The organism is Nannocystis sp. RBIL2 (genome assembly GCF_026626745.1).
Classification (GTDB): domain Bacteria; phylum Myxococcota_A; class Polyangia; order Nannocystales; family Nannocystaceae; genus Nannocystis.
In genome coordinates this window covers 5,889,742-5,977,500 of the sequence record NZ_JAPNJW010000001.1, presented here as the reverse complement: position 1 = coordinate 5,977,500, position 87,759 = coordinate 5,889,742, and the positions used below count along the sequence as shown (strand labels likewise).

The window sequence follows — 87,759 nt, the reverse complement described above, 5'->3', positions numbered from 1 at the left end:
TGATGACCACGTCGTTCTCGAAGCTCTCGAACATGAAGTTCAGGGCTCGCAGCGGCACGATCGTCCCGCAGGTGGCGATGTCGATGTCGACCCGGAAGCTGCAGATCCCCTTCGGGTCGTACCAATCCGGGTAGGTGTGCGCGCAGAGGTGGCTCTTGGTGAGGTGGGCGCCGACGGTCGTGTGGCCCATCACTTCGTCGGCGACCTTCTTTTGTCCGAGATCGCTCATCAGCACCAGCGAGCTCGCGCCCTGGGGTTCGTAGTCCTGGGCGGAGACGGACAGGACCTCGGCATCGATGATGTGCGCGATCTCGCGCAGCATGTCGGTGATGCGTTCGGCGCTGAATTTCTCGTCGATATAGCGGACGTAGGCGTGCCGTTCGTCGTCGGTACGGGCGACGAAGAAGTCGTAGAGGTTGAAGCTGACCACCTTGGTCAGGTTGTTGAAACCCTGCAGGCGGACGCGTTCGCGCGGGACGAACATGGCCGGGGACGATGGCCGGGGACGCCGGTCGAGTCAAGCCTCGGCGGCGAGTGCGACGGCCAACACCCGCGGAAGGACTGGCCTTTTTTGCGCTTGCGCCCGCCTAGTGCCGTCCCGGACACTCCCTGCCTATGCTTGGGTTCTCCTCGGCCGCAGCATTTGCGTTCGCGCTCGCAGACCCCGACCGGATCCCGAACGACGTGGCGATCGCCATGTCGCCGACCGTCGGGTGGGTCATGGTGGCTTGCGCCGTTTTTGCATGCCTGATCTTCCTGCTCCAAAGCGAGCGCTGGCGGCGCTGGTGGCTGACGAACGAGGACCCGCGGCCGGTAGCGGCGTTTCGCATCGTCTTCGCCTTCCTCTGCATCTGCAACATCAACGACCTGTGGGAGTACTTCACCTTCCTCTTCTCGGACGAAGGCATCTTCATCAGTGATGCGGCTCGCCAGCTGGTAGCGCCGGCGCAGTTCAAGGGCTTCGGCGACGGCATCGGCGACGACCCCTACGGCTTCTTCGATGTCCCGGCGGTCCTCGAGTTCTTCAAGGGCCACAAGTACTCGCTGCTGTACTTCTGGGACACGCCCACGGCCATGTGGGTGCAGCTCATCGGCTTTTACACCGTCACCGTCCTGTTCATGTTCGGGTGGAAGACGCGGGTGATGGGCGTCTTGAGCTTCCTGATGATGAACAGCTTCTTCCTCCGGAACCACCTGTTCTGGGAGGGCACGGAGCTGGTCTATCGGGTGTTCTTCTTCTACCTGCTGCTGGCCAAGAGCGGCCACGCGTACAGCATCGACAACTGGCTGCGGACCCGGAAGCTGCGCAAGCAGGGCCTGTTGTCCGAGCGCCACGGGCCCGGCGGCGGCGCCGGTGTGGCTCCGAGCCCCGAGCACCCGCAGGGCCTGCAGGCGGTCTACCGGCTGATCCCGGCGTGGCCTCGCAACCTGATGATGCTCAACCTCGGGGTGCTGTACTGCTTCACGGGCGTGGTCAAAAACGGCCACGTGTGGGCCAAGGGCGACGCCCTCTACTACGCCCTCAACATGGACCACTTCTACCGGTTCTACCCGCAGGAACTGTCGTCCATCCTCGGCCTCAACATGTTCCGCCTGGCCACGTGGATCACCCACTGGTTCGAGGCCTTGTTCCCCCTGATGGTGCTCGGCACCATCATCCGCTGGGGCATCCGCGAGCAGCTGCCTCGGCTCGAGGGCTGGCGCCTGTGGGCGGTGCGCGCCTGCTGGGTGGCGTTCGGCCTCGGCTGCCTGGCGGTGGTGCTCATCACCCTGCCGGTCCATCACGTCGAGCTGCCCAAGAGCTGGTGGACCACCCAGCGGGTGCAGATTTTCACCGCGATCGGCTGGGTCGCGCTGATGGCTGCCATCGGCGGGCTGTTCTGGTGGCTGGGTCGGCGCCCGCCGACGGTGAAGATCCGCGGCAAGCGCTACCTGCTCGACCTCGACTGGTTCTGCCGGTGGTTCCTGGGCCGGCGGGTGTGGCTCACCTGCGGCCTGGTGTTCCACGGCAACCTCCAGCTCCTCATGAACATCGGCATGTTCCCGCCGATCATGATGTCGACGTACCTGTTCTTCCTGCAAGGCGACGAGCCGGGGCGGATCCTCAGGTTCTTCGGCCGCGGCCTGGCCAAGGCGTTCCCGTGGCTGCCGCTCCCGGCCGACGTGCGCCGCGGCGAGCCGCCGCTGCCGGCCGAAGATCGCACCTTGCCGCATCACCGCCGTGACGGCCGCCGCCTGCCGCCGACCGTGCTCTACGGGCTGCTCGTGGTCGCGATCGTCGGCGTGGTCCTGCACGCGAGCCCGCTGGTGCCCTGGTTCAAGGTGAGCGTGCTCGGGCGCGAGGAGACGGCGCCGGGGGCGAACCTGGGGCTCCACTTCGCCTGGACCCTGATCGCCATGATGTCCTTCATGACGATCTACACCTACGTGCAGGGCCACCGCGGGACGAAGCACTTCGTCCTCAAGCTGATCGGCCTGGCGATCGGGATCGTCGTCTACGTGGCGCTGATGAGCCTGACCGGCGAGACCACGCAGGAGAAGGACCAGCTGCTGTACTACAAGCTGGCGGCGACCGGCACGCTCCTGCTCGTGGTCTGCCTCAACCAGGTCCCGGCGATCCACCGCCACCTGGCGAAGATCGGCCTGACCTTCTCGCCGCCCGACCGGCCCAAGCGCGAGCCCGACATGCCGGCGATCGACCCGCAGACCGGGCACACGATCGCGCCGTGGGCGTACGGGCCCGGCGGCCGCCTGTTCATCGGCTCGCTGGTCCTCTATCACATCATCGCCATCGCCATCTGGGAGCTGCCCGAGAAGGACTGCATCTCGACGTTCCGGATCAAGGCGCGCGAGCCGTTCTCGACCTGGGTGCTGGCGACGCAGACCGACCAGCAGTGGGGCATGTTCGCGCCCAACCCCCCGCGCCACAACGTGCTGATGCGCACCGTCGTGACCGACGACACCGGCGAGCGCTGGGACCTGCGGACCGACACCTACGCGCTCGAGCGCAAGCCGATCCCGTGGGTCTGGAACGACCGCATGCGCAAGATGAACCGGCGCATCATCGGCGGCGAGTCGGGGAAGGGCGACTGGTACCAGCAGTGGTATGCGCGCTTCATCTGCCGCCAGTGGGCCCTGAGCCACCGCGGGGCGATGCCGCAGAAGGTCGAGCTCTACAAGGTCTCGTACCGCATGCCGGCGCCGGAGATCGTCGCCAAGCAGGGCTGGTACGTGCCCGAGAAGCTGCTCTACGACACCGGCCGCGAGGAGCGGCAGCACACCACCAAGTGCGCGTCCTCGGACCACGGGCAGCTGCCGAACTTCATCCGCGAGCGCCACGGCCTGCCGCTGCTCGAGGAGGGCGTGTTCAAGCCGTGGATCCACAACAAGAAGAAGGCGTGGGACAAGCGCTACGACCCGCCGAAGACCACGGACGGGACCCGGCCGACCTCGACCTCGACCACCGCCGGCAAGCGCGCCGCGACGGTGAGGCCGTCGCTGGCCAAGGGTGAGGGCGAGGCCGCCGCGCCGGAGCCGGCGGAGACGAAGCCGCTGGCGAAGCCGGTCGACTGAGACACGGCACCTCACAGCGGGAGGCCCGGCGCACTGCCGGGCCTTTTGTTTTAATCCGTGCGCATGCTGCTGGGCCTCCTCGCGGACGAACGGATCCCCAACGCCGAAGCGCTCGCGCTCTCACCGACCGTCGGTTGGTGGATGCTGCTCGGCTTCGTCTTCTTCGTGAGCGCCTGCATCTTCCACCGCGAGGCGTTCCGCCGGCTGTTCCTGCGCGCCGAGGACCCGCGGACGATGGCCCTGTTCCGCATCGTCTTCGGCCTCGTCACCCTGTTCAACATCAACGGCCTGTCCGACCTCTTCATCTACCTCTTCACCGACGAGGGGCTGTTCCTCACCGACGTCGCGCGCGAGGTGTTCGCCAAGGAGCAGTTCGTCGGCTTCGGCGACGGCATCGACCCCGAGCCGTACGGCTTCTTCGACTGGGGCGGCGTCGTCGAGTGGCTCAAGGGGCCGAAGTACTCGCCGCTGTTCTTCTGGGACTCGCCGTCGGCCTTCTGGTTGGTCCTCGGCGCGTTCGAGGTCGCTTGCGTGTGCATGATCGTCGGCTTCAAGACGAACATCACCAAGTGGGTCACCCTGCTGCTGTTCCACAGCATCATCCTGCGCAACCAGGTGTTCTGGGAGGGCACCGAGAACGTCTACCGCTGCTTCCTCCTGTACCTGTGCATGTCGCGGTGCGGCGCCGCCTACAGCGTCGACAACTGGCTGCGCTGCCGTCGTCTGCGCAAGCAGGGCCGCCTCAGCGAGCGCGACGGCCCGGGCGCCGGCGCCGGCGTCGCTCCCAGCCCCGAGCACCCGCAGGGCCTCGAGGCGGTCTACCGGCTGATCCCCGCGTGGCCGCGGATGATCATGATCCTCCAGCTCGCGGCGCTCTACTGCTCGACCGGCACCGTCAAGAACGGCGACATCTGGGCCAAGGGCGACGCCTTCTACTACGCGCTCAACCTCGACCACTTCTACCGCTTCGAGCCGCAGCAGCTGTCGGCCGTCTTCGGCACCAACCTGTTCCGCATCAACACGATCATCACCCACTACTGGGAGGCGTTCTTCCCGCTGGTCGTGCTCGGCCTGGTGGTCCGCTTCGTCCGCCGCGAGCAGCTGCCGCCGCTGCCCGAGTGGCAGCGCTGGGCCGTGCGCGCCTGCTGGCTCGGCCTCGGCCTCGTCGGCCTGGTCGTCGTCTACATCACCCTGCCGTTCCACATCCCCGCGCAGCCGCGCGCCGGCATGGCTGGCCTGGCGACCTGGCAGCGGTGGTTCCCGGTGGTCTGGCTGGCCGGCATGGCGGTCGTCGGCGGCCTCTTCTATTGGCTCGGTCGGCGTCCGCCCACCGTCACGCTCCGCGGCCGTCGCCTCACCCTCGACCTCGACTGGTTCTGCACCTGGTTCCTCGGCCGCCGGCTGTGGCTCGGCCTCGGCCTCGTCTTCCACGCCCACCTGATCGTGATGATGAACATCGGCTGGTTCACGCCGGCGACGATGGCGACCTACATCGCGTTCCTCAACGGCAGCGAGGTCGCCTTCCTGCTGCGGGCGATCGGCGAGCGCCTCGGTCGCGTCGGGCTACCTGTCCCGAAGGACATCACCCGCGGCGACGCCCCGCTCCCGGCCGAGGACCCGAGCTTGCCGCACCTCCACCGCGACGCCGCGGCCCTGCCCGCGTGGGCGCTGTGGGGCGCGCTGGCGGTCGCCGTCGGCGGCGTCTACGTCGCCGCAGAGACCGACCTCGGCGTCCCGTGGGCGGCCACCGGCGCGGTTATCTTCGCCGGCCTGGCGGTGGTCGGCTTCGGCGTCGCCCAGCGGCGCGGCGCCCAGCAGCTGCCCGCCATCGACCCGCACTCCGGCCGCGCGCGGCGCCCGTGGGCCTACGGCTCGATGGGCCGCTTCCTCGCCGGCACGTTCGTCGTCTACCACTGCACGGGCGTGGCGATCTGGCTGCTGCCCGAGAAGGACAGCCTCGGCGGCGAGGGCAAGGACGGCTGGCGGGTGCGCGCGCAGGACCCGTTCAAGTGGTGGATCCGCACCAGCCAGACCGCGCAGGGCTGGAAGATGTTCGCGCCCAACCCGCCGCGCAGCAACATCTTCATGCAGGTCATGGTCACCGACCACGAGGGCAACGGCTTCGACCTCAACACCGACGTCTATCACCCGGCCAACAAGCCGATCCCGTGGCTCGGCTACACCCGCCAGCGCAAGATCAACCGCCGGATCATCGGCGGCGAGGGCGGCAAGGGCGAGTGGTACCAGAAGTGGCACGCGCGGTGGGTCTGCCGCGACTGGGCCCTCAAGCACGGCGGCCAGGCGCCCAAGAAGGTCGAGCTCTACAAGCTCTCGTACACGATCCCCACGCCCGAAGAGGTCGCCAAGAGCGGCCCCTACAAGCCCGAGGAGCGGCTCGCGGCCAATCGCTTCCGCAAGCTGGTCTACACCGGCGAGTGCACCGACATCAACGCGCAGCTGCCCAACACCATCCGCGCCCGCCACGGCCTGCCGCTGCTGGCCCCGGGCGAGTTCCGCCCGTGGGTGAAGAACCACCTGAGCGCGTGGAACAAGAAGAAGCCGAAGTCGCCGCAGATCCCGTGGATCGTGCTCGTCAGCGTCGTCGTGGTCGGCGCCGCCGGCCTGCGCTGGCGCCAGCTCGACCGCGACAACAAGCGCCGCGCCATGGCCGAAAAGACCTAGCGCTCAGGACATGTTCTATCGGGCATGCTCTTAAAATCATGCCTGCGCGTCGCTCCGGTGGAGGGTCACTCGCCGCCAGCCGACGAGCGCTGCGGTCCAGCCTCGGGCGGCCCCTCGCAGGCGGCGCCGCGCACCTGCCGGTCGCGCGGGGGCCCGACGGCCCGGAGGTGCGCATCCTCGGCACCTGCGCGAACGGACATGCTCCTTGGGGCATGTCCTCGCGGGCAGCCTGCTACTCTTTCTTGCCCTCGCGCGCCGCCTCGCGGGCCCGGGCGCGGCGCCAGCGCCACAGCTTCAGCGCGGCGCTGGTCGTGGTCTCGCGCAGCGCCGAGGTGAGGCTCTTGCGCGTACGGCCGTGCTCGTCGCGGGTGCTCTCCGCCAGCTTGGCGCCGAACCACAACCCCGCGATGATCCCCGCGATGAGGACGAGGATGGTGAAGATGGTGTTGAGCAGCTCGGTCATGGCGTGTGGCTCACAGGAGAGGCGCCCCGAGCAGTACCCGGAGCCAGTGCGGGTACAAAAGTAGCAGAGTCGTCATCGGCAGCCGCGGCGGTTGCGACGCAGGCGCCTCTGCGGGGCTCTCCGCGGCCACGGGCGCGTTCGGACAGGTGCAGCCCCAGCTGGCGGGCAGGCGCGGGCAAGCGGTCTCGGCGATGAGCCGGTGGCCCTCGGCGTTCGGGTGGATATGGTCGAAGCTCCGCAGCTCGGTGCGCAAGAACCAGCGCGGCACCTCGGCGGCCTCGGCAGCGTCGGCCTCGAGCGCCGCAGCGCGCGCCGTCTCGTCGAGCTCGGCGTGCTGCCGCTTCCACAGCCCGTCCTTCGTCAGCGCGGTGCGCATCGCCTCGAGGTCGCGCAGCGGCGCCGTGGTGGCGCGCAAGGACGAGCGGTAGAGGTCGACCGCGACCTCCGGCAGCTCCTCGGGTTGCCACGGCGCGTCGGCGCCGGCGGCTCGCTTGCGGGCGTAGTCGCCGAGCGCCTGCTGGGGCGCCAGCGCCCCGAGCACGAAATCGACCACCGTCCGCGTCGCTCGCAGGTAACGCAGCCCGGCCGCCCCGGCCCAGCGCTTGGGGTCGGTGTCGTCGCCCCACGGCGTGAGGCTGAACGCGACGACCTTGAGCCCGCGAGCATGGGCCAGAGTGAACAGCTCGCGGATGTCGTGATTGGTCCGCTCGGGCGTGCCGACGCTGTTGAGCCCGCCCTGGAACACCAGCCAGTACTCGAGCTCCGGGTCGCGCAAGTTGACGTACGGGTTCTCGAGGAACTGCTGCTTGAACCGCTGCTTGAGCTGCAGCGCGCCGAAGCCGACCTTCGACAGGTTGCGGACCTCGACGTTGCGGCACATCTCGGCCAGGCGCTCGGCGTACGGCTGCTTGGGCCAGGCGCCGATCGACCCGGCCAGCACCACCACCTTGACCGGGCGCTCCTTCTGCTTGAAGCGCCACGTCGGCGGCGGCTCGACCTCGGGCGCAGCGGCCACCGGCTCGGGCTCCTGCGCCCGCGCCCCCGTCACCCACAACCAGCTCGCCAACAGTCCGACGACCACGCCACGCATGACTCACTCCACCACGACGAAGGACGCGGCCGCCAGCTCGATGCCGTCGACCGAGACCACGCGCGCCTTCCAGCTGCCGATGTACTCGCGCCGCAGCACCAGATAGGCCCGGGTGCGGTACGCGTGCAGCTCGGGGATCTGCATCGCCCGCCGACGAAACAGCTCGCCGTCCTTCTCCCACAGCACGTCGACCTTCTCCTCGACGCGGCTGTGGACCACCCGGAAGCACACGTTGACGGCCCCGTGCCGGGTCAGCGAGAACTTGTCCGACTCGCCGGTGCAGCCCTCGCGCTCGTAGGCCTGCCCGACCCAGATCTTGTCGACGTGGATCCCCGAGGCTCCGATCGCACCCACCGGCGGCTCGTCGTGGATCCCCACCGGCAGGCGCTCGAACACGCGGGCGATCGCCGGAGGCGTGCCCGGCGGCACGGTGCGCGGACCGGTAGCACGCGGGTCGTCGAGCTCGGGCTCTTCGTCGGCGGTCGGCACGTGCGCCGCGGGCAGACGGATCTCGCGCGCCGCAGCCGGCGTCGGCGTGGGCCCGGGTCGCTCCGCGCGCTCGATCCCGTCGTCCTCCGCCGCGCCGCCGCGCTCGACGCGAGGCACCTCGAGGTTGCAAGCCAGGCACGCCAGCGCCGCTGCAGCGCCCTGCAGCCCGCAGCGACTCGCGCCCCTCGGGACGCCATTGCCTGTTCGTCGCACGCTCGCGGCCTTCACGCGGTCGGGGGTGTACCGCGCAGCGCATCCTAACCGGTGCGTTCGCGGCCTCACAACCCGCTCGTCCGCAAACGCGTCATGAACCGGCCCCAGGGGCGTCCTGTGCGCTTGCTCATCGGCACGCGGCGGTCTAAAGAGTGCGGCATGCTTCGCGCTCCTCTGAATTGCTTCGGTACCGTCGTCCTGGCCGGCCTCGTGGTCGCCTGCACCACGCCGCACCACGCCGGCAAGGTGCCGAAGGAGAGCCCTCCCGCACCAGCACCCGCCGCCGCGCGGCCGTTGCCGGCCGGTAGCGCCGAGGGGGCCCCCGAGAGCCTGCTGCACGAGTACGAGGCCCGCGAGGTCGCGTCCGCCGCCGAGATCGCGACCTGGCAGCTGCCCTTCCAGGCCAAGCGGATCGCCGTCGCGCTCCTGACCCTCGCCGCCAAGGACGACCTCGCTGGCCTGCCGGCCGTGTTCACCCGGCACGCGCGCTGGGGCATCCCCGACCGCCGCGAGTACGACGCCCGCCCGATCTTCGCCGACGGCGGCCGCGAGTTCTTCGACGTCTTCCGCGACGCCGCCAGCCGCTTCGCCCGCAAGGAGGCGTTCTTCTGCCCGCCGGTGGTCCCGCCCGCGGCCCAGATCTACGTCCGCAACGGCGCCGAGCCGATGTGGTGCGCCTACCTCAGCAGAGATGGCCTCGACGTCCTCGCGTTCAAGTTCGTCTACGAGAACGGCGGCGCCAAGATCGACTACATCGGCCTGCTGCCGACGCGCGCGCCCGGGATCCTGTCCGCCCGCAGGGAGCCGCAGCCGCAGCCGCAGCCGCCGCCGATGACGCCGCAGGTCAAGCGCGGCACCGGCCCGGTCGGCCCGTTCATGAGCTCCGGCGGCGAGACTGTGCCGCTGCAGATCGAGCGCCGCCCGCCCCCGGGCACGGTCAACCCGCCGAACCCGGCCGGCTCCCTCGCGACGCCGCCCGCCGGCACGCCCGCACCGACCGGCGGCGCTGCCTCCGGCCCGTCCGGCACCCCGTCGCCCGCGAGCACGGCCCCGGCCCCGGCGAAGGCCCCCGCCACCCCGGCCCCGGCGAAGGCCCCCGCTCCGGCTCCCGCGCATTGACCATTCGGGCATGTTTTAAAAGACATGCCCTCGAAGCCAGGGCGTGAAGGGCATGTCCATTCGGACATGCCCTTTCGTGCATTATCCTTCGGACATGTCCGAATCGCCGGCCAGCCAGGCGGCGATCGTGCGGTTGTCCTGCGGTCCGAGCGCCAGCTCCTCGCGCAGCGCGATCCAGTCGGCGGCCCAGCCCGCCTGCGGCTCCACGATCAGGTCGGCGTCGAGGTCGGCGACTCCGCGGAAGTTGAGGCGGCAGGTCTTCAGCTCGTGCGGACGCTCGGGGTGCCACAGCGGGATCCCGTACTTGCGGCAGATCCGGGGCCGGTGCGCATAGAGCAGGCAGGTCTCGCCGCTCCCGAGAGCCGGGCAGGCCGCGCCGGGCGCGTAGTTGCGGGCGCGGGCCACGATCTCGGCGCGGGTCGTCGCGTCGGCCGCCGCCAGCCCCTCGCGCAGCAGCGCGCCCTCTAACTCCGACACCTTGAAGCTCTGGCGGCAGCACTCGCCGCAGCCCGGCCGGCACTGGATGTGCTCGCGGTAGCGGGCGACCACCGGCGCGACGTCGCCGTCGACGATCCGCAGGTGGACGCGCAGGCGCTGCAGCGTCCTCGTCACGGTGAAGAGCGTCCGTCCTTCTGCTCGACGAGCGAACGATACGGCGACCACGCGTGCCGCTCGAGGAAGCGCCGCGCCGACAGCTCGCCGCGGTCGACCGCCGCCGCGTCCTCGGCCTGGCGCTTCAGCGACGCCTCGAGCGCCCGCGTGCGCATCCTGGCGGCCGCCTCGTCGTCGGGGTGGAGCTCGGCGAACAGCGCTGGCGACCCGCGGCCGCGCCCGACCCATGTCGCGTGCCACTCGGCCAGCTGCGCCCGCAGCTCCGGCAGGTCGACGTGCGCCGCCCAGCCGTCGCGCCCGACCAGCAGCGTCGTGAACGATCCGAGCCCCCCGCGGCCGCGCGCGCGGAGCAGCGCATCCACCTCTGCGAACGACACCTCGGCCTGCCCGTCCTGGTCGGAGCGGACCGTCATCACCGGCAAGCTCGTCCCGTCGCTCGCGCGCACCGACACCGCGAGCGGGCCGACGTAGCGGCGCACGTTGCAGCCGGCGAGCCGGGCCGCGCCGACGTCGAGCGAGGCTTGGCCCGGTGCGCGCAGCGGCCAGCGGCGACAGAGATGGGCCTGGGACAGCACCAGGCCCATGCTCGCCAGGCGCACCGTCGTGCGATCGACGATCCCGAACGACCGCTGACGGGTGGCCGCGAGGACCTCCTGGGCCGCCCGACTCTGCGTCGTGGCGCACTGCCCGGCGAGCTGTTCCCCGGCGGTCATGGCCGCCGCCACCGCAGCGCGGCAGGGCTCGGGCACGCGGGCGGCCACGGCGGCCGTCACTTGCGGATCGACCTCCCCGCGCACTGGTTCGCGGCCCCCGAGCCGCGCGCAGCCGGCGACCAGCAGCAACGCCGCCGCAGCGCGCCGCGCCGGAGCTCCGATCCCTTTGCCGCGCCGCACCGCGGGCAGCTTACCACGCCCGGCGCGCCCGCCGACTTGAGCCGAGGAGCGCGCTCGGGCACTCTCCCGGGCCATGTCTCTTGCACCCCGCCGTCTCCGCTTGAGCGCCAGCCTGACCCTCGCGCTCGCCGCCGCCGTCCCCGGCTGTCTCAAAGTACCGGTCGGCGACCTCGACGCGCCCGGCGGCAAGGAAGGCAACCCGGCCGAGGCCAAGGCCGTCATCGACCGCTTCGTCGCCGCGCTCGGCGGTGAGGAGGCGCTGCGCAAGATCGCCCAGCGCACCGTCGAGGCGCGCATGACCTTCCTGCCGGAGTCCGGCTGCACCGACAAGGACGAGAACTGCCGCAACACCGAGACCGTCGGCACCTTCACCTTGCAGTCGACCGCCGATCAGCGGCTCTACCGGCGCACCGTCATCGACAAGCAGATCGAAGAAGAGGGCTTCGACGGCAAGACCGGCTGGCAGTTCCGCCGCGGCTTCCTCGTGCTCGAGGACGAGGACGAGTCGGTCATCACCCGCGAGGACGCCGCGCTGCACTGGTACTTCGACTTCGACAAGCGGGGCATCAACCTCGCGCTGGAGAAGCCGCGCGACAAGGACTTCGACGGCAAGGCGCGGGTGCTGGACGGCGTGCGCTGGTCGACCAAGAACGACCTCGTGCCGCCGAAGACGCAGTGGTACGACCGCGCGACCGGCCTGCTCGCCGAGGAGCTGCTCGAGGACGACAAGGCCGAGCCGCCGATCAGCCAGCACATCATCTACGACGACTATCGTCCGATCGACGGCGTCCTCGTGGCGCACAAGATCCGCCTCGTCAACAAGTTCGGCGACCGCACCCAGGAGGTCGTGTTCGTGACCCAGCGGGTCGACCACGCCCCGATCAAGCCCGAGGTGTTCCAGGTCCCCAAGGTCCCGGCGCCGGAGAAGGCCAAGGACGAGAAGCTCGTCGCCCTCGCCAAGGCCCGCGAGGCCGCCGCCGCCGAGCCCAAGAACCTCGACGCCCAGGTCAGCCTCGCTCGCGCGCTGTGGGCCGCCTCGCACTTCGATGAGGCCGCCGACGCCGCCCAGGTCGCGCTCAAGCTGCAGCCCAAGGAGGCCGAGGCGCTGTGGATCCTCGCCCGCGCGCGCGTGCTGCAGGGCCGCTTCAAGGAGGCCGGGCCGCTGCTCGACCGCGCCGGCAAGGCTGGCGTGCGCGACGTCCTCGTCCACGCCCAGCGGGCCTGGATCGCCAGCCACCAGCGCGACTTCCCGGGGGTCGCCGACGCCCTCGACCACCTCGGCGAGGCCAACGCCCAGCTCGCCGGTCGCTACCGCAACTTCGCCGGCAAGCCGCTGCAGGTCAGCTTCAAGGGCAACGGTTGCACCGCCGAGCTGCCGATCGCCACCGAGGGCACCGTCACCTTCGTCGACGTCCAGATCGGCGAGGAGAAGGTGCGCGCGCTGGTCGACACCGGCGCGTCCGACGTCATCCTCGACGGCGAGGTCGCGGCCAAGCTGAAGCTCCCGGTCCGCTCGAAGTCGCGGCTCGGCGGCGAGGGCGGGCCGGAGATCGGCCACGGCCAGATCGAGGCGCTGACCGCCGGCAACGCCACGATCTCGGGGATCCCCGTCGACGTGTTCCCGCACCAGGTGCTCGAGCAGATGACCGGAGGCGTCGGCGCGGCGCCGCAGGCGGTCCTCGGCGCCCGCGTGCTCGAGCTGTTCCAGGTCAACTTCGACCTGCCGAACAACAAGCTCGTGCTCGTCAACCCGGTCGCCAAGTGCAAGTCGGCTCTGGCCGCCAACCGCACCGGCAGCGGCGCCCCGTTCTACCTCCACGAGACCCACTTCCTCTACGTGCTGGCGGCGATGAACGGCGCCGAGGGCCTGTTCCTCGTCAACACCGGCATGCAGGGCGTCGCCGTCACCGCCACCACCAAGGCGTTCGCGCGCGCCGGCATCGGCGCCCCGCCGCTGCGCCGCAACGAGGCCGCCCTCGTCGACGTCGCCGAGTTCACCGTCGGCGACGCCTTCAAGGCCCTCGGCCTCCGCGGCGCCTACGGCTACTTCGAGCAGAACGAGAGCAGCGACCAGTTCCGCATCGACGGCATGCTCGGCCTCGACTTCGTCGGCCGCGGCCGCCTCACCATCGACTACCCCGAGCGCAAGCTCTACTTCGCCGCGCCCCCCGCCGAGGCCGCCACCGCTCCGGCCGCCGCTGCTCCCGCGAAGGGCAAGTAGGCCGTGCCTGTCCTCTCGCACATGTTCGAAAGCGCAGCTGTGAAGCTGCGCTCGGCCTGCGCTTCCGAACATGTCCGAATGTACAGTCTTGGCATCGCCCCAGGACGGTCTCGCGCGCATCTCTTCCCTTTTTTAGAACATGTCCGAAGCAACACTTGACGATCGCGTCGGCTACCTCGCGGCCTGGGGCCTTTTGGGCGACCGCTGGGTCGAGCGACCGTACGTCGAGGTCGACGGCCGGGGCGTCATCGTCCGCACCGCGAGCGGGCGGCCGGCGGACGCGCCCACGATCGTCCACGACCTCGGCCGCAGGCTCCTCTACCCCGGCCTCGTCAACGCCCACAGCCACGCCTTTCAGCGGGCGATCCGCGGCGGCACGCACCGGCGCGGCGAGGGCGATCCGTCCAGCTTCTGGAGCTGGCGCGAGGCGATGTACCGCGTCGCCAGCAGCCTCGGCCCCGACGAGGTCTACGCCGTCACCCGCCGCTGCTACGCCGAGATGCTGCGCGCCGGCATCACCTGCGTCGGCGAGTTCCACTACCTGCACCACGCGCCCGACGGCACCCCGTACGCCGACGCGAACGAGCTGTCGCGCCAGGTCTTGCGCGCCGGCGCGGAGGTCGGGATCCGCGTGGTCCTGCTCGAGGTCTACTACGCCCGCGCCGGCGCCGACCGGCCGCCGCTGGCGGAGCAGCGCCGCTTCTGCGACGGCACCGTCGATCGTTACCTCGCCCGCGTCGACACCCTGCGCGGCGAGGGCCACACGATCGGCCTCGCCCCGCACAGCGTGCGCGCCGTCCCGCTCGCCGCGCTGTCCGAGCTCGCCGCCTACGCCCGCGCCCACGACCTCGTGATCCACGCCCACGTGTCCGAGCAGGGCCGCGAGAACGAGGAGTGCCGCGCCGAGCACGGCCGCACTCCGACCGAGGTGTTCGCCGACGCCGGCTGCCTCGCGCGTCCTGGCAGCTTCACCGCCGTCCACGCGATCCACCTCGAAGACCACGACCACGAGCTGCTCGCCGGCCACAACGTCTGCGCCTGCCCCACCACCGAGGCCGACCTCGGCGACGGCATCATCCCTGCCCCGCGGCACCGTCAGCACGGCACCGGCCTGGCCCTCGGCAGCGACAGCAACGCGGTGATCGATCTCGTCCAGGAGGCCCGCCTGCTCGAGATGCACGAGCGCCTGCGCGCGCAGGCGCGCCTGTGCCTCGCCGGTCCCGAGCCGGTCGCCCGCACCCTCCTCGACATCGCCACCGTCGGAGGCGCTCGCGCTCTCGGGCGCCTCGAGCTCGGCCGCCTCGTCCCCGGGAACCCCTTCGACGCCTGCGCCGCCGACCTCGACCACCCCCACCTCGCCGACCTGCCGGACGACCAGGCGCACGACGCCCTGTGGCTGTCGGGCACCGCCGCGGCCATCGACCGGGTGTTCGTCGGCGGCGTACGACGGCGCTAGGACACGGTGCGACGCCCTCACCTCGCGGTCGTCGCCACGCCCGCGAAGGCGCGTCGCGTGCATGCGCGCCCGCGAAGGCGCGCGAGGCGTGGGGCTCCCCGGGTGAGACCGTGCCTCCCTTCCTCGCGGTGTCGCCTGCACACGTGATCGGGAAGCCGCGCGAGGCGTGGGGCTAGACCCCCACTGCCGCCGGTGCTACGTCCGCACCGTGCGTCCTCTCCTCGTCCTCGTCCTCGCGGGCGTCGCCTGCACGAGCGCGACCGAGAAGTCGCGCCAGGCGTGGGACAAGGCCGTCACCGGGCGCGACGGCGCCAGCAAGGGCGCGGGCGGCAGCGGCGGCGGTCGCGGCAGCACTCGCGGCAGCGGGCCGCGGGACAACTGGCAGGCGCTCGCGCAGTTCGCCACCGACGCCAGCGAGGCCCTGTCCGGCGGCTCCACCACCGTCTCCGTGCCGCGGCTGGCCAAGCAGATGTGCAGCGAGGTGCCGGAGGCGCTGTCGGAGGACCCGCCGCCCGAGGCCGTCCGGTGCGCGCCGAAGTCCCCGTTCGCGGCGCTCGGCCACGAGTTCGAGCTCGAGCTCGGCCGCGACAGCACGATCGGCCTGGTCGCCCGAGACCTCTCCGATCAGGACAGCGGCGAACTGGTCCGTCAGATCATGCAGCGCCTGCGCGGCATCTGTCGCGAGCCGTGGGCCTCCGCGGGCCGCGCAGACAACGCTCTGGCCGACTTCCATCGCTGCCCGACCGCCACCGGCGCGGAGGTCGTGGTCGGCCGCTTCCCGACCAACTTGGCCGCGGGCCAGTGGCACTTCTCGCTGGCTGTACTCGGCCCGGGCTAATATTCTCCGGCCACCCGTATGGACACCCTCTCCACCGCGCCCACGAGCCACGGCGGGCTGATCTTCCCGCTCGACATGTTCCGACCGACGGTGTTGGCGGCCGTGATCGCCGAGCTGTTGCTCGGCAAGGTCCGCAACATCCTCGACGCGACGCTCGAGATCTCCCGGCACCCGACGTCGCCGCTGGCGCTGGCGCGGATCCACGGGAACGTCGTCGGCGAGGACCCCGCCGAGTTCTGGCGCACCAACCCGGACATCGCGCTGGCCGCCAGCCAGGCGGTGCCGCGGCAGTGCTTCGCCTACTACGTGCGCACCGGCCCCAACCACCGCGAGGGCTTCCTGGTGGCGCAGCGGGGCCAGGCGCTGGCCGCCGACGACAGCGATCGCGACGCGAGCGGGCAACACTGGCCGGTCACGCGCCTCGTCGATCAGCTGCGGATCTCCGTCAGCGACCTCGCCAACGGCTTCCCCGGCGGTCCGCGCATCGAGCTGTCGCTGATGGAGCCGACCGGCAACGACCAGACCCTGCTGATGACCCTGGTCGGCCAACCTCCGGGCGAAGCCGGCGACGAAGACCTCGACGACATGGGCGAGGAGCCGCCGCCCCCGCCGCCGCCCTCCCGCGGCGGTGGTGGTGGTCTCACGCAGGGCTTCTCGGCCCCGCCGTCGCCGAGCTCTGCGGGCCCCACGAGCGCCCCCAGCCAGCCCGCCAAGGCTCCCGCCGCCAAGGCGCCGCAGATCAGCGCCGCCGACGACGCCAAGCGCCGCGCCACGGAGCGCGCGGCCGAGTTGCAGGAGCTGCAGACGCGCAGCGAGAACGCCGCCAAGTCGCTGCGGTTCGTCGAGGACGAGCGCGGCCTCGTGGTCTTGGTCCCGGTCGAGCTGTCCGAGACCTCGGTGCTGAGCAACTACGCGGTGTCGGCGGTCGAGAGCTCGCTGCCCGACGGTCTGCCCGGCGCGTTGCTGAAGACGCTGACCGGTCGCTCGATCGACTTCGCGGTCAAGGTCGAGTTCTTCAGCGAGGTGTTCGTCGACGCCCAGCCGCTGAACCGCCCTAGGTTCGAGGAGCGCGCCAAGGAGATCGATCTCGGCGGCACGAAGGTCAAGGCGCTCGAGGTCCTGGCCCCGCGCCTCGGCATCGGCACGCTGCTGCGCCTCGGCAGCACCAACGTGTTCGTGTCCCGCCGCCCCGACGCCCCGCTGCCGGGCGAGCTGCTGCTCTCGCTGCTCAAGAGCTGAGGCCCGCGTGCATGCGAACCGGGATCCACCGGTTCGCTGCTGCGCCCCGGCAGCGACGACGTGCTCGTCTCCCGCGACTGCTGCTCTCGCTGATCGAGGGCTGAGCTCGTGTCACGTCGCCTCGTTTCCGCCCTCGGCAGGGCATGGCGAGGACCGGGAACGCTGTGAAACGCGCGTACGAGCCCGTTCGACGGCGCATCTCTTTCGCGGAGATCGCCTCTCGCGGGGGCTTCGGAGGCTCGCGCTCGCGCGGGAGCGCAGCTCGTCGCGCACGCACGCGCACGCGGGGCTGCCTTTGCACCTGCAAGATCGTCCGCAGCGCCGAGAGGAGATCACCTCGCCGGGTCTCGCTGGCGGTCTTTGTGCGTTGCGAGATCGCCTGTGAAGCGATCTCCGGTCGCGACGACGGCACCGTCTCAGGAGGAGAGCGGTGCCGTCTGCGCTGGATGGGCCGAGGAAAAATATCACCGGGCGACAAAGGGCATCGTCTCCCGGAGGGAGAGCGATGCGCCTGGTCGCCGCGGATGGTTACGCGGAGAGGTGCGTCTTGAGGCTCGACAGGATCGCCTCTTCGCGGGCGGCGATCGTGGTGTCGGCCGGGTCGCTGAGCTTGTCGCGGATCAGCGCCTCGAGGATCACCATGCGCTCCGGGTGCGGCGGCAGGTGCTGGGCGAGGCCCAGCTTGCGGCTGGCGAGCACCTTGAGGAAGGGTTCGATCTTGCGGATCTCTTGAGCGATCCGCATCGTCGCTTCTTTGCCCTCGCCTCGGCGGATTTGGAACTTCGGGGCGCAGCGTTCGACCGCTGCGACCAGGTCGCGGGCCAGGTCCACATCGACCTGATCTTCGACTCCGAAGCTTGCCACGACGATGGGTCGGCTCTGCGCCTTCTTGTTCCCCTCGCCGGACCACCAGACGTTGTGCGCGATGGACAAGTAGGTCCTGCGCGACTCACCACATCGGACTTTGTTTCTCCGCAGATACATAGGGATAATCCTTCCTCAGGCAATCCAAGGTTGCGTGCGTGACCCCGGCATCAGGCCGGCACCGTTTTGGACGCAGGTGCCGGGCAAACCTTCAACCTTGTCCCCGTGGTCTGTGCCCCTGTTTGCCTGCATCCCAAGGCCCCCTGTGCCCACGAACACAAGGCTAGCGTTTGCGCCAGAGGGTCGCCAGAGATTTCCGACTGCTGCAGCCAAATTGCTCAATTTCTTTGGGTTTTTTCACGCGTTTCGGGGCCGTGCGCGACTCCCGCGGCGCCTGATACCTGGGCCCACACGGCCAGTGGCTCTAGAATTCGCAGTTCCGCGGCGTCCGCGGGAAGGGGATGACGTCGCGGATGTTCTCCATGCCCGTCACGTACATGACGAGGCGTTCGAACCCGAGGCCGAAGCCGGCGTGGGGCGCCGTGCCGAAGCGACGGGTGTCGAGGTACCAGCCGTAGTGCTCGGGGTTCAGGCCCATCGAGCGGATCGCCTGCATCAACACGTCGAGCCGCTCCTCGCGCTGTGAGCCGCCGATGAGCTCGCCGATCTTCGGCACCAGCAGGTCCATCGCCGCCACGGTCTTTCCGTCGTCGTTGCGGCGCATGTAGAACGCCTTGATCTCGGTCGGGTAGTCGGTGACGAAGACCGGGCGTCCGACCAGCGTCTCGGTCAGGTAGCGCTCGTGCTCGGCCTGCAAATTCGCGCCCCAGTGGACCGGGAACTCGAACTTCTGGCCCGAGGTCTCGAGGCGGCGCACCGCCTCCGTGTAGCTCATGCGCTCGAAGTTCGACTCGAGCACGTGCTGCAGGCGGGCGACCAGGCCCGGATCGATCTGCTTGTTGAAGAACGCGAGGTCGTCGGCGCAGCGCTCGAGCGCCGTGCGCATGAGGTGCTTGACGAACGCCTCCGCCAGGGTCGCGTCGTCGTCGAGGTCGCACCACGCCATCTCCGGCTCGATCATCCAGAACTCCGCGGCGTGGCGGCTGGTGTTCGAGTTCTCGGCGCGGAACGTCGGGCCGAACGTGTAGATGTCGGACAGGCCGAGCGCGAAGGCCTCGCCGTTGAGCTGGCCCGACACGGTGAGGAAGCTCGAGTGGGCGAAGAAATCCTCGTGCCAGTCGACCGCGCCCTCGGGCGTGCGCGGCGGCTTGTTCACGTCGAGGGTGGTGACGCGGAACATCTCGCCGGCGCCCTCGGCGTCGGAGCCGGTGATGATCGGCGTGTGTACGTACACGAAGCCGCGCTGCTGGAAGAACTCGTGGACGGCCTGGGCGAGGGCGCTGCGGACGCGGAAGACGGCGCCGAAGGTGTTGGTGCGGGCGCGCAGGTGGGCGATGTCGCGCAAGAACTCGAAGCTGTGGCGCTTCTTCTGCAGCGGGAAGGTCGAGTCGGCGAGGCCGATGACCGACACCTCGGTGGCCTTGAGCTCGACGCGCTGGCCGGCCGCGGGCGAGGCGATGACCTCGCCGACGACCTCGACCGCGCTGCCGGTCGTCAGCTTGCGCAGCTGCTCGTAGTTGGCGAGCTCCGGATTGACCACGACCTGGAGGCTGGCGAAGCAGGAGCCGTCGTTGAGCTCGATGAACACGACTTGCTTGCTGTCCCGGACGGTGCGGGCCCAGCCCTTGACGCGCACGCCGGCGCGGGGGGGCTCGAGCTGGAGCACGTCCACGATCTTGGTCCGTGGAGTCTGCATGGCGGCCAGGAGCGTAGAACTGCTGGCCCGTGGTTCGCAAGTGCGGTACAGCGACGCCGCGCCCCATGACCGCCGCCTACGACCCGCCTGGCCGCGCCCTGAATCCGGGCAGGCCGTCGCTCTCGACCTCGCCGCCGACCTGGCTGCCGATCCACGAGCGCTTCGTCTCGCTGCAGGGTGAGGGCACGCTCGTCGGCGTCCCGAGCTCGTTCGTCCGCGTGTCCGGCTGCAACCTCCGCTGCGCGTGGTGCGACTCGCCGGCGACCTCCTGGGCGCCCTCGGGCCGTCGCACCGACCTGGCCGAGCTGGTCGCCTTCTGCGCCGCCGGGCCGCGTCACGTGGTCCTCACCGGCGGCGAGCCGCTCCTGTTCGCCGGGATCGCCGCGCTCAGTCGCCGGCTGCGGGCGGCCGGGCACCACATCACCGTCGAGACCGCCGGCACCGTGTGGCTCGAGGGGCTCGCGTGCGACCTGCTGTCGGTGAGCCCGAAGCTGCGCCACAGCACGCCGTGGGAGCGCGACCCGGCGCAGGCCGAGCGGCACGAGCGCGCGCGCCTCGACCTGCCGGTGCTCGCGCGGCTGATGGCGAGCTTCCCGTGGCAGCTCAAGTTCGTCGTCCGCGCCGACGCCAGCGCCGCCGACGTCGCCGAGGTCGAGGCGCTGCTGCGCGAGCTCGCGGTGCCCAACGACCAGCGCAGCCGGGTGCTGCTGATGCCCGAGTGCACCGACAGCGAGGCCCTGCGCGCGGCCTATCGCGCGCTGATGCCGATCTGCGTCGAGCGCGGGTTTCGCCTCGGCGAGCGGCTCCACATCCACATGTTCGGTCACACGCCCGGCACCTGAGCTCGCGGCGCGCGGAGGAGTAAAACAAGGCCGTGCTCTACTCCTGGCTCAAGGCGTTCCACATCATCGGCTTCGTCGCGTGGTTCGCCGGGCTCTTCTACATCTTCCGGCTGTACGTCTATCACGTGGAGAACCGCGACAAGCCGGAGATCGCCCAGCTGCTCACCATCATGGAGCGGCGGCTGTACCGCGGGATCTGCTGGCCCGCGATGGTCTTCACCGCCGCCTTCGGGATCGCGCTGTTCGTGCAGATGCCTGGCTTCTACATGGCGCAGGGGTGGTTCCACGCCAAGCTGCTCGGGCTCCTGCTGCTGATCGGTTACCACCTGTACTGCGGCAAGGTCCGCAAGGACCTCGCCGCCGGGCGCTGCAACCTGACCTCGCGGCAATGTCGGCTGCTCAACGAGGTGCCGCTCGTGCCGCTGTTCCTCATCGTCATCATGGTCGTCGTGAAGCCGCACTTTGGCGGCTGAGCGGCGCTGCTCGGCGGCCCGGCCGGTCGTTCGCGCCCGCGCGCCCGCCCGTACGACGCCGCCCGGGTTTTTTGCTATCCTGCCGAGGATGGTCTCACGGTCCCGCTGCGCGTCCTGCCTGCTGGCGCTGGCGGCGTGCGCGTGGCTGCCCGCCTGCGACGAGGCCGACGCGTCGTGCGCCGCGCTCGCCGACGAGGGCCTGCTGGTCACCGCGTACATCGACCACAACGGCAAGCAGGCGCGCACCGAGGTCGAGGTGCGGCGCGTCGACGACGACGCCGGGCTGTCGCTCGCATTGTGCAAGCGCAGCTCGCTCAGCGTCGACGGCACCGCAGCCACGCGCGTGCGCCGGCCCAGCGGCTCCTACGTGTACAAGGTCGACGGGGTCGACAGGGCCAAGGACGGCGGCCCCGTGACGCACGAGCTGCGGCTCGTCGACGACGACTACGAGGCCACCTACAGCGTCTCGGTCGAAGCGCCGGCGTTCGAGATCACCGCGCCCAAGGCGGGCGCCAAGCTGCCGCGCACGCAGGCGTTCGACGTCGCGTGGACGCCGGCGCGGACCGACGCGACGATCCTCGCGCGCATCGACGACGCCATCGACGGCATCGCCTGCCTGGCCGAGCCGATCGTGCTCGAGCTGCCGGACGGGGGCGCGGCGCAGGTGGCCCAGGGGCAGCTCAAGACCGGCTTGACCCGGCCCGAGCCGTGCAGCGCGACGCTCCGCCTGTCGCGCGTGGCCACCGGCGCGCTCGAGCCGAAGAGCGGCGCCTCCCGACTCCACGCCGACAGCCGCGCCTCGGTAGCGACCTGGCGCGAGCTCAAGTTCACGTCTGACCCTTGAGACATCCCATGAAACTGCCATCCAGAGGCGTACTCATCCGGATCTGCATCTACGTCCCGCTGCTCGCCTTCTTCGGCTGGCAGGCCTGCGAGAAGTACAAGGAAGAACAGCGGGCCGAGCAGGAGCTGAAGGCCGCGCCGGAGATCGAGGGTCGCAAGCACACCTTCACGCTGCCCGACGGCAAGTCGGTCGAGGTCGTCGAGATCTCCGAGGACCAGGCGCGACAGATGGGGTTCGACCCCAGCAAGAGCGGGCCGCCGAGCAAGGCCGAAGCGCCCGCGCCCGCGCCCGCCACGGACGAGTCCAAATCGCCCCCGCCGGCCCCCGCACCGGCGAATTGACCGGATCTGCACGATCGCGTAACCCTCACGAGCCATGGAGCAGAAGGACTTCTTCAAGCGGTCGGCCAAGGCGCTCGAGCACATCGACGCCAACCTCGGCGCGCTCGAGCTCGAGGAGCTCGACGTCCAGCTCGCCGGCGACGTACTCACGCTCTCGTTCAAGGACGGCGCGCGCTTCGTCATCAACGCCCACAGCGCGGCCGGGCAGATCTGGATGGCCGCCGGGACCACCGCGTGGCACTTCGACTTCGTGCCCGAGCAGGGCAAGTGGATCGCGCGCAAGTCCGACGATGAATTGATGGCGACCGTCGCACGGGTGGTCGGCGCCAAGCTCGGGACCGAGGTGTCCCTTTGACCAGGTGATCGCGTGCGCGAGGTCCGACCTTCCTCGGCGGCTCTGGGCCTCTTCGCGGCGCTCGCGGCCGCGTGCTCGCAGATCACCTCCGAGACCGAGCTCCGCACGACCGTCCGCCCTGACGCCAGGCCGCTGGCCCAGCAGACCCGCGTGGTCGCGGTCGCGGTCGAGGCGCGCTGGTCGCAGCGCGGGCCCAGCCTCGAGGTCGAGCTCCGCGAGCTCCGCTCGTGCCAGACGGTGGCGCACCTGGCCGCGCGGCAAGAGGAGCGGATCGTCCGCAAGCCCGACGCGATGATCTACTTCGAGTACGGGCTGGCCGCGGTGGCGCTCGGGGTGTCGGCGCTGGCGTTCGCGCGGCCCGAGCTGTTCGCGGCCGAGGCGGCGTACGACGCGGAGCGCATGCAGTACGTCCGCGATCCGAAGACTGGCCGTCGCGTCGGCGGGGTGTTCACCGCGGTCGGCGTGGGGCTGTTGACCGCGGGCATCGTCGACAGCGTGCGCGCGCGCGACCGGGTGCGGGTCAGCGACACCGTGGCGCTGCGCGAGGGGCCGGTGAAGCCGTGCGATCCGCCCTCTGGACCGGCGAGCGGTCGCGCGGTCGAGCTGGTGCTCGGCGATCGCGTGCTCGGCAGCAACGCCGACGCGGAGGGCCGCGTGCGCTTCACGTTGCCGGCCGAGAACGAGATGTCCCTCGAGACAGATTCTTCTCCAAGAGCGCTGGCGGCGACGCTGCGGGTCGGGTTCGCGGGGACGCTGCCGATCTCGCTGGTCGCCCCGTACGCGCACACTGCGGACGCGCCGCACACGGGCACGGCCCAGTCGGGGGCGCAGTGACGGGTGTGCGGTTCTGGGGAGTCGCCCAGCTCGGCGCCCGGACGGCGAAGCGGAGGTCGCTGCGCAGAGCAGCGGTCGGCGCGAGTGAGGTGTCGATGACCACGGCGAGCGGAAGGACCAAGTCGCCGCGCAGCATTGTGGCGCGAGCGAGGTGTCGATGACGGCGCCGGCCCACGATGCTCGCCGGAGCGGGCGCGAGGACGAGGTCGCTTCGACACCAGCGAGGTGGCGATGACGGCGCTGGCGTACGTCGGGCTCGGCAGCAACCTCGGCGACCGGCTGGCGACGCTGCGCGCGACGGTCGAGGAGCTGCGCGCGGGGGTGATTCCGGCGACCGAGCTGCTGCGCTGCTCGCCGGTGTTCGAGACGCGACCGCTGGGGCCGTCGCTGCACCCGTTCCTCAACGCGGCGGTCGAGCTGCGGACGGAGCTGGCGCCGGAGGACCTGCTGACCGAGCTGCTCGCGCTCGAGGCGCGACACGGGCGGACCCGGCGCGAGCGCTGGGAGGCGCGCACACTCGACCTCGACCTGCTGGTCATGACCGAGGACGGCCGCTCGCTGCGGGTCGACACCGACCGGCTCGTGCTGCCCCACCCGGAGCTGGCCCGCCGGGACTTCGTGCTGGCCCCGCTGGCGGCGCTGCGCCCGGACCTGCGCCCCGGAGGCGGCGCCACGGCGGCCGAGCTGCTGGCTGCGCTGCCGCCTGCCGACCGCACGATCCTCGCGCACGACGGCTCGCCGCTGTGCTAGCTTCCCGGCGCCCAGGCGGATAGCTCAGCGGTAGAGCGGCGCCCTTACAAGGCGCGGGTCGCAGGTTCGAACCCTGTTCCGCCTATACCAGCAAGAAGGGGTCGAGCGCGCGGATGCCTCGGCCCCTTCTTGCTGCCTGCGCGCGACTGTTTTTCATGCGCCTGTCCTTCGGGGCAGATCACTGGCAGGCACGGTCGGGCCGAGCGCAGTCCCTTTCGACATGTCTCACCGGACATGTTTCGATGCGCTATCCTTGGAAGAAGGCGCGACGTGAACATCTCGGCTTCCGCGCTGCCCCATCGGACATGTCCTCACAGGCATGTCCTCCGGGACTTACAGCGACCAACGACAAAAGGCCGAGCGCACCGCGCTCGGCCTCCGTTCAGCGCGCGAACCCGGCCTTACGGGCAGGGGAAGATCGCGTCGAGGGCGGCGATGCCCTTGGCGACATCCTCGGCGGCGGGGCTCTCTGCGCTCCACAGGCCGGTGAGGTCGGCGGCGGCAGCAGCGTCGCGCTCCTCGGCCTCGCGGTCGAGGACGGGGCCGGCGACCTGCAGGAAGGCCCACAGCACGTTCGTCTCGGCGCTGCTGCACGCGGCGTCGATGTACTGCTGCATGTGGTCGCGGACGATCACGGCGTAGCCGCGATGGAGGCCCTGGTCGAGCTGCTCCCAGCCCTGCTCGAACAGGTCCTGCTGGTCGGCGGGCAGCTCCTCGAGCAGCGGGTAGTTGCCCATGTCCTGGGCGATGTCACGCCAGCAGCGGGTGGCCAGGATGCCGTCGTGGATACGCTCGTGGGCGTTGGCGCTGAGCGTGTTGACCTCGGCGCCCATGCCGATCGGGGCGTCGATCGCCTCGCCGCCGGTGTAGTAGGCCCAGGCCGAGTCGCAGTCCTTCGGCGCGACCGTGGCGCAGGTGTTGGCCTCCTTGTACACCGAGAGGTAGAGGAACCAGAGCAGGCCGCCGTGAATGCGCGCGGCGTGGATGTTGGGGTCGCCCTCGCCGGCCTGGCCGGCGGCGAACGCCTCGTCGACCAGCGGCTTCATCCCGGACGGGCCGACGCAGCGCTCGGGGTACTTGGCGGCCAGCGCCTCGACGGTGCACTGCTTGTCGGCGTCGACCTGCGGGTCCCACTCGTCTTCGGGGATCGCCGGGTAGTGCAGGTCTTCGCGGCGGACGAGGCGCGACTCGAGGCCCTCGGGCAGGACGTACTCGTTGCGCGCGGCGGTGAAGTCGTCGGCGGTCGGGTCGGCCTTGCGCCACAGCAGGTCGGCGATGTTCTCGTAGGCGACGATGCGGGCGATCGTGCTCGGCGGGCTGTCGACGAGGGTGTACGGGCCCGTGTCGGACACGCAGGCCGGCCACTCGTCGTCGGCCGAGTTGTTCTCGCGCGGCTGGTAGTCGGTGGCGAGCGGCTCACAGCCGGACTCGTCGATGCCCGGGATGTCGATGCAGGCGCCTTCCGTGGTGGTGCCCGGGTCGGTCGTCCCCGTGGGCTCGTCGGTCGTCCCGGTCGGCGTGTCCGTCGTCCCGGTCGGGACGTCCGTCGTGGCAGTCGTGTCGGTCCCGTCCGTCCCGTCGGTGGTGTCCGTGGTGGTCTGGTCGGTGGTCGGGGCGGTCGTCGGCGAATCGGTGGTGCCCGGGTCTTCGGCCGGACAGGCGGTGAGCGCCACCAGGGCGGTGCAAAGGGCTAAATTTCTCATGGGTAACTCTCGGTGTGGGTTACCCGCGACGGTATCCACGCCGGTACCCTCGGCCTACGGCATTTCCCCGCGGTCCGTCTCAGAGGGGATCCACCCGGCGCGAAAATCGCCCTGGATGGCCCCCACGATCGGCCCAGCACCTGCCCGAATGTTCTTATGCGTCGGGCGAGACGAGGCCGATGCGGATCGCGTGGCGCACGAGGCCGGCGACGTGGTGCACGTCGAGTTTGGCCATGATGCGGCCGCGGTGGCCCTCGACCGTCTTCACGCTGAGACTGAGCTGGCGCGCGATTTCCGGGCTGGAGCGGCCCTCGGCGACGAGCTGGAGGATCTCGCGTTCGCGGTTCGTGAGGGCGTCTCCCGGCTGCGGTTCGCGCCCGCCGGGCCTGGCGTCGCGCCGCGAGTCGTGGAGGACGATCTTGGCGATCGACGGGCTGAAGAAGGCGTCGCCGTGCGAGACGGCCTGGATCGCGGCGACCAGGTCGGACAGGCCGGAGCCCTTGAGCAGGTAGCCGCTGGCGCCGGCGCGGATGGCGGGGCGCACGTACTCCTCGCCGGAGTGCATCGACAGGATGAGCACCTGCGTGGTCGGGAAGTCCTTGCGGATCGCTCGCGTGGCGTCGACGCCGTTCAGCTCGGGCATGCCGAGGTCCATGATCGCGACATCGGGCTTGTGGGCGGCGACGGCCTCGACGGCGGCGCGGCCATCAGCGACCTCGGCCACGACCTCGATGTCGTCGCGCACGTCGAGCAGCGCGCGCAGTCCCTCGCGCACGATCGTGTGGTCTTCGGCGAGGACGACCCGGATGGTCTTCTTGGTGCTCACGCGCGGACTGTATCATGCGACGACGACGGCCGAGTCGTCGCCGTCGTCGCTCAGGGCCCGCCGCGGCAGCTCGACGCGGATGGCGGTGCCGGAGCCGGGCGCGGTGTCGATGCGGAGGTTGCCGCCCAACAGCTCGACGCGCTCCCGCATGCCGACGAGTCCGCGGCCGCCACTTCCCTCGCCGCGCTCGCCGGGGACAAACCCTCGACCGTTGTCACGGACCTCCAGCACGATGTGCGCGGGCTCGACCCTCAGGACCACCCGCAACTCGCTGGCGCAAGCGTGGCGTGCGGCGTTGGTGAGCGCCTCTTGGATCACCCGGTAACACACGCTCTCGAGCGCGGCGGACAGCCCGCCGTCGGGGACCTCGAGCTCCCGCGAGATCTCGAGGTCTTCGCGCTCGAAGTCGTCGCACAGCCGCTCGATCGCGGCGACCAGGCCGACGTCGTCGAGGATCGCCGGGCCCAGCATGCTGACGGCGCGGCGGATCTCCTCGAGCGTCGCGTCGACGATCGTCAGCGTCCGCGCGGCCATCTTCGCCACCTTGCTGTCGGGTTCGGCGAGCTGGACCATGAGCTGGAGGTTGATGCGGATCGCCGTGAGCGCCTGGCCGGCGGAGTCGTGCAGCTCGCGGGCGATGACGCGCCGCTCGGCCTCCTGGAGCAGCACGGCGCGCGCCGACAGCTCGCGCAGGCGGCCCTCTTTCTGCCGCAGCTGCTCGTAGGCCTCGCTGAGCTGCGACGAGCGCTCGGCGACCTGCTGCTCGAGCGTCTGGTTGAAGCGGGCGAGCGCGGCCTGGCTCTGTTCGATGCGGCGTTCGGCGCGGGTGATGGCGCCGAGTGGGATGAAGTAGAGCAGGCCGGCGAGGCCGACGCCGAGCAGGCCGAACGGGCCGAGCAGCAGGAGCGCGGCGGTGCGGGCCTCGGCCAGGCTGACCGCGACCCACGCGTGGCCGACGACCTGCTCGTTGAGGACGATCGGCGCGGCCTCCCAGGCGAGCGGGCCGGCGCCGGCGGTCGGGCTGGCGATCGACTCGGTGTCGAGCGGGATCCGCACGCCCGAGCGGTCGGAGATCTCGATGCGCGCGGCCCCGGCGTTGTCGACGTAGGCCCGCAGGTGCGCCAGCAGCTTGCCGGCGTCGTAGCGCCACAGCACCGGCCGCTCCTGCACCTCGCGCGCGATCGCGTCTGCCGCCTGCACCGCGGTCGTCCGCGCCTGCTCGCGCAGGCCCCGGGCCTGCAGCGCGGCGTAGGCCAGCGGCGCCGAGGCCGACACGAGCACCAGCAGCAGCACCACCAGCGGCAGCATGCGCGCCGACAGGTAGCGGCGCAGGCCGACCTTGCCTGACCGGGCGCGGCTCGCGGGGGCTGTCTTTTCAGACATGTGCATCCTCCGGACGGCGCGGCTCGGCGGATGATGGGTACGAAAGGACATGTCCGTTCGCACCTGAGCGGACGGTCATGCCCATGAGGACATGTCCGATCGCCGTTGCGCGAACGGTCATTGGACGTCCCGCGGTGGAGCGGGGCCGCACAATGATGCGGATGTCCGAGAGGACATGTCCCTTCGCACCTGGACGGAAAGTCATTGGACCTCCGGCAGCGGGATGTAGCCGTGGGCCTTCATCAGCGCGCGGCCCTCGTCGGAGTGGGCGAAGCGGATGAATTCGGCGGCGAGGCCGCTCGGGGCCTCGAGGGCGGCGAACGCCAGGTCCTTTGAAAAGGGGTAGCGGCCTGACTGGACGCTGGCCTCGCTGGGGCCGTAGCCGTCGAGCTCGAGCGCGCGGAGGGGCAGGCGCTGCAGGCTGATCGCGCCGACGTCGAGCAGGCCGACGGCGCCGGGGGTGATGGCGAGGGCCTCCTGCATGGCGCGGTCGTGGAGGACGACGCGCCAGCGGTGCTCGCGGTAGGCGGCCTCGTCGGCGGCGGCGAAGGCCGGCAGGGCCTTGGCCACGGCGGCGTGGCCGGAGTCGCCGCGCTCGCGCTGGAGCACCGTGATCGGCGCGCCGTCGGACCAGCGGGTCTTGCGACCGGCGAAGATGTCGGCGAGCTCGTCGGTGGTGATCGCGGTGTCGGGCACCGACAGGTTGACCGCGACGACCACCGGCACGCGGGCGTAGGGGATCGCGTCGACGCCGACCAGCGCCTCGCGCTCGCGCAGCGGACGGGAGATCAGGCCGAGGTCGACGACGTCGTCGTAGACCGCCATGACGCCGCCCGACGAGCCGATGCTCTCGAACACGACGATGTGCGCGTCGGGGCTCCTGGCCACGAACGCGTCGGCCAGCGCGCGCGTCAGCGGGATGTTGCTGCCCGAGCCGGCCAGGTGCAGCACGCCGTGCGGCCGCGGGGTCGAGCGCTGGTAGAGCAGCGAGTTCTTCGGGACCTGTCCCTCGAGGAAGGGCGGGTCGCTCGAGCCGGCCAGCAGCGGGGCGACGAACACCGCGGCGAGGATCGCCACCCCGGCCACGCCGAGCAGCACCGCGGCCCACAGGGCGGCGAGCGACGCGGAGGCGCGCGGGTCGGCGGTCTCGGCCATGGCCACGGTGTACTCCATTTCAGAAGCCGACCTCGATAAGCACGTTGGCGCCGCGCCCGGGGCCGTTGATGCTGGAGCCGTGGTAGCGGTAGGCGGCGTTGGTGACGTTCTCGAGCACGAGGACGACGAGCGCGTGCGGCTGCAGGCGGTAACCCGCGCGTAGATCGAGCACCGCGAAGCCAGGGGTGCCTCCCTGAGGGATCCGCTGGTCGTTCTTGTCGGTCTCGGTGAGGCGCGTCTGCGGCCGGGCCCAGCGCAGCGCGGAGCTGGCGAAGAAGCCGAGGCGGTGGCGCCAGTTGATCTCGACGGTGCCGTTGAGCGGGGGGATCCGCGACAGCGGGACGCGCACGGGGTCGAGGCCGGTCACGGGGTTGGGACCGTCGCCCCAGGTGTAGGCCGCGGTCGCGCGCATGCCGAAGCCCTTCGGCAGGAACAGCCGCACCGCGCCGTCGACCCCGCGGATGTGGCTGGTGCCGACGATGTTGGCCAGAGTGACGTTGTAGACCGCCGCGCCGCAGACCACGTCCTCCGGCGGGCACTGGTCGCGGTCGAAGCGGACCCGCGTGATCAGGCGATCGATCCACGACTGGAACGCGAACAGCTGCAGCTCGATGCGCGGGCGCTCGATCCTGAAACCTGTCTCCAAGGACAGGGCCCGCTCCGGCCGCAGGTTGGGGTTCTCGTACTGCTGGCCGGCGCCGGTGGCCTGGCGGCTGGTGAGGTCGTCGAGGTTGGGCGCGCGGAAGCCCTGGTCGAGGTTGGTGATCCAGCGGAGCCCGTCGACGAGGCGCACTGCGATGCCGCCGCCGCCGACGCCACCGCCCCAAACCTGATCGATCGGTCGCCGGCCGACCATGGCGTCGAGGTTGCCCGGCGCCTGGGCGACGACCAGCGAGCCGCGGCCGCCGGCGCGCAGCTCGACGCGGTCGAACAGGCCGAGCCGCGCCTCGGTCCACACGCCGGAGGTCAGATAGCGGCTGCCGCTGGCGTACTGCGAGGTGGTCGGGGTGGTGATGCCGACGTCGAGGAAGGTGTTCCAGGCGTGGCTGCGCAGGGTGTCGAAGTAGGCGTCGAGGCCGTAGTTGACCTGGAAGTCGACGCCGCGGGCGAGGCGGAATTTCTTGGTGCCGATGTTGAGGCCGGTGCCGATCGTGTAGACCTCGTCGCGGCCGATGATGCGGTAGGTCGAGTCGGGCCCGCGGTCGAACCGGCGCCGCTCGTGCTGGTGCTGGTAGCTGACGGTCCAGCGCACGCTCTCGGCCGCGGCCGGGCCGTCGTGCACGTCGTAGGCGCCGTAGACGAGGGTGCGGAACTGTTCGTCGTAGGTCAGGCACTCGCTCTGCGGCGCGGTGACGGGTGGGCAGCGATCGGTGCGAGGGGCGTCGAACTGGCGGTAGTCGTAGTAGCCGAGAGTGAGGCGGTGCTTGTCGTTGACCTGATAGACGAGGCGCGCGTCGGCGGTGAACTCGCGGAAGCCGGTACCGCGCTGGGTGACGCCGTCGGCCGCGAACAGCGGCGACTTGACGGGCTGACCCGTGCTCGGGGACAGCAGCTTGCCGCCGGCGCGGAGCAGCCCGACGTCGCGGTAGCCGACGCCACCGAACAGGCCGACCTTGCCCTTGTAGCCGACGTCGAGCTGGGCCCGTCCGCCGATCTCGCCGTCGGCGGTGCCGGTGCGCATCATCGCCTTGGAGTGGCCGTACCAGCCGCGCGGGCCGCCGAGCTCGAGCGACGGATCGATCGGCGTCGCTAGCAAGGCCCCGCCCATCGCGTCGGAGCCGTAGCGCGTCGAGGAGGCGCCGCGCAAAACCTCGAGCTTCTGCAAGGTGCGCGAGTCGATGGTGAAGAAGTACTGGTTGGGGCCGTAGCGGAAGGTGCTGTTGTTGAGGCGGATGCCGTCGAACATCATCACGGTCTGCTGGCCGGTCAGGCCGCGCACGAACGGCGAGCCCTGGCCGTGCGCGGTCTGCTGGACGTAGACGCCCGGCTCGAAGCGCAGGGCGTCCGGAGCCGAGCGCGGCAGCCGCTCCTCGAGGTCGCGCCGGGTGACGACGCTGGCGGCCCGGGTGTCGTGGGTCGCCTGGGCCCGCGTGTCACGGACGGTGGTGCGCCCGACGGTGCGCGCCTGCTCGGTGGCCTCTTTCGTCAGCTTGGTCGGGGCAGCCGTCGGCGCGGCGGTCGGGGCGCTCGGACCCTCGGGGACAGGTCCCTTCGGACCTGTCTGAGAGGGCATGCCTCGAAGGACAGGTGCTGGCGCGGCCGCGGCGGGTCGCGCCAACGCCACGACGACGGCGACGACGAGCCACGACGAACGGAGGGGGGAGACCACCGGGCCCGCGGATTGTCGCGCCGAGGTGCCTGCAGGGCAAACCCCCGGAATTGGAGCAGGTGGATCCACCCTATCACCACGCCAGGCTGAGCGATCGGGCTCGGAAAACCGTGAAATCCTCGAAAGGTGCGCGGCTGCCGGCAGCGTCCTGGCGAATTCACCGCCGGCGCGGGAGATCGGGCGCGCGCCGCCGCTCGCGCTCCGAGCGAGACATGTCCTGGCGGACAGGCTCGATGCTCGGAGATCTCCGCGCGGCGCCGGTCCGTCGCACCGCGAGTGACATGTCCTTCAAGACATGTCCTTTTCGGCATGTCTCGAGGTCGCCCGCGAGCGTCGCGTCCGCGCCGACGCTCAGGGGTTCGGCTCGTCGCCGGGGAACGGCTTGCGCAGCTCGGCGAGCAGGGCGGCCTCGGGGGTGCCGGGCGCGGGCTCCTCGGCGTAGCCCCACTGCACGTGCGGCGGGAGCGACATGAGGATCGACTCGGTGCGCCCGCCGGTCTTGAGGCCGAACACGGTGCCGCGGTCGTAGAGCAGGTTGAACTCGACGTAGCGGCCGCGGCGCAGCTCCTGCCAGCGGCGCTGGTCGGGCCCGTACTGCGTGGGCAGGCGCCGGCGCGCGATCGGCAGCCAGGCGTCGAGGAAGCGCAGGCCGCCGTCGCGGATGAAGCGCAGGAGCGCCTCGTCGTGCCCGGGCCGCGTGGCGTCGACGAACAGGTGGTCGAAGAAGATCCCGCCGACCCCGCGCGACTCGCCGCGGTGTTTTAAATAGAAGTAGCGATCGCACCAATCGCTGAAGCGCGGGTAGTCGCCGATGCCGGGGTGCGCGTCGCAGAAGCGGCGCCACACGTCGTGGAAGTGCGCCTTGTCCTCGGCGAAGTAGTAGTACGGGGTCAGATCGGCGCCGCCGCCGAACCACCGCCGGTCGCCCTGCTCGATGTAGCGGAAGTTGGCGTGCACCGTCGGCACGAACGGGTTCGTCGGGTGCAGCACCAGCGAGACGCCGGCGGCGAAGAAGCTGGCGCCGGTGCCGGCGAGCTGGCTGGCGAACTGCGGGTTGAGCTCGCCGAACACCGCCGAGGTGTTGACGCCGCCCTTCTCGATCACGTCGCCGCGGATCACCCGCGTGAGGCCGCCGCCGCCGCCGGGCCGATCCCAGGCGTCGGACTGGAACACCCCGCTGCCGCCGGCCTCGCGCTCGAGCGCCTCGATGGCGGCGCAGATCGTCGACTGCACCTCGACGACGGCGTCGTGCGCGCGGCGCTGAAACTCGGTGTGAAAACTGGTCGCGGACACCACGGCGCGAGTGTATGCCGCGGACGAGGACGCGCGCGCGCGCACGTTCTGCGGTAGGCTCACGCGCGTGGCGCCCGAACTCGCGGCCGAGATCCCGCTGTCGACCGAACGCCTCCGCCTGGCGGTGACCGGGCTCGGCGGGATCGCGGGCGCGTTGGTGCTGCCGATGTTGTCGTCGTGGCTCGGGTTGCTCATGCAACTGCTCGAGGGCGACCGCGGCGGCCTCGGCCCGCGTCCGCGCCTGTCGGGCCTGTCCGCGCTCAAGGCGCTGGCGTTGACCGTGCTGCTGGCGTTCATCGCCGTGAACTGGCAGAAGGCCGCGGGCGAGCTGCGACAGATGCAGGCCGAGGCGCCGATCCTCGGCTCGACTCTGGCCGGCTTCGGCGTCGGCCTGGTGTTCTGGGCGATCTACGCGGTGGGGATATCCTCGCTGCGCGCCGACTTCGAGCGCGCGCGCCTGAGTCGCCGGATCGGCGGCCTGCTGCGCTGAGGCGCGCCTCCGCGCCACCCGCGTCGGCGATAGTTTGCCAAACTGCCGGGCGTGACCGCGCCGCAGCCCCCGGCCCGCGACGACGCAGCCACCCTCCCCGCGTACACGCTCGCGGATGGGGCCACCCTGGCCGCCGATGGGGCCGCGAGCGAGCGCCCGCGCGAGCAGCCGAGCCGGATCGGCCGCTTCACGATCATCCGCGAGCTCGGCGCGGGCGGGATGGGGGTCGTCTACGCGGCCTACGACGAGCAGCTCGATCGCAAGGTGGCGATCAAGCTGCTGCACGGCGCGGCCGACCACGCGACGACGCAGGGCCACGCCCGCCTGCTGCGCGAGGCCCAGGCGCTGGCCCGGCTGTCGCACCCGCACGTGGTCGCGGTCTACGAGGTCGGTAGCTTCTTGGACCATGTCTTTTTGGCCATGGAGTACGTCCAGGGCGAGAGCGTGCGCGCGTGGCTCGAGGCGGCCCCGCGGCCGTGGCGCGAGGTGCTGCGGGTGTTCATCCAGGCCGGTCGCGGGCTCGCGGCGGCCCACGCGGCCGGGCTGGTCCACCGCGACTTCAAGCCCGACAACGCGATGGTCGGCGACGACGGGCGCGTGCGCGTGCTCGACTTCGGGTTGGCCCGCGCGCCCGAACCGGAGGCGGCGAAGACGGAGCAGGACGCGACCGCGACCACGCGCAACACTCTCGGCTCGCCGCTGACCGTCGCCGGGGCGGTGGTCGGCACGCCGGCGTACATCGCCCCGGAGCTGTACCTGCGCCTGCCGGCCGACGCGCGCTCGGACCAGTTCGCGTTCTGCGTCGCGCTGTGGGAGGGGCTCTACGGCCAGCGCCCGTTCCAGGGCGACACCTTGCAAGCGCTGGCGCTGGCGATCTGCGAGGGCCAGGTGACGCCGCCGCCGCCGGGCCGCCGCGCGCCCGCGTGGCTGCACGCGGCGCTGGTCCGCGGCCTCGACCGGGACCCCGCGCGGCGGTTCGCGTCGATGGAGGCGCTGCTGGCGGCGATCGGCCGCGACCCCGAGCGCGTCCGCGTCCGCCTGCTCGGGGCCGCGGTGATGCTGTGCCTGACCGCGCTGATCGGCCTCGGCGTGCGCAACGCAGCGGTCGGCCGCGCCGAGCTGTGCGTCGACGGGGCGGCGAAAATAACAAGTGTTTGGGGACAGGTCCAAAAGGACAGCCTCGCGGCGGCGCTGGCCGCGACCGGCCTGCCGTACGCCCGCGATGTCGGGGCACGCGTCGGCGTGCGCCTCGACGCCTACGCTGCGGCGTGGGCGGCGGCCCACCGCGACGCGTGCGAGGACACCGCGGTGCGCAAGGAGCAGTCGCCCGAGCTGCTCGAGCTGCGCATGGCGTGCCTCGAGGGTCGTCGCCACGCGCTGGCCGAGACGGTCGCGCTGCTGCGCGAGGCCGAGGCGCCGACGCTGACGCGCGCGATCGAGGCGGTCGAGGGCCTGCCGGCGATCGAGCCGTGCGCAAACCCCAGCTACGTGCGCGCCGAACACCCGCTGCCGGCGACCGCGGCCGAGGCGATCGCGGAGGCGGGCGCGCGCAAGCGGTTCGAGCGGATCGAGGCGCTGACGAAAGCGGACCGCGGACACGAGGCGGACCTCGAGCTGCAACAGGTCGAACGCCTGGCGCTGCCGCAGCACCTGGCGCCCGAGCTCGCGCTGGTCCGCGCGTCCGTCGACGTCGCCAACTCGCGCCGCGACGCCGCCCGCGAGAACTTCGAACAGGCCTACCTGGCGGCCCGACGCGTCGGCGACGACGCGGTCGCCAGGCGCGCGGCGCTGTCGCGGATGAACCGCCTGAACGAAGACCACCGCCTGCGGCCCCTGTGGGACCTGTGGTCGCGGCTGGCGGAGGTCGAGGTCGAGCGCTCGGGCACGCTGCGCGATCGACTGTCGCTGCAGCTCGCCCGCGCCAACTACCTCCGCTCGGCCACGACCGAGTACACTCGCGCCTACGACCTCCTGTTCCCCGCGCTCGAGGAGTGCGAGGCCGATCGAGAGTGCCGCAGCTCGACCCTCAGCCCGTATCTGATGGACGCCCTCGGCATCGTCTACACCGAGCTCGGAGACGGCGAGGCGTCATTGGCGATGAACCGCCGCGCGCTGGCCCGCTGGACCGAGATGTTCGGCCCGCGCCACCCCGTCGTCGCCGGCTCGCTCGACAACATCAGCGGGTCGCTCGAGCTGCTCGGCCGCTACCAGGAGGCGGCCGAGACCGAGGAGGAGGCGCTGGCGCTGCGGCTGGCTGCCGTCGGCCGCGACACGGTGGTGGTGGCCCAGTCGTACAACAACCTCGCGGGGGTGTTGATGCAGCTCGAGCAATTACCGCGCGCCGCGAGCTACTTGCGCGAGACGGCGCGGATCGAGGAGAAGCTGTACGGGCCCGATTCGCCCGAGCTGGCGGTGACGCTGATGAACCTGGGCAGCGCGCTGCACACTCTCGGCCACCAGGCGGAGGCGCTGCGGCTGCTGCAGCGCAGCGAGCAGATCCAGCGCACCACTCTGGTGCCGTACCACGCGGAGACGATGTTCACGCAGGCGCTGCTGGCCGGGGTGTTCCACAGCCTCGGCGACTACGCGGCGTCCGAGCGCCACTACCTGGCGGCGCTGAAGGTGATCGAGCTGCGCCGGGCGCCCGACCACATCGGCGCGGCGATGGTGCAGCAGAACTACGCGGTGCTGCTGCGCCGGCTCGGCCGGACCCAGGAGGCGCTGGCGCTGGTGTCGCGCGTGCGCAAGCGGGTGTCCGAGCGGGTCGGCGAGTCGCACGTGTACCTGGCCGATCTCGACACGATGATCGCGGTGCTGGAGACCGAACTCGGCGACACTGCGGCGGGGGAGCAGCACGTGCGTCAGGCGCTCGCCCTGCAGGACTCGACGCTCGCGCCGGACGACCCGCGCCGCTTCGAGACGCTGCTGGTTCTCGCCTACCTGCTGCGCGAGCGCGAACCCGCGGAGGCGCTGGCGCTGGTGGAGCGGGCGCTGGGGCTGCTGGCGGCCGCCCACCCCGAGCTCGTGTCGGCCGCAGAGCTGCACGAGACTCTGGCGATCGCGCTCGTGCGCACCGGCGGCGACCGCAGCCGCGCGCGCGAGTCGGCCTGCCTCGCGGAGCAGCTCCGCCGTCGCTCCGGCGACCCGTCGCCCGCGAACCACAAGCGGCTCAAGGCGCTGGGGCTGCTGACGCCGCCGTGCCCGTGAGCGGAGAATCATTCATGTCGCGGAGGACATGTCGCATTCGACATGTCCACCGAGACACTTCGATCTCGCCGCCGCTCACGGCCGCAGCAGGCCGACCACCGCCAGCGCGAGGCTCCACAGCACGCACTGCAGGTGGCCGGCGCCGGCGACGAGGAGGATGAAGCGGCGGCACTCGTCGCGCTGCTCGGCGTCGGCGCTGCCGAGCAGGGCGACGCTGCGGGCGACCAGCGCCAGGGCCGGGGCGGCCAGCAGGGCGACGCCGACGACGCCGAGGCCGGGCACGACGAGGCCGCCCATCAGCGCGGCCATCACCAGCAGCTCGAGGCTGTGGCGCCGGGCCGCCCACTGCCCGCGGCGCACCGCGTAGCTGCGCTTGCCCGTCGCCCTGTCCGAAGGGACATCCGGCAGTGAGGTGAGGATGTGGCCGACCACGCCGATCAGGAACAGAGGCGCCAGCGCCAGCCACGGGAACGCCGCCAGCGAGCCGGCCTGGACGTAGAAGCCGAACAGCGGCAGCACCACCCCGGTGCCGAGGCCCTGCACGACCTCGCCGCCGCCGCGGTACGCCAGGCGCAGCGGCGGGAAGTTGTAGATCCACACCAGCAGCGCGGCCGCGGCCACGAACACCGGGGCCCACGGCCGGCCTGTCCCGAGGGCCAGGTAGAGCGACAGCCCGAGCAGGCCGACCAGCGCCAGCCAGGCCGCGTCCCGCAGCTCGCCCGGGCGCAGGCGGCCGTCGGGCAGCACACGCGAGCCGCCGGAGAACTCGTTGTAGGTGGTGTTGGCGGCGTCGGTGTCGCGGTCGGCGTAGTCGTTGCTGAACACGATCACGAGCAGCAGCAGCGCGGCGAACATGTGCGCGGCGTACAGGGTGCCCAGCGAGAACGCGCCGGTGTAGGCGAAGGCGAGCGCCTGCCCGAGCCACAGCGGGACGACGAGGTTGACCTGGGCCAGCGGCCGGGACGCTTGCAGCCACGCGGCGGGGTCGAACATGCGGCGCTACGTTAGCACTACTCGAACACGAGCACGTGGGCGGCCCAGTCGGCGCCGCCGCGAAGGATCCGCTCGTCGCGCACCGCGGCGGCCGGCGAGGCGCCTCCGCGGATCCGCGCGCGCACTGCGTCGAAGAAGGGGCCGGCCTCGCGGTCCTCGACCGGCGCCGGCGAGGCGCAGCAGGGTCTCGCCGGCGATCGCCCGCGCCAGGCCGAAGGCGCCGCGCAGGCGGGCCACTTCGGCGCGCAGCTGCGGCCTCGCAGCGTCTTTTAGAACATTCTTTTTATGAAGATCCGAGGCTGCGGGTGCGCGCCTTCGCAAGTGGACCCTCGTGTCCGCTTCCTTCAGACTGAGCCGCACGGGAGTCCATGTCTTCACGTCACCTGGTCGATCCGCAGCTGGCGCCTTTATTAAATGCCTTGCCCTCGTTCGAGCTGAGCCCGCAGGCGCTCACGCAGATCCGCGCGCTCATGCCGCCCGCGAGCGAGCCATCGCCAGATCTGGCTGCATCGGAGCGGCTCGTCCCCGGGCCCGAGGGGGAGCCGGACGTGCGCGTGGTCGTCTACGAGCCGCGGCGCCGCCTGGGGCTCGGGCCGGCCTACTTGCACATGCACGGCGGCGGCTACGTGATGGGCTCGCCGCACCTCGCGGTCGCGCGCAACCAGGCGCTGGCGAGCGCGCTCGGCTGCGTGGTCGTGTCGGTCGACTACCGCCTCGCGCCCGAGACTCCGTTCCCTGGCCCGGTCGAGGACTGCTACGCGGCGCTGAAGTGGCTACACGAGCACGCCGAGGAGCTGGGCGTCGATCGCAAGCGGATCGCCATCGGGGGCGAGAGCGCCGGCGGCGGGCTGGCGGCTGCGCTGGGGCTGCTGGCGCGCGACCGCGGCGAGGTGCCGGTGGCGTTCCAGTTGCTCGTGTATCCGATGCTCGACGATCGCACCTGCGTCGAGGCGGACCCGAACCCGCACGTCGGCGAGTTCGTGTGGACGCGGGAGAACAACCACTTCGGCTGGAAGGCTCTGCTGGGCGGCCAACCCGGCGGCGAGGATGTCTCGCAGTACGCTGCGGCGGGCCGCGCCGGCGACCTCACGGGGCTGCCGCCGACCTACATCGCAGTGGGCGCCCTCGACCTGTTCCTCGGGGAAGCCGTCGCGTACGCGCAGCGGCTCCTGCGGGCGGGCGTGCCGACCGAGCTGCACGTGTACCCGGGCGCCTTCCACGGCTTCGACCTGGTCGCGCACGCCGAGGTCGCGCAGCGGTTCGAACGCGAGCTGCGCGACGCCCTGCGCCGCGGGCTCCGACCGAGCTGAGGCTCGTCGCCTCAGTGGGTCGCTTCGCGCTCGGGCAGCAGGAAGCGGTAGCCGACGCCGCGGAGCGTCTCGATGTACTGGCCGGCGGCGCCGAGCTTCTTGCGCAGGCGCTGCACGTGGGTGTCGACGGTGCGGGTCGTGACGTCGACCTGCACGCCCCACACGTCGTTGAGCAGGGTGTCGCGGGTCTGGACGCGGCCACGGCGAGCCAGCAGCGTCGCCAGCAGGCGGAACTCGAGCGCGGTCAGGGTCACGCGGCTGTTCTGGACCCACACCTGGTGGCCGTCGTGATCGACGCGCAGCAGCTCGTAGTGCTGCTCCTCGGTCGCGTGGTCGTCCGCGGTGCGGCGGCGCAGGATCGCCTTCACTCGCAGCAGCAGCTCGCGCACGCTGAACGGCTTGGTCACGTAGTCGTCGGCCCCGAGCTCGAAGCCGACCACCCGATCGATCTCCTCGCTGCGCGCGGTGATCATGATGACCGGCGTGCCACGTGTCCTTTCGGTCATGCGGATGTTGCGACAGACCTCGGTGCCGGCCATGTCGGGCAGCATCCAGTCGAGCAGGACCAGGTCCGGCGGCGGGCTCTGGCCCATGAGCGACAGCGCGGAGCTGCCGTTCTGGGCGGTGAGGGCGCAGAAGCCCTCGCGCTCGAGGCTGAAGCGCAGCGAGTCGAGCAGGTCGCGCTCATCGTCGACGATGAGGATCGTGGCGGGCATGGTTTCTTCCTAACAGGTGCGCTGCGGGGCGGCCCCACAGGCTCGCGACAACGTCGTGACTCAGTCGTGATCGCGGAAGCCGAGGAGCTTGAAGGTCTGCGTGGATTCGTGCTCGACGAGCGAGGCGAGGATCTGCAGGCGGCGCTCGGCGCCGTCCTCGCCGCGGACGACGAGGTGCGGGCGCTCGTGGAACACCACGCCGGCCCGGCGGACGGTCCGGCGTGGTTCGAAGCGGACGAACTCGAGCGCGGCGCCGCCGTGGTGGTCGAGCGCGCGCAGGAGGTCGTCGGCGCTCTGGCGGGCGTGCATGTCCCACAGCAGCTCGCGGCCCATCGCCTCGGCGGCCGGGTGGTTGGCGATCGCCGGGAACAGGCGGCCGGTGTACTCGTCGTGGCTCACCGTCAGCGCGGCGAGGGCCGCGGCGTCGCCGTCGACGAGGCCGGCGACCACCGCCTCGCCGAGCGCCTCGATGCTCGGCAGGCCGCCCGCGAGCGGCTCGTCGCCGACGTGCGGCTCCTCGGACGGCGCCGGGCTCGCGTCGCCGACAGGCTGCGCCTCACATGCCCCGAAGGACAGGCAGAGCGCGAGCGTGGCGGCGACGCGGAGCATGCGGGTCCTAGTTGGCGGCGTAGGTGGTCCAGTCGAGGGTCCAGTCGGCCTCGACGCTGCCCACGGCGCCGATGTAGTCGGCCGCGTCGAAGCCGGCGGGGGCCGCACCGGCGCCGCGCACCGGCGAGCCGTCGGTCGGGGCGAAGTTCGGCGCGGTGAAGTCGACGCTCTCGAACAGCGGGTCGCTGTCGATCAGGTTGTTGTTGGCGGCGTTCTCGATGAGGCCCTCGAGGTCGAAGGTCGAGCCCTCGCCGACCACGTACGGGGTCGCGCCGTCGTCGACCGCCGAGTTGCCGAAGAACAGGCTGTTCTTGAACACGATCCCGCCGCCGGTGGCGACGGTCTCGGTCGCGCCCTCGGTGAGCTCGATCACCGGGCCGTGGAAGTAGGCGAAGACCGCGTTGTAGAACTCGGCCCCGACGCCCTCCTTGAGGCGGATGCCGGAGCTCTGGGTGTCGATCTCGCCGCCTGCGCCGGTGCCGATCGCGGTGACGTTGACGAACTTCGGCTTGGTGCGCGGCTCGGCGTCGAGGTTGTCGGCCTGGTTCGACAGCTCGAACCCGTAGTTGCCGGCGGCCGGGTCCTGGATGATCGCCACGTGCTGCAGCGAGCCGGTGTAGCCCTGGTCGCAGTCGACCGAGTCGTCCTGGGCGCCGGAGACGACGATGTGCTTGCCGCTCCAGGTGCCGCCGAACATCTCGATGCCGTCGTCCTTGCCCATGTGGACCTGCAAGTAGTCGACGGTGGTGCCGGTGCCGCAGGAGTAGAAGGTGACGCCGTTGAGCTCGTTGTCCTTCGTCAGCTCGAAGCCGACGTACTCGACGCGGACCCACTTGAGCGAGCCGCACGAGTAGGCGTCGTCGCCGCCGCCGTAGGCGTAGTCGGGGTTGCCGGCGTCGAGGCCCTCGGCGATGCCGGAGCCGGTCTGGAGGTTGTTCTTGGCGTCGCCGAGGAGGACGATGCCGCCCCAGTCACCCCGCGCGCGGCTGCCCTCGGCCAGCGCCGAGGTGAACACGATCGGCTGCTCCTTGGTGCCCTCGGCGATCAGCTGCGAGCCCTTGGAGACGACCAGCGCCGAGCCGTTGAGGCCCTTGATCGTGACGCCGGGGTTGACCGTCAGCTTGGCGCCGTTCTTGACGGTGACGACGCCGCTGAGGGTGTGACCGCAGGTCCACGTGGTGTCGGACTCGATGGTGCCCTCGATCTCGCTGTCGCACTCCTCCTCGCCAGACGCAGTGTCGTTGGTGTCGGCGGTGTCGGAGGTCTGCATGCCATCGTCGCCGCAGCCCTGGGCGAACAGCAGCGGCAGCGCCACGGCGGCCGCGAACATCGGGAGAATCTTCTTGGTCGTCATCACGGGAGAGCCTTCGTCGGAGTCGGAGAGGTCGCGGCGGTATCCTTAAAAGAGGCCCGTGACGCCGCTCCCACGGGTCGGTGACGCGAACGCGACATTATCGCGCCCTTTCACCGTCACATGCTGTAGCTGAGGCCGAGGATGAAGGAGACGCCCTTGCGGGTCTGATAGAACACGCTGTCGAGCGGGCCCTGCACGTAGGTCTGGCGCCAGTTGAGCATGTTGAGCGCCATGAAGCTGAGGCTCAGGCCCTTGTGGACCCGCTGCGACATGGCGAAGTCGAGGGTGTGGATCGGCTTCTCGTAGACGTCGGGCAGGCGGTTGGCGCCGACGAACGCGATCCGGCGGCCGAAGGTGTTGTAGAGCAGGCGCACGTTGGTGCCCGACTTGTCGTTGTCGTAGGCGAAGTAGGCGTTGACCACGAACGGCGACTGGCCCTCGAGCGGACGGTTGGTCGAGGTGAGGGCGTTGAGCGGGTCGCCGGGCACGGGCGCGGGGATCTCGACGCGCGAGTGGACGTAGGCGAAGTTGGCCCCGATCGAGAAGTCGCGGGCGTCGCGGTGGATGAACGACAGGTTCTTGCGCAGCTCGAGCTCGACGCCGACGTTCTGCGCCAACGTCGCGTTGCGGTAGGTCTGCACGCGCGGGAAGGTGGCGATGACGCGCTCGATCGGGCTGTCGAAGTACTTGTAGAAGACGCTGGCGGCGATGACCTCGTTGGCGCTCGGGAACCACTCCCACCGCAGGTCGGCGTTCCAGATCTTGGTGCTCTTGAGGTCGGGGTTGCCCTGCACGCCGAAGCCGCCGGCGAAGTCGACGAACAGGAACTTCGACAGCTCGCGCATCTCGGGGCGGGCGACCGTCTCGGCGCCGGCGAGGCGGATGTTCATGTCGCTGCGCGGCGAGAAGATCAGGCTGCCCGACGGCAGCACCTGGCGGTCGCGCAGCGCGGCGCGGTAGGCCGGGTCGGCGTTCGGACTGTACGGGCTGTACGGCGAGACGTTGATGTTGCTGGCCTCGAAGCGGGCGCCGCCGACGAGCCGGAACCACCGCGTGAACGGCAGGTCGAGCATGGCGTAGCCGGCGTAGATCTGCTGCGAGCCCTTGTAGCCGTCCTGGCCGCCGGGGCGGGTGATCTCGTTGATCACGAACGGCTCGGTGCCGCCCTGGTTCATCGGCACGCCGCCGCCGATGGTGTCCTTGGTGAAGAGGTTGCCGGAGCCCGAGGGCAGCGCGCCGGTCCAGCCGCGCGGCTCGAGGTCGAGGGTGCGAGCGTCGAACTGCCGCTGCCGCGCCTCGACCCACCCTCCCGCCTTGACGCGGGCGTCGAGGCCGCGCCACTGCTTGAACGGCATGGTCAGGTTGAGCGCGCCGGTGCCGGTGTTGTCGCGCAGCTTGAAGAACTGGAACTTGCCGGCCTCGTTCGGCGCGACCTGGTAGTCGCCGCCGATGTTGTTGAAGAACATCTCGCGCAGCAGCGGGTCGTCCTGGCGCGCCTGGGCGTAGCTGCCGAACCAGTCGAGCGTGAGGCCCTTGGCGCCGTCGAAGGTGTGGCGGCCGCCCAGGCGCGTGAACACCACCGAGCGCATGATGTAGCGCAGGCGGGTGTTGAGGCTGGTGGTGTTCTCGGTGGCGCTGGTGTTGCGCGCGTTGCCGGTGAGCGCGCGCGACTCGTTGTCGGCGTCGCGGGTGTAGACGGCGGTGAGCTCGAGCCGGTGGTTCTTGTCGAAGTTCCACTTGATGAGCGCGAGCGCCGAGCCCTGGACGTTCTGGGTCGTCTTGACGCCGTCCCAGCGCACGGTGGGCTGGTCGGTGTCGAGGGTGAAGCCGTTGTTCTGGTCGCCGGTGACGCTGTAGATCCGGTGGGTCTCGCGCAGCGTCTGGTGGACGTTCGAGTACTGCAGCGCGGTGAGGAAGCCGAGCCGCGTGCCCCACGGCTTGAAGGTGTTGCCGAGCTGCACGCCGGCGCCGAAGTTCGGCATCGCGGTCTTGGTGCCGATCGCGGTGTGCGTCGACGGCAGGCCCTCGCCGAACCGCTCGAGCTGCTCGGCCGAGTAGACCGGCTTGCCGCCCTCGATCTCGGTCGGGCGGATCGGCCGCGCGGTGTCGAAGTTGTCCGAAAGGCCACGTCCGAGGTTGCCGAAGGTGGCGTTGTCGCCGGCGAAGTGGTTGCCGGTGTTGGCGTCGCGGAAGGTGGTGGCAGTGTTGGCGCCGACGCGGGCGTCGACCGCGAAGTACAGCTTGTCCGGGGTCTCGCGCGTCTCGAGCTGGACCGAGGCGCCGGCGAAGTCGGCCGGGACGTCGGGTGTGGCGGTCTTCTGGACGTTGATCGCCGACAGCGCGCCCGAGGGGATGATGTCGAGCGGGACGGTGCGCAGGTTGGGGTCGGGGCTCGGCAGGCGAGCGCCGTCGAGGAGGGTGTTGCCGTAGCGGTGGCCGAGGCCGCGGACGAAGATGAAGCGGTCGCCGACGACGGTGGTGCCGACGATCCGGCGCGCGACCGCGGAGGCCGAGCCGCCGCCAGACTTGCGGATGTCGTCGCGGCTCATGACGTCGCGCGCGCTCGCGGCCTTCTTGCGCTCGACCAGCTTGCCGGCGGCGCTCTCCTTGTTGATCTCGGCCTTGACCACCACTGTCTGGGTCATGCCGGCGATCGGCTTGAGCTCGCGGTTGATCGACTCGGTCCCGTCCTTGGCGACCGCGACGCCGCTGATCGTCATGCCCTCGTAGGCGTCGTAGGAGATCCGGACCTGATAGGTGCCCGGCGGGACGGACAGCTCGTACTCGCCGTTGATGTCGGTCTTGGTCTTGTAGTCGGTGCCGATCACTGCGACACCGACGCCGATGAGCGGCGAGCCGCTGGTCGCGTCGAGGACGCGGCCCTTGATCGTGCCGGCGTCGCCAGCGACCTTGACCTGCTTCTTCGGCGCCATCTCCTTCTTGAGCGCCTCGGCGTCGTTCGTCAGGTCTTCGACGCAGAAGCCGTCGTCCTCGGCGCAGCCGCCCTCCTCTTCCTCCTCGGCAGGCGGCGCCTTGGCGGGCTGCTCCGCGGGCTGCTCGGCGGGCTGCTCCGCCGGCTGTTCGACGGGCTGCTCCTCGGCAGGTTGCTCGCCGTCGGCGGGCGGTTGGCCCGGGGCGGGTTGCTCGATCACGGTGCCATCTTTGTCGAAGCCGGTCGGGCCCTCGTAATCACGGGGACCTTCGGCTCGAACGGTACGCGCACAGACTCCAGCGCCGACCGCTGCCAGTAGCGACAGCAGGGCCGGGCTCTTGCAATGTCGCAAGAACATGGCGATCCAGATCTCTATTGTTGATGCGGCTCGGTCGGCCGCGCGGGGGTTGTACTGGAAACGAAACAGCCGCCCAAGGGGGGCGGCTGTGCTGTCACCAAGAAGTCACGGCGGCTTCACTCGGGCTTCGAGGTGAGGATGACGATCGGGAACGCCTGCGCGCCGCGGGCGAGGTCGACTGCGCCGAGCACCATGCCGTACTCGGTGTCGTCGGCGGCGTCGAGGTACAGGGAGTTGTCGGGGCGCGCGTTGAACATGCGCGTCAGCTTCTCGGTCAGCTCGGCGCGGTCGACCTCGATCTTGTTGATCGCGGTCTTGCCGTCGGCGGCGACGCTGAGCACGAGCGGCTTGTCCGGGTCGTTGGCCTGGTCGAGCTGCTCTTCCTTGTCGTCCTTGGGCGGCAGGCGGACCCAGAAGCTCTTGGCCATCACGGGCGCGAGGACCATGAAGATGATGAGCAGCACGAGGACGACGTCGACCAGCGGGGTGACGTTCATCTCGGGCTGGACCCTGGCCTTCTTGAAGCCGGTGTTGAGGCTGGCACCCATGGCTAGTCCACCTCTCCGCCGCCGTCCCACTTGCGCTGGGAGCCGACGGCCAGCGAGACGCCGCCGAAGCCGATGTCCTGCACGTCCTTGAAGAAGGTGCGGACGGCCTTGTACGGCACCTTGGCGTCGCCGCGCAGCAGGACCTTGCGCTTCGGGCTCTTGGCGTACACGCCCTTCAACGCGGCGATCGCCTGCTCGCGCGCCATGTCCTGCTCCTCGAGCGTGTAGACCTCGTTGCGATCGATCGTGACGACGAGCGGCTCTTCCTTGCTGTCGGCGTCCTTGTCCGGGAACATGACGTTGATGAGCTCGATCGGCTTGTCATCCTGCATGTTCGGGATGATCAGCATGAAGATGATCAGCAGCACGAGGACGACGTCGACCAGCGGGGTGACGTTGATGCTGGGCTTCGGCCCTTTACCGGGTTTACCGGTCTCGACCGCCATGCCCATGGGCGCCCTCCAGATAGTCGATGAGCTCGCCGGCGGCGTGCTGCATCTGCATGTCGAGGCGGTCGAAGCGGCCCGACAGGTAGTTGAAGAACAGCACCGAGGTGATGGCGACGATGAGGCCGACCGCGGTGACGATCAGCGCCTCGGCGATGCCGGCGGAGACCGCCGCGATGCCGCCACCGCCCGCAGAGGCGATGCCCTGGAAGGCGACGATGATGCCGATGACGGTGCCGAACAGGCCGATGAACGGGGCGGTCGAGCCGATCGAGGCCAGCATGCCCATGCCGCGCCGACCCTCGGCGCTGTAGAGCTCGAGCTTGCGCGCGAGCTCGCGGCGGGTCAGCTCGGCGGCCGCCGAGGGGCCGCCGTCCTTGTGCTCGTTGGCCTGGAAGGTCTGCACGCCGATGGCGGTGAGGCGCGCGAGCGGGTTGCGGGTGAAGCGGCGGGCCAGCTCGAGCACGCCGGTGATGTCGCCGTCGGCGAACTGCGAGCGCGACTTGCTGGCGAACTCCATCGACTCACGGTCGGTGCGGCGCAAGACCCAGGTGCGCTCGATGATGACCGCGAAGCTGGCCACACCCATGCCCAGCAGCGAGATCGCCACCAGGCGGGAGAGGAGGCTCATGCTTTCCCAGATCTCGAACAGTGACAGCTCCATGACTCAGGTCCTCTCAGTGTTGCTGCTCGCGCGCGTCATCCGCCGCCGGTGAGCTTGAAGGGGAAGTTGACGATGATCCAAACCGAGATCGGCTCGCCGTCGAGCTTGGACGGGGTGTACTTCCACCCCTTGACGACGCCGATGACGGCGGCTTTGAACAGCTTCTCGGCGTTCGTCTTCTCTTCGTCGCCGGAGGCCGTGTTGGTGGCTCGCAAGATCTTGGCGCCCTTGACGGTGCCGTCGCGATGGACGTGCAGCTTGAGCACGACCTCGCCCTCGATGCCGGCGTCGCGCAGCTCGCCGGGGTAGTCGGGCATCTTGTTGCCCGGGTCCGGGGTCGGCACGCTGGCCCGCTCCGGCCGGTCGACCGGCTTGGTCGGATCGATCGGCTCCTCGACCTTCTTCGGCGGGTCGGGCTTCTTCGGCGGCGGGTCGGGCTTCTTCGGCGGCGGCGGCTTGTCGGCCTTCTTCGGCTGACCGTTGCCCTGGCCGGGATCACCTGTCCCGAAGTTCTTGTCGCTGCTCGGAGCGGCCTGCTCCGGCGGCGGACCCTCGGGGATCACCTTGGGCGGCTCGAGCTTGGGCTTGGGCTTGGGCTTGGCCTGCTGCGGCTGGGGCTTCGGCACGTCGGGCGGCGGGGGCGGAGGCGGCTCTTCTTCCACCTCGGGCTCGGGCTGCTCGTCGACGGCGAAATCCTTGATCTCGGGCTCGAGGACGACGGCGACCTCGGGCTCGTGCAGGCGGTCACGCCAGGCCCAGGTGCCGATCACCAACATATGGCCGAACAAGGCCAGGACGATCGCCCGCTTGTTCCGGCGTACGAACACCTGATCGCGGGTCGCGGGGTCGAAGCCGTGGAACATCGGGACGCGAGGGTTTATGACGAACAGCCTTTGCAGCCCGATGTCGCGAATGTTCCATCTCTGTGACATCGCCCTGGGGCGTGACTTGTATTCTCACGCGTTTCTTGGCTGTCACATGCGACAGCCGTTACGCTGGTCGTGATGCGGGTCGACGACCTCGGCTGCACGATCGACGGACGAACGCTGCTCGACGCGGTGTCCTTCTCGATCTGCGCCGGCGAGGCCCTGGCCGTGCTCGGGCCGTCGGGGGCCGGCAAGAGCCTGGTGCTTCGCTGTCTCCTGGGACTCGCGCCGGCGCAGGCGAAGGTCACCGGGACGCTGTTCTGGGACGAGCGCCGGGTGCCGCTCGCCGATCGCCGCGCGCTCGCGGGGCTGCGCGGTCGCGGGCTCGCGCTGGTGCCCCAGGCCGCGGCCGCGAGCCTCGACCCGATGCGCACCGTCGGCGCTCAACTGCGCGAGCTCTGTGCGCTGCACGCGACGGACAGCCGTCCGCACGAACGCCTCGCGGAGGTCGGTCTGTCACAGGAGTTTGCCGAGCGCTACCCGCACGCGCTGAGCGGCGGACAGGCGCAGCGCGTGGCCCTCGCGCTCGCGCTGGCCTGTCGCCCTGCGGTGCTGCTGGCGGACGAGCCGATGGCCTCGCTCGACTGCGTGAGCCAGGCGGAGCTCGTCGAGCTGCTGGTGTCGCGCTGCGCGGCCGAGCAAATCGCGCTGGTGCTGGTGTCGCACGACCTGGCGCGGGTGGCCCGCTGCTGCCCGCGGGCGATCGTGCTGGACCGCGGGCGAGTGGTGGCCAGCGGGGCGCTGGCCGAGCTGCTGGCCGCGCCGCCCGAGGCGATCACTGCGGCGATGGTGGCGGCGGCGCGCCGAGGTTGAACGATGGGCATGTCTCCATCGACAGGTCCTTCAGAGCATGTCGTAAGAGACATGCTCGTGGGGCGTGGGTTGACTGTCGGGGCGCGGCTGTGCGGGGTCGACCTCGAGCTGGGCTCGGGCGCGGGGTTGGGGGTGATCGGTCGCTCGGGTTCGGGGAAGTCGACTCTGGCGCGCGCGCTGGTCGGGCTCGAGCCGGAGCTCGCGGGGTCGTTGAAGTTGTCGGGGCGCGAGCTGATCGGGGCGCCGCGATCGGCGTGGGCCGAGCTGCGGGCGCGGGTGCAGCTGGTGTGGCAGGACGCGGCGACGGCGATGGATCCGCACCTGACAGTGCGGCGCAGCATCGCGGAGGCGCGGCTGCTGGCGGGGCGTGACCGGTTCACGCGCGACGACCCGCGGCTTGCGGCGCTGCTGCAGCGCGTGGCGCTGGAGCCCGAGCTGCTGGACCGGCTGCCTGGGGCGCTGAGCGGCGGGCAGCGGCAACGGGCCGCGATCGCGCGGGCGCTGGCCGCGGAGCCGGAGCTGCTGATCGTCGACGAGGTCACGAGCGCGCTCGATCGGCCGGTCGCCTGGACGATCGTCGACCTGCTGCGCTCGCTGCGAGCGACGGGGATCGGGCTGATGATGATCAGCCACGACCTGTCCTTTCTGCCAGGCACGGTGGATCGGGTGCTGGTGCTCGCGGACGGCCGCCCGGTCGAGGTCGGGCCGGTCGCGACGGTGCTGGCCGAGCCGCAGGCCGCGGCCACGCGGGCGCTCGTCGACGCGGCGCCGCGGCTCTGATAAGAGGATGGTGGAGTGGGGACCGAGCCCGTCGTCTACGTATTCCACCACGCCGCGCCGATCCCCGTCGGCCACCGGGTGGAGCTGCAGTTCTTCGAGCGCGACACGGGCTTCTTCAGCGTGGAATACAGCGAGCAGCTCGACATGCCGCTGATCCGCGACCTCGACACGGGAATCGAGTACGCGCCGGAGTGGTTGTTCAAGCGCGAGGCCCGGGACCACCTGGGTCCGAGCTCGCCGCGCGTGCTCGAGATGTCGCCGTCGGTCCGGCCGACGCGCGCGCTGACCGGGACCGTGGTCGCTTGCCGCGTGGTCACGGGGCTGGTGGCGGCCGACTGGACGGTGTTCACGTACCTGACGCTGCACGAAGAGGAGACGCTCATCTATCGCTGAAGTGGCATGCGCGTTGCGAAAAACCATGGGCGCGGGGTACGGGTCGCGCTATATCTGGGGGTGATATGAGGATGCGTATCGGAGCGACGACTGGGTGTATCGGCGCGATCGTGCTGGGCATGGCGTGTGGGCCCGATCCGATCGCGCAGGAAGAGCTCGAAGAGGTATGCGGCGAGGACGGACCGTTCCGCGTCCTCGAGATCGATCCGGACCAACAGCTGTCGAGCTGGCCGCTGCGCGTCGGCGACCGACGGGTCTTCATGGTCAACCGCGCCGCGCAGGACGGGGTGGGGTCGTTCCCGGAGGTGATCGATTCGCAGGTCTGGTCGACGGGGCTTTGCGGTGAGTCGCCGGTGCAGCTCGCCGACGATCTCGATCAGGTCTTCACGATCGATCGATGGCCCGACGTGCTGCTGGCGTGCAAGATGGCGACCGGCGAGATCTTCGAAGTCGATCCGTCCGGAGAGCGCGCGCCGCACCTCGTGTTCACGGGCGACGTCGAGAGGTACGGCTGCGCGCTGCGCTGGACGGACCACGGGCTCCTCAGCGTCGTCGGCCACGGCGAAGACTTCGGCGCGCTGATGCTCAGCCCGTACCCCGACGACCCACGGACGCAAACCTCGGCGCCGGTGGCCGTGCTCGACCCGGTGCGGATCACCTCGACCGGGCGCGGCGGCTCGAACATCGTCGCCAACTCGATCCGCGCGTTCGCGGACTCGGTGCTGGCGATCGACGGCGAGGACGCGCTGGTCCGCGTCGACCTGGCCGACCGCTCGGTGACGACGCTGCAGACGGGCGTGCGGGAGATCGAGGCGTCGCGCGACGGCCGGTATGTGATGTGGCAGGACATGATGGTGACCCGCGAAGGTGACCGCGCGCTCGAGGGCAAGGTCTTCCTGCGCGAGCTGCCCGACGGGCAGGACGAGCTCCTGGGCGAGACGGCGCTGCAATACACGATGCTCGCGCTCGGCTACACGCAGGCGGGCATGGTGCAGCTCGAGTTCGAACGGTCGGCGCAGAAGAAGCTGTTCTTCTTGCCGGGATTGCAGTCGATGGAGGTGCCGACGGACCTGTTCTTCAACGGGAAGCTGGAGGACGGGCGCTGGCTCGGCGGGTCGATGTTCGACAACTTCTTCGAGCTGTTCGACCTGCAGGCGGGGACGAAGAAGCGGCTGTTCCCGCGGCCGACAGATCTGGCGTGGTTCGAGCCGGACGGGCTCGTGGTGTTCGAGACGACGAAGCGCTGCTGCGTGGACGGCGACATGCGCGACGAGGGGCCGCTGTGGCGCGTGCCGTTCGACGGCGAGGCGAAGCAGATCGCGCCGCGCGGGAGCCGGCTCACGCAACCGCTGCCCGACGGGCGCAGCGTGGGACCGGTAGACGTCGGCGAGGACTGGCTCGGGATGCTAGTGGTGAACGACGCGTCGACCGGGGAGGAGCGGCGCGTCGACGACCACGTGGCCGGTCACTCGCTCTCGACGAACTGGTTCGAGGACGAGGGGCTCATCACGTACTCGGTGTCCGACGGCGAACGCTCGGGGGTGTACCTGGCCCGGCTGCCGCAGCAGGCGCGCAGCGGGGTCGTGAAGCGGACGGTCCGCGAGGGCTTCGCGGACGACTTCGTGCGCCGGCCCGACGAGACGCCGATGGCAGTGCCGCGGGTGCCGGGTGGATTGCGAGCGCCAGGGGCGGAGTGATTCGTCGAGCGCCGCGGCGCTCGGTCCGACGAATAGGCTCGCGTGGCGATGGTGCTGCGCGAGCGCGGTGACGCTGGGCGCGTCGCTCGTGGGTCAGTCCTCGTCGTCGTCGTCGTGGCCCGGCGGGAGGGAGCCGCGCTGGGCGTGCATGCGGGCGGTCAGCTCGAGGAAGAAGCGCTCCATCGGGCGGGCGACGTCGGGGCCGTGGAGGACCTCGACGAGGCGGGTGGCGGCCTCGAAGGTGCAGACGGCCTCGGGGCGCGGGGCGTGGCGGATGCCCCAGCGCGAGGGGCCACCTGGCGGAAGGGACACCTTTGAAAGGTCGGCGACGTGGGCGGCGCGCCGGGCCATGCGCGAGCACTGGTGCCAGGTGCCGTCGAGGATGACGATGCAGCGCCGGCGGCCCGGGGCGGTCTGCAGCAGCTCGGGGCCGGCGACCGGAGCGTCTTCGGAGGGGAAGAGGACCACGTAGTCGAGGTCGGGCTCGGTGAGCGGGCCGGTCTCCATGGCCTCGTCCTGGGCGCCGTAGTGGAGGATCGGGGCGCGCAAGACGGCCGCCGCCGCGCGGCCGGTGCTGGTCGGCTTGTGGCGCTCGCGGTTGTGCTGCACGAGGACGAAGCGGGTCGGCAGGTCGAGCACCGGCAGCTCGACGCACAGACACCGCTCGAGGTGGAGGCCGCAGACGGGGCAGCGCGGGCGTGAGCTCTTACGCGAGGACATGGGACGAGGTCAGGTCGTTCGGGACGGGTTCGAGGGTCGAAGTGCTGCGCTCGCGGAGGGGAGATCGGCGAGGCTGATCGAGCAGGCGCTGCGCTCGGGTAAGATGTCGAATGTCGTTCGGGACATGTTCGAGAGGCAAGGTCCGATGGGTCAGGTCGCTGGAGACATGTCTGATAGGCAAAGTCGAATGGGCCAGGTCGGATGGGACATGCTCGAGAGGCAAGGCTTGAAAGGACAGGAGCTTCAGGTCATGTCCGCGAGGGCAGCCGAGACGCGGGCGCGCAGAGCGGGCGGGAAGACGGCGCGGTGGTGGACGAAGCGCTCGCGGGCGAGGCCGCGGAGCAGCGGAGAGGCGTCGAGGAGGCGCTGGACGCGGCCGCCGCTGCGCAGGACCATGAGCGCCTCGTCGTCGGTGTAGGCGTCGATCTCGACGCGGTCGATGGCGCCGAGGTAGGCGGGCGCGACGCCCTCGGCGGCGAGGACCTCGGCGAGGCGGACCTCGGCAGCGGCGGAGTCGACCTGCGGGCCGAGCCGCAATGTTTTGAACAGGCGCCGGCAGACGAGGCCGTCGGCGAGGTCGCGCAGGACGGGGTCGGCGCTGCGGGTGTAGGCGGCGAGCGCCTCGGCGAGGGCGTGGTCGTCGAGGCGGAGGTAGTCGTGGACATGGACGGGACGGCCGCGCAACAGGTCCTCGAGGACAGGCGGGGTGCTGGGCTCGGGGCCGAGCTCGCACAGGCGGCGGAACAGGGCGCGGATCATCATCTCGGCGGCGCGCGCGGCCTTGTGCAAGTAGACCTGGCGGTACATGTAGAGGCGGGCGAGGAAGAAGCCCTCGACCGCGGTGAGGCCCTTCTCGCCGTCGACGGCGAGCCGCGCGGAGGTCGAACCCTCGGGGACGTAGAGCCGCAGCGAGGCGAGCAGCCAGTCGACGTCGAGCAGGCCGTAGCGCACGCCGGTCATGTAGCTGTCGCGCATGAGGTAGTCGCAGCGGTCGACGTCGAAGGTGCCGGAGACGGCGCGCGCGAGGTGACCGATCGGCCCCTGGCCGTGGATCAAGCGCTCGACGAGCATCGGCGCGGTCGGGTCGAGCTCGGCGAGCACGCGGTGCACCTGCGTGTCGGGGTCGAGCAAGATCTGCGAGGTCCACACCTCGTGGCGCGGCGCGCCCGGCAGCACGGCCTCGAAGGTGTGACTGAGCGGCCCGTGCCCGAGGTCGTGCAGCAGCGCGGCGGCGAGGGCGACGTGGGCCCAGTGATCGTCGATGCGATCGTGCGGCGGGAGCTCCTGCGCGAGGGTGCGGACGCGGTCGAGGTAGCGCTGCATGACGTGCATGGCGCCGACGGCGTGGGCGAAGCGCGAGTGCTCGCCGCCGGGGAAGGCGAGAGCAGCGAGGCCGAGAGCGCGGATCCGTCGCAGCCGCTGGACCTCGGCGCAGTCGAGCAGCCGCGTGACGAGGCGGGCGGTGGCGCCGCTGAAGGAGATCAGGCCATGCACGGGATCGCGCAGGAGCATCGCGCGGAGCCTACTGCAGGCGCGGGCGACTGGCGATCCGGCAAGCCCGGCGGGCCGGCGCTCGAAGGCGTTGGCGGGCGGTGAGCGAGAAGGGCCGCGAATGCGCTGCGGCCTCGGGAGCGGAAGGTCCTGGGCTCGGCGCGGCTGCGGAAGGCCGCGAGCGCTCGCCGATGGAGGAAGGGTTCACGTCGTGAAGCAAGTCTCGCGAGCCTCGCGGCGCCGACCTCGGTAGTCGGCCGGCGGCGATCGGGCCCGGGGCGGCGTGTTATCCTGCGCGCCGTCGTTCATGGCCGATTCGCCCGCCACGCCGCCCAACTCGCCCGCGTGCCGCAAGTGCGCGTTCGTGTTCGAGGCAGGGATGACGTTCGAGCGCTGCCCGAATTGCGGGACGCCGACGCAAGCGCCGCCCGAGGAGCCGGGGCGGGTGATCTTGCCGCGGCTGACCTCGCTGCCGCTGCCCGGCACGCCGATCGGCAGCATCCGCAAGACGCCGGCCAACGCGACGCTCGAGGGGTTCTTCGTGCCGCCGACGCTGGTCGGCGATCGGCCGCCGAGCGAGCGCAGCGACGCCGCGACCGCGCCGACGTCGCGTCCGCCGGCCTCTCCGTTGCCCGAGCCCGGCAGCGGCGAGGACGACCTGCCGGCGCCGGTGTCGACGACGCGGCCGTTCACGCTGCCGCGGATCACGGTGCCGCCGCGAAGCACCGTGCCGGCGGTGATCGACAGCCGCGACCTCGAGAACAGCGCCGAGCTGGACCTGCCGCACCTCAGCGAGATGTCGCAGATCACTTCGCGCGCGGTGTCGCGGTCGGACGACGTCGACGTCGACCTCGCGGACATCAAGGCGGAGACGCGCGAGCTGCCGACGCAACCCGACGCGCCGCTGCCCCCGCCGCGGCCGCAGCTGCAGTCGCGGCGGGCGACTGTGGTGCTGACGCCGACGACGCCGGAGCCGGGGGCGCTGGCCTATGCGGGCCTGGTCGGGCTGTTCGCGGCGCTGGTGGGGAGCTTCTGGTTCTATTACAGCCGCGCGCAGGAGGTCTCGCTGGTGGTCGGGTCGTACGCGGCCAAGGTGCTGTCCGACCCGGCGGCGATCCGCGAGCGCGACGAGCGTCTGGCGACGCTGTTCGACGACGACTCGATGGAGAGCTACCTGGCGGCGATGGCGGTCGCGGAGCAGACCGAGGACCCACTCGGGCGCGCCGAGGCGGCGCTGCGGATCCACCTGCGCTACGGGCCCGATCCGGTGCGCGCGGCCCAGGCGAAGTCGTGGCTGAGTGCGAACTTCCCCCGCGACGACCTGCGGGCGGCGCGGATCCGGGCCCTCGCAGCGATCGCCGACAACGACCCGGCGCTGGCGCAGAGGCTGCTGGCGACGGGCGCCGAGCCGGGCGTGGCGCTGTACCGCGGGCTGCTGGCGCTGGCCGCCGGCAACCACGCGGCCGCGGCCGACTATGCCTCCGAGGCCATGTCCTTACGGCCAGGCGATCAGGCGGCGCGATGGCTGATGTTCGCGACCGAGCTGGCGAAAGATCGCCGCTCGACGCTCGACGCGCTGCGCGACGCGGCCGATCGCCAGCCGCATCGGCCCGCGCTGGAGCTCCTGCTGGTCGACGCGCTGATCGCCCGCGGGCGGCTGACGGAGGCGCGCAAGCGGCTCGAGGCGCAGGTGCGCGAGCCGGGGGTGAGCGACATGCATCAGGCGCGGGTGCTGGTGCGTCACGCCCAGGTCGCGGCGGCGTCGGTCGAGGTGTCGCGCAGCGTGTACCTGGCCGACGAGGCGATCAAGCTGGCGCCGCGCGACCCGGAGGTGGTGCACGGATCTCTGCGGGTGCTGATCGGGGCGGACGAGCTGGCGCGCGCGCAACAAGGGCTGACGGCGCGGCTGCGCGAGGCGCCGGACGACCTCGCGGCGCAGATCCTCCAGGCCGAGCTGGCGCTGCGCGCGAGCAACGAGAGCGCGGCGCTGAAGGCGATCGAGAAGCTCGCGGCCGAGACGCCGACGCTGATCGAGTCGACCTTCCTGCGCGGGCGCCTGGCCCTGCTCACCGGTCACACCGACGCTGCGGTCGAGCATTTTAAAGATGCGGCCAAGGCCGAACCGCCGCACATCCGCGCGGCGGTCGAGTACGCCCGGCTGCGGCCCAACGGCGACACCCTGTCGCTGCTGGAAGATCTGGAGGAGCGACGCGGCCGCGACCCGACCGAGAGCGCGCGCGCCGACCTGCGGGCGCTGGCGCTGGCGCGGGCCAACGCGCTGGTCGAGCAGGGCCGACGCGACGCTGCGGTGGAGGTCCTGGACACGGCGCTGGCGCGCGACTGCGACGACAACGCGGCCCAGCTGCGGCGCGGGGTGCTGGTGGTCGACACGCCGCGCAGCGACGCCGGGCGGGTCGACCTGCTGGCGGTGCACGAGCGCACCGGCGGGTTCGCGGGGCTGCTCGGGCCGCTGAGTCGCCTGTACATTCGGTCAGGTGAGTTGCGGGCGCTGGAGGCGTTGGTGCAGCCGCACCTCAGCGACGTGCGGGCGCCGGACGAGGTGGTGCTGGCGATCGCGCGCCTGCGCCTGGCCCAGGCGGCGGTCGAGGCGGCGGAGTCGATGACCGACCAGATCTTGCTGCGCTCGCCTGACTCGTGGGAGGGGCACCTGCTGAAGGCCAAGGTGCTGCTGGAGCGCGGCGAACCGGGGCTGGCGCAGGGCGAGCTGCGGCTCAGCCGGCCCCCGCAGCCCCAGGCAGATGTCGAGCTGGTGGCGGGGAAGATCGCCGAGCGCAGCGGTCGCCTGCAGGACGCGCTGCCGGCCTACCGCCGCGCGCATCAGCTCGCGCCGACGCTCCACGAGGCCGGCTACCTGTACGGCCGCGCGCTGCTGCTGCTCGGGCGCGCTCAGGAGGCCGTGACCGAGCTCAGCGCGGTCACGCGGGCGACGGACGCGTTCCCGGCCGCGTTCGTGGCGCTCGGCCAGGCGCAGTTCGAGCGCGGCAACTTCGAGGAGGCCCGCAGGCAGCTCCAGCGCGCAGTGGCGCTCGCCCCGGGCCTCACCGAGGCCCACTACTGGCTCGGCCGCTGCGAACACGACCTGCAGCTGGACGCCGAGGCCGCCGTCAGCCTCGGCCGGGCGGTCCGCGGGGCCGCGCCGGGGACGGCCTGGCTGCCCGACGCCCACCTGTGGCTGGCCCGCGCCGCCGAGGCCCACGGGGACGTGGCCACCAGCCGCACTGCGTACGAGGAATTCCTGCGCCTGGCGCCCGCGGCCGCGCCCGGCCGACGTGAGGCGGAGCGCGCGCTGGCCCGCCTGGTTCGCGCGCCTTGAGGCCTTTACGCGCGGGCCCGGCTTGTCGATACTCGCGGCCCCGCCGGAGGAGTGGCCGAGCGGTCTAAGGCAGCGGACTTGAAATCCGCCGTGTCCGCAAGGGCACCGAGGGTTCGAATCCCTCCTCCTCCGCTACTTCGCTCTCCGTCCCTCGAGGACATGTCCTCGAGGGCATATCCTGAAGGACATGCCCGATCGGGCATGTCCCTCGGGACTCTTTTGAAGAATCAGTAGCGCGTGGGCGGCTTGCCGTCTTTGCTGCGCGGCACCCGGCGCTCGAGCCGTTGCTCCCACTCGACACCGGCGATCGGCACGACGTAGACGGTGGGGCAGACCAGGCGGCGGTCGGTCGAGCCGAGGCGGCGGGCCCAGTACTCGACGTCGACGACCTGGTACGGCACGTCGTCGATGACCACGACCTCGTGGATCCGCGGGACGAACTGCACGTCCTCGGTGGTCTCGGTGCGGAACAGCAGGCGGCCTTCGCAGGCGTACTCGACGTAGGGCATAAGTCGCGCGGCCCGAGTCTACCGCGAAGCCTCGCCGAGCAGCGCGGCCCGTAGCGCGTCCGCGGCGTGGATCGGGGCGCTGCAGACCTGGGCCCGGCAAACCAGCGCCGCCGGCGGACCCTCGGCCGCCTCGAAGCTCACGGCCAAACGCGCGCGCATGACCGGACGGGCCGCGGCGACGGTGCGCGCGAGCTCGGCGACGGCCGAGGCCGAGGCGCCGCGCAGGGTGACGTGGGCCGCCTCGGGCGCCGCGAACTGCGCGGCGGCGATGAGGCTGGCGAACGCGAAGGGCTGGCGGATCGCCGCGCCCTGCCGCTGCAGGCACGCCTCCGCGGCCGCGCGCGCCCCCGCCGGGGCGACGCCGGCGAGGTCGAGTCGCAACAGCACCTCGACCAGCACCCCGAGGCCGCTCGGGATCGCCGAGTCGTGCTGCGACTCGGTGCGCTCGATCAGCCGCTCGGCGTCGTCGGCGGTGACGTAGAAGCCGACGCCCCCGGCCACCGCGTGGTGCGCCAGCGCGTGGCGGGCCAACTTGGCCGCGGCGTCCTGCCACGCGAGGTCGAGCGTGGCCTCGTGGAGGTCGAGGCAGGCGCGGGCCAGGAACGCCACGTCTTCGAGGTAGCCGCGGGTGTGCACGACGCCGTCGAAGTCGACGCGCATGACCTCGCCGTGGGCGCCGACGTGAGCGTCGAGCAACCGGCGCGCGGCCGCGGTCGCCAGCGCGAGGCACCGCGCATGCAGCTCAGGCTCGCCCCACTGCTCGGCGGCCGCGGCGGCGCGGGCGAGGCCGGAGATCAGGAGGCCGTTCCACGAGGTGAGGATCTTGTCGTCGCGCAGCGGCGGGACGCGCTGGTAGCGGGCCTCCAGCAGCCTGGCGCGCAGCGGCGCGAGGCGGGCCTCGAGCGCGGCCTCGGTCATGCCGAGGGCCTCGGCGATCTGCGCCGGCGGCTGGGCGAGGTGGAGGATCGACATGCCGTGCTCGAAGTTGCCGCGCGGGTCGACGCCGTAGACCGCGGCGAAGAAGGCTGCGTCGTCGCGGTTGCCGAGCACCTGCTCGAGCTGGGCCGGCGTCCAGCAGAAGAACTTGCCCTCGACGCCCTCGCTGTCGGCGTCGGTCGCGGCGTAAAACGTGCCCGCCGGGCCGCGCATGTCGGCCTCGAGGTAGGCGACCGTCTCGCGCACGACCCGGCGCAGGAACCCCTGCTCCGGCCAGCGCAGGCTGGCGTCGGCGTACAGCCCGAGCAGCAGGGCGTTGTCGTACAGCATCTTCTCGAAGTGCGGCACCAGCCACACCCGGTCGACGGCGTAGCGGGCGAAGCCGCCGCGGAGGTGGTCGTAGATCCCGCCGCGCCACATCTTCTCGAGCGTCAGCAGCAGTTCGTCCGAACCTGTCCCATCGACCCTGTTCTGAAGCATGAGAACTTCGAGACAGGTGGCGTTGGGGAACTTGGGCTGGCGGCCGAACCCGCCCCACTCGGGGTCGAGGCGAGCGAGCAGGTCGCGCGCGGCGGTCGCCAGCGGCTCGGGCCCGACGATCGCGCCCTCGCCGTCCTGCCCGCCGGCGGCGAGCTCGCGGATCCCCTCGAGCAGCTGCTCGGCCTGGCCCTCCACGTCGGCGCGGCGGTTCTTCCACAGGTCGGCGAGCGCGAGCAGCAGCTGGCGGAAGCTGGGGCGGCCGTAGCTGGGGACCGGCGGGAAGTAGGTGCCGCCGTAGAACGGGCGGTGGTCGGGGGTCAGGAACACGGTCAGCGGCCAGCCGCCGCCCTGGCCCATCAACAGCACGACCTTTTGGTAGATCTCGTCGATGTCGGGCCGCTCCTCGCGGTCGACCTTGATGTTGATGAAGTTGGCGTTCATCAGCGCCGCGGTGTCCGCGTCCTCGAAGGACTCGTGGGCCATGACGTGGCACCAGTGGCAGGCGCTGTAGCCGACCGACAGCAAGATCGGCTTGTCCTCGCGGCGAGCGCGCTCGAGCGCCTCGTCGCCCCACGGGTACCAATCGACCGGGTTTTCCGCGTGCTGCCGGAGGTAGGGGCTCTTGGATTGCGCGAGGCGGTTCATGGCCGGTCTGGAGTGTGCGTGGTCCTCGCCCGTACGCCGGTCCCCGGGTATGCGCCGTTCCTCACGCCCGGCTGCGCCGCGAGCCCCTCCAAGTCGCCCGCTCGCGGCGCTCGAAAGCTGGACCCTTTTAAAATTTCTGGTAATGTCCGCGCCCCGCCACCTGGAGAGGTGTCCGAGTGGTCGAAGGTGCCAGACTCGAAATCTGGTGTGGCGAAAGTCACCGTGGGTTCGAATCCCACCCTCTCCGCAAACTTTTCTCCGAGACGACGCCCCACAGCCCAGCAAACCAGAACACCCGGAGAGGTGTCCGAGTGGTCTAAGGTGCAAGATTGGAAATCTTGTGTGGGGCAACCCACCGAGGGTTCGAATCCCTCCCTCTCCGCACCGGCCTCAACAACCGGCACTTATGCCCCGAGCGACGGCTCTCTCGTAAACCCCGCCAGGACCGGAAGGTAGCAACGGTAGCGAGAGAACGGGTGTTCGGGGCGCTTTTTTTTGGGTCTGCGCCAGGTCGCTACTCGCTGAGCTCCCAGCTAGCGAGACCCCGCACGCAGGCATCACTCGGGCTCGGCTCTCGAGCCCGGCCAACGAGCCGCCGAAGCAGCCTCAGCCGCGGAACTCGTCCTTGGCCCGCCGGCGCGTCGCCAGCTCCTCGACCGAGTCCGCGCGCACGAACGGGTTGGTGGCTCGCTCGTCGGCCACCGTGGTCGGCGTCGTGCGGCCCGGCAACGCGTCGGCTCGCTCGGCGACCGCCCGGTTGTCGGGCTCGACCGCCGCCGCGAAGCGCAGGTTCGCCGCCGTGTACTCGTGGCCGAACCACAGCCGCGTCGACGGAGGCAACGTCGTGAGCTGCTGCAGGCTCATGTGCATCTGCGCGGGCGTCCCCTCGAACAGGCGACCACAACCGGCCGCGAACAGGGTGTCGCCGGTGAACACGTCGTCGGGCTCGCCACCCTCGCCGACCAGCCGCCAGGCGATCGCGCCCCGCGTATGCCCGGGGATGTGCAGCCCCAGCAATCGCCGGCCCGCAAGCACTAGGCCGGTGTCTTGCCACGCGTCGGTGTTGGCCTCGACGAACTCGGTCTGTCGGGGGATCCGCCCGCGATCACTGGCATGCCCGGCGACCCACACGTCCCCGCCGTCACCGACGAGCTCGTCGATGCCGCCGACGTGATCGTGATGGTGATGGGTGGCGAGGATCCCCCGCAGCCGCCCGCTCACCGCCGCGATCGCCCGCGCCGGCGGGTCCGCCTCCGAAGGATCGACGAGCCAGACGTCGCCTGTGCCCGGATCGCGCAGCAAGTAGGCGTAGTTGTCGCGCAGGCACGGGACAGGCTCGATGGTCAGCACCCCGATGTCTTAGCGGAGCAAACCCGCGAGCTCAAGCCGACCTGCCCCTCGAGACAGATTGACTGCCGACTCGGACCGAGCTGAGCGTCCAATCAGCCCGGACCAATTACATGTCCTTCCAGACATGTCCCTTGCGACACTGCCGCTCGCGCAACTCGGTCGCCAGCGCGAGGAGGGGCGCACGGCCATGCTCGTGCGCCCCGAGTGAGAGCGGACTGCTCAGCGGCCGCGACCGCCGCCGCCGCTGAAGCCACCCCCGCCCCCGCGACCGCCTCCGCCGCCCCCGCCGCCCCCGCTGAAGCCACCGCCTCCGCCGCCGAAGCCGCCGCCTCCGCCACCACCGCTGAAGCCGCCGCCTCCGCCGCTGCTGAAGCCGCCACGGCTACCGCCGAAGCCGCTGCCGCCGCTGCTGAAGCCGCCGCCGCTGAAGCCGCCGCTCGAGCCGCCGCTGCTGAAGCCGCCACGGCTACCGCCGCTGAAGCCGCCGCCGCTGTAGCTCGGGCCGGTGCCCCGCGAGCCGCCACCGTCGCCGAACGAGCTGGTCGCGCTGCGCGGCCCGCCGCGCGAGCCCGAGGTCGCCGGTACGTAGGTCGCCTGCGACGACGCGAACCCGCCGCCGCTGCTCGGCCGCGCGGCCCCGGCCGCCATCGTGCCCCGCTCGCCGCCGCCGCTGCCTCCCGGAGGCGCGTAGGTCGGGCGGTAGGTCGCGCTCATGCCACCCGCGGTCCCCGCGGTCTTGGCTCCGCCGGCCGACAGATTACCTGCCCCCGGCGCCATGTAACCGCGACCACCGCCGCTCGCCTCGCCGCCCGGTCGCGCACCGCCCGACACCGGCATGCTCGGGTAGCTGGCGCTCGCGCCCGCGACCGTGCGCGTGCCGCTCGAGGTCCACGCACCCGGCCCCTGAGGCGAATGGGTCGGGCGCGAGCTCGGAGCCGCGAGGTTCGACGGACCCGCCGCCTGACCACCCGGGCCGAGGCCGCCACGCCCGCCCTCGGGCGCCGCCGCGAGCCCACGCGGCCCGCTGGTGCCCGCCCCCAGACCACCGCCCTGCGGAGCGGCGGCCAGGTCGTTCGGCCGACCCGAAGGGCCCAGGCCGCCGTTGTTGCCGTTCGGACGGCCGAGCTTGTCGCCGAAGCCCTGATTGCCCGGCGTCCCGGTCGGGCCGCCCTGCGACGCGTTCATCGTGTGCCGCGTGCCGCCCGTGGGCCCGCCCTGGCTCGGGGTGCTGTGCCGCACCGAGCCCGGATCTTGCGGGTAGTAGTTGTAATAGTACGACGGCGGCATGCCCCACGCGTGGTAGCCCCAGTAGCCCGGACCGCCCCAGTACCAGCCGTTGCCGTAGAAGCCCCAGCCGTACGAATACGGCACCCACGGGTAGTAGTAGTTCCACGCGTACACCAGCGGCGACGGCGGGCCCCAGTAGTACACCCAGTTGTTGTAGTAGGGGCTGTAGTAAACGAAGTTGCCGTTGATGTTGTAGTACCAACGATTGGACCACCACACGCGCGGGTAGGTCTCGATCGCCTCGGGGTACGTGTGCACGTACGTCACGACCTTGACCTGCTGCCCGTCGCTGAGCGTCTCGGTGCCGACCAGCCCCGGCGGGTTCTCGATGTTCGCCTCGGTCTGCACCGCCGGATCGACCGGCGCCTCGCCCGGAATCGCGTAACCGTTGGCCTGCGGCGCGCCCGTCGGCGTGGCGTAGGCCTGGCTCTGCACGTACACCGTCTCGTAGGCCGCCGGAGAGGCCGCTACCGAGCGCGGGATCTCGTCCGGATGAACCACTCCGGCCCCGACGTTCCGCGTGCAACCGCCAGCGAACGAAAGCACGAGCGCCAGTGCGCTCACGGGGCCGATCCAGGGACGCTTGTTCATGACCGTGACTCCACCTCGGCGAAGATGCTGAGGTTGACGCCAAAGCCTAGCGTTTATTGGCAGGCCGGGCCACGAAGGGGCGCCATCGCCGCCCCACGGTCGCGGTAGCGCCGCGCGAAACGTATCGTGCCGACAGCGAGCCGTGTGCGCCGTCACGGGTCCTGCGCCCCCGACCCCGCGTCCTGCTTCCCCTCATCCGCCACCGCACAGCGTTGACGTGGGTGTGGCTCCAAACCTATGCTCGAGGGTGCGCTCATGAGTGCGGAAATTCACGTCCTCAAGTTCCTGACGGGCAAGTACAAGGGCGAAGAGTTTCCCCTCGACGCCGACAAGGACCACTACATCGTCGGCCGCAGCAGCGAATCGGACCTCGTGCTCGCCGACGACGCCGTGAGCCGCAAGCACGCCCGCTTCTTCGCCGAGCGCCAGCGCGTGTGGGTCCGCGATCTCGGCTCGCGCAACGGGGTCCACGTCAACGGCAACCTCATCCAGCGCCACTGCCTCCGCGCCGGCGATCGGATCTCGATCGGCGGCAGCCTCATGAGCGTGGTCGTCGCCAAGCCGAGCCAGGTGGGCGCCGCCCCCCGCGCGGGCGAGAAGAAGCACCGCACGCCGACCACGGTCGACTTCTCCAACCGCTCGATGACCGGCAGCATCGAGGAGATCCCGCTGGTCGACGTGCTGCAGTGGCTGGCGGCGAGCCGCAAGACCGGCACGCTCAACGTCCGCAACCTCGACACCGTGCAGACCGGCCGCGTCTACCTCCGCGACGGCTACGCGTTCTCGGCGACGATCGACAAGAGCGCCGCGGCGCTGCTGCCGGAGAAGGCGCTGATGCGCATGCTGGCGTGGAAGCGCGGCACGTTCGCGCTCGAGAACGCCGCCCCCGAGCAGGCGCCGACGCAGGAGATCCGCAGCGCCATCGAGCACATCCTGATGGAGTCGGCGCGCCAGCAGGACGAGATCCTCCACCTGGCCGAAAAGACACCCGTGCCGACCTACGGCGTCGAGGTGTCGCTGGTCCAGCCGTCGCCCGTCCGCTGGCACACCCTGCCGCCCGAGCAGCTCGACGTCGTGCAAGACCTCGCCGAGGGCCGGACCTGGTCGTTCATCCTCGACTCGTACCCGCAGGACGACCTCGCCCTCACCAGGCTGATCGTCGAGCTGCGCAAGAAGCGAGTCGTCGAGTACTCGTGAGCCCGACGCCGCTCGCCGAAGCGCTCGCGGCCGCCGACGCGCTGCTGCAGGTGCACCCGCTGGCGGCCGTGCGCGTGGTCGCAATGGACGACGACGCGCTGGTGCTCGAGGTCTATCACTGCGAGTGGCCGCCGCCCGCGCTGCCCGCGTTCGGCCGGCTGTGCTTCGTCGAGCCGGTCTACGTGCAGATGCCCATGCGCCTCGAGTGGGGCACGAGGCTGCACCTGTTCAGCGGTTCCGTCGCCGGGCGCCTGCCGTCGCTCCCGACTGCGAGCCCCGACGCTCCCGTGTTCATACTCCGCGCCCACGACGGCAGCGACCCGCCGGCTTTCATCGTCGCCGCGGGCCTGCGCGTCGAACCGACGCGTTAGCGCTTGCGCTGCTCGAGGCTCGTGCGGATGTCTTGCTCGATCCGCCCGATGCACTCCGGCTTGTAGCTGCGGTAAGAGCCGCGGATCGTGCCCTTGTCGTCGACCACGAACGAGAACGGGAAGTTGGGGCTGTCGTACTGCTTGGCCAGGTCTTCGCCGCCAAGCGCCAGCTTGGCGGAGAGCTTCCGCTCCTTGGCGAACTCGAGCACCTTGTCCGGCTCGGTGTCGGTGGCGATGGCGACCAGCACCGCGCCGCTCTTCTTGTAGTGGCGGACGAGGCGGTCGAACTCGGGCAGCTCCTTGAGGCACGGCTTACACCACGTACCCCAGAAGTTGAGCAGCACGACCTTGCCGCGCAGGCTCGCCATGCTGATGTCCTTGCCCTCCGGCGTCTTGAGCGCGAACGGCAGCGCGCCCGTGCCGACGCCGGCGTCGCGCCCGCACGACTCGTCGACCTTGGCGTGCAGCGGCGCCGGCAGGCCGCTCGCGGCCGCGGCCTTGGGCTCGCCGCTCGCGGGCGTCGGCTCGGCGGTCGGCGCCGGCTCGCTGGCCGCCACGGCCTCGCCCGGCGGCTTGTCGGCGGCCGGCGCGGACGTGTCGCTCGCGGGCGCCTCGGGGGTCTCGCTCGCGGGTGCGAGGGCCGACTCAGGCGCGGACGGCTCGGTCTCCGGCGCCGCAGTCGACTCGGGGGCCTCGCTGGCCTCACGCCTGCACCCGGGAGCAGGCGCGAGCAGCGAGATGGCCATCAGGACATGTAGTTTAGGACATTGCTTGAAGGTCATGTTGCTTCGGACTCCAGCGAGCGGCTGATCGCGCGCCACACCTCGCGCAGCTCGTCGGCGCCGGCGCGGTAGGGCAGCAGCAGGCGGATCGTGTGGCCGCCGCAGACGGTGACGAGGACGCCGTGGTCGCGCATCATGCGGTCGCCGACGGCGGCGCCGAGCTGCTCGGCCGGCTTGCCGACCTGCACGCCGATCAGCGCCCCGTGGCCGCGGATCTCCTGGACCCGCGCGCACGGCTCCTCGCGCGCGATCGCCTGCAGCGTCGGCAGCTGCGCCCCCGCGGCGGCGAGCAGGCCGTCGCGCTCGAGGATGTCGATGCTGGCGAGCCCGGCGGCGCAGGCGAGCGGGTTGCCGCCGAAGGTGGTGCCGTGAGTGCCCTTGCCCATCGCCTGCGCCAGGTCACCGCGGGCGAGGCACACGCCGATCGGGAACCCGCCGCCGAGGGCCTTGGCGATCCACATCAAGTCGGGCGCCAGCGCCGGGTCGTCGCCGACGATGTGCGCCCACGCCGACCACGAGCCGGTGCGCCCGAAGCCGCACTGGACCTCGTCGGCGCCGACCAGCGCGCCGTGCTCGCGGCACAAGCCGTGCAGCCCGACCAGGAACTCGCGCGTGGCCGGGTAGACGCCGGCCTCGCCCTGGATCGGCTCGAGGAACACCGCCGCGATCGCGGCGCCGTGCTCGGCGAAGGTCTCGCGCAGCGCGTCGAGGTCGCCGTACGGCAGCCGCAGCACCCGCGCGGTGGCGAACGGCTCGGCCGGCTCGCTCTCGCCGAGGCAGCGCACGTACGGGTGGCGGTAGGCGGTGTTGGCGGTGCAGGCCAGCGCCCCGAGCGAGCGGCCGTGGAAGGCCCGCTCGAACGCGACGATGGTGTTGCGCCCGGTCGCCCGCAGCGCGACCTTGATCGCCGCCTCGGTGGTCTCGGTGCCGGTGGTGGCGATGAACGCCCGCGCGTCGGGCACCGGCATGCGCGCGACGATCTCCGCCGCGAAGCGCCGCTGCGGCTCGGTGCTGAACGAGTTGGCGGCCGCGCTCAGCCGCTGCATCTGCGCCGTCAAGGCCTCGACCCACCGCGGGTGCGCGTGCCCGAGCGGCGCACAACCGACGCCGTTCACCGCGTCGAGGTAGACGCGACCGGCGCTGTCGCGCACGCGCAGCGAGCCGCGCTCGTCGGGCACTGCTTCCTCGAGGACGAGGTCGCGGAGGGCATAGGTCGGCCACCGGAGCTCTTGCATGGGGTGAGTCATGGCAGCCCGGGCGCGCCGGTGCAAGCGCCTCAGAACGTGAGCTCGACGGTGGAGCCGAGCCAGCGCAAAGCGGCCCGCGTCGACACCGGCCGGCGCGCACGCTCGCGGCGCAGGGCGATGCCCAGCGCCAGCGCGGCCACCCCGACCGCGGCCGACACCCCGATCGCCACGTTGGTCGCGTCCTGGAGCGCGAAGAACGTGCGATAGAGCCCCTGCTTCTCGCCCTCCTCGCACAACCCGTCGCACCCGGAGTGGGCGCGGTCGCGGGCCACGAGCACGCGCGAGCCGAGGATCGCCACCGTCACCCCGCCCGCGAGCGCCAGCGACGTCGTGGTCCAGAAGCCCGCCCGCAGCCCCTTGAGGCGCCGCGACTCCTCCGGGACGAACGGCCTCGCGGGCGGCTTGACCGCGTCCGGCGGCCGCACCTCGGGCCGCACGAACCCCGGGAACACGATCGTCACCGTCCCGCCGGCGCGCACGTCGGCGCGCACGTGCTTGCGCTGCCCGGGCGCCTCGCCGACGAACTCGACCTCGAGCGGACCCGGGAGCGTGAGCCGCGGGAACGCGTCCTTGTCGACCGCGTCGCCGTTGATCCGGATCTCGCGGATCGCCTCCGGACTGTCGACCTGAAGCAGCACCTCGCCGAGCCGCTGCCGCAGCTGCTCGCTGCGCTCGAGCGCGGTGACGCGGTGTTGATCCTGCGTCTCGGCGTGCTCGAGGTAGTCGCGGTACGCCTGCAGCGCCGCGACCAGGTCGCTGGCGCGGTCGAGCGACAGCGCCTTGTTGTAAGCGGCGTTGATCGACCACGCCGCCGCGAGCGAGCGGTCGAACGCCTGCGCCGCCTCGGCGTAACGACGCTCGTTGTAGTGCTGCTTGCCCTCGCGGAAGTACACCAGCGCGGCCGCCTGATCGGGCACCGGCGCCGCCACCTCCGGCGAAGCCGGCGCATCGGTCTCGTCCTCCGAAGCGGGCGACGAAGCCGGCGACCCCGCGACCGACTCCCGCGCCGGTGACTCAGCCGCTCCCGACTCCGTGGGAGCGACCGGCTCCTGCGTGCGCGCGACGACCGGCGTCATGGTCAGCTCCGCGGCGCAGAGCACGGCCACGGCTCCGCGCCATCGCGAGCGGCCACGCCTCATCCGCCACCCTTGACGGGGCTGAAGATCGGCTCGTCCTTGAGCTCGCTCTCCTCGCCCTTCTCACTCTTGCTCGCGGGCTTCGCCGGCTCGGTCGCGCCGACGCCCGGGTTCTTCGCGCTCGGCGGCTTCTTCTTCGGGCTCGCCAGCGTGTTCGTCACCGGCGTGATCGCCGGCACCGGCGTCGGCGCCTCGGGCTGCAGCTCGACGATGAAGTTCTGGTTGTCCATGGGGATCAGGCTGCGCTTGCTCGGCTTGTAGCCCTCGTGCGTCACGGTCAGCTGCAGCTGCACCTGATCGTCGTAAGGCACCACCAGGCGCAGCGGCGTCACCTGCCCCTCGATCTGCGGCGCCAGCGCGGCGAGCACCGACTCGGGGCCCTTGTCGATCGTCACGGTCGCCCCGACCGGGTCCGTCTGGAAGAACCACACCACGGTCGCCGGACGCGGCGGCTGGACCTGCGGCTGCGGCACCGTCGGCGCCGGCGCGCTCGACGGCTCGGGCTGCGGCGGACTTTGGCGCGGCAACAAGAACAGCAGCAGCACCGCCGCCACGCCCGCGCCCACCAGCGGCAGCGACAGCCACAGCAGCCACGGCCGCCGCGTCGGCACGACCGCCAGCCGATCTGTCGGCGAGGACATGTCGTCCGGGACAGGTACGGCCCCGCGCGTCTCGGCCAGCACGCGCGTCTGGGTCTGCTCGTCGCCCGCGGCGACGGGCGGCGGCGACAGCTCGGCGGCCGGCAGCGGCGCCGAGCCGATGTGTGCCGGCCGCCCCCGCAGCTCCCCGCGCGAGGCGCCGCGGATCGCCGCCATGCGGTACTTCGCCTGCTCCGCGAAGTGGTGCCGCATGATCGCCCCCAGCGCCCGCCGCGGCTCGCTGGTGTCGCCGCACTCGCGCAGCAGCGCGCGGATGTCGGCCAGCATCGCCTCGGCGCTCGCGTAGCGCTCCTCGGGCGTCGGCGCCAGCGCGCGCTGCAGCAGCGCCTCGACCCCGGACGGCAGGTCGGGCCGGAACTCGCGCAGCGGCGGCACTTCGCAGCGCATCACGTTCTCGAGCGTCTCGGCGTCGCCTTCGCCGGCGAACAGCCGCCGCCCCGTCAGCATCTCCCAGAAGATCACGCCGAGCGCGAACAGGTCGGTGCCGGCCGACAGCGGCTTGCCGCGGGCCTGCTCGGGCGCCATGTACGCCAGCTTGCCGCGCAGATGGCCGGTGTGGTTGCTGTTGCGCAGGCCGGTCGCCTTGACCAGGCCGAAGTCGACGATCTTCGTCCAGCCGTCGAAGTTGACCATCAGGTTCTGCGGCGACATGTCGCGGTGGACGAGCCCGTAGGGCCGGCCATCGGGGTCGCGCAGGCCATGGACCGCGACCAGGCCCTCGCACGCGTCGGCGAGGACTTGCAGGGCCACCGCCAGCGGCAGCCGCTCGTCGGCGGGACGCAGCTGGCGCAGCAGCGCCGACAGCGTCTCGCCGTCGATGTACTCGAGGACCATGAAGTAAAAGCCGGAGTCCTCGCCGAGGTCGAGGATGCCGGCCACGTGCGGGCTGTGGATCCGCGCCGCGATCTTGGCCTCGTCGAGGAACATCCCGACGAACTCGGGCTCCGCGGCGAGGTGCTGATGAATCACCTTGATGGCGACCACACGCTCGAAACCTGCGGAGCCCGTGGCGCGTCCGAGGTACACGGTGGCCATGCCGCCGTGCCCCAGCCGCTGCACGACCTCGTAGCGGCCGATGCGCTGCAGCGCGTGCAGCGAACCGTCGCCGGGTGGCGGCGACGCGACGTCGGCGTTGCCGCGCGGCAACACTTTCGTCTCGGGTTCGAGCTCCATGGTGCGGACCGACGAGGGCACGGTGCGAACACCCCCGAACAGGGCGATGGTGGCACGATACGTCAATCCCCGGGTGTGATCACGTCCGCGGTCCGGAGCCCTCGCTCCCCGCCGCCGCAGTGAACGGTGAGTCCGACGAAGCCCGCATTCCACGCAACCCGTAGGTCACCTCGACGTTCGCCGACGACTTCGTTCCTGAGCCCGCGTACGTGCCCGTCGGCGACGTGTCTTCGGAGGCTACCGATGAAGCGTGAACCTCCGCAGCTGCGGAAGGTCAGAATTCGCACCTGTTCATGGGGGCGATTTTTCTGTATTTCACATCACGGTACCCGGCGTTTGGCCGTGGACACAATCCGAACAAGCCCCTTGCTGCGGGGCTTGTGGCTAGGTTAAAATAGCTGAGGAGATCTCCGAGATCTCTCCGATTACAGAAAATATCTGTGATCCACCATGCTCGAACTCGACTGATCCACCAATGAGATCGAGCCTCACGGAGATCCGGTTCTGCTAGCAATATCCCATACTTGACTGTCATGATAGCGGTCTCTACCAGGTTGCGCCCCTCGCGCATCCTAGGGCAGTGTGGAATGGCCCTTGCGTGCGGACAGCGCTTGACGTAGAGGCTGGAGAGCAGGAGCCACCAGGCGAAGGGAGGACAGCATGGCGAAGCGACAGACCCGCAGGAGCATCTCGGTCAAGGGCATCACCTATCAGCGGCTCAAGGACTATTGCGAGTCCACCGGCCTCAGCGTCAGCGGGTATCTCGAAGAGATTATTGCGGAAAAATTGGATGCGGCCGGCGTGCCCGTACCCACCGTCGTCAAGCCCCGCCCCACGGCAAAGCTGATCGAGAACGAGGACATCGTCTCGCAGCACTTCACTTTTTAGCGCTGCGCCGTCGTCGCCGACCCTTCGCCCCTGCTCGAGCGCGCGCGACGACTCCCTTCGCGCGGCGCCGCGCTCGCCGCCTCCCGACACGCGGTCGCGACATCTTCGCGTAGCTCCAGCGAGCGGCCTCAGCGGGCCTGTCGGTCGGCGGATCGAGGCGGTAGTCTCGCCGGCGAATGACGAAGAAGTACCTGCGGGCCGCCCGTACGCGGTTCTCCCGGCGACGCGCGCTGCAGACGATCGCCGCGCTCGTCGGCGGCACTGCGTTCGGCTGCGGTGACGACGGCAGCGGGCCCAGCGGCGCCAGCGACGGCGGTTCGACCGATCCGTCGAGCGGCACCACGACCACCGGCGGCGGCACGTCGAGCACCACCGGCGTGCCGACCACGTCGGACGGCAGCGACAGCGACACCGGCAGCACCGGCTCGAGCACGACCGGCGACGACACCACCACGACGACCGGCGACAGCACCGGCGAGTCGACCACCGAGTCGCCGGTCAGCGAGTGCGCCAAGAGCGATCTCAGCCCCGAGTTGCTGCTCGCGGGCATCGAGCACGTCGTCGTGCTGGTGATGGAGAACCGCTCCTTCGATCACTACTTCGGCTCGCTCGATTTCCTCGAGGGTCGCGTGGTGGACGGCCTGAACGGCGACGAGTGGAACCCGAGCATCGGCCTCGGCGACGTCACCGTCTTCAAGCTCGACGAGTTCCAGCCGCAAGATCCGCCGCACGAGTGGGACGAGTGCCACACTCAGTTCAACCTCGGCGACTGCAACGGCTTCGTGTTCGAGAACGAGAAGAAGAACCCGGGCTACGGCGAGCAGGTCATGGGTTACCACGTGCGTGAGCAGATCCCCGTGCTCTACGCGCTGGCCGACAACTTCGCCCTGTGCGACCGGTGGTTCTGCTCGGTCATGGGCCCGACCTGGCCGAACCGCTACTACGTCCACGCCTGCAGCTCCGACGGCGGCAAGAGCAACTTCCCCTCGCCGTTCTTGCAGACCCTGTGGCACGCCTGCGACGACGCCGGCGTGACCAGCCGGATCTACTTCACCGACGTCCCGTGGGTCGCGGGCGCCTTCCCGCTGGTGCCGACGGTGTGGGGCAAGCTGGCCGACGGCATCGACGGCTTCAGCCTCGACGCGCTGACGAACCCCAACGACCTCGACCGCTTCTTCGCCGACGCGGCCGCCGGCGCGCTGCCCAACTTCACCGTCATCGACCCCGGCTTCACCTCCAACGACGACCACCCCGACCACGACATCCAGCTCGGGCAGATCTTGATCGGCTCGATCTACAAGGCCCTCGCCGAGGGTCCGGGCTGGGAGAACACCCTCTTCATCATCACCTACGACGAGCACGGCGGCTTCTACGACCACGTCGCGCCGCCGACCACCATCGACGACGAGCCCGAGTTCACCCAGCTGGGCTTCCGCGTGCCCTCGCTCGTCATCGGCCCGCGCGTGCGCAAGGGCTGCGTCGTCAGCACCCAGTTCGAGCACTGCTCGATCGGCGCCACCCTCATGCGTCGCTTCGGCATCGCCGCCCTCAACGACCGCATGATGACCGCCAACGACGTCTCGTCGTGCATCAACCCCGAGTACCTGAGCGACCCTCAGCCGGGCCCGCCGATCCCGCTCGTCGACGTCTCGATCGACCAGATCACCGCCCGAGTCGGCCGCACGACCAGCCAGCACGAGCTGTTCGACCGCCTCGGCGTCCAGCTCGACGAGAACTTCCGCGCCAGGCAGGTCGCCGCCACCCTCCGGCTGCTCAAGCACGCCGAGCGCCTCGGCGTCGCCCGCCTCCGCGCCTGACCCTCGGGACAGCTTCATGAACTGTCCCCGGGGACAGCTCAGAGCTCGCGCCAGCCGCCGCGCCTTCGCATCTCGAACGCGCCGAAGCGGACGTCGAGCACCAGCTCGGCCGCCAGGTACGGGTACCAGGCCTGCATCGTCACGCCGACGCGGCGGGTGCCGAAGCGCAGGTGCAGCCCGCCGCCGAGGCGGTCGCGGACCACGAAGGCCGTGCCGTTCTCGAGGTCCTCTCCTGTGAGCAGCGCCTGCGCCTCGCGCCCGCGAGCCCAGCCGATGTCGAAGCCGCCGGTCAGCCACGCCTGCGACAGGCTCACGCTGGCCATCAGGTACTGGGCCCGGCGCTGGAACTCGATCGTCATCGGATCGCCGTCGTCGCGCGTCGGCGGGTACAGCACCTGCTGATAGAACGCCCCGACCTCGAGCAGGCGCCCGCGCCAGAACGCCACCGCCGCCTTCGGCGACCAGTTCGGCCGCACCTGTCCCGGAAGCCAGTGTGCCGTCGCCCCGAGCGTCACGTGGTCGAACAGCCCGAGCTGCAGCTCGACGCGATAGATCTCGGGCAGCCCCAGCGCCACACCGACCCCGATCACGCCGTGATCGAGGTAGCGGACCGAGCGCGCCACCGGACGAGTGAGGTACCGCCGCAGCCTCTCGCGAGTCGACGGCCGCGGCGGGGTCTCGCTCGCGGGAGTTTGCGGAACCTCAAGTCGCTGCAGCGTCGACTTCGGCGGAGCGACGGACACGGTGCCGAGCGCCGGCGCCGGCTCCGGCGTGGACGGCGGAGCGGGCGAGGCGAGCAGCGTCGAGGCCGCGATGACGATCGAGAGCAGCAACCTCCGTGATTGAAGCGCAAACCGTGAGGATGCTCAACCTTTCGCGGTCTGCACCCCTCCCGCATACTTCGAGCAACGAGCCCACGTATGACCAAGAAGCCACTCTCTCGCGCCATTCACATCGTCGCGGCCAAGCGCACGCCCTTCGGCACCTTCGGCGGCGCGCTGAAGGACTTCACCGCGACCGACCTCGCCGTGGTCGCCGCCAAGGCCGCGCTGCAGGCCGGCGGGGTCAGCCCCGAGGTCGTCGACACCGTGGTGTTCGGCAACGTCGCCCAGACCTCGGCGGACGCGATCTACCTCGCGCGCCACGTCGGCCTCAAGAGCGGCGTCCCGATCCCCGTCCCGGCGCTCACCGTCAACCGCCTGTGCGGTTCGGGCTTCCAGGCGGTCGTCAGCGGCGTCCACGACATCCTCGCCGGCGACGCCGAGATCGCGCTCGTCGGCGGCTCGGAGAGCATGAGCCAGGCCCCGCACGTCGGTCGCGGCCTGCGCTGGGGCGCCCGGCTCGGCGTCGACCTCAAGCTCGAGGACAGCCTGTGGACCTCGCTGACCGACCCATACGCCGGCTGCTCGATGGCGATCACCGCCGAGAACCTGGCCGAGAAGTACGGCATCAGCCGCGCCGAGTGCGACGCCTACGGCCTGCGCTCGCAGCAGGGCTGGGCCGCCGCGCAGGACGCCGGCCGCTTCGCCGCCGAGCTCGCGCCGATCGAGATCAAGTCGAAGAAGGGCTCGACCCAGTTCGCAGTCGACGAGCACCCGCGCCGCGACGCCAACCTCGACAACATGGCCAAGCTGCCCGCCTCCTTCAAGAAGGACGGCGTCGTCACCGCCGGCAACGCCTCCGGCATTTGTGACGGCGGCGCCGCGCTCGTGCTCGCCAGCGAGGAGGCCGTCAAGCGCCACAACCTCACCTCGCTCGCGCGCATCGTCCAGTGGCACGTCGCCGGCGTCGAGCCGACGATCATGGGCATCGGCCCGGTCCCCGCGATCCGCGGCGCCCTCGCCCGGGCCGGCCTCGCCCAGAGCGACGTCGACCTGTTCGAGATCAACGAGGCCTTCGCCGCCCAGTACCTCGCCTGCGAGAAGGAGCTCGGCCTCGACCGCGAGAAGACCAACGTCGACGGCGGCGCCATCGCCCTCGGCCACCCGCTCGGCGCCTCGGGCGCTCGCATCACCGCGCACCTCGTCCACGAGCTCCGCCGCCGCTCCGGCCGCTACGCCGTCGGCGCCGCCTGCATCGGCGGCGGCCAGGGCATCGCCCTCGTGCTCGAGCACAGCTGAGTCATCTGTCGCAAGGGCCATGTCCCTTGCGACATGCTCCGAAGAGCATGCACCGAAGGCCCTGTCCGTGAGGACAGGGCCTTTCGTTCGTCCGCGCTCCATCGCACGAACCCCGCTTCGCGCCCATGTAGGAGCCGAAGCGACTCCGCCGGCGCGCGTGAAAACGCGAGCAGCGAACGGAGCAGCCTCGCCCGCAGCGGGCCCAACAGCGCCGAAACGGCGCTAGACGGCCAGATAGACCTGCACGCCGACGAGCACGCCGAGGCCGAGCAGGATCAGCAGCGGCAGTCGGGTCTCGAGGCCCGAGCGATCGTCGACGTCGCCGAGCGGCCGCACGTGCAGGGGGCCGGTGCGGACATGGCGACGCGCGACGAACACGTCGACCACCTCGCGACCGGGCTCGGCGGACGTCGCCATGCGACGCACTGCCCTACCCGCCGTATCGCCCGCTAGCTGCACCCTTCTGTGATGCCCCCGATCGGCCGGCGCCGCAAGTTCGCGGCACGACCGCCGGTCTGTGCGTCAGCGATCGGGCGGCCCGCTCGCCTTATCGGCCGGACGGCTGACCCAGCGCGTCAATCGCGTGCCGGATCGCCGCCGCCAGGTCCGTCGCCCGCGCGTGGACCTCTTCCTGGGTCGAACCCACGAGCGCGCCGATCATCGCCGCGCCGGCCGCTCCCGCCCGTGCGCACCGCAGCGCCTCCTCGGCTCCGAGGCCGCCGATCGCTACCACCGGGTGCGGGCTGATCGCGCACACCTGCTCCAGCTCCTCGAAGCCGACAGCGGGCTCCTGCGCGAGTTTGGAGCGGGTCCGCAGGATCGGGCCGAAGCCGATGTAGTCGACGTCGAGGCTCGCCGCGTGCAGGACCTGGGCCCGCGTGTGCGTCGACAGCCCGATCAAGAAGCCCGGCGGCGCGGCGCGACGCAGCTCCGACAGCCACTCGGACCACGGCCGGTCACCTGTCCGCTCCGCCATGTCCTCTTGACCCAAGTGGACCCCGTCGGCCGCCGCCATCGCCGCCTCGACGTCGTCGTCGACGATCAGCAGAGCACCCGCCGCGCGGACCATGGGCGCCAGCTCACGCACCAGCCGCTCGCGCTCCGCCGCGTCGGCCTGCTTGGCCCGCAGCTGCACGATCGCGGGAGCTTTCTCCGGACCGATCTCCATGACCCCGAGCAGCCCGGCCAGCGCCGCCGCCGGCTCGAGCCCACCCGCGTGCGGCAGGTCGAGGATCGCGTACAGCCCTCGCCACGCCGGAACTCGCGCCCGCATCTCGTCGGCTTAGCACCTCGCGTCGGCCGTGCACAAGCCCGCGACGTCCTGCCGCCTCGACTCCCGACCGGTCGTACTCTTGAACCGAGGCACCATGACCGACCTCCTCGCCGCCCGCGCCCAGATGGCGATGTCGCTGGCCTTTCACATCCTGTTCGCCATCGTCGGCATGGCGATGCCGCTCCTGATGGTGATCGCCGAGCGGCTCCACCAGCGCACCGGTGAGCCCATCTATCGCGAGCTGGCCGAGCGGTGGTCGAAGGGCACCGCGATCATGTTCGCCGTCGGCGCCGTCTCGGGCACCGTCCTGTCCTTCGAGCTCGGCCTCTTGTGGCCGCAGTTCATGGCCTTCGCCGGCCCGATCGTCGGCATGCCCTTCTCGCTCGAGGGCTTCGCCTTCTTCCTCGAGGCGATCTTCCTCGGCATCTTTCTCTACGGTCGCGACCGCGTCTCGCCGCGCGTGCACCTGCTGTCCGGCGTCATGGTCTTGCTCGCCGGCACCGCCAGCGCCGCCTTCGTCCTGTGCGCCAACGCCTGGATGAACACCCCGACCGGCTTCACCGGCAGCCCCGCCGGCGGCGTCACCGGCGTCGACCCGTTCGCCGCCATGTGGAACCCCGCCGCCTTCAGCGAGGTGCTGCACATGACCTGCGCCGCCTTCGCCAGCGTCGGCTTCGCGGTCGCGGGCATCCACGCCGCCATGCTGCTGCGCGGCGTCAGGCGCGAGCTCCACCGCCCGGCCCTGAAGATCGCCCTCGTCGTCGGCGCCGCGTTCGCCCTGCTCCAGCCGATCACCGGCGACGTCGCCGCCAAGCACGTCGCCGAGCACCAGCCGATCAAGCTCGCGGCGATGGAGGGCCACTGGAACACCGAGCGCGGCGCGCCCTTCCGGATCTTCGGCTGGCCCGACGAGCAGGCCGAGGAGACCCGCTGGTCCCTTGAAATCCCCTACCTCCTCAGCTTCCTCGCCCACGGCGACCCGCACGCCGAGGTCGTCGGCCTCAAGGAATTCCCCCGCGACGAACGGCCGCCCGTCGCAGTCGTCCACGTCGCCTTCCAGATCATGGTCGGCTGCGGCCTCGCCATGATCGCAGTCGCCGGCCTCGGCGCCGCGTTCGCCGTCCGCCGCCGCGAGCTGCCCGACTGGTACCTGCGCCTCCTCGTCGTCAGCGCCCCGCTCGGGGTCATCGCCATCGAGGCCGGCTGGACAGTCACCGAGGTCGGCCGCCAGCCGTGGATCGTCCAGGGCATCCTGCGCACCGCCGACGCCGTCACGCCCACGCCTCACCTCGTCATCCCGTTCCTCGCCTTCACCGGCCTCTACGTCCTCCTCGGCGTCACGGTGATCGTCCTGCTGCGCCGCGTCGTGTTCGCCGCCGACCGCAATCAATCTGTCCCTGCGGACATCCCCGAACAGCTCCCCCCGGAGGCGCCGCGATGACCCTCTCGCAGCCGCATCCTCGGACTCGCATCCGCGAGCACTGTTCGAAACCTGCCCCTCAAGACATGCCCCATCGGCCATCCACGGAGGTCGCATGACACCCGAGCTGATGATCGCCGGCGTGATGCTCGTCGCCCTCGTGCTCTACACCCTCACGGGCGGCGCCGACTTCGGCGGCGGCGTGTGGCAGCTCCTCGCCTGGGGTCCGCGCAAGGCCGCTCAGCGGCGGCTCGTCGACGACTCTATCAAACCGATCTGGGAGGCCAACCATGTGTGGCTGATCCTCCTGATCGTCCTCCTCTTCGTCTGCTTCCCCACCGCCTTCGCCGCGGTCTGCACCGCCCTGCACCTCCCGCTCGCGCTGATGTTGGTCGGCATCGTCCTGCGCGGCTCGGCCTTCGTGTTCGCCCACTACGACCCGCTCCACGGCCGCGGCGCCCTGCGCTGGGGCGGCGTGTTCGCGGTCGCCAGCCTGCTCACCCCGATCACTCTCGGCGTCGTCCTCGGCGCGCTCGGCACTGGCTTCGACGTCGACCCTGCGACCGGCCTCGTCGACACCGACTTCCTGTCCGAGTGGCTCGCCCCGTACCCGCTCGCCGTCGGCCTGTTCACTCTGGCGCTGTTCGCCTTCCTCGCCGCCGTCTACCTCGTGCGCGAGGCCGGCGATCCGGACCTGCGCGCCGACTTCCGCGCCCGCGCGCTCGGCTCGGCGGTCGTCGTCGGCGTCACCGCGCTGGTGGCCTACCTCGTCGCGCCGCCCGTGATCCGACATGACCTTTCGGCCAGCCCGTGGGCCACCCCGCTGCACCTCGCCACCGGCCTCGCCGCCGTGGTCGCGATCTACGCCCTGGGGGCCCGCCGCGACCTCCTCGCGCGCGTGAGCGCGATGGCGCAGGTGACGCTGATCGTCGTCGGCTGGGCCGTCGCGCAGTACCCCTACCTCGCCTATCCCGGCTACACGATCGCGGGCACTGCCGCGCCGGCCTCGGTGTTGACGCCGATCCTCGTCGCCCTCGCCATCGGCGGCCTGGTGCTGTTCCCCTCGCTGGGCTACCTGTTCGTCGTGTTCAAGCGTCGACCGGGCGCGTGAGCTTCGTGCGTCACGCGCGGACTCGCGCTGGCGTGCGCGGCTGCTACTCTTCGCCCCCATGGCCCGCAGCCGTGCCCGCAGTAAAGAACCAGTCCCCGTCAACGAGCCCGGCATCGAGTGGGACCTCGCCAGCGCGGTCAAGCCGACGATCGTCGCCGACCGGCCGTTTCGCCTCGTCACCCAGTTCCAGCCCGCGGGCGGCCAGCCCGACGCGATCCGGCAGCTCGTCGACGGCGTCCAGCGCGGCGACAAGTACCAGCACCTGCTCGGCATCACCGGCTCGGGCAAGACCTTCACGATCGCCAACGTGATCGCCCAGGTCCAGCGGCCGACGCTGATCCTCGCCCACAACAAGACGCTCGCGGCCCAGCTGTACGGCGAGTTCAAGGCGCTGTTCCCCGACAACGCCGTCGAGTACTTCGTCTCGTACTACGACTACTACCAGCCCGAGGCCTACCTGCCGTCGACCGACACGTTCATCGAGAAGGACTCGATGATCAACGAACAGATCGATCGCCTGCGCCACGCGGCCACTTACTCGCTGCTCAGCCGGCGCGACGTCATCATCATCGCCAGCGTCTCCTGCATCTACGGCATCGGCGCGGCCGAGGCCTACTACGGCATGGTCGCCACCGTCTCGGTCGGCGAGAGCCTCGACCGCGATCAGCTGCTGCGGCGCCTGATCGAGATGCAGTACGAGCGCAACGACATCGACTTCCACCGCGGCACCTTCCGCGTGCGCGGCGACGTCGTCGAGGTGTTCCCCGCCTACGAGGACGAGAAGGCGATCCGCATCGAGTTCTTCGGCGACGAGGTCGAGGCGATCCGCGAGGTCGACGCCCTCCGCGGGGCGGTGCGCGGCACCATGCAGCGGGTCACGATCTTCCCCGCCAGCCACTACGTCACCCCGGCCTCGCAGCTGCGCAAGGCGATCAACGGCATCAAGCTCGAGCTGCACGACCGCCTCGTCGAGCTGAAGGAGAAGATCCGCCTGGTCGAGGCCCAGCGGCTCGAGCAGCGCACCATGTTCGACCTCGAGATGCTCGAGGAGATGGGCTTCTGCTCCGGCATCGAGAACTACTCGCGTCACCTCACCATGCGCAAGCCCGGCGACCCGCCGCCGACGCTCATCGACTACTTCGCGCCCGACTTCCTGATGGTCGTCGACGAGTCGCACCAGACCATCCCGCAGGTCGGGGCGATGTACAACGGCGACCGCAGCCGCAAGACCACGCTGGTCGAGCACGGCTTCCGCCTGCCCTCGGCGCTCGACAACCGCCCGCTCAAGTTCGACGAGTGGGAGAGCCGGATCCACCAGGCCATCTTCATGAGCGCGACCCCGGCCGAGTACGAGCTGCGCAAGACCGAGGGCGTCGTGGTCGAGCAGATCATCCGCCCGACCGGCCTCCTGGACCCGGAGATCCAGGTGCGCCCGATCGCCGGCCAGGTCGACGAGCTGCTGGCGGAGATCCGGGCTCGCATCGCCAAGAACGAGCGCGTGCTCGTGACGACGCTGACCAAGCGCATGGCCGAGGACCTGACCGAGTACTACAGCGACCTCGGCATCCGCGTCCGCTACCTCCACTCCGACGTCGAGACGCTCGAGCGCGTGGAAATCCTCCGCGGCCTGCGACGCGGCGAGTTCGACGTGCTGGTCGGCATCAACCTCCTGCGCGAGGGCCTCGACCTGCCCGAGGTCAGCCTGGTGGCCATCCTCGACGCCGACAAGGAGGGCTTCCTCCGCGAGTACAAGAGCCTGATCCAGACCTGCGGTCGCGCGGCCCGCAACCTCCACGGCACGGTCATCATGTTCGCCGACCGCATGACCGACAGCATGCGCGCGTGCATCGAGGAGACCACCCGTCGCCGCGAGGTCCAGGCCGTCTACAACAAGGAGCATGGGATCGTCCCGCGCAGCACCCACGCGGCCATCAACCCGCTCGAGGCCGAGGCCAAGCCCGAGGCCACGCCGTCGCGCGGCAAGCAGGCCAAGGCCCCCGTCAACGAGCTGCCGGTCGGCCTCGGCCCGCTGACCGACGGCGAGCTGCTGCCGAGCGAGCTCGACTCGCGGATCGGCGAGCTCAAGGCGCAGATGGTCGAACTCGCCAAGGCGCTCCGCTACGAGGAGGCCGCACGGATCCGCGACCGGATCCGCGTGCTCGAGGCGCGCCGCCTCGAGTTCGAGAGCTGACCTCTCTGCTCCGTTCTCGGGAAAAGCATGGTCGAAGAGACCCACGACATCGCGCACGAACGGCACGCGCGCCGCGCCCCGGCGGCGCTCGCGGCTGCTTTTTAAGACATGTCTGAAGAGACCTACGACATTGCGCGCGAGCAGTACGAGCGCCACTACATGGCGGCACTGGCCCAGCGGATCCGCGCGATTCGCGAGGAGCGTGGGCTGACCCAGCAGTCCGTCGCGCGCGCCGCCGGCATCGCGTCCGACATGGTCTCGCGGCTCGAGAACGGGCACTACACCAGCCCCGGCCTGCGCACGCTGTTGCGGATCGCCGACGGCATGGGCGTGCCGCTGGCCCTGCTCCTGCCGGACCTCCCCGGCCCCACCGCGTCCCCGGAGAGCACGCTGCTCGCCCTGCTCAACTCGGTCGCGCAGCGGGCCCAGCCGCACGAGCTCGAGCTGCTGCTCGACCTCGCCAAGGTCGTCATCGGCCGCGACCGCCCGTGAGGCCGACGACGTCGCGCTAGCCCGACCGCTTCGACCTCGCCAAGGTCGTCCGCGACCGCGACCGCCCATGTGGCCTGGGGCGGCGTCTCGCTAGCCCGAGCCGCTTCGACCTCATCAAGGTCGTCCTCGGCCGCGAGCGCCCGTGAGCCTCGGGCGCTCGACCTCGGGGGTCTCGAGCCTCGCAGAGGCACTCTCCGCCGCGACTTCCGTGAAGAGGGTCGCTCGACCTCGGCGACCTCTTGTTGCGCTCGAGCCTTTTGACCTCCCAAGGCGACCCGAGGCCGTGAGGCCAGGAGCTCGACCTCGTCGACGTATGGAGCCCGAACTGCTCCGACTACGCCAAGGTCGCCCTCGGTCGCTACCGCGAGGCCGGAACCCTCACTGCGGCTCCTCAAGGCATGTCCGGAGGGACACGTTCGAGAAGCGAGTCACCGCACATTCACATGTCTCTCCGGACATGTTCTCGAGGCCTGCTCGCAGCCCCGTCGTGGCTGCGTCTTGAACGCGAACGAGGACGGCGCGCACCGTGCCGGTGCTGCGGCGTCCTCGTGAGCCGGGCGCGACGCTCAGAACTTGAAGCTGACGCCGTTGGCCGTGAAGTTCGGGCGGAAGGCCGTCTTGGCGCGGTTCGGGTCCCAGTTCTCCCAGCGCTTGTAGCGGGCGCGGTAGGTCAGGCCGACGATGAGGAGGACCGCGCCGAGCAGGGCCGCGGCGCCGGTGGCGGGGACCGCGAACGTGTTGTGCTGGCGGTTCTTGCAGGCGAACGAGTTCTCGATCTCGCTCTCGGGACACCGCGTGAGGAAGTACGACGTGATGACGCCGACGAGGCCGGCGCCGAGCAGGACGCCGCCGGAGATCATCAGACCGGTGCCCTTGGCCTTGAACTTGCCGTTGCCGAGCGTCGGCTCGGGCGGGCGCTCGGGGCCCTCGGGGACGATCGTCTCCGGGGTCTCGGACGGCGGCGGCTCCTCGGTCTTCGGCTCCTCGGCTGCGGGCTCCTCGACCGGCACTTCGTCGGGCGGCGCGTCGCTCGTCGGGACCTCGCTGGGTGGCTCGCCCGGCGGCGGCTCGCTCGGGTTGGCGGGCTCGGCCGCGGGCGCGGCGGGGCCGGCGGGGGGAGCGGGGGCCGCAGGAGCGGCGGGAGCCGCGAGGCCGGGCACCGGCACCATGGCCACGGCGAGGACGGTTGCGACGAACGATCGGGAGCGGAGCATGGCCGTCATTGGGGAAGGGCCGGACAGGCTAGCACCGGCGCTGTGCCTGAGTATTGTACGGTTCGTCCGCGCTTCACAAGCCCCAAGCGCCTGCGAGATCGGACCCTTGTGGGACCTCCACAGCCGCCGCAGCGCAAAATCCGCCACGATCCCGGGGGATCTTATGCCGATGCTCGCCGATCTCGATGACCCACCACGCTCACGCACGCGGGACCTGCTGCTCGGTGCCCTCGTCGGCCTGCCCATCGTCGGCCTGATCGCGTGGTTCCTGCTGCCCGGCCTCGCCGGGATGATCCAGGGCAACGCCGTCAGCTACGACCAGCGCCTGCGGGCCGAGGACGCGTACATGCAAACCCTCTGCGCGCAGGCCATGGTCCTCCCCCGCGACGAGGAGCTGTGCGAGTGCGTGCTCGCCATCGAGGTCCCCTCCCTCGACTGCCGCGACCCCTTCCTCGCCTGGAGTCTCGCGCGCCATCACACGAGCTGCGCCGACGTCGCCACCCGCCGCGCCTCGCTGACCTTCTGCTCGTGCGTCGACGCGGTCCAGGAGCGCGTCGACAAGGCGGCCGACCCCCAGGCCGGCCGCGTCGAGGCCCAGCGGGTCGGCAAGTGCCTCGAGCTGCCCGACGCCTTCCCGCTGCCCGAGATCGAGACGCTCATGCCTGGCGCTTGAGACAGGCTGGCCGAGGGCTCGCCGCGCTCGAGAGCCGAGGGACACTCGCACCTCGAGGTTGCGAGCGCGTCAGGTTGCGGGGCGACCACCGACTGGGGCTTCGCAAACCTTGGGGTGGGTCGCCTCGCGGACGTGGGCCATGAGTCTCGCGCCTCATCCCCGAAGGCCTCGTTGCCGTCTGCTGCCGCGGGTGATGCCCGCGCGACTGGCTGCGCTCCTTCGGAGCTCGAAGCCTCGCGCCCGCCTCGAGGTGGATCGACTCGCTAACGTGGGCCCGTGAGTCTCGCGCCCCGTCCGCCGAAGGCCTCGTTGCCGGGTGACTGGCTGCGCTCCTTCCGAGCTCGGAGCCTAACGCCCGCCTTGAGGTGTCGAATTTTGTCGAGTTCGGCGCCCGCTCTCGCGGGTCCTCGTCAAGTGCGGCGGGCTCCCACCCAGCCGTCCGCCTCGCCGGCACTCGAACCGCACCTCGGGACACGTCCCTCAGGACATGTCCCTTCAAACCTGCATCAAATCACCTGTCCCGGGCGCCATGTCGCTTCGGACATAGCGCATCCGCCACACCCGCTGCTGGCGGCGCAGCGTCGTCTGCTCGCGGCGGCTCGCCTCGGCGAACGGATTGCCGCGCCAGAAGCTCCACGGGCCGGCCAGGTTGACGAGCCCCACGCCCGCGAGCTCCGGGTCTTCGACCGTCGCCATGATCTCGAGCGCCACCTCGAACACGTCGCTGGCCACGTGCAGCTCGCCGCCCGGGCGCAGCTGCGCCGCCAGCGACGCCACCAGCGCCGGCTCGATGACGCGGCGCTTCTGGTGGCTCTTCTTCACCCACGGGTCGGGGAACAGCAGGTGGAAGCGGTCGACGCTGGCCGGTTCGAACACGCGGTCGATGTCGACGTTGAGGTTGACGTAGCCGAACAGCAGGTTGGACAGGCCCTCGTCGGCCGCGCGCACGCGGTTTCGGGCCAGGCAGGGCTCGCGGATGTCGAGCCCGACCATCAGCGCATCCGGGCGCGCCGCGGCGCGGGCGAAGCTGAACTCGGCGTCGGCGCAGCCGAGCTCGACCTCGATCGGGCAGTCGGCTGCGAGGCCTGGCGGGCGCGCGACCGGCTGCGCGCGCGCTCGCATGAAGTGCGCGCTCAGCGGGTTGACGTGCTGGCGGATCTTCCGCATCCCCTCACCAGCATGTCCTTACGGACAGGTCCTCAGCTCTTCTTCGCCGCCGGGATCTTGGCCGCGTCGGCGAGGAAGCGGGCCAGACCGACGTCGGTCAGCGGGTGCTTGATCAGCTGGTGGATGACCTTGAACGGCAAGGTCGCCACGTGCGCGCCGATCCGGATCGTCTCGAGCACGTGGAGCGGCGAGCGCACCGACGCGACCAGGACCTCGGTCTTGTAGCCGTAGTTGGCGTACGCCTCGACGATCTGGGCCACCAGCTCCATGCCCTCGTGGCCGATGTCGTCGAGCCGGCCGACGAACGGCGAGATGTACGTCGCCCCGGCCTTGGCCGCCAGCACCGCCTGGATCGGCGAGAAGCACAGCGTCACGTTGGTCTTGATGCCCTCGCCGGTGAGCGTCTTGACCGCGCGCAGGCCGTCCTCGATGAGCGGCACCTTGACGACGATGTTGGGCGCGATCGCGGCGAGGTCGTGGGCCTCGTCCATGATCTCCTTGTACGTCGTCGCCAGCACCTCGCCGCTGACCGGGCCGTCGACGATGCTGCAGATCTCCTGCAACACCGAACGCATGTCGCGCCCCGTCGCCGCCACGAGGGACGGGTTGGTCGTCACGCCGTCGAGGAGGCCCATCGCCGCCGCCTCACGGATCTCCTTCACGTCCGCCGTATCGATGAAGAGCTTCACGGGCGCCCCATAGCACACAGCGGGCCGCGCTTGTATATGCCCCGCGTCCGCACTAGCCTCCGGCCGCCATGCCCCGCCTCGGTGTGATCCTTCAGGACGAGCACGCTCTCCGCGCCGCGCGTCCCGCCCGGCTCGACCCCTCCGATGAGGCCGGCGACGAGGCCGGCGACCCGGTCGAACTCGTCGTGCTGCGCTCGACGCTGCTGAACCCTCCGCGCGCCGCGGCCGCGCGGGCGCTCGCGGAGCAAGTCCGCAGCGTCCATCCGAACGCCGTGGTGGTGCCGTACGTGTGGCACCTCGTCAGCCACGCGGCGAGCGACGGCCTGCGCGAGGCCGGCACGCGCACGCTGCCCGGCGAGGCGCGCCGGTTCGGCCACCTGCAGGACACGCCCGAGGTCCAGAGCGCCTGGGAGGCGAGCCTGCGCTGCGCCAAGGAGATGGGCGCCGACACGGTCATTTTGCGCACGCCGCCGAGCTTCACGCCCGGCTCGGTGAATCAGGCCCGGCTGGCCGCGTTCGTCGAGGCGCGCGCCGCCGAGGGTCTGCACGTGGTGTGGGAGCTCGACGGCCTGTGGGAGCCTGCCGCCACGCTCGCCCTGGCGCGCAAGCTGTCCATCGACACGCTGGTGCCCGCCTTCGAGGGCACCGGCCGGCCGGTCCAGCAGACCTACGAGCACCGCTGGCTGCGCATCGACGCCGCGGGCGCGACCGAACGCCTGCGCGGTGCGCTCGCCGAGAGCCTGGTGTTCGCGCTGGCCAACGCCGACGCGCTGGAGGACACGACCATCCTCTTCAGCGGCGCACGCGCCCACGCCAACCTGCGCTCTTTTGCGCGCGCGCTGGACGCGGCCGAGCTGTAGCGCTGATAGCGCACGCGTGCGGGCCGCTACACTCAGCCGCGTCGCGCTCGGGGGCGCTCGTCGCGCTTCCCTCGCGCACGGGCCGCTCGACGCAGTGCCCTTCGGCGCGCGTGAAGCGCTCATCGTCCTTCGCCCTCGCGCACAGGCCGCCCGACGCAGTGCCCTTCGGCGCGCGTGAAGCGCTCATCGTCCTTCGCCCTCGCACACGGGCCGCTCGACGCAGTGCCCTTCGGCGCGCGTAGAGCGCTCATCGTCCTTCACGCGCTCAACACGGCCCGCCCACGCACGAGCTCCGCCTCGCCATCGCGCCGGTCGCGGCGCGGCGCGAGAGCTCGCGCATCGCTCGTCGCACCGGCGCTCGCCGATCGCGCACGCTGACCCAATGAAAATCGCCGCGACCTGGGCAGGTTCGCGGCGATTTTCGTGCGAATCGGGGCTCGGTCGGCCCCGAGAGGCAGCTTACGCGGCGGAAGAGCGCTTGCTGGCCTTCTTGCCCGCCTTCTTCGCGGTCTTCTTCGCACCGGCCTTGGCGGCCTTCTTACCGGCCTTCTTGGCAGCCTTCTTACCGGTCTTCTTGGCGGCCTTCTTCGCCCCGGTCTTCTTGGCGGCCTTCTTGCCCGCCTTCTTGGCGGCCTTCTTGCCGGTCTTCTTGGCGGCGCCGGCCTTCGCGGCCTTCTTCGCGCCCGCCTTCTTGGCGGCCTTCTTGCCCGCCTTCTTCTTGGCGGTCTTGCGCTTCGAGGCCTTCTTGCCCTCCTCGGGCGCAGCGTTCGTGTTGGTATCGTCGGTGAGCATCGTGTGGTCCCTCCTTCAGGGGCTACGTACTCAAAACGCTACATATAAAGAGCATGTAGTGTCAACGCCAATTAACATCTTTTTTACTCAATTATAGGAAGGTGAACGATCTTTGTAACACCTTAGGGGTCCAGGTGTTCGTTTCGCTAGAAATTTTGCGTGCATCCGCGCGTCTGGCGTGGTTTTTGCGACTTGCTCCGTGAGTCCCCTCCGTTTCCCGGCCGACCCCCGATCGGCTTGCGGCGGACGCGGCGGTGGGGGACAACAGCCGACATGCTCAGCATCGAGTGGACTTCTCAGGAGGCGGCCGGCGCGGGCCATCATCTGCTCGCGGTGGCGGTCGCCAGCAGCGACACGGGTCCGGCGATCGAACGCCGTTTCGGCGCTCCGCTGGCGCGCGCGGCCCAGGCGGCGCGGTTCCGCGGTGAACCGGGGGAGAAGTTCTCGTTCCTGCGCGAGCACCAGGGCGAACCACAGCAGGTGCTGCTCCTCGGCACCGGCGCGAGCGCGCCCTCGGCCGGGGCAGTGCGCACGCTCGCCTTCGACGCCGTGCGTGCGGGTTCGGCGGCCGGCGTCGCCGAGGTCGTCCTCGATCTGCGCGCTCTCGGAGCGACGAGCGAGCCCGTCCACTTCGGCGAGCTCGTGGCGCAGGGCCTCCAGCTCGGCACCTACCGCTACGACCGCTACCTCAGCGAGGCCAAGCGCAAGCCCTCGACCGTGCAGCGCGTGCGCGTGCTCGGCGAGGCCGCGGCCGGCGAAGGCACGTCGCGCGGCCAGATCGTCGCGGCCAGCGTCGCGCGGGCGCGTGACCTGGTCAATGGGCCAGCCAACCTCGTGACCCCGAGCTACCTCGCCGACGTGGCGCGAGAGATCGCCGACGACCTCGCCGATCGCGGCGTGCGGCTCACCGTGCTCGAGCGCGAGGACTGCGAGAAGCTCGGCATGGGCTGCTACCTCGCGGTCGCCCGCGGCAGCGCCCAGCGGCCCAAGTTCATCCACCTGCAGTACACGCCCAAGGGCACCGCCAAGGGCCGCGTGTGCCTGGTGGGCAAGGGCGTCACGTTCGACTCGGGCGGCCTGTCGCTCAAGCCGAGCGACGCGATGATGGACATGAAGATGGACATGGGCGGCGCCGCGGCGGTGCTCGGCGCGCTCGAGGCCGCGGCCAAGCTCGGCGTGCCGTGGGAGGTCCACGCCATCGTCCCGGCGACCGAGAACATGATCGGCGGCGACGCCTACCGCCTCGGCGACGTGCTCACGGCCAGCAACGGCAAGACCGTGGAGATCAACAACACCGACGCGGAGGGCCGGCTGACTCTGGCCGACGCGCTGGTCTACGCCGGCAAGCTGCAGCCGACCTACCTGTTCGACTTCGCGACGCTGACCGGCGCCTGCATCGTCGCCCTCGGGCCGCGCTGCGCCGGCGTGATGTCCCGCGACGACGAGCTGGTGAACCTGTGGACCGGCGCGAGCGAGCGCGTCGGCGAGGAGATGTGGCGCCTGCCGCTGCCCGAGGCGCTCAAGGAGCAGCTCAAGAGCCCGATCGCCGACATGCGCAACACCGGCGAACGCTACGGCGGTGCGATCACTGCCGGCCTGTTCCTCACGGAATTCACGGCTGGCCAGCGGTGGGTCCACGTCGACATCGCCGGCCCGGCGATGGTCCGCAAGCCGTTCGGCGTGTGCGACGAGGGCGGCTCCGGCTTCGCGGTGGCGACGATCCTCGAGTTCCTCGGGCGCGCCTGAACTCGGCTGTCCCTCCGGGCACCCTTTAAAAAAGAGAGACCTCGAAGCCGCGGCGTGCAAGCTGCCCCTGGGGACCGTTTGCGCGCCGGCGCCTTTCCTGTCGAACGCGGAGCGACCTGCACTTCCGGACAGGCCGTTCATCACCCCGCCCGCGCCGAGCCGGGCACGACTCGCCGACCGCGACCTCGAGTGTCCGCCCTGCGCTGCTCGCACGAGCAACAGGGAACGATTCGCGCTCGTCGTCCTCGCTCACGCGTGAACAACCGCCCCGCGGCTCGTCACCGACTCTCGGGTTCAAAGGTCCGTCCCGCCAGTCCGCTCGCCGCCTCGCACCTCTGTCTCCGCGCAGGCGCCCGACGAGGTTGCTCGCGGTTCGTTCGCCGCCTCGCAACTCTGTCTCCGCGCGACGGAGAGGAATTTTGCCGAAGGGTCCGCTCCTGGCCTTCGGTCGCGGACCTGTCTCAGG

74 protein-coding genes, 4 tRNA genes and 1 other RNA gene (1 of these 79 only partly in view) are annotated in these 87,759 nt (G+C 71.0%); 39 read left to right on the top strand and 40 right to left on the bottom strand.

Annotated features, from left to right (window positions below):
• Positions 1 to 484, bottom strand: partial view of an adenosylmethionine decarboxylase gene (speD, locus tag OV090_RS23815; protein ID WP_267706573.1) — the 5' portion only. 293 nt of this gene lie to the left of the window's left edge; only the first 484 of its 777 coding nucleotides appear in the window; its start codon is at positions 482 to 484; its stop codon lies off the left edge, out of view.
• A 131-nt stretch (positions 485 to 615) separates the two neighbouring features.
• Between speD and OV090_RS23810 the strand changes: the two genes are divergently transcribed.
• Together OV090_RS23810 and OV090_RS23805 are read left to right on the top strand one after the other, a co-directional pair.
• Positions 616 to 3,573, top strand: a complete 2,958-nt coding sequence (locus OV090_RS23810) for a hypothetical protein (protein WP_267706571.1) — start codon at positions 616 to 618, stop codon at positions 3,571 to 3,573.
• A gap of 63 nt (positions 3,574 to 3,636) precedes the next feature.
• Complete coding sequence (locus OV090_RS23805; protein WP_267706569.1) at positions 3,637 to 6,255, top strand: hypothetical protein; 2,619 nt, start codon at positions 3,637 to 3,639, stop codon at positions 6,253 to 6,255.
• A 232-nt stretch (positions 6,256 to 6,487) separates the two neighbouring features.
• On the opposite strand, the gene OV090_RS23800 is transcribed toward OV090_RS23805, so the two are convergent.
• From OV090_RS23800 to OV090_RS50845, 3 genes are read right to left on the bottom strand one after another with little or no spacing between them, the layout of a single operon-like run.
• Positions 6,488 to 6,718, bottom strand: coding sequence for a hypothetical protein (locus tag OV090_RS23800; protein WP_267706567.1), 231 nt, complete (start codon positions 6,716 to 6,718; stop codon positions 6,488 to 6,490).
• A 10-nt stretch (positions 6,719 to 6,728) separates the two neighbouring features.
• Positions 6,729 to 7,808, bottom strand: coding sequence for a hypothetical protein (locus OV090_RS23795; protein WP_267706565.1), 1,080 nt, complete (start codon positions 7,806 to 7,808; stop codon positions 6,729 to 6,731).
• A gap of 3 nt (positions 7,809 to 7,811) precedes the next feature.
• Positions 7,812 to 8,414, bottom strand: coding sequence for a DUF2914 domain-containing protein (locus OV090_RS50845; protein ID WP_267706563.1), 603 nt, complete (start codon positions 8,412 to 8,414; stop codon positions 7,812 to 7,814).
• A 255-nt stretch (positions 8,415 to 8,669) separates the two neighbouring features.
• On the opposite strand from OV090_RS50845, the gene OV090_RS23785 reads away from it, so the two are divergent.
• Positions 8,670 to 9,629, top strand: a complete 960-nt coding sequence (locus OV090_RS23785; protein ID WP_267706562.1) for a hypothetical protein — start codon at positions 8,670 to 8,672, stop codon at positions 9,627 to 9,629.
• 81 nt (positions 9,630 to 9,710) lie between these two features.
• Here OV090_RS23785 and OV090_RS23780 read toward each other — a convergent pair whose 3' ends face one another.
• Both OV090_RS23780 and OV090_RS50840 read right to left on the bottom strand, forming a co-directional pair.
• A complete protein-coding gene (locus OV090_RS23780) occupies positions 9,711 to 10,241 on the bottom strand; it encodes a YkgJ family cysteine cluster protein (RefSeq protein WP_267706561.1) in 531 nt (176 codons plus the stop codon).
• A complete protein-coding gene (locus tag OV090_RS50840) occupies positions 10,238 to 11,134 on the bottom strand; it encodes a hypothetical protein (protein WP_267706560.1) in 897 nt (298 codons plus the stop codon). The genes OV090_RS23780 and OV090_RS50840 overlap by 4 nt, the downstream gene beginning before the upstream one ends.
• A 73-nt stretch (positions 11,135 to 11,207) precedes the next feature.
• Here OV090_RS50840 and OV090_RS23770 point away from each other — a divergent pair, with 73 nt between their 5' ends.
• From OV090_RS23770 to OV090_RS23755, 4 genes are all read left to right on the top strand, one after another.
• Positions 11,208 to 13,355, top strand: coding sequence for an aspartyl protease family protein (locus tag OV090_RS23770; RefSeq protein WP_267706559.1), 2,148 nt, complete (start codon positions 11,208 to 11,210; stop codon positions 13,353 to 13,355).
• 139 nt (positions 13,356 to 13,494) lie between these two features.
• Entirely contained in the window at positions 13,495 to 14,811 is a 1,317-nt protein-coding gene (locus tag OV090_RS23765; protein ID WP_267706557.1) for a formimidoylglutamate deiminase, read from the top strand.
• Between the two features lie 208 nt (positions 14,812 to 15,019).
• Positions 15,020 to 15,649: a hypothetical protein gene (locus OV090_RS23760; RefSeq protein WP_267706555.1), complete on the top strand. Its 630-nt coding sequence runs from the start codon at positions 15,020 to 15,022 to the stop codon at positions 15,647 to 15,649.
• An 18-nt stretch (positions 15,650 to 15,667) separates the two neighbouring features.
• Positions 15,668 to 16,888, top strand: coding sequence for a hypothetical protein (locus OV090_RS23755; RefSeq protein WP_267706553.1), 1,221 nt, complete (start codon positions 15,668 to 15,670; stop codon positions 16,886 to 16,888).
• Between the two features lie 528 nt (positions 16,889 to 17,416).
• Here the strand turns inward: OV090_RS23755 and OV090_RS23750 are convergent.
• Together OV090_RS23750 and asnS are read right to left on the bottom strand one after the other, a co-directional pair.
• Positions 17,417 to 17,632: a hypothetical protein gene (locus OV090_RS23750; protein WP_267706551.1), complete on the bottom strand. Its 216-nt coding sequence runs from the start codon at positions 17,630 to 17,632 to the stop codon at positions 17,417 to 17,419.
• Between the two features lie 544 nt (positions 17,633 to 18,176).
• Positions 18,177 to 19,568, bottom strand: coding sequence for an asparagine--tRNA ligase (asnS, locus tag OV090_RS23745; protein ID WP_267706549.1), 1,392 nt, complete (start codon positions 19,566 to 19,568; stop codon positions 18,177 to 18,179).
• A 65-nt stretch (positions 19,569 to 19,633) separates the two neighbouring features.
• Between asnS and OV090_RS23740 the strand changes: the two genes are divergently transcribed.
• The 8 genes from OV090_RS23740 to OV090_RS23705 all read left to right on the top strand — a co-directional run bounded on the left by OV090_RS23740 (position 19,634) and on the right by OV090_RS23705 (position 24,092).
• On the top strand, positions 19,634 to 20,410 hold the full coding sequence (locus OV090_RS23740; RefSeq protein WP_267706547.1) for a 7-carboxy-7-deazaguanine synthase QueE: 777 nt from the start codon (positions 19,634 to 19,636) through the stop codon (positions 20,408 to 20,410).
• A 32-nt stretch (positions 20,411 to 20,442) separates the two neighbouring features.
• Positions 20,443 to 20,883, top strand: a complete 441-nt coding sequence (gene hemJ / locus OV090_RS23735) for a protoporphyrinogen oxidase HemJ (RefSeq protein WP_267706545.1) — start codon at positions 20,443 to 20,445, stop codon at positions 20,881 to 20,883.
• A gap of 88 nt (positions 20,884 to 20,971) precedes the next feature.
• Positions 20,972 to 21,727, top strand: coding sequence for a hypothetical protein (locus tag OV090_RS23730; protein ID WP_267706543.1), 756 nt, complete (start codon positions 20,972 to 20,974; stop codon positions 21,725 to 21,727).
• Between the two features lie 8 nt (positions 21,728 to 21,735).
• The gene (locus OV090_RS23725) at positions 21,736 to 22,068 is read left to right on the top strand and encodes a hypothetical protein (protein ID WP_267706541.1); all 333 of its coding nucleotides are present in this window, start codon (positions 21,736 to 21,738) and stop codon (positions 22,066 to 22,068) included.
• 34 nt (positions 22,069 to 22,102) lie between these two features.
• Complete coding sequence (gene cyaY / locus OV090_RS23720) at positions 22,103 to 22,423, top strand: iron donor protein CyaY (protein WP_267706539.1); 321 nt, start codon at positions 22,103 to 22,105, stop codon at positions 22,421 to 22,423.
• A gap of 12 nt (positions 22,424 to 22,435) precedes the next feature.
• Positions 22,436 to 23,257, top strand: a complete 822-nt coding sequence (locus tag OV090_RS23715) for a hypothetical protein (RefSeq protein ID WP_267706537.1) — start codon at positions 22,436 to 22,438, stop codon at positions 23,255 to 23,257.
• A gap of 231 nt (positions 23,258 to 23,488) precedes the next feature.
• Positions 23,489 to 24,007: a 2-amino-4-hydroxy-6-hydroxymethyldihydropteridine diphosphokinase gene (gene folK, locus OV090_RS23710; RefSeq protein WP_267706536.1), complete on the top strand. Its 519-nt coding sequence runs from the start codon at positions 23,489 to 23,491 to the stop codon at positions 24,005 to 24,007.
• 13 nt (positions 24,008 to 24,020) lie between these two features.
• Positions 24,021 to 24,092 (top strand) — tRNA-Val (locus OV090_RS23705).
• 316 nt (positions 24,093 to 24,408) lie between these two features.
• Here OV090_RS23705 and OV090_RS23700 read toward each other — a convergent pair.
• The 6 genes from OV090_RS23700 to hemF form a co-directional block, all read right to left on the bottom strand.
• Positions 24,409 to 25,710, bottom strand: coding sequence for a hypothetical protein (locus OV090_RS23700; RefSeq protein WP_267706535.1), 1,302 nt, complete (start codon positions 25,708 to 25,710; stop codon positions 24,409 to 24,411).
• A 154-nt stretch (positions 25,711 to 25,864) separates the two neighbouring features.
• Positions 25,865 to 26,536, bottom strand: a complete 672-nt coding sequence (locus OV090_RS50835) for a response regulator transcription factor (RefSeq protein ID WP_267706534.1) — start codon at positions 26,534 to 26,536, stop codon at positions 25,865 to 25,867.
• A 12-nt stretch (positions 26,537 to 26,548) separates the two neighbouring features.
• On the bottom strand, positions 26,549 to 27,919 hold the full coding sequence (locus OV090_RS23690) for a sensor histidine kinase (RefSeq protein ID WP_267706532.1): 1,371 nt from the start codon (positions 27,917 to 27,919) through the stop codon (positions 26,549 to 26,551).
• 201 nt (positions 27,920 to 28,120) lie between these two features.
• Positions 28,121 to 29,092 carry a substrate-binding domain-containing protein gene (locus tag OV090_RS23685; RefSeq protein ID WP_267706530.1) on the bottom strand — a complete coding sequence of 324 codons (972 nt, stop codon included), beginning with the start codon at positions 29,090 to 29,092 and terminating at the stop codon, positions 28,121 to 28,123.
• A gap of 1 nt (position 29,093) precedes the next feature.
• Positions 29,094 to 31,307 carry a TonB-dependent receptor gene (locus OV090_RS23680; RefSeq protein ID WP_267706528.1) on the bottom strand — a complete coding sequence of 738 codons (2,214 nt, stop codon included), beginning with the start codon at positions 31,305 to 31,307 and terminating at the stop codon, positions 29,094 to 29,096.
• 447 nt (positions 31,308 to 31,754) lie between these two features.
• Entirely contained in the window at positions 31,755 to 32,696 is a 942-nt protein-coding gene (gene hemF / locus OV090_RS23675; RefSeq protein WP_346660398.1) for an oxygen-dependent coproporphyrinogen oxidase, read from the bottom strand.
• A gap of 67 nt (positions 32,697 to 32,763) precedes the next feature.
• Between hemF and OV090_RS23670 the strand changes: the two genes are divergently transcribed.
• Together OV090_RS23670 and OV090_RS23665 are read left to right on the top strand one after the other, a co-directional pair.
• Positions 32,764 to 33,186: a hypothetical protein gene (locus OV090_RS23670; RefSeq protein WP_267706525.1), complete on the top strand. Its 423-nt coding sequence runs from the start codon at positions 32,764 to 32,766 to the stop codon at positions 33,184 to 33,186.
• 51 nt (positions 33,187 to 33,237) lie between these two features.
• The gene (locus tag OV090_RS23665) at positions 33,238 to 36,393 is read left to right on the top strand and encodes a tetratricopeptide repeat protein (protein WP_267706523.1); all 3,156 of its coding nucleotides are present in this window, start codon (positions 33,238 to 33,240) and stop codon (positions 36,391 to 36,393) included.
• Between the two features lie 75 nt (positions 36,394 to 36,468).
• Here the strand turns inward: OV090_RS23665 and OV090_RS23660 are convergent, their stop codons facing one another.
• Positions 36,469 to 37,386, bottom strand: coding sequence for a prenyltransferase (locus OV090_RS23660; RefSeq protein WP_267706521.1), 918 nt, complete (start codon positions 37,384 to 37,386; stop codon positions 36,469 to 36,471).
• 368 nt (positions 37,387 to 37,754) lie between these two features.
• Here OV090_RS23660 and OV090_RS23655 point away from each other — a divergent pair, with 368 nt between their 5' ends.
• Positions 37,755 to 38,696 (top strand): alpha/beta hydrolase, encoded by a 942-nt coding sequence (locus OV090_RS23655; protein WP_267706520.1) that lies wholly within the window; start codon positions 37,755 to 37,757, stop codon positions 38,694 to 38,696.
• A gap of 11 nt (positions 38,697 to 38,707) precedes the next feature.
• Here the strand turns inward: OV090_RS23655 and OV090_RS23650 are convergent, their stop codons facing one another.
• The 8 genes from OV090_RS23650 to OV090_RS23615 form a co-directional block, all read right to left on the bottom strand.
• On the bottom strand, positions 38,708 to 39,412 hold the full coding sequence (locus tag OV090_RS23650) for a response regulator transcription factor (RefSeq protein WP_267706518.1): 705 nt from the start codon (positions 39,410 to 39,412) through the stop codon (positions 38,708 to 38,710).
• A gap of 60 nt (positions 39,413 to 39,472) precedes the next feature.
• Positions 39,473 to 40,021, bottom strand: a complete 549-nt coding sequence (locus tag OV090_RS23645; protein ID WP_267706516.1) for a hypothetical protein — start codon at positions 40,019 to 40,021, stop codon at positions 39,473 to 39,475.
• A gap of 7 nt (positions 40,022 to 40,028) precedes the next feature.
• Positions 40,029 to 41,375, bottom strand: a complete 1,347-nt coding sequence (locus OV090_RS23640; protein ID WP_267706514.1) for a hypothetical protein — start codon at positions 41,373 to 41,375, stop codon at positions 40,029 to 40,031.
• A 116-nt stretch (positions 41,376 to 41,491) separates the two neighbouring features.
• The gene (locus OV090_RS23635) at positions 41,492 to 44,527 is read right to left on the bottom strand and encodes a TonB-dependent receptor (protein WP_267706512.1); all 3,036 of its coding nucleotides are present in this window, start codon (positions 44,525 to 44,527) and stop codon (positions 41,492 to 41,494) included.
• Between the two features lie 254 nt (positions 44,528 to 44,781).
• The gene (locus tag OV090_RS23630; RefSeq protein WP_267706510.1) at positions 44,782 to 45,213 is read right to left on the bottom strand and encodes a biopolymer transporter ExbD; all 432 of its coding nucleotides are present in this window, start codon (positions 45,211 to 45,213) and stop codon (positions 44,782 to 44,784) included.
• 2 nt (positions 45,214 to 45,215) lie between these two features.
• A complete protein-coding gene (locus OV090_RS23625; RefSeq protein WP_267706508.1) occupies positions 45,216 to 45,665 on the bottom strand; it encodes a biopolymer transporter ExbD in 450 nt (149 codons plus the stop codon).
• Positions 45,640 to 46,323, bottom strand: a complete 684-nt coding sequence (locus OV090_RS23620; protein WP_267706506.1) for a MotA/TolQ/ExbB proton channel family protein — start codon at positions 46,321 to 46,323, stop codon at positions 45,640 to 45,642. Before OV090_RS23620 ends, OV090_RS23625 begins: the two co-directional genes overlap by 26 nt.
• Positions 46,324 to 46,358: 35 nt before the next feature.
• Positions 46,359 to 47,186 carry an energy transducer TonB gene (locus OV090_RS23615; protein ID WP_267706504.1) on the bottom strand — a complete coding sequence of 276 codons (828 nt, stop codon included), beginning with the start codon at positions 47,184 to 47,186 and terminating at the stop codon, positions 46,359 to 46,361.
• Between the two features lie 141 nt (positions 47,187 to 47,327).
• On the opposite strand from OV090_RS23615, the gene OV090_RS23610 reads away from it, so the two are divergent.
• From OV090_RS23610 to OV090_RS23595, 4 genes are all read left to right on the top strand, one after another.
• Positions 47,328 to 48,062, top strand: coding sequence for an ATP-binding cassette domain-containing protein (locus OV090_RS23610; protein ID WP_267706502.1), 735 nt, complete (start codon positions 47,328 to 47,330; stop codon positions 48,060 to 48,062).
• 51 nt (positions 48,063 to 48,113) lie between these two features.
• Positions 48,114 to 48,842: an ATP-binding cassette domain-containing protein gene (locus OV090_RS23605; protein ID WP_267706500.1), complete on the top strand. Its 729-nt coding sequence runs from the start codon at positions 48,114 to 48,116 to the stop codon at positions 48,840 to 48,842.
• Between the two features lie 15 nt (positions 48,843 to 48,857).
• Complete coding sequence (locus OV090_RS23600; RefSeq protein ID WP_267706499.1) at positions 48,858 to 49,235, top strand: hypothetical protein; 378 nt, start codon at positions 48,858 to 48,860, stop codon at positions 49,233 to 49,235.
• 65 nt (positions 49,236 to 49,300) lie between these two features.
• A complete protein-coding gene (locus OV090_RS23595) occupies positions 49,301 to 50,932 on the top strand; it encodes a hypothetical protein (protein WP_267706498.1) in 1,632 nt (543 codons plus the stop codon).
• Between the two features lie 93 nt (positions 50,933 to 51,025).
• On the opposite strand, the gene OV090_RS23590 is transcribed toward OV090_RS23595, so the two are convergent.
• Together OV090_RS23590 and OV090_RS23585 are read right to left on the bottom strand one after the other, a co-directional pair.
• Entirely contained in the window at positions 51,026 to 51,652 is a 627-nt protein-coding gene (locus tag OV090_RS23590; protein ID WP_267706496.1) for a tRNA-uridine aminocarboxypropyltransferase, read from the bottom strand.
• A gap of 243 nt (positions 51,653 to 51,895) precedes the next feature.
• Entirely contained in the window at positions 51,896 to 53,164 is a 1,269-nt protein-coding gene (locus OV090_RS23585) for an HD domain-containing protein (RefSeq protein WP_267706494.1), read from the bottom strand.
• Positions 53,165 to 53,450: 286 nt separating this feature from the next.
• Between OV090_RS23585 and OV090_RS23580 the strand changes: the two genes are divergently transcribed.
• Positions 53,451 to 56,477, top strand: coding sequence for a tetratricopeptide repeat protein (locus OV090_RS23580; protein ID WP_267706492.1), 3,027 nt, complete (start codon positions 53,451 to 53,453; stop codon positions 56,475 to 56,477).
• Positions 56,478 to 56,522: 45 nt separating this feature from the next.
• Positions 56,523 to 56,609: transfer RNA gene (locus OV090_RS23575), tRNA-Ser, on the top strand.
• A 95-nt stretch (positions 56,610 to 56,704) separates the two neighbouring features.
• Here the strand turns inward: OV090_RS23575 and OV090_RS23570 are convergent.
• Together OV090_RS23570 and OV090_RS23565 are read right to left on the bottom strand one after the other, a co-directional pair.
• Positions 56,705 to 56,986 carry a hypothetical protein gene (locus OV090_RS23570; RefSeq protein ID WP_267706490.1) on the bottom strand — a complete coding sequence of 94 codons (282 nt, stop codon included), beginning with the start codon at positions 56,984 to 56,986 and terminating at the stop codon, positions 56,705 to 56,707.
• An 18-nt stretch (positions 56,987 to 57,004) separates the two neighbouring features.
• Positions 57,005 to 59,047, bottom strand: coding sequence for a thioredoxin domain-containing protein (locus OV090_RS23565; RefSeq protein WP_267706487.1), 2,043 nt, complete (start codon positions 59,045 to 59,047; stop codon positions 57,005 to 57,007).
• Positions 59,048 to 59,209: 162 nt separating this feature from the next.
• Between OV090_RS23565 and OV090_RS23560 the strand changes: the two genes are divergently transcribed.
• The 3 genes from OV090_RS23560 (at position 59,210) to ffs (ending at position 59,545) form a co-directional block, all read left to right on the top strand.
• Positions 59,210 to 59,294, top strand: a tRNA-Ser gene (locus tag OV090_RS23560).
• A gap of 50 nt (positions 59,295 to 59,344) precedes the next feature.
• Positions 59,345 to 59,429: transfer RNA gene (locus OV090_RS23555), tRNA-Ser, on the top strand.
• A 20-nt stretch (positions 59,430 to 59,449) separates the two neighbouring features.
• An RNA gene (gene ffs / locus OV090_RS23550) (signal recognition particle sRNA small type) lies at positions 59,450 to 59,545 on the top strand.
• Positions 59,546 to 59,653: 108 nt separating this feature from the next.
• Here ffs and gloB read toward each other — a convergent pair.
• Together gloB and OV090_RS23540 are read right to left on the bottom strand one after the other, a co-directional pair.
• On the bottom strand, positions 59,654 to 60,397 hold the full coding sequence (gene gloB, locus OV090_RS23545; protein WP_267706486.1) for a hydroxyacylglutathione hydrolase: 744 nt from the start codon (positions 60,395 to 60,397) through the stop codon (positions 59,654 to 59,656).
• Positions 60,398 to 60,616: 219 nt separating this feature from the next.
• Positions 60,617 to 62,275, bottom strand: a complete 1,659-nt coding sequence (locus OV090_RS23540; protein ID WP_267706485.1) for a hypothetical protein — start codon at positions 62,273 to 62,275, stop codon at positions 60,617 to 60,619.
• 255 nt (positions 62,276 to 62,530) lie between these two features.
• Between OV090_RS23540 and OV090_RS23535 the strand changes: the two genes are divergently transcribed.
• Complete coding sequence (locus OV090_RS23535) at positions 62,531 to 63,472, top strand: DUF4388 domain-containing protein (protein WP_267706484.1); 942 nt, start codon at positions 62,531 to 62,533, stop codon at positions 63,470 to 63,472.
• Positions 63,469 to 63,843, top strand: coding sequence for a hypothetical protein (locus OV090_RS23530; RefSeq protein WP_267706483.1), 375 nt, complete (start codon positions 63,469 to 63,471; stop codon positions 63,841 to 63,843). The genes OV090_RS23535 and OV090_RS23530 overlap by 4 nt, the downstream gene beginning before the upstream one ends.
• Here OV090_RS23530 and OV090_RS23525 read toward each other — a convergent pair.
• The 4 genes from OV090_RS23525 to OV090_RS23510 are packed head-to-tail and all read right to left on the bottom strand — an operon-like array spanning position 63,840 to position 68,906.
• Positions 63,840 to 64,625 carry a redoxin domain-containing protein gene (locus OV090_RS23525; RefSeq protein WP_267706481.1) on the bottom strand — a complete coding sequence of 262 codons (786 nt, stop codon included), beginning with the start codon at positions 64,623 to 64,625 and terminating at the stop codon, positions 63,840 to 63,842. The two genes, OV090_RS23530 and OV090_RS23525, sit on opposite strands and share 4 nt — an antisense overlap.
• Entirely contained in the window at positions 64,622 to 65,860 is a 1,239-nt protein-coding gene (locus tag OV090_RS23520; protein ID WP_267706479.1) for an aminotransferase class III-fold pyridoxal phosphate-dependent enzyme, read from the bottom strand. The genes OV090_RS23525 and OV090_RS23520 overlap by 4 nt, the downstream gene beginning before the upstream one ends.
• A gap of 41 nt (positions 65,861 to 65,901) precedes the next feature.
• On the bottom strand, positions 65,902 to 66,948 hold the full coding sequence (locus OV090_RS23515; RefSeq protein ID WP_267706477.1) for a hypothetical protein: 1,047 nt from the start codon (positions 66,946 to 66,948) through the stop codon (positions 65,902 to 65,904).
• 59 nt (positions 66,949 to 67,007) lie between these two features.
• Entirely contained in the window at positions 67,008 to 68,906 is a 1,899-nt protein-coding gene (locus OV090_RS23510; protein WP_267706475.1) for a serine/threonine-protein kinase, read from the bottom strand.
• Positions 68,907 to 69,500: 594 nt separating this feature from the next.
• Here OV090_RS23510 and OV090_RS23505 point away from each other — a divergent pair.
• Positions 69,501 to 69,728 carry a hypothetical protein gene (locus OV090_RS23505; protein ID WP_224197245.1) on the top strand — a complete coding sequence of 76 codons (228 nt, stop codon included), beginning with the start codon at positions 69,501 to 69,503 and terminating at the stop codon, positions 69,726 to 69,728.
• A 176-nt stretch (positions 69,729 to 69,904) separates the two neighbouring features.
• A complete protein-coding gene (locus tag OV090_RS23500; protein ID WP_267706473.1) occupies positions 69,905 to 71,545 on the top strand; it encodes an alkaline phosphatase family protein in 1,641 nt (546 codons plus the stop codon).
• A 38-nt stretch (positions 71,546 to 71,583) separates the two neighbouring features.
• Here the strand turns inward: OV090_RS23500 and OV090_RS23495 are convergent, their stop codons facing one another.
• On the bottom strand, positions 71,584 to 72,168 hold the full coding sequence (locus OV090_RS23495; RefSeq protein WP_267706471.1) for a hypothetical protein: 585 nt from the start codon (positions 72,166 to 72,168) through the stop codon (positions 71,584 to 71,586).
• 297 nt (positions 72,169 to 72,465) lie between these two features.
• Between OV090_RS23495 and OV090_RS23490 the strand changes: the two genes are divergently transcribed.
• Complete coding sequence (locus tag OV090_RS23490) at positions 72,466 to 73,665, top strand: acetyl-CoA C-acetyltransferase (RefSeq protein WP_267706469.1); 1,200 nt, start codon at positions 72,466 to 72,468, stop codon at positions 73,663 to 73,665.
• Positions 73,666 to 73,887: 222 nt separating this feature from the next.
• Here the strand turns inward: OV090_RS23490 and OV090_RS23485 are convergent, their stop codons facing one another.
• Together OV090_RS23485 and OV090_RS23480 are read right to left on the bottom strand one after the other, a co-directional pair.
• A complete protein-coding gene (locus OV090_RS23485; RefSeq protein ID WP_267706467.1) occupies positions 73,888 to 74,082 on the bottom strand; it encodes a hypothetical protein in 195 nt (64 codons plus the stop codon).
• A 130-nt stretch (positions 74,083 to 74,212) separates the two neighbouring features.
• Complete coding sequence (locus OV090_RS23480; RefSeq protein ID WP_267706465.1) at positions 74,213 to 74,938, bottom strand: thiamine phosphate synthase; 726 nt, start codon at positions 74,936 to 74,938, stop codon at positions 74,213 to 74,215.
• A gap of 94 nt (positions 74,939 to 75,032) precedes the next feature.
• Here OV090_RS23480 and OV090_RS23475 point away from each other — a divergent pair, with 94 nt between their 5' ends.
• The 4 genes from OV090_RS23475 to OV090_RS23460 all read left to right on the top strand — a co-directional run bounded on the left by OV090_RS23475 (position 75,033) and on the right by OV090_RS23460 (position 80,152).
• The gene (locus OV090_RS23475; protein ID WP_267706463.1) at positions 75,033 to 76,379 is read left to right on the top strand and encodes a cytochrome ubiquinol oxidase subunit I; all 1,347 of its coding nucleotides are present in this window, start codon (positions 75,033 to 75,035) and stop codon (positions 76,377 to 76,379) included.
• Positions 76,380 to 76,473: 94 nt separating this feature from the next.
• Positions 76,474 to 77,469, top strand: a complete 996-nt coding sequence (locus tag OV090_RS23470; protein WP_267706461.1) for a cytochrome d ubiquinol oxidase subunit II — start codon at positions 76,474 to 76,476, stop codon at positions 77,467 to 77,469.
• Positions 77,470 to 77,527: 58 nt separating this feature from the next.
• A complete protein-coding gene (gene uvrB / locus OV090_RS23465; protein ID WP_267706459.1) occupies positions 77,528 to 79,660 on the top strand; it encodes an excinuclease ABC subunit UvrB in 2,133 nt (710 codons plus the stop codon).
• Positions 79,661 to 79,768: 108 nt separating this feature from the next.
• Positions 79,769 to 80,152, top strand: a complete 384-nt coding sequence (locus tag OV090_RS23460; RefSeq protein WP_267706457.1) for a helix-turn-helix transcriptional regulator — start codon at positions 79,769 to 79,771, stop codon at positions 80,150 to 80,152.
• Between the two features lie 566 nt (positions 80,153 to 80,718).
• On the opposite strand, the gene OV090_RS23455 is transcribed toward OV090_RS23460, so the two are convergent.
• Positions 80,719 to 81,366, bottom strand: a complete 648-nt coding sequence (locus tag OV090_RS23455; RefSeq protein WP_267706455.1) for a hypothetical protein — start codon at positions 81,364 to 81,366, stop codon at positions 80,719 to 80,721.
• Between the two features lie 169 nt (positions 81,367 to 81,535).
• On the opposite strand from OV090_RS23455, the gene OV090_RS23450 reads away from it, so the two are divergent.
• Entirely contained in the window at positions 81,536 to 82,039 is a 504-nt protein-coding gene (locus OV090_RS23450; protein ID WP_267706453.1) for a hypothetical protein, read from the top strand.
• 495 nt (positions 82,040 to 82,534) lie between these two features.
• Here the strand turns inward: OV090_RS23450 and OV090_RS23445 are convergent, their stop codons facing one another.
• Complete coding sequence (locus OV090_RS23445) at positions 82,535 to 83,206, bottom strand: hypothetical protein (RefSeq protein ID WP_267706451.1); 672 nt, start codon at positions 83,204 to 83,206, stop codon at positions 82,535 to 82,537.
• 32 nt (positions 83,207 to 83,238) lie between these two features.
• Complete coding sequence (fsa, locus tag OV090_RS23440; RefSeq protein ID WP_267706449.1) at positions 83,239 to 83,895, bottom strand: fructose-6-phosphate aldolase; 657 nt, start codon at positions 83,893 to 83,895, stop codon at positions 83,239 to 83,241.
• A gap of 68 nt (positions 83,896 to 83,963) precedes the next feature.
• Here fsa and OV090_RS23435 point away from each other — a divergent pair, with 68 nt between their 5' ends.
• On the top strand, positions 83,964 to 84,755 hold the full coding sequence (locus OV090_RS23435; protein WP_267706447.1) for a hypothetical protein: 792 nt from the start codon (positions 83,964 to 83,966) through the stop codon (positions 84,753 to 84,755).
• A 459-nt stretch (positions 84,756 to 85,214) separates the two neighbouring features.
• On the opposite strand, the gene OV090_RS23430 is transcribed toward OV090_RS23435, so the two are convergent.
• Positions 85,215 to 85,547 (bottom strand): hypothetical protein, encoded by a 333-nt coding sequence (locus OV090_RS23430; RefSeq protein ID WP_267706445.1) that lies wholly within the window; start codon positions 85,545 to 85,547, stop codon positions 85,215 to 85,217.
• A 273-nt stretch (positions 85,548 to 85,820) separates the two neighbouring features.
• Here OV090_RS23430 and OV090_RS23425 point away from each other — a divergent pair, with 273 nt between their 5' ends.
• On the top strand, positions 85,821 to 87,293 hold the full coding sequence (locus OV090_RS23425) for a leucyl aminopeptidase (protein WP_267706443.1): 1,473 nt from the start codon (positions 85,821 to 85,823) through the stop codon (positions 87,291 to 87,293).
• Positions 87,294 to 87,759: the final 466 nt, after the last annotated feature.

Excerpts from the sequence above, each read along its gene's own strand:
- OV090_RS23810 (WP_267706571.1), top strand. The coding sequence starts at position 616 with ATGCTTGGGTTCTCCTCGGCCGCAGCATTTGCGTTCGCGCTCGCAGAC.
- OV090_RS23805 (WP_267706569.1), top strand. The coding sequence starts at position 3,637 with ATGCTGCTGGGCCTCCTCGCGGACGAACGGATCCCCAACGCCGAAGCG.
- OV090_RS23800 (WP_267706567.1), bottom strand. The coding sequence starts at position 6,718 with ATGACCGAGCTGCTCAACACCATCTTCACCATCCTCGTCCTCATCGCG.
- OV090_RS23795 (WP_267706565.1), bottom strand. The coding sequence starts at position 7,808 with ATGCGTGGCGTGGTCGTCGGACTGTTGGCGAGCTGGTTGTGGGTGACG.
- OV090_RS23785 (WP_267706562.1), top strand. The coding sequence starts at position 8,670 with ATGCTTCGCGCTCCTCTGAATTGCTTCGGTACCGTCGTCCTGGCCGGC.
- OV090_RS23770 (WP_267706559.1), top strand. The coding sequence starts at position 11,208 with ATGTCTCTTGCACCCCGCCGTCTCCGCTTGAGCGCCAGCCTGACCCTC.
- OV090_RS23765 (WP_267706557.1), top strand. The coding sequence starts at position 13,495 with ATGTCCGAAGCAACACTTGACGATCGCGTCGGCTACCTCGCGGCCTGG.
- OV090_RS23755 (WP_267706553.1), top strand. The coding sequence starts at position 15,668 with ATGGACACCCTCTCCACCGCGCCCACGAGCCACGGCGGGCTGATCTTC.
- OV090_RS23750 (WP_267706551.1), bottom strand. The coding sequence starts at position 17,632 with ATGCGGATCGCTCAAGAGATCCGCAAGATCGAACCCTTCCTCAAGGTG.
- asnS (WP_267706549.1), bottom strand. The coding sequence starts at position 19,568 with ATGCAGACTCCACGGACCAAGATCGTGGACGTGCTCCAGCTCGAGCCC.
- OV090_RS23740 (WP_267706547.1), top strand. The coding sequence starts at position 19,634 with ATGACCGCCGCCTACGACCCGCCTGGCCGCGCCCTGAATCCGGGCAGG.
- OV090_RS23730 (WP_267706543.1), top strand. The coding sequence starts at position 20,972 with ATGGTCTCACGGTCCCGCTGCGCGTCCTGCCTGCTGGCGCTGGCGGCG.
- OV090_RS23725 (WP_267706541.1), top strand. The coding sequence starts at position 21,736 with ATGAAACTGCCATCCAGAGGCGTACTCATCCGGATCTGCATCTACGTC.
- cyaY (WP_267706539.1), top strand. The coding sequence starts at position 22,103 with ATGGAGCAGAAGGACTTCTTCAAGCGGTCGGCCAAGGCGCTCGAGCAC.
- folK (WP_267706536.1), top strand. The coding sequence starts at position 23,489 with ATGACGGCGCTGGCGTACGTCGGGCTCGGCAGCAACCTCGGCGACCGG.
- OV090_RS23700 (WP_267706535.1), bottom strand. The coding sequence starts at position 25,710 with ATGAGAAATTTAGCCCTTTGCACCGCCCTGGTGGCGCTCACCGCCTGT.
- OV090_RS23690 (WP_267706532.1), bottom strand. The coding sequence starts at position 27,919 with ATGTCTGAAAAGACAGCCCCCGCGAGCCGCGCCCGGTCAGGCAAGGTC.
- OV090_RS23685 (WP_267706530.1), bottom strand. The coding sequence starts at position 29,092 with ATGGAGTACACCGTGGCCATGGCCGAGACCGCCGACCCGCGCGCCTCC.
- OV090_RS23680 (WP_267706528.1), bottom strand. The coding sequence starts at position 31,307 with ATGCCCTCTCAGACAGGTCCGAAGGGACCTGTCCCCGAGGGTCCGAGC.
- OV090_RS23660 (WP_267706521.1), bottom strand. The coding sequence starts at position 37,386 with ATGTTCGACCCCGCCGCGTGGCTGCAAGCGTCCCGGCCGCTGGCCCAG.
- OV090_RS23655 (WP_267706520.1), top strand. The coding sequence starts at position 37,755 with ATGTCTTCACGTCACCTGGTCGATCCGCAGCTGGCGCCTTTATTAAAT.
- OV090_RS23650 (WP_267706518.1), bottom strand. The coding sequence starts at position 39,412 with ATGCCCGCCACGATCCTCATCGTCGACGATGAGCGCGACCTGCTCGAC.
- OV090_RS23645 (WP_267706516.1), bottom strand. The coding sequence starts at position 40,021 with ATGCTCCGCGTCGCCGCCACGCTCGCGCTCTGCCTGTCCTTCGGGGCA.
- OV090_RS23640 (WP_267706514.1), bottom strand. The coding sequence starts at position 41,375 with ATGACGACCAAGAAGATTCTCCCGATGTTCGCGGCCGCCGTGGCGCTG.
- OV090_RS23630 (WP_267706510.1), bottom strand. The coding sequence starts at position 45,213 with ATGGGTGCCAGCCTCAACACCGGCTTCAAGAAGGCCAGGGTCCAGCCC.
- OV090_RS23625 (WP_267706508.1), bottom strand. The coding sequence starts at position 45,665 with ATGGGCATGGCGGTCGAGACCGGTAAACCCGGTAAAGGGCCGAAGCCC.
- OV090_RS23620 (WP_267706506.1), bottom strand. The coding sequence starts at position 46,323 with ATGGAGCTGTCACTGTTCGAGATCTGGGAAAGCATGAGCCTCCTCTCC.
- OV090_RS23615 (WP_267706504.1), bottom strand. The coding sequence starts at position 47,186 with ATGTTCCACGGCTTCGACCCCGCGACCCGCGATCAGGTGTTCGTACGC.
- OV090_RS23610 (WP_267706502.1), top strand. The coding sequence starts at position 47,328 with ATGCGGGTCGACGACCTCGGCTGCACGATCGACGGACGAACGCTGCTC.
- OV090_RS23605 (WP_267706500.1), top strand. The coding sequence starts at position 48,114 with ATGCTCGTGGGGCGTGGGTTGACTGTCGGGGCGCGGCTGTGCGGGGTC.
- OV090_RS23595 (WP_267706498.1), top strand. The coding sequence starts at position 49,301 with ATGAGGATGCGTATCGGAGCGACGACTGGGTGTATCGGCGCGATCGTG.
- OV090_RS23590 (WP_267706496.1), bottom strand. The coding sequence starts at position 51,652 with ATGTCCTCGCGTAAGAGCTCACGCCCGCGCTGCCCCGTCTGCGGCCTC.
- OV090_RS23585 (WP_267706494.1), bottom strand. The coding sequence starts at position 53,164 with ATGCTCCTGCGCGATCCCGTGCATGGCCTGATCTCCTTCAGCGGCGCC.
- OV090_RS23580 (WP_267706492.1), top strand. The coding sequence starts at position 53,451 with ATGGCCGATTCGCCCGCCACGCCGCCCAACTCGCCCGCGTGCCGCAAG.
- OV090_RS23570 (WP_267706490.1), bottom strand. The coding sequence starts at position 56,986 with ATGCCCTACGTCGAGTACGCCTGCGAAGGCCGCCTGCTGTTCCGCACC.
- OV090_RS23565 (WP_267706487.1), bottom strand. The coding sequence starts at position 59,047 with ATGAACCGCCTCGCGCAATCCAAGAGCCCCTACCTCCGGCAGCACGCG.
- OV090_RS23540 (WP_267706485.1), bottom strand. The coding sequence starts at position 62,275 with ATGAACAAGCGTCCCTGGATCGGCCCCGTGAGCGCACTGGCGCTCGTG.
- OV090_RS23535 (WP_267706484.1), top strand. The coding sequence starts at position 62,531 with ATGAGTGCGGAAATTCACGTCCTCAAGTTCCTGACGGGCAAGTACAAG.
- OV090_RS23525 (WP_267706481.1), bottom strand. The coding sequence starts at position 64,625 with ATGACCTTCAAGCAATGTCCTAAACTACATGTCCTGATGGCCATCTCG.
- OV090_RS23520 (WP_267706479.1), bottom strand. The coding sequence starts at position 65,860 with ATGCAAGAGCTCCGGTGGCCGACCTATGCCCTCCGCGACCTCGTCCTC.
- OV090_RS23515 (WP_267706477.1), bottom strand. The coding sequence starts at position 66,948 with ATGACGCCGGTCGTCGCGCGCACGCAGGAGCCGGTCGCTCCCACGGAG.
- OV090_RS23505 (WP_224197245.1), top strand. The coding sequence starts at position 69,501 with ATGGCGAAGCGACAGACCCGCAGGAGCATCTCGGTCAAGGGCATCACC.
- OV090_RS23500 (WP_267706473.1), top strand. The coding sequence starts at position 69,905 with ATGACGAAGAAGTACCTGCGGGCCGCCCGTACGCGGTTCTCCCGGCGA.
- OV090_RS23490 (WP_267706469.1), top strand. The coding sequence starts at position 72,466 with ATGACCAAGAAGCCACTCTCTCGCGCCATTCACATCGTCGCGGCCAAG.
- OV090_RS23485 (WP_267706467.1), bottom strand. The coding sequence starts at position 74,082 with ATGGCGACGTCCGCCGAGCCCGGTCGCGAGGTGGTCGACGTGTTCGTC.
- OV090_RS23480 (WP_267706465.1), bottom strand. The coding sequence starts at position 74,938 with ATGCGGGCGCGAGTTCCGGCGTGGCGAGGGCTGTACGCGATCCTCGAC.
- OV090_RS23475 (WP_267706463.1), top strand. The coding sequence starts at position 75,033 with ATGACCGACCTCCTCGCCGCCCGCGCCCAGATGGCGATGTCGCTGGCC.
- OV090_RS23470 (WP_267706461.1), top strand. The coding sequence starts at position 76,474 with ATGACACCCGAGCTGATGATCGCCGGCGTGATGCTCGTCGCCCTCGTG.
- uvrB (WP_267706459.1), top strand. The coding sequence starts at position 77,528 with ATGGCCCGCAGCCGTGCCCGCAGTAAAGAACCAGTCCCCGTCAACGAG.
- OV090_RS23460 (WP_267706457.1), top strand. The coding sequence starts at position 79,769 with ATGTCTGAAGAGACCTACGACATTGCGCGCGAGCAGTACGAGCGCCAC.
- OV090_RS23455 (WP_267706455.1), bottom strand. The coding sequence starts at position 81,366 with ATGCTCCGCTCCCGATCGTTCGTCGCAACCGTCCTCGCCGTGGCCATG.
- OV090_RS23450 (WP_267706453.1), top strand. The coding sequence starts at position 81,536 with ATGCTCGCCGATCTCGATGACCCACCACGCTCACGCACGCGGGACCTG.
- OV090_RS23445 (WP_267706451.1), bottom strand. The coding sequence starts at position 83,206 with ATGCGGAAGATCCGCCAGCACGTCAACCCGCTGAGCGCGCACTTCATG.
- OV090_RS23435 (WP_267706447.1), top strand. The coding sequence starts at position 83,964 with ATGCCCCGCCTCGGTGTGATCCTTCAGGACGAGCACGCTCTCCGCGCC.
- OV090_RS23430 (WP_267706445.1), bottom strand. The coding sequence starts at position 85,547 with ATGCTCACCGACGATACCAACACGAACGCTGCGCCCGAGGAGGGCAAG.
- OV090_RS23425 (WP_267706443.1), top strand. The coding sequence starts at position 85,821 with ATGCTCAGCATCGAGTGGACTTCTCAGGAGGCGGCCGGCGCGGGCCAT.